Consider the following 113,006-nt stretch of genomic DNA (forward strand, 5'->3'; position numbering starts at 1 on the left):
CTGGCCACGATGAATCACGTCATGTTCGGGGGGCTCACGCACGAGCCGGCCGCGCGGCTTGCGCAGTTGCTCGTCGAACTCACGCCCGCTGGGTTGGACACCGTCTTCTTCAGCGACTCGGGTTCGGTGTCCGTCGAGGTGGCGGTGAAGATGGCGCTGCAGTACCAGCGCAGCCTCGGCAGACCCGCCAAGCACAAGCTGATGACGTGGCGTGGCGGCTACCACGGCGACACGTTCACGCCGATGAGCGTCTGCGACCCGGACGGCGGGATGCACTCGCTGTGGACCGACGTCCTGATTCCCCAGGTGTTCGCTCCCGCGGTGCCCGCGGAGTACGACGCCGTCTACAGCGCCGAGTTCGAGCGCCAGCTCGCCGAGCACGCCGCCGAGCTCGCCGCGGTCATCGTCGAGCCGGTGGTGCAAGGTGCGGGCGGGATGCGCTTCCATGACCCTCGCTACCTTTCCGATCTGCGGGACGCGTGCTCGCGACACGACGTACTGCTGATCTTCGACGAGATCGCCACGGGCTTCGGCCGGACGGGGGCGTTGTTCGCCGCCGAGCATGCCGGGGTAAGTCCGGACGTCATGTGCGTCGGGAAGGCCATGACCGGCGGCTACCTCACCTTGGCGGCGACGCTGTGCTCCGCCGAGGTCGCGCACGCGATCAGTTCGGGCGAACCGGGTGCGCTGATGCACGGGCCGACCTTCATGGCCAACGCGCTGGCGTGTGCGGTGTCGGTGGCCTCGGTGGAACTGCTGCTGGAATCCGATTGGCGGGGCAGGGTTTCGGCGATCGAGCGGGGGCTGCGCGACGGGCTGGCCCCGGCGCGGGGCTTGCCCGGTGTCGCCGACGTCCGGGTGCTCGGCGCCATCGGCGTCATCGAAATGGATCGACCGGTCGACATGCGCGTCGCGACGGCGACGGCCCTCGAGCACCGCGTGTGGCTGCGGCCCTTCCGAAACCTGGTGTACGCGATGCCGCCATACGTCTGCACCGACGACGAGGTCGCACAGCTCACCTCGGCGATGGTCGGCGTCGCCCGTGCGTTAACCTGAACGCTGTTCAATTGGACGAAAGGTGGCCGGTGTCGACGCGCGCAGGGTTGTCCCCGTTGTCCTGGCTCGACGAGGTCGAGGCACAGCGCCGATCCGCCGGGCTGAGGCGGTCACTGCGCACCCGTCAGCCCGTCGGCGCCGAACTCGACCTGGCGTCCAACGACTACCTCGGCCTGTCCCAACACCCCGACGTCATCGAAGGCGGCGTGGAGGCCCTGCGCACCTGGGGGGCCGGGTCCACCGGCTCGCGGCTGGTCACGGGTAACACCGAACTCCACGAGGAATTCGAGCACGCGCTCGCCGAGTTCGTCGGAGCCGAGTCGGCGCTGGCGTTCTCGTCGGGCTACACCGCGAACATGGGCGCCGTGGTCGCGTTGACCGGCGCCGGGTCACTGTTGGTCTCCGACGCGCTCACCCACGCCTCGCTGGTCGACGCCTGTCGGTTGTCACGCGCCCGCGTGGTCGTCACGCCCCACCGCGACGTCGACGCCGTCGAGGCGGCGCTGAGCGGCCGCGCCGAGGAGCGCGCCGTCGTCGTCACCGAATCGGTGTTCAGCACGGACGGGGCGCTGGCCCCGCTGCGCGCCCTGCACGACGTCTGCCGTCGCCACGGAGCCCTGTTGATCGTCGACGAGGCGCACGGACTGGGCGTGCGTGGGGACGGCGGCCAGGGCTTGGTGCACGAAGTCGGGCTGGCGGGTGCCCCCGACGTGGTGATGACGACGACGCTGTCCAAGGCGTTGGGCAGCCAGGGTGGCGTCGTGCTCGGCCCGCGCGCGGTGCGCGACCACCTGATCGACGCCGCCCGCCCATTCATCTTCGACACCGGGCTCGCGCCTGCCGCCGTTGGCGCTGCGTTGGCCGCCCTGCGGGTGCTTCGTGCGGAGCCGGCGCGGGCCGCCGCGGTACTGCGGCACGCCGCGATCCTGGCCGGCGTGTGCGACGTCGCCGAACCACCTGCCTCGGCGGTGGTGTCCGTCATCCTCGGCGCACCCGAGGTGGCGCTTGCCGCGGCGACCGCCTGCCTCGACCGTGGCGTCCGCGTCGGGTGCTTCCGTCCCCCGACGGTGCCCGCGGGCACGTCCCGGTTGAGGCTGACCGCGCGCGCCTCGCTCAGCGCCGAGGAACTCGACCTGGCGCGGCGCGTGCTGACGGAAGTGCTGTCGACGGCTCGCCCGTGAGCCCGCAATGAGCGTCGTCGTCATCACCGGCACGGACACCGGTGTCGGCAAGACCATCGCCACCGCGACTCTGGCCTGCCACGCCCGACTCGCGGGTCTCGACGTCGCCGTGTGCAAGCCGGTGCAGACCGGGACCGCCGACGGCGACGACGATCTGGCCGAGGTGGCGCGGCTGTCCGGGGTGACGGCCCTTGCGCCGGGCTGGCGCTATCCCGAACCGCTCGCGCCGGTCGCCGCCGCGCACCGAGCGCAAATGGCGCTTCCGACACGCGCCGAAATGCTCGGACTCGTCACGGATACCGACCGGCCGGGGCGGCTGACCCTGGTCGAAGGTGCCGGTGGGCTACTGGTCGAGCTTGGCGCCGACGGCGTGACGTTGCGGGACCTGACCGGCGCGTTACAGGCGTCGGTGCTGCTCGTCGTCGGCCCTGGGCTCGGTACGCTCAATCACACCGTACTGAACCTGGAAGCGCTTGCTGCGCAAGCCATTCCGTGCGTAGGACTGATCATTGGTTCGTGGCCGAATGAACCGGGGGTCGCCGAGGTCGACAATCGCGGCGCACTAGGCCGGCTGACGCCGGTGCGTGCGGCGCTGCCCGAAGGAACGGGTCGGTTGAGCGCGGTTGACTTCGAGTCGATGAGCGCGTCGGCCTTTGACCCTGCCTGGGTGGCGGGCCTGGTGGGCTGATGGTCCACTCCGTCGAGCTGGTCTTCGACCCGGACACCGAGGCCACGATCCGGCACATCTGGGACGAGCTGCGCGACGCGGGGATGCCCAGTCAGACTCCGGCAAGCCGCCCACACGCGACGCTGACCGTCGCCGAACGCGTCGACCCCGAGGTGGACGCGCTGTTGCGGCCATTGATGACTCGCTTTCCGTTCACTTGCCGGATCGGCGCGCCAGTCGTGTTCGGCAGGTCCAACGCGGTGCTTGCGCGAATGCTGGTGCCGACGGCCGAGCTGCTGATGGTGCACGCCGAGGTGCACCAGCTGTGCCTGCCGCATCTGCAGCCCGGCCCGATGGCCAACGTGATCCCCGGGCAGTGGACGGCACACGTCACCATGGCCAGACGGGTCGCGCCCGACGAGCTGGACCGGGCGGTGCGGATCATCGGCAGGCCGCAGGAGATCGCCGGCAGCGTCGTCGGGCTGCGCCGCTGGGTTGGCGATACGAAGCTTGAGTATCCGATCAGCTGACGGAGTCAGAAATCTTCTTGGGTACGCACATTCGCCATCCGTCGATCACCAATTCGCGGAGTTCCTCGAGATCGATCGCGTCCAGCCGGACGTGGATCCAGTTGTATCTCATGTCCGACGTGCGCGGCAGCGTGAACTTGTCCGGCTCGGCGGCCACCATCGCCGCTCGTTCCTCTTTGGGAAAGGCCACGCCCATCACGGTCTCGTCGCGGGAGAACGCGACATACACGAGCTGCCCGACTCGAAACTTGATCTGATCGCGCACCAGGACTTCGTAGGATCTCGGCAGGTTCGAGGTGATGCGCCGCACCTCGTCCACGGTGATCATGTCCTTGGACGCTAGTCCGAGGGTCGGACACCGACGTCGGCTCGCACCGTCGGCGCCGCATGCGCCACGCCAGTAACCAGCAGTCGAAGTCCGAATGCGAAACGGCCGTTGGGGTTCGATGCGAGCACGGACTGTTCGTCGGGCAGCGCACCGACGGCGTCCCACTGCAGTCGGGACTGCTCGTCGGCGGTGAAGCCGAGCACGTAGTAGAGCACCGTGCGGGCGGCGAGGTCGGCGTGCGCGTGCTCGAGGCCCGCGTCCGCTGCGGCGGAGCCGAGCCGGGCGAGCACCTCGGCCACCGCACCCGACTTGCCAGCGGCGAAGCTGGCCGAGACCAGTTCGGCGCCGTCGGTTCGCGACAGCAGCGCGTTGCGCAAGGCCGAACCGATGGCCATCAACCGATCTTGCCAGTCCGCCTCGGGTTCGAGGCCGGCCGTTGGCTCGAGGATTCCGTCGGCGACGGCGCCGAGAAGCTCCTGCTTGTCGGCGAAGTGCCAGTAGAGGGCGCCGGGGCTGACGTTGAGCTCGCGGGCGAGCCTGCGCATCGTCAGATCGGCGAGCCCATAGTCGTCGAGGAGTTGTGTGGCCTTGGCGACCACGTCGTGTCGGTGCACTTGCACACCTGTAGCCTAAACACCGTTCAAGTTCTTCGGTTCAGGAGGTAGTGCGGGTGACGCAGGCGGCGCTCGACGTGTTGGGATTGGCTCGCGAGCAGGTGCTCGAGCGCGGCGAAGGCCTGACCCAGGACCAGGTCCTTGCGGTCCTTCAGTTGCCCGACGACCGGCTCGAGGACCTGCTGGCCCTGGCCCACGACGTCCGGATGAAGTGGTGCGGTCCCGAGGTCGAGGTCGAGGGCATCATCAGCCTCAAGACGGGCGGATGCCCCGAGGATTGCCACTTCTGTTCACAGTCCGGGCTCTTCGCGTCCCCGGTGCGCAGCGCCTGGCTGGACGTGCCGAGCCTGGTAGAGGCCGCCAAGCAGACCGCGAAGTCCGGTGCGACGGAGTTCTGCATCGTGGCCGCGGTGCGCGGTCCCGACGAGCGGCTGCTGGCGCAAGTCGCCGCGGGCATCGAAGCGATCCGCAACGAGGTCGACATCCAGATCGCCTGTTCGCTCGGCATGCTCACCCAGGAGCAGGTGGACCGCCTCTCCGAGATGGGCGTGCACCGCTACAACCACAACCTCGAGACGGCCCGGTCGTTCTTCCCCAACGTCGTCACGACACACACCTGGGAAGAGCGCTGGGGCACGTTGGAGATGGTGCGTGAGGCGGGTATGGAGGTGTGCTGCGGCGGCATCCTCGGGATGGGCGAGACGTTGGAGCAGCGCGCCGAGTTCGCCGCGAACCTCGCCGAGCTCAACCCGCACGAGGTGCCGCTCAACTTCCTCAATCCGCGCCCGGGGACGCCGTTCGGCGACCTTGACGTGCTGCCCGCCGCCGAGGCGCTCAAGGCCGTGGCCGCATTCCGGCTGGCGTTGCCGCGCACCATGTTGCGCTTCGCCGGCGGTCGCGAGATCACCCTCGGCGACCTGGGTGCCAAGCAGGGCATTCTCGGCGGCATCAACGCCGTCATCGTCGGCAACTACCTGACCACGCTCGGGCGCCCGGCGGAGTCCGACCTCGAGTTGCTCAACGATCTGCAGATGCCGATCAAGGCGCTGAACGCCAGCATCTAGTGACGGATGCGAAGTACAACGTCTACACGGGCGAGCCGGCGGGCGGGTTGACTCCCACCGCGGCTCAGCTGGGGCTGGAGCCACCGCGGTTCTGTTCAGAGTGTGGCAGGCGGATGATCGTTCAGGTGCGCCCCGATGGTTGGTCGGCCAAGTGTTCGCGACATGGTGTGTTGGATTCGAAGGACCTCGATGACAGGCGATGAGCGCTTGCGCGAAGAGCAGATTGGCACCGATGAGCTAGTGATGAGCGGGCAGGACGAAGTTCCGCCTGTCGTGCTCGCCGCGCCCGTCGATGACGTTGCGCCGAGCCGCCTTTCCCGCCGCGGCGCCTTCCTGCGCGTGGTGGTCGGGCTCGCGCTTGCTGGGGTGCTCGTCGGTGCGCTGTGGGCTTGGCTAGCGCCGTCGGTCCAGGGCGTCGTCGCATTGACGCGTGGTGGTGAGCGGATCCGCGGATTCGTCGGCGACGAAGCCGATCACTTGTTCGCCGCGGCGTTCGTGATGCTGGGCTTCCTGAGCGTGCTGGCGGTGGTGTCGGCGGCACTGGTGTGGAAGTGGCGATCGCGCCGGGGTCCGGCGATGGTGAGTGCGCTGACGGTGGGCACGATGCTGGCGGCCGGAGCCGCGACGGGCGTCGGCGCCGTCTTGGCGCACTGGCGCTACGGGACGGTCGACGTCGCGGGCGCACCGGTCACCCCGGAACACCGCGTGCACTACGTCGTCGAGGCGCCGGGAGTGTTCTTCGGCCACACGGCGTTGCAAATCGCCGCGACGATCGTCGTCCCGGCCGGGCTGGGCGCGTTGTTCTACGCGATCGCCGCGTTGTCGAGCACTCGGGACGATCTCGGCGTGGGCGCTATTGATCCAGTGCCGACAGCGGTCGTCGTCCCACCGGACGTCCCGCAAGCACCTTCGCGCTGATCACGCCGATCGTCTGCTGGGTGAACTCGAGGAGGTCCTCGCTTGGGCCACCCGTTGGCCAGCGAGTCATCGACCGGTCGTGCCGTCGGCGAGTTCCCGCAGGATGTCCAGGTGGCCAGCGTGCCTGCCGGTCTCCTCGATCATGTGCACCAGAGCCCAGCGCATCGACGGTGCGTCCATACCTTTGGTCGGTCGTGCTGACGCGGACTCGAGGTCCCCACACGCCGTGATGACGCGGTTGGCCTGCGCAATGGCTTCGCGATACGCATCGACCAGCAGGTCGACGGTCTCGTCGGGCCCGGCGTGAAACGTCGCCGGCCAGTCGGTCACTGTTTCGCCGAGAAACGTGTACCGCTCTACGTGCGCCAGATGTTTTAGCAAGCCAAGCAGATTGGTGCCTGACGGCACGCCGGGAGTCCGGACCAACGGTTCCGGAACACCGCGCACTTTCTCGATGACGCACGCTCGCAGGTAGTCAAGGAACCCGACGAGGACGTCCTCCTCGGCAACACCGGTTCGGGGTGGCCTTGCGTCCCGGCGGCTGCCGTGTCGTGCTGAATCTGTCATGCCATCGAGAGTGGAACAAGAAGCGCGCGCTGCCAACAATTCTTGCTCAAATGGCAAGAATGAATTGTGAATCCGAGCATCGCCGACAACGCCTGCGGTGGGTAGCGAGCTATTGATCCAGTGCCGACAGCGGTCGTCGTCCCACCGGACGTCCCGCAAGCACCTTCGCGCTGATCATGCCGAGCCGCAGCATGCCGCGGTAGGTGGAGGGATTGAGCATCGTCGGCCACTTCGTGCGCGCACGATGTTCGGAGACGGGCAGGCCGGCGAAGCGGTCCTGCAGCCAGCGCAGCGTCATGGGTGCCGAAAGCGGATGCAGCAGCAGGTGTTCGCTGAGCGCGTCGCGGTGGTAGGTGACGTTGGTGCCGCCCGCGCTGTAGGCAGCGGCGAGGTCGTCGATCACCTCGACGGAGATGAGCTCGTCGTGCACGGCCTGCACGATCAGGACGGGAATGCTGGGCGCCTTGGTGCCCAGTTTGATGCTGTCGAAGACGTGCCGCACCTCGGGGGTGGCGAGGATCCGCTCCAGCGGCCAGTCGACGAGGTCGTCCATGTCCTTGCGGATGAGCCGCAGAACGGCGCCTGCGGTGGTCATCGTCTCGAGGTGTTTCAGCATGGCCTTGCCCTCGTCGGTGGCGTGCTCGGCGATGATGCGGTCGAGGTCGGGATACACGTGCGACAACGCGGCGACGACCATCGCGGGCAGTCCGGAGAAGAACGTGCCGTTGAGTCGTCTGAACGTGTGCCCGAGGTCGCCGACGGGTGATCCGAGCACCGCGCCGACGACGTTGAGGTCGGGTGCGTAGTCGGTCTGAACCTCGGCGGCCCATGCGGTGGCGAGCCCGCCGCCGGAGTAGCCCCAGAGCCCCACCGGCGCATCGGCGGACAGGTTGAGCGGCTTGTAGTTGAGCGCCGCGCGCAGTCCGTCGAGCACGTGGTAGCCGGGTTCGTAGGGGGCACCCCAACTTCCGGCCAAGCCCTCGTGATCGGGCACCGACACCGCCCAGCCCTCGGCGAGGGCGGCGGCAACCAAGAGGAACTCGAACTGCGCAACGGCCCCGACCGCGTGGGCCCCGCGGCGGAATGCATACGAGGGGAAGCACCGTGCGGCGACGGCGTCGATGGCGCACTGGTACGAAACGATCGGGCATGGCCGCTCGTCGGTGCGGTCGGTGGGCGCGATCACCGTGGTGACCGTGGCCTGCGGCAAGCCGTTGAGGTCGGTGGTGCGGTAGAGCAATTGCGTGGCGACGAGTTTCTGTGGCACCAGGCCGAGGAACGCCACCTGCACGTCGCGGGACCGCAGCACGGTGCCGGGTCGGGCGTGTTCGAACCCTGGGGGCGGGAGGTAGAACGGATCGTCGGGGGGCAGTACCGCCCGGTCCTTGGGCCGCAGCGCCTCATGAGGTGCCTGGCCGATCCACTCGGCGCCGGTCGACATGGCTGCGTTGCCAAGATCCATCCGGTCATTCTCTCTTAACGAAACCTTAAAAACCAATTCGGGGTCCCGTCACGTCGGCGGGCGCAGGGCGGCGAACTCGTCGGTGACGCGGTAGGTGTCCTCCACGAACCGGTAGAGCGCGGCAGGTCGGCCGCCGCTGCGGCCCGATCTGGCGGTGGTGCCGGTGGGCGTGATGACGCCGCGACGGGCGAGTACTCGCTGCAGGTTGGTGGCGTCGACCTGGTGACCCAACGCGGCGCTGTAGATGTCCCTCAGCGTCGAGAGTGCGAATTCCCGTGGCGTCAAGGCGAATCCGATGTTCGTATACGAGAGCTTGGCAACGAGGCGGGTGTGGGCGTTGAGGATCATCGTCTTGTGGTCGAACGCCATCGGCGGCAAGGCGTCGACCGGGTGCCAACGCGTATCGGGCGGCAGCTCCGGGGTGGCGGGGGAGGGCACCAACCCGAGGAAGGTCGAGGCGATGACGCGGTCGCCTGGCACGCGGGCCGGTTCGCTGAACACTGCGAGCTGCTCGAGATGGGTCAACTCACGCAGGTCCACCTTCTCGGCGAGTTGACGCCGGACTGAACTCGTCATGTCCTCGTCGTGCCGCAGCTGGCCGCCGGGCAGCGACCACGCGCCGCGCTCCGGTTCCATGGCCCGCTCCCACAGGAGCACGCTCAGCTGCGGCTTTCGTGTCGACAACTGCCGAACTTGGAACACGACGGCGAGCACTTCGTGGGCAGTGCTACGATTGGGCATGTTTTCGATCATAAGTCGAAAACCTGGTCCGATCAAAGGAGACGGCAATGACGGTGTTGGACCACACCGCGGAGTCACGAAGCGGATGGGCCGCCCAGATCACCAATGGGCCCGGCGGCTACGGCGGCGTCATCGCCGACGAGGAGTGGGCCGCCGAGGTTCGACGGCTCGCCACGCAACGCAACGCGACCCTGCTGGCGCACAACTACCAGCTGCCCGCCATCCAGGACGTGGCCGACCACGTCGGTGACTCGCTGGCGCTCTCGCGCATCGCGGCCGAGGCGCCCGAGGACACCATCGTCTTCTGCGGCGTGCACTTCATGGCCGAGACCGCCAAGATCCTCAGCCCCTCCAAGACCGTGCTGATCCCCGATCAGCGGGCCGGCTGCTCGTTGGCCGACTCGATCACCGCCGCCGACCTGCAGGCGTGGAAGGACGAACACCCCGACGCCGTCGTGGTCTCCTACGTCAACACCACCGCGGCAGTGAAGGCGCTGACGGACATCTGCTGCACCTCCTCGAACGCCGTCGAGGTGGTGGCCTCCATCCCGGCCGACCGTGAGGTGCTGTTCTGCCCGGACCAGTTCCTCGGCGCGCACGTCCGGCGCATCACCGGCCGCAAGAACCTCCACGTGTGGGCCGGCGAATGCCACGTGCATGCCGGGATCAACGGCGACGAACTCGCCGACAAGGCGCGTGCCCATCCCGACGCCGAACTCTTCGTGCACCCCGAATGTGGTTGCGCGACTTCGGCGCTCTACCTCGCGGGTGAGGGTGCGGTGCCCGAGGAGCGCGTGAAGATCCTGTCCACGGGCGGCATGTTGGACGCCGCACGCGAGACGAAGGCCAGCCAGGTGCTCGTCGCCACCGAGGTGGGCATGCTGCACCAATTGCGCCGCGCCGCACCAGACGTCGAGTTCCTTGCGGTCAACGATCGCGCGTCCTGCAAGTACATGAAGATGATCACCCCCGCGGCGCTGCTGCGGTGCCTCGTCGACGGCGCCGACGAAGTGCACGTCGACCTCGAGACGGCTCGGCTGGCAAGCGCGAGCGTGCAACGCATGATCGAGATCGGGCAGCCCGGCGGCGGCGAATGACCTGCGGCGGAGTCGGCTACTGGCAACAGCGGGCCGACGTCGTCGTCATCGGCACCGGCGTTGCCGGACTCGCCGCGGCGTTGGCCGCGCACCGGGCCGGTCGCCGAGTGGTGGTGCTGAGCAAGGCGAGTGAGACTGCAACCTTCTACGCCCAAGGCGGCATCGCCGTCGTGATTCCGCAGACCGACGACTCCATCGAGGCGCACGTCGCCGACACGTTGGCCGCGGGTGGGGGCCTGTGCGACCCCGAAGCGGTGACGTCCATCGTCTCGTCGGGCTACGGGGCCGTCGCGGAACTGGTCGACGACGGAGCTCGTTTCGACGAGACGGCGCCGGGCCAGTGGTCGTTGACCCGCGAGGGCGGACACTCCCGCAGGCGGATCATCCACGCGGGCGGGGACGCCACCGGGGCCGAGGTGCAACGTGCGCTCGACCGTGCCGCGGCGACATTGGACATCCGACGCAATCACGTTGCGCTGCAAGTGCTTCAGCACGACGGTGCGGTGACTGGGGTGTTGGTGAGCAACCCCGACGGGCTCGGAGTGCTGCACGCACCCTCGGTCATCCTCGCCACGGGAGGCCTCGGCCATCTGTTCTCGGCGACCACGAACCCCGAGGGCTCGACCGGCGACGGGGTGGCGCTGGCACTGTGGGCCGGACTGCCGGTCAGCGACATCGAGTTCATCCAGTTCCACCCAACGATGCTGTACGACGGGCAGGCGGGCGGGCGACGGCCGTTGATCACCGAGGCACTCCGCGGTGAGGGCGCGATCTTGCTCGATGCGCGGGGCGACTCCATCACGGCGGGCGTTCACCCGATGGGCGACCTCGCGCCGCGCGACGTCGTCGCTGCGGCGATCGATGCGCGGCTCACCCAGACCGGCGACCCGTGTGCGTATCTCGATGCGCGGTCGATTCCCGACTTCGGCCGACGGTTCCCGACGGTGACCGCCGCGTGCCGGGCCGCGGGCATCGACCCCACGCGCCAACTGATTCCGGTGGTCCCAGGAGCGCACTACAGCTGCGGCGGCGTCACCACCGACGTTCACGGTCGCACCGGACTCGCGGGCCTGTATGCGGCAGGCGAGGTGGCCCGCACCGGCATGCACGGAGCGAACCGGCTGGCGTCCAACAGCCTGCTGGAGGGCCTCGTCGTAGGTGGCCGCGCGGGCAAGGCCGCCGCGCGGCAAGCCGCCGAGTCCGGTGGCCCCACCGCAAAGGTCGCCGAACCCGTTGTCCGCAAGCGGCTTTCCCGTGGCGAGCTCCAGGCCGCCATGTCCCGCGACGCGTCGGTGGTCCGCGACGCCGACGGGCTGCGGACGCTCGGTGAGCTCCTCGCCCACGCGCCTGATCGGCCGACGGTCCATCGGGCAGAGCTCGAGGACGCCGCGCTGACCGCTACGGCCAGTGCCGTCGCGGCGGCCGCGCTCGAGCGCACCGAATCCCGCGGCTGTCACCACCGATCGGATCATCCGGAGCTCGATCCGGCCCGCGCCATCAGCACGTCGGTGCGTATCGGCCCCTCCGGACGGCCGGTGGTCGAACAGCCCGCAGCGGCGTGCTGCTGATGGCGTTGACGGACGACGAACTGGCTGAAGCGCGCGCCACGATCGCACGCGCACTCGATGAGGACCTGCGCTACGGCCCCGACGTCACCTCACTCGCGACGGTGCCTTCCGACGCCACCACGATCGTCTCGATGGCCACGCGGGAGGCCGGGGTGGCCGCGGGGGTCGACATCGCACTGCTGGTGCTCGACGCGGTCCTCGGCGCCGACGAGTACCGCGTCGTGCACCGCGTTGAGGACGGCACCCGCTTGGCACCCGGCGACGCACTGCTGACCGTCGACGCACGTACGTGCGATCTGCTCACGGCTGAGCGCACCATGCTGAACCTGGTGTGCCACCTGTCCGGAATCGCGACCGCGACGGCGCACTGGGTGGAGGCCGTGGAAGGGACCCACGCGAAGATCCGCGACACCCGCAAGACGCTGCCCGGACTTCGACTGCTGCAGAAGTACGCGGTGCGCGTCGGCGGTGGCGTCAACCACCGGATGGGCCTGGGCGACGCGGCCTTGATCAAGGACAACCACGTCGCCGCGGCGGGCGGGGTGCTTGCGGCGCTGCGTGCCGTCCGGGCCGCCGCCCCGGACCTGCCATGCGAGGTCGAAGTCGACTCACTCGAGCAGCTCGACGAGATCTTCGGCGAGCACGTCGAACTCGTCCTGCTGGACAACTTCCCGGTGTGGCAGACGCAGATCGCGGTCCAGCGCCGCGACGCCAAGGCGCCTGGCACCAAACTCGAGTCCTCGGGCGGACTTTCGCTCGAATCAGCGGCCGCGTACGCCGGAACCGGAGTCGACTACCTGGCCGTCGGCGCGCTCACCCATTCGGTACGAGTGCTCGACGTCGGGCTGGACGTCTAACGGCGAACGGTGGCCGCCGAGCTCAGGGTCCTGTTTGCTCGGACGGCTAGTATCGCGCCATGCCTTCGAGTGAAACCACCGCGACCAGCCATGCCGATTCGCGAAAGCGAGTCGGAGTCGTACCGGTGCTTGCCCTCATCGTCGCGCTTGGCGCACTCGGGCTAGCGGGCTGGACGGCGTTCCGTCCCGCACCTGCACCCGCCGCCGCTACGACGTACAGCAGCGCGCAGCAGGCTGACGCCAAGGCGGCTATATGCGCTGCCACCGACCTCGTGCGCAGGGGCATTTCCCTGAACACGAACCTTCAGAGCCCGGGCGGTGAGGCCGACGTGACCGGGTCCATGGCGGTGGCGGCGAACGCCCGCCTGTCGTTGTCCGCCGGCGGGCAGTACCTCGCGGACCGGCTGGCCCCAGCGACGCCCGCGCCGCTTGCCGACGACGCGCGGAAGTTCGCCAATACGCTGATGGACATCGGTGCGGCCTCGATCGCGGGCGCCTTGAATACCGATCCCGAGCAGGCCACCCGGCTACACGATGCGGACGCGCTCAATACCAAGATCGCGGAAGCCTGCAAGTAGGGCTTGCGGCGACGCTGCCCTCGCTATGCATGGGCGAGCTGGCGTCATGCGGAATACGAACCGCCGCAAGCCGATCGCGCTCACCGTCGGGCCTCGCCGAACGCGAACAGGGCACGGCGGAGCGCGGTCGGCGTGGAACTTACGTGCTCGCGCATCGTGCGGCTGAAGTGCGCCTGGTCGGCGAAGCCCAGCGAGGCGGCGATGTCGGCCAGTGTGGCCTCGTCACGCTCCAGCCGGTCGAGCGCGTGCCCGACCCGGACGCGGTTGCGGTACCTGGTCAGGGACACACCTAGCTCCCTTGGGAACGCCCGGCTCAACCGATACGGGGAAGCACCAAGCACCGCGGCGAGCGGGAACAGCCCGTGCGCTGCCGGGTGATCGTCGTGGATCGCCGCGCGTGCCCGCTCCACAAGTCGCCGGTCAGCGGGCGCGGGCGGGTCGGCCATCGGCATCCGCCGATCCACCGCGCCACGCAGCGCCGCCGCCACCAGGCGTAGCAGATCCTCGGCGAGCAGGTAGTCGACATCGCTATTCCCCGCGGCCAGCAGCCGGCGGTGCGCGAGCTCCAACCGGGCGTCGACGTATATCGCTGAGCGGTGCACCCGACCCGGTTCGCCGACCAGCTGCCACCAGGATGCGGCGGATAGCTGCACCGAGGTGCACACGTCGCCGCCGTGCGGATGTGCGAACTGCTCTTCCTCGCCTGGCACGCCGAAGTACCCGACCGTCGGGTCGAGATCCACCGGACCGTCGGCCCCGCGCCGCCGAAACCGCCCCGTGCGCACCAGGACCAGCCGTGCTTCGGCCGGGCGCTCGATCTGCGACCAGCCCGAACAGTCGGCCTGACAGGTCCAGGCGCGAAGGGTGAACTCCCGACGAGCCGCGAGGGTAACCGCTGACACCACGGTGCGAAGGCTAGCCCGCTGGTCCGACAATCCCACAGGCGAAACTCCTGCAAGCATCTTCAAGACCCGGTGTCTCCGCGACGTGAGACTGGGTACATGGCATCAATACGCATCGAGTTCGTGATCGACGCCAACGCGGCGCAAGTATGGCGGGTGATCCGTGACTGGGCGGACGGCCCGGTCGGAATGGCCCGCGGCTACGTGGCCTCGTCCCACGCCGAGGGCAACATCCGCGTGGTGACGTTCGCGAACGGCACGATCGCTAGGGAGCAGCTGGTCGCCTGCGATGACGACGCGCGTCGGATCGTCTACTCGATGGTCGGTGACACCGTGCGACCCGAGCACGACAACGCCGCGATGCAGATCGTCCCGGACGGCGCGGACCGTTGCCGATTCGTCTGGTCCCGCGACGCGCTGCCCGACGATCTGGCCGAGCCCCTCCGCATGGCCATGGAGGAGGCCAGCGCGATCATCAGGCGCACGCTCAGCGAGGGCTAAGCAGTGTGCGCGCAGCGACTTTCGCAGCGTCCAGCGCCGCACGATCACCGGCGATCCGCGAGAGGATCAGCGCGCCCTCGATCAGGGCGATGATCGCGCGTGCCGTCTGCGTCGCCGCATCCGTCGACCATCCGTCCGCAATGAGCCGCTCGGCGACGGCGGTGCACCAGCCGTCGAACGCGCGCACGGACGCGGCCCGCACCACCGGGCTGGCGTTCACGGACTCACTCGCGATCGGTTCGATGGGACATCCGTCACGGTGGTCACCCTGGAGGCCGTCCGCCAGCATGTCGATCCAGCGGCCCACGATCTCCGCGGGGCTGGCGTCGGTCGCGAGGAACGTACGCAACAGGCGCGTGATGCCACCGCCGACGCCGTCGACGACGGCGGCCGCCAGTTGGGCCTTGCCGTCAGGGAAGTGGTGGTAGAGCGACCCGGCCTTGACGTCGGCCGCCTCGAGGATCTGGTTTACACCGGTCGCGGCGTACCCCTGGCGACGGAATAGGAGACCCGCACTCTCGACGAGTGCGGCGCGACTGCGGTCGGGGCGTGGCATCCCTTGACAATACTAGAAAGGTCGCTCAAGAATACGGGAAACGGTCACCCGAAGGGACGAAAACGATGCGACAACTGATGCTCGACGGTGCCGACGCCTGCTCGTGGCGCGACGTCCCCGACCCCACGATCACCGCGACCGGTCAGGCGCTGGTGCGACCGCTCGCGGTGGCGTGCTGCGACCTCGACGTGTGGGTGTCGCAGGGTGGACTCCCGATGCCGCCCGGCCACGCGCTCGGCCACGAAGGCATCGGAGAGGTCGTGGAAGTCGGCAGCGAGGTGGCGTCGGTACGCGTCGGTGACAAGGTCATCGTGCCGTTCCAGATCAACTGCGGAAGCTGCGCGGCGTGCCGCCGCGGTGTCACCGGCTCGTGCGCCTCGCTGCCGCTCATGGCGATGTACGGGATGGCCCCCTTGGCAGGACTGGACGGTGGTGGGTTCATGGCCGACTTGGTCATGGTGCCCTTTGCGGACGCGATGCTGATCTCGCTTCCATCCGGCGTCGACCCCGTGGCCATCGCCTCGATGTCGGACAACATCCCCGATGGCTGGCGCGCGGTCGGCCCGTACGCCAGGGAACTCGCCGGGCTCGACGCCGCCGACCGACGCGTGCTCGTCATGGGCCGGCTCTCCATCGGGCTCTACGCGGCCGCGTTCGGCGTCGCGCTCGGCGCAGCCGTCGACTACGTCGACACCGACCCGAACCGGCTGGCCGCTGCAGAGAAGCTGGGCGCCGTCGTCCACGACCGGGCCAAGCCCGACAAGGGCTGGGCCCCCTACCCGGTGACCGTGCACACCACGGCAGATCCGGCGATGCTCGCGGCGACGTTGCGGGCGACCTGGCCCGACGGGGTCTGCACCGACACCGGGATCTACTACCAGGCCGTCGAAATGCCGCTGCTCCCGATGTACACCAGAGGGGTGCGATTCGTCACGGGCCGGGTGAACGCGCGTGCGGTGATTCCGGAGATCATCGAATTGCTCGCCAGTACAAATGATCTCGCACCCGTCGTCGAACGGGTCGTGGCGTGGGACGACGCGGCGGACGTGTGGCCGACGATGACCGGCAAGACGGTGTTCACCCGCGGCTAGGCCTTAACGTGGTGCGGTGAACCTGATCAGCCACCTCGTCGAACGTGTACTCAAGGCGCCGCCGCCGCTCACCCGCGATGTCGTCGTGCAGCGGGATCTTCGGGTGCCGATGCCCGACGGGACCGAACTGCTGGCGGACCGGTGGGCGCCGCGCGCCGGGGGCGAGTCATCGTCCACCGCGCTGCCCACCGCGTTGTATCGATCGCCGTACGGCCGTCGGGGATTGTTCGGCCTGACCATGGGCCGGGTGATGGCCGAACGCGGATTCCAGGTGCTGATCCAGAGCACCCGCGGCACGTTCGGGTCGGGCGGCATCTTCGACCCGATGCGGCAGGAGCGCGAGGACGGCCTGGCGACGTTGGACTGGGTGGTGAAGCAGCCGTGGTTCGGCGATTCGATGGTGCTGATCGGCGGGAGCTACCTCGGCTACGTGCAGTGGGCGGTGGCCGACAGTCTGCCGCCGCAGGTCAAGGCGATGGTTACCCAGGTGACCGAGTCCGCATTGACGCTTGAGTTTCTGCGCAAGGACGGCCTGTCCCTGGAGACGCCGTTTTCGTGGGGCATCATGATGGCCGGTCAGGAACGTCGCGGGGCGATTCTGCGGCAACTCGTTTCCGGTCGCAAGAACGCCCGGGCGTTGTACGAGCTTCCGCTGGGGCAGGCCGACGTGGCCGCCGCCGGGCACCGCGTCGACTACGTCCAGGACATCCTCGCCAACGACGCGGACTCCCCACGTTGGGCGGGCTTCGACCAGAGCCACCGGGTGGCGAAGGTGACCGTGCCGGTCCTCTCGATCGGGGGATGGTACGACATCTTCCTGCCCGGCCAGCTTCGCGACTTTCGGGCCCTGCAGGACGCGGGTCGCACGGCGCGCCTGACGGTCGGGCCGTGGACGCACATGGCCCTAGACCCGGTACCGCTGCAGGAGTCCATCGAGTTCGGCCTCGCCTACGGACGCGGTGAGCAGCCGCCACCTCGGGCACCGGTGCGCCTGTACGTGATGGGTGAGGACGCGTGGCGCGACTTCGAATCCTGGCCGCCGCCAGGCTATTCGGCACAACACTTCTACCTGCAGGCCGACGGAGTGTTGTCTTCGCAGCTGCCGGGCGAATCCGAGCCCGACGAATACCGCTATGACCCGGCTGACCCCACCCCCGCCGTCGGCGGGGTGATCATGCGTGCCGGCGCCCGTGGCAGCGTCGACAACACCAAGTTGGAGGCCCGGCAGGATGTGTTGACCTACACCAGCGCCGTATTGGACAACGACGTCGAAGTCATCGGCGACGTCAGCGCCGAGATCTGGTTCCGCTCGAGCCGCCCCAACGCCGACGTGTTCGTCCGGCTCTGTGACGTCCACCCCGGCGGTCGCTCATACAACGTCTGCGACGGCCTCGTCAGCCTGGCCGGTGCTGACGAAATCGCCTGCGCCTCCGTGCGGTTGTGGTCGACGGCGTACCGCTTCAAGCGCGGCCACCGCATCAGGGTCCAGGTCTCCAGCGGCGCGTTTCCGCGCTACGCGCGCAACCCTGGCACCGGCGAATCGCACGCCACGGCGACCGTCCTTCGCGCCGCCGATCAGACGATCTACCACGACGGCACGCGTCCGTCGGCGGTGATACTGCCGACGAAGTCCTAGGCGGTCGCGGCGCGGCGCACCAACGACAGCACAACGGCGGCCGTTGCGAACAGGCCCGAGAAGACGCGGTTGACCACCGTCTGTTGCCGCGGGGTGTGCATCCACCGCATCAGCCGCACCGAGAGCCCGGTGTACAGCCCCATCACCACCAAGTCGACGGCAACCATGGTCACGCCGATCGCCAGATACTGGGGAAGCAGCGGCGCCGTGGGCACCACGAATTGGGGCAGTACCGCGAGGAAGAACACCAGGCCCTTCGGGTTGGTGGCGTTGACCAGGAAGCCGCGTACGACCAGCGCAGCTCGGCCGCCGTCGGTCGAGGTGTCCAGCTGTTCCCGGAGGTCCCGCGTCGCCGTGCGCCATTGCCGTACGGCGAGGTAGAGCAGATAGGCGACGCCCACCCACTTGATGATGTTGAAGGCGACGATCGATCCGGTGACCACGGCGCCGAGTCCCAGGGCGACCAGCGCGAGTTGCAGCATCAGCCCGATCTCGAGACCGAGGATGCTCCAGTAGCCGCGGCGCACGCCGTGGGTGAGTCCGGTCGCCATCGACTGGATCGCGCCCGCGCCAGGGGAGACGGCGATCAAGATCGCCGCGCCGATGAACGCCAACCACAACTCCCAGGCCATCACCGCAGTGTCGCAGTTGGCCGGCCGTCAGATCAAACGGGTTTCACGCTATGTCGGCGACGAAGGTGCCCTGCCGCTTCGCGAGCATCTGGACGACCCGCGGCAGCGTGGCGTCGACCGTGCCTGCGGGCAGCACCCGGGGATTGACCAGATGCAGGTCCTTGCGCCCGACGTGGATGTCGGCCTCGCCGGCGGCCAGCACGTTCTTGACCCAGTTGGTCTTCCCGTGCATCAGCCCGATCGCCAGCACGTCGTCCTTGCGGTACGCGGTGACGATGGTCTCGAAGTCCTTGCCAGAGGTGCGGCCGCGGTGCTTGACCACGGCGACGCCGGGCATCCGCTTCGACAGTGGCCGGACCAGCGGGTTGATGTACTTGATCTGCACTCGCTCCAGCCACACCGGCATCAGCATGGGTACGCCGGGGGCGTTGTTGGGGTGGTCCTTCTTCGAAGGTGACGCGGACATGACGGCTCCCGTATTCGATTTGTACTGCTCTGGGACAATAGTCAACGTGAAGGACTCTTCCGTGTTGATGTCCCGCATCGATCTGCGGGGTCAGCAGCTGTCGACCGCAGGCCTGCGGGCCGTGTTGCCACGTGGCGGGGTCGACGTGGATTCAGTGGTCCCCAAGGTGCGTCCCATCGTCGACGCGATCGTCGAGCGGGGTGCCGTCGCGGCGTTGGACTACGGCCAGACGTTCGACGGAGTGCGGCCGGACACCGTCCGCGTGCCTGCCTCACGACTGGCTGCGGCGCTCGCCGAACTCGAGCCCGCCGTGCGCACGGCGCTGGAAGTGGCGATCGAGCGCACCCGCGTCGTCCACGCCGACCAACGCCGCACCGACACCACCACGACGCTGGCGCCCGGCGCGACGGTCACCGAGCGGTGGGTGCCCGTCGAGCGGGTCGGCCTGTACGTGCCCGGCGGCAACGCGGTCTACCCGTCGAGCGTGATCATGAACGTCGTGCCCGCCCAGACCGCCGGGGTGGACTCGTTGGTGATCGCCAGCCCGCCTCAGGCGGAGTTCGGTGGCCTGCCACACCCGACCATCCTGGCGGCCGCGGCGCTGTTGGGCGTCGACGAGGTCTGGGCCGTGGGTGGCGCTCAGGCGGTGGCGCTGCTGGCCTACGGCGGCACCGATACCGACGGCGCGGAGCTGGCGCCCGTCGACATGATCACCGGCCCCGGCAACATCTACGTCACTGCCGCCAAGCGGATCTGCCGCTCGCAGGTCGGCATCGACGCCGAAGCGGGGCCCACCGAGATCGCGATCCTCGCCGACAACTCTGCCGACCCGGTACACATCGCCGCGGATCTGATCAGCCAGGCCGAACACGACGAGCTGGCGGCCAGTGTGCTCGTCACCGACAGCACGAAGCTGGCCGACGCCACCGACCGGGAACTCGCGAACCAGCTGGAGACCACCGTGCACCGCGAACGCGTAACCGCGGCGCTGACGGGCAAGCAATCGGCCATCGTGCTCGTCGACGACATCGACGCAGGCGTGCGTACCGTCAACGCCTACGCCGCCGAACATCTGGAGATCCAGACTGTCGACGCGCGCGAGGTGTCCAGCCAAATCCGTTCGGCCGGTGCCATATTCGTTGGGGCTTATTCACCGGTCAGCCTCGGCGACTACTGCGCGGGATCCAATCACGTGCTGCCAACCGCGGGTTGTGCGCGGCACTCAAGCGGCTTGTCGGTGCAGACGTTCCTCAAGGGCATCCACGTCGTCGACTACGACGAGGCGGCGCTGAAGGACGTGTCCGGGTACGTGATCACGCTGTCGCAGGCCGAGAACCTGCCCGCGCACGGCGAGGCGGTCCGGCGGAGGTTCGAGCGATGAGGAGCACGCGCAAGATCTCTCTGGAAGACCTGCCGCTGCGCGAGAACCTTCGTGGCAAGTCGCCGTACGGTGCGCCTCAGCTCTCGGTTCCGGTGCGGCTCAACACCAACGAGAACCCGCACCCGCCCACGCAGGCGCTCGTCGACGACGTCGCGGCCTCCGTGCGCGACGCCGCCTCCGACTTGCACCGATACCCCGACCGCGACGTGGTGCAGCTGCGAGCGGACCTGGCGGCCTACCTCACCGGGCAGACAGGTGTGTCCCTGACAACCGAGAACCTCTGGGCGGCAAACGGTTCCAACGAGATCCTGCAACAGCTGCTCCAGGCCTTCGGAGGGCCGGGACGCAGCGCCATCGGGTTCGTGCCGTCGTACTCGATGCACCCGATCATCTCCGACGGCACGCAAACCGACTGGCTGGAGGCCGCCAGGGCCGACGACTTCGGCCTCGACGTCGACGTCGCGGTCGCCGCGATCGCCGATCGGCGGCCGGACGTGGTGTTCCTCGCCAGTCCCAACAACCCGTCGGGTCAAAGTGTCTCGCTCGACGACCTGCGGCGCCTGCTCGACGTTGCGCCCGGCATCGTGATCGTCGACGAGGCCTACGGCGAGTTCTCGTCCCAGCCCAGCGCGGTGCGTCTGCTGTCCGACTTCCCGGCGAAGCTCGTCGTCACCCGCACCATGAGCAAGGCGTTCGCGTTCGCCGGCGGTCGGCTCGGATACCTGGCGGCCGATCCCGCCGTCATCGACGCGCTGCTGCTCGTTCGGCTGCCGTACCACCTGTCCTGCCTCACCCAGGCTGCCGCCCGCGCCGCGCTGCGCCACTCCGTCGACACCCTCGGCAGCGTGGCACTGCTGATCGCCGAACGCGAGCGAGTCACGAAGGCGTTGACCGACATGGGGTTCCGCGTCATTCCGAGTGACGCCAACTTCGTGCTTTTTGGCGACTTCGCCGACGCGCCCGCGTCGTGGCAGCGCTACCTCGACGAGGGCGTGCTGATCCGCGACGTCGGCATCCCCGGATTCCTGCGTGCCACCACCGGTCTGGCCGAGGAGAACGACACCTTGCTCGACGTCAGTTCCCGGTTGTCCGACACCGAACTCGTCTCAGCCCAAGAGAGCCTCCGAGGAGCATCGTGACCCGCCGCGCCCGCGTAGAACGCAAGACCAAGGAATCCGACATCGTCGTCGAAATCGACCTCGATGGCACCGGAAAGACCGACATCAGCACCGGCATTCCGTTCTACGACCACATGCTGAACTCGCTTGGCAGCCACGCCAGCTTCGACCTGACGGTGCACGCCAAGGGCGACGTCGAGATCGAGGGGCACCACACCATCGAGGACACCGCGATCGTGCTCGGCCAGGCGCTGGGCGAGGCGCTCGGCGACAAGAAGGGCATCCGGCGGTTCGGCGACGCGTTCATTCCGATGGACGAGACGCTTGCCCATGCGGCCGTCGACGTCTCCGGGCGCCCGTACTGCGTGCACACCGGCGAGCCGGATCACATGCTGCACAGCACCATTGCGGGCAGCGAGGTGCCGTACCACACCGTGATCAACCGGCACGTGTTCGAGTCGCTGGCCATGAATGCCCGCATCGCGCTACACGTGCGCACGCTCTACGGCCGGGATCCGCACCACATCACCGAGGCTCAGTACAAGGCCGTGGCCAGGGCGCTGCGGCAGGCCGTGGAACCCGACCCGCGGGTGACGGGCGTGCCGTCCACCAAAGGCACCCTGTGACCGTGAAGTCCCTGGTTGTCCTCGACTACGGCTCGGGCAACCTCCGGTCGGCTCAACGCGCCTTGGAGCGGGTCGGCGCGCAGGTCGAGGTGACCGCCGACCCACGCGCGGCCGCCGCTGCCGACGGACTCGTCGTACCAGGGGTCGGCGCGTACGCGGCGTGCATGTCGGGGCTGCGCGGCATCGACGGTGAGCGGATCATCGCGGACCGGTTGGCCGCCGGCCGGCCGGTGCTCGGAATCTGCGTCGGCATGCAGATCCTGTTCAGCCGCGGGGTGGAGTTCGGGGTGGAGACCGTCGGGTGTGGCCAATGGCCAGGCTCCGTAGTGCATTTGGACGCGCCGATCATCCCGCACATGGGGTGGAACGTCGTGGACGCCGGTGCGGGCAGCAGGCTGTTCAAGGGCATCGACACGGGCACCCGGTTCTACTTCGTGCATTCCTACGCCGCGCAGCGCTGGGAGGGCGACGACGATGCGGTGCTGACCTGGGCCACCCACCACGTGCCGTTCCTGGCGGCAGTCGAGAACGGTCCGCTGTCGGCCACGCAATTTCATCCGGAGAAGAGCGGCGACGCGGGTGCGGCGCTGCTCAGCAATTGGGTCGAGGGGCTCTGAGTGACTAACGTTCCATTGATTCTGCTGCCCGCCGTCGACGTCGTCGAGGGCAAGGCGGTGCGCCTGGTACAGGGTGTCGCAGGCAGCGAAACCGATTACGGCTCAGCGCTGGACGCTGCTCTGACTTGGCAGCGCGACGGCGCCGAGTGGATACATTTGGTCGACCTCGACGCCGCGTTCGGGCGGGGCTCGAACCTCCAACTGCTCGCCGAGGTCATCGGCAAGTTGGACGTCAAGGTCGAACTGTCCGGAGGAATTCGCGACGACGACTCGCTGGCGGCGGCGCTGGCCACCGGTTGTGCGCGGGTCAACCTTGGCACCGCCGCACTGGAGAACCCGCAATGGTGTGGCCGCATGATCGCCGCGCACGGCGAGAAGGTGGCCGTTGGCCTCGACGTCAAGATCGTCGACGGTTCGCATCGGCTGCGCGGCCGTGGTTGGGAGACCGACGGCGGCGAGCTGTGGCCGGTGCTGAAACGGCTCAACAGCGAGGGCTGTTCACGTTTCGTCGTCACCGACGTCACCAAGGACGGCACGCTGAACGGGCCCAATCTGGAGCTGCTCGCCCGCGTCGCCGAACACACCGCTGCTCCCATCATCGCTTCCGGCGGAGTATCGAGTCTCGATGATCTGCGGGCCATCGCTACCCTGGCCGGTCACGGCGTCGAGGGCGCCATCGTTGGCAAGGCGCTCTACGCGGGACGCTTCACGCTGCCCGAGGCGCTCGCCGCGGTGAGTCGGTAGGGCCCGATGGCATTGGACGAAGTCCAGCTCGACGCCTTGGTGGCCGAGGCCGCCGCGATCCTCGACGACGCGGCCAAGCCGTTCGTCGCAGGCCACCGCGCGCAATCGGCAGTCGCGAAGTTGGGCAACGACTTCGCGACCGAGGTCGACCTCGCGATCGAACGTCAAGTGGTCGAGGCGCTGGAGGCCGCGACCGGCATCGGAGTGCACGGCGAGGAGTTCGGCGGCGCGCCGCTCGATTCGCACCTGGTGTGGGTGCTCGACCCCATCGACGGCACCATCAACTACGCGGCCGGGCTACCGACGGCCGCGATTCTGCTCGGCCTGCTGCGCGACGGGGAGCCGGTCGCCGGGCTCACTTGGCTGCCGTTCGCCGACCAACGTTATTCAGCCGTGGTGGGAGAACCGTTGTACGCCAACGGTATCGCTCAGCCGCCGTTGGCGGTCACCAAGCTGTCCGCCTCGCTCGTTGGCATTGGGACGTTCAACGTCGAATCGCGCGGCGAGTTTCCCGGCCGCTACCGGCTGGCCACCCTGGAACGGCTGAGCCGCACCTCGTCTCGCGCCAGGATGCACGGGGCCACCGGACTCGACATCGCCTACACCGCGGCCGGCGCGCTCGGCGGCGCGATCAGCTTCGGCCACCACGTCTGGGACCACGCGGCGGGCGTCGCGCTGGTGCGGGCGGCGGGCGGCATCGTCACCGACCTGTCCGGAGCGCCGTGGACGCCGTCGTCGCGGTCGGCGCTGGCCGCCGCGCCGGGTGTGCACGCGGAGCTTCTCGATTTGGTTGCGTCCTGCGGGGCTCCGGAGGACTACCGATGAACCACCACGAAGGGCTCGCGGTCCGGGTCATTCCGTGCCTCGACGTCGACGACGGCCGGGTGGTCAAGGGCGTCAACTTTGAAAACCTCAGGGATGCAGGCGATCCCGTTGAACTTGCCGCGGCCTATGACGCGGAGGGCGCCGACGAGCTGACATTCTTGGACGTCACCGCGTCGTCCTCGGGACGGACCACGATGCTGGACGTGGTGCGCCGCACCGCCGAGCAGGTGTTCATCCCGCTTACCGTCGGCGGCGGCGTGCGCTCGGTCGCCGACGTCGACACGCTGCTGCGGGCCGGGGCCGACAAGGTCTCGGTCAACACCGCGGCCATCGCGCGACCCGAGTTGCTCGCCGAGCTCTCCCGGCAGTTCGGCTCGCAGTGCATCGTGCTCTCGGTCGACGCCCGCACCGTTCCGGAGGGTTCCGAGCCGACCCCTTCGGGGTGGGAGGTCACCACCCACGGTGGCCGGCGCGGGACCGGGATCGACGCGGTGGAGTGGGCCAGGCGTGGCGCCGAACTCGGCATCGGCGAGATCCTGCTCAACTCGATGGACGCCGATGGCACCAAGGCGGGCTTCGACCTGGCCATGTTGCGTGCCGTACGCGCGGCCGTCAGTGTTCCCGTCATCGCCAGTGGCGGGGCCGGAAAGGTGGACCACTTCGCGCCCGCGGTCGAGGCCGGAGCCGATGCAGTGTTGGCGGCCAGCGTGTTTCACTTCCGCGAGCTCACGATCGGACAGGTGAAGGCGGCGATGGCCGAAGCGGGCATCGTGGTGCGAACGGCGGTGGACCACCATGACTAGCGGGTTGGATCCCTCGATCGCGACGCGGCTCAAGCGCGACGCGAACGGCTTGTTCGTCGCCGTCGCGCAGGAGCGGACCACCGGCCAGGTGCTGATGGTGGCGTGGATGGACGACGAGGCGCTGGCGCGCACCCTGGCCACCCGCAAGGGCACCTACTACTCGCGCTCGCGTGGTGAGTACTGGGTCAAGGGTGAGACGTCGGGCCACACCCAGTACGTGCACTCGGTTCGGCTGGACTGCGACGGCGACACCGTGCTGCTGGAGGTCGACCAGGTGGGCGCGGCGTGCCACACCGGCGATCACACGTGCTTCGATGCCGATCTGCTGTTTGGGCCACCGGACTAGACGATCCGGGTGGCCTTGGCCCGCGCCGTCCAGCGGCCTTCGTGGAAACCGACCTGGACGGGGTGGGCGAACGCCGACGTCACGTTCTCGGTGGTGACGACGTCCCTTGCGGTCCCCGAGGCCACCGTGCGACCGTCCGCGATGAGGATCGCGTGGGTCGTGGTCGTCGGGAGTTCTTCGAGGTGGTGGGTGACCAGGATCGACGCCACGTCGGGATGCGTGTCGTCTAGGCCGTCCATGGTCTCGAGCAACTGTTCGCGGGCGGCCACGTCCAGCCCGGTAGTGGGCTCGTCGAGCAGCAGCAGCCGAGGTTCGGCGATCAGCGCCCGGGCGATGAGCGAGCGTCCACGCTCACCTTGTGACAACGTCGGCCACAGTGCCTCTGCCCGGTGCGACAGCCCGATCGAGGCGATGATCGCGTCGGCGCGGTCGAGGTCGTTCTGGCTCGGCGTCCAACGCATCGGGATGTCGATCGTCGCGGTGATGCCGGTCAGCACGACTTCACGCACCGTCAGCGAATACTGAAGCCGGTGGCGGGGATTGACGTGCCCGATCGAGTGCCGCAGCGTGGCGAGGTCCACCCGGCCCATCTGCTGACCGAGCACCCGCACGGTGCCCGACGTCGGAAACGTCACGGCGGCACAGAAACCCAGCAGCGTGCTCTTGCCCGCGCCGTTGGGACCCAGCAGCGCCCAGTGCTCGCCGGCGTGGACAGTGAGCGATATCCCGTCGATGATCTGCTTGCCGTCGCGGCGGAACGTCACATCCTCGAGTTCGAGAACCGGCGTCATGCGGACCGACGCTGGCGCAGCACCTCCAACGCCTTGTCGGCGTGGGTGTCCATGCTCAACTCGCTGGCGATGACCTCGAGCACGGTGCGGTCGGTGTCGATGACGAACGTGGTCCGCTTGACCGGTATGAGCTTGCCCAGCAGCCCGCGCTTGACGCCGAACTGCGTGGCCACGGAACCGCCGGCGTCCGAAAGCAGTGGATAGTCGAAGTTCTGCTGTTCGGCGAACTCGGCCTGCTTGGCCACCGCGTCCATCGAGATGCCGACACGGCTGGCTCCAACGGAAGCGAATTCGGAGGCCAGATCGCGGAAGTGACAGGCTTCCTTGGTGCAGCCTGTCGTCATCGCCGCGGGGTAGAAGAAGAGCACGATCGGGCCGTCGGCGAGCAGGCTGGTCAGGCTGCGCGCAGTGCCGGTCTGATCGGGCAGTTCGAACTCGCCGACCTTGTCACCAGATTTCATGATCGTCACGCTACGCCGCAGCGCCGGACGACCACGCCGAGACTGCGGTGAGGGCGGCGACACGCCGCCGAGCGTCGCCCTCACCGCAGTCTCGACGAGCGAGCGGGCACCGGGCGGGCGCGACCGTCTGGGACAATTGACCCGTGCAATCGACCGCCGACCTCGCCGTCACGACCTCACGCGAGGACTTCCGGGCGCTGGCCGCCGAACACCGCGTGGTGCCGGTGACGCGAAAGGTGCTCGCCGACAGCGAGACACCGCTGTCCGCATACCGCAAGCTGGCCGCCAATCGTCCTGGGACGTTCCTGCTGGAGTCCGCCGAGAACGGGCGCTCCTGGTCGCGATGGTCGTTCATCGGCGCGGGGGCCCCGTCCGCGCTGACGGTGCGCAACGGCGAGGCCGACTGGCTCGGGACGACCCCGCAGGACGCGCCGCGCGGTGGCGACCCGCTGCAGGCTCTCCGCGAGACCCTCGAGCTCTTGGCGACGGGGACGCTCCCCGGGCTGCCGCCGCTGTCTGGTGGCCTCGTCGGCTTCTTCGCCTACGACATGGTGCGCAGGCTGGAGCGGCTGCCGGAGCTCGCCGTCGACGACCTCGGCCTGCCCGACATGCTGCTCCTCCTCGCCACGGACATCGCCGCCGTGGACCACCACGAGGGCACGATCACGCTCATCGCCAACGCCGTCAACTGGAACGGCACCGACGAGCGGGTGGACTGGGCCTACGACGACGCCGTCGCCCGGCTCGACGTGATGACGGCCGCGCTCGGCGAGCCGCTCACCTCGACGGTCGCGACGTTCAGCAGGCCCGCGCCGTTGCACCGCGCGCAGCGCACCGTGGCGGAGTACACGGCGATCGTGGAGAAGCTCGTCGGCGACATCGAAGCCGGCGAGGCGTTCCAGGTCGTGCCCTCACAGCGGTTCGAGATGGACACCGACGTGGACCCGTTCGACGTCTACCGCATGCTGCGGGTGTCCAATCCCAGCCCGTACATGTACCTGCTGAACGTGCCGAATAGTGTTGGTGAACTTGACTTCTCGATCGTCGGGTCCAGCCCCGAGGCGCTTGTCACGGTGCAGGACGGCAAGGCGACCACCCACCCGATCGCCGGTACCCGGTGGCGCGGCGCCAACGAGGAGGAGGACGTCCTGCTCGAGAAGGAGCTCCTGGCCGACGACAAGGAGCGCGCCGAACACCTGATGCTCGTCGACCTGGGGCGCAACGACCTCGGGCGGGTCTGTGTGCCCGGCACGGTGAAGGTCGACGACTACAGCCACATCGAGCGCTACAGCCACGTCATGCATCTGGTCTCCACCGTGACGGGGCAACTGGCGGAGGGCAAGTCGGCCCTGGACGCCGTGACCGCGTGCTTCCCGGCGGGAACGTTGTCGGGTGCGCCCAAGGTGCGCGCGATGGAGCTAATCGAAGAGGTCGAGCTGACTCGCCGCGGCCTGTACGGCGGCGTGCTCGGCTACCTCGACTTCGCGGGCAACGCCGACTTCGCCATCGCAATCCGAACCGCGTTGATGCGCAACGGGACGGCATACGTGCAGGCAGGCGGGGGAGTCGTGGCCGACTCGAACGGCCCGTACGAGTACGCCGAGGCAGCGAACAAGGCCAAGGCCGTGCTGAACGCCATCGCGGCGGCGGAAACGCTGACCGAGCCATGATCGCCGGCCGGGCCACGTTGCGGATCGGGCAACTCCTGCTCCTGCTGGCCGCGGCGGCACTGTGGGGCGCGTCGCGAATGGTGTGGGTTGAGGTGCAGTCGTCCAACGGGCTCGGGCAGCCGCAGACCACCGCGCTGACGGGAGGTTCCTGGTCGACGGCACTGGTGCCGCTGGCCCTCATGCTGCTGGCCGCGGTGCTCAAGGCGGGTATCGGGCCGACGTGGCAGCTGCGGCTGCTGGCCGTGATCGTCGCCGTCATGAGTGCCGTGCTGGGCTACCTGGCGATCAGTCTGTGGGTGATTCCCGACGTCGCGGTGCGTGCCGCTCACCTCGCGGAGGTGCCGGTCGCCGACCTGGTGGACACGCAGCGGCACTACTGGGGCGCGGTGGTCGTGTTGGTCGCCGCGGTGATGACGCTCGCGGGCGCGGTGCTGCTGTTGAGGTCGCCTGCGAAGGACCGCTCGGACGGCGACAAGTACGAGGCACCTGCGCGGCGACGCGAGGCGGCGCGGCGACGAGCGCCCAGCACCGATCTGTCGGAGCGGATGATCTGGGACGCGCTCGACGAGGGGCGCGACCCCACCGGAGAACTGGGGCGAAGCGACCCGGGAATCGAGCACCATTCAGACAACAAGGGGCGGTGACGGCGCGTGCGGCAATGGCGGCTACCCTTCGTTGAAGCGCATTGGGGTCCGTTCGGACCACCGGACGCAGCATCGAAGGGGAACGGAAGACTCATGAGTTCGGCGAGCGTGCTCGACTCCATCATCGAAGGAGTCCGTGCCGACGTCGCCTCTCGCGAGGCCCTCGTCAGCCTGGCCGAGATCAAGGACCGAGCCAAGGCCGCCGTCGCGCCGCGCGACGTCATTGCCGCGCTGCGTGAGCCGGGCATCGGCGTCATCGCCGAGGTGAAGCGCGCAAGCCCTTCCCGCGGTGCCCTTGCGTCGATCACCGATCCCGCGAAGTTGGCCCACGCCTACGCCGACGGCGGGGCCCGGATCATCAGCGTGCTGACCGAGGAACGTCGATTCCATGGCTCCTTGGACGATCTCGACGCGGTGCGCGCCGCGGTGTCGATTCCCGTGCTGCGCAAGGACTTCATCGTCGGCCCGTACCAGATTCACGAGGCTCGCGCGCACGGTGCCGACATGCTGTTGTTGATCGTCGCCGCGCTCGAGCAGTCGGCGCTGGTGTCGATGATCGATCGCACGGAGTCGCTGGGCATGACCGCTCTCGTCGAGGTGCACACCGAGGAAGAGGCGGACCGCGCGTTGCAGGCAGGCGCCCGGGTGATCGGCGTGAACGCACGCGATCTCAAGACGCTCGAGGTCGACAGGGACTGCTTCGCCCGCATCGCGCCCGGGCTGCCGTCGAACGTCATCCGGGTTGCGGAGTCCGGCGTCCGCGGCACGGCCGACCTACTGGCCTACGCGGGTGCGGGTGCGGATGCAGTGCTCGTGGGCGAGGGGCTGGTCACCAGCGGTGACCCACGCAGCGCCGTCGCCGATCTGGTCACCGCGGGAACTCACCCGTCCTGCCCGAAACCCGCCCGCTAGCGGCGATGAGCCGTTTGCGCGAAGAGGAACGTTGATGGCAGATCTCGCAGGCTCGGAGCTGCCGCGCACCAGTGCGGCCGTCGCTGAGCCGACCCGCTACGACCCGGACGTCAAGGGGCACTTCGGCGCCTACGGTGGCCGACTGGTGCCCGAGGCGCTGATGGCCGTCATCGAGGAGGTCACGGCCGCCTACGAGAAGGCAAGGTCGGATCACACGTTCCTCGACGAGCTGGACCGACTGCAACGGCACTACACGGGGCGCCCGTCGCCGTTGTACGAGGCCGCCCGGCTTAGCGAGCACGCAGGCGGCGCCCGGCTGTTCCTGAAGCGAGAAGACCTCAACCACACCGGTTCTCACAAGATCAACAACGTGCTTGGGCAGGCGCTCCTCGCGCAGCAGATGGGCAAGACGCGCGTCATCGCCGAAACGGGTGCCGGTCAGCACGGGGTGGCGACCGCGACGGCGTGTGCGCTGCTCGGGTTGGAGTGCGTCGTCTACATGGGCGCTGTCGACGTCGAACGACAGGCACTCAACGTCGCCCGCATGAAGCTGCTCGGCGCCGAGGTGGTGTCGGTGGAGTCCGGGTCGAAGACGCTGAAGGACGCCATCAACGAGACCTTCCGTGACTGGGTCGCCAACGCCGACGCCACCTACTACTGCTTCGGCACTGCAGCTGGGCCGCATCCGTTCCCGACGATGGTGCGCGACTTTCAGCGCGTCATCGGAATGGAGGCGCGCGTACAGATCCAGGAGCAGGCCGGCCGACTCCCCGACGCCGTGACCGCCTGCATCGGTGGCGGATCGAACGCCATCGGGGTGTTTCACGCCTTCATCGACGACCCCGGCGTGCGGTTGGTGGGCTACGAGGCCGCAGGCGACGGCGTCGAGACCGGCAGGCACGCCGCGACGTTCACCGGTGGTTCGCCGGGTGCATTCCAGGGTTCGTTCTCGTACCTGCTTCAGGACGATGACGGCCAGACCATCGAATCGCACTCGATCTCAGCTGGATTGGACTATCCCGGCGTTGGCCCCGAACATGCGTACCTCAAGGATCTCGGCCGCACCGAGTACCAGCCCATCACGGACGCCGAGGCGATGGACGCGTTCGCACTGCTGTGCCGCACCGAGGGCATCATCCCGGCCATCGAGTCGGCCCACGCGGTGGCGGGCGCGCTGAAGCTGGGCGTCGAACTGGGGTCCGGCGCCGTGATCGTGGTGAACATCTCGGGCCGAGGCGACAAGGACGTGGAGACGGCCGCGAAGTGGTTCGGACTGCTGGAAGGCAAGGACGCCCGCTGATGACGAGTCGCTTGTCGAGCGTGTTCGACGCATGCCGTACCGACGGCCGTTCCGCGCTGATCGGCTACCTGCCGACGGGCTACCCGGACGTCGCCACCTCCATCGCAGCGATGACGGCGATGGTCGAATCAGGCTGCGACATCGTCGAAGTCGGCATCGCCTACTCCGATCCTGGGATGGACGGACCGACGATCGCCGCCGCTACCGAGGCCGCACTGCGCGGCGGGGTGCGTGTACGTGACGCGCTGAAGGCCGTCGAGGCGATCAGCAACGCCGGCGGCAAGGCCGTCGTGATGTCGTACTGGAACCCCGTATTGCGTTGGGGGGTAGAGGCGTTCGCCCGAGATCTCGCCGCCGCAGGCGGGCTGGGCATGATCACCCCTGACCTCATCCCCGACGAGGCCGACGAGTGGTTCGAGGCGTCGGACGCCCACCACCTCGACAGGATCTTCCTGGTCGCTCCATCGTCGACGCCGGAGCGGCTCGCGGCCACCGTCGAAGCGTCCCGCGGATTCGTCTACGCCGCATCGACGATGGGCGTGACGGGAGCTCGCGACGCGGTGTCCTCGGCGGCCCCGGAGCTGGTCCGGCGGGTCAAGGAAGTGTCCGACATCCCCGTCGGCGTCGGGCTCGGAGTGCGTTCACGTGAGCAGGCGGCGCAGATCGGGGCCTATGCCGATGGCGTCATCGTGGGTTCGGCCCTGGTATCAGCCCTGGCCGACGGCATCCCCGCCGTCCGGTCTTTGACCGAAGAGCTCGCCGAGGGCGTGCGACAAAGGATCTCAGCGTGACCTCAACGATTCTGGCCAGCATCCCCAGCCCAGCGCAGGGGGTCTGGCACATCTGGATCATCCCGATTCGGGCGTACGCGCTGTGCATCATCGCCGGGATCATCGCGGCGTTGGTCATCGGTGACCGACGGTGGGTGGCTCGCGGTGGCGAACGGGGCGTCATCTACGACATCGCCTTGTGGGCGGTGCCGTTCGGTTTGGTCGGTGGCCGGCTGTACCACGTCATGACCGACTGGCCGACATACTTCGGCGACCCCGGTCTCGGATTCTTTGCGGCGCTGCGGATCTGGGACGGTGGCCTCGGCATCTGGGGTGCGGTCGCACTCGGCGGCGTGGGTGCGTGGATCGGTTGCCGCATGAACGGGATTCCGCTGCCGGCATTCGGCGACGCGATCGCGCCGGGAATCATCTTGGCGCAGGCCATCGGTCGGTTGGGCAACTACTTCAACCAGGAGTTGTACGGCGGGCCGACCAGCCTGCCCTGGGGTCTCGAGATCTTCAAGCGCGTCGACGCCAACGGGGCGAGCGACATGCTCAACGGCGTCTCGACGGGCCAGCTCTACGAGACCACCCCGGTACATCCGACGTTCCTCTACGAGTTGTTGTGGAACCTGCTGGTGTTCGCTGTGCTGATCTGGGCGGATCGCAGGTTCAAGCTGGGCCACGGTCGACTGTTCGCGCTGTACGTCGCCGGATACTGTGCCGGCCGGTTCTGGGTCGAATTGATGCGAAGTGATCACGCGAACACCATCGCCGGCATCCGGATCAACACCTTCACCTCGACGTTCGTCTTCATCGGCGCGGTGATCTACATCATGGTGGCGACGAAGGGTCGAGAGGATCCGGAGAACCTGCGCGGCAAGCAGCGCGACGACGGCGAGGAAGCCGACAGCCGGGTCGACGACCTGGTTGCGGTCGCGGCCGGCGGTGGAGTCGCCGTGGCGACCAAGGTGGCCGGCATCGGCGACGACCCCGATCCCGGGGACGATGCCAACGCGCCGCCCGAGGACGAGGAAGCCACCGCGGACGACTCGGACGACGACGACGAGGCGACGGAGGACGCCGAGCCCGAGGCCGTCGTGGATCAGGCCGAAGAAGCCGAAGCCGAGGTCGAAGCCGACGCCGAGCCCGAGGTCGCTGAATCCGAGTCCGTCGTGACGGAGACTGCCGAGCCGGTTGATACCGAAGTGCCCGAGGTGGACGCCACAGAGTCCGACGACGAAGACTCCGAGCCCGAGACCGCTGAGCCCGAGGCGGGGCTGGGTTCGGTGGACGGCGACGAAGTGGCCGCCGCGGAAGCAGCGGCGCCCGAGGTGCACGAAGCGGCCGTCGAGCAGGCCGAGGAGGCCGAGGAGGCGGCTGACGCCGACGCGGAAGCCGAGGCCGGAACCGACGAGGCGGCTGAGCCTGACGAAGCGGCTGAGCCCGACGAAGCTGCGGTGGAGCAGGCCGAACCGGTGACCATCGAAGCCGACGACGAGGCCGAGCCCGAGGCGGGGCTGGGTTCGGTGGACGGCGACGAAGTGGCCGCCGCGGAAGCAGCGGCGCCAGAGGTGCACGAAGCGGCCGTCGAGCAGGCCGAGGAGGCCGAGGAGACGGCCGACGCCGACGCCGAGGAGGCTGACGAGCCCGACGAAGCTGAGGTGGAGCAGGCCGAACCGGTGGCCACCGAAGCCGAAGATGACGCCGAGGTCGCCGAGTCCGAGGTCGCCGAAGCCGAAGATGAATCAGAGGCCGACGAGTCAGAGGCCGAGGATGCGGAGCAGGCCGAGGAAACCACTGACACCGAAGCCGACGACGATTCCGAACCCGACGCACCGGCCGCTCAAGCCGCCGCGGAACCGCGTCGGCGCTGGTGGCGTCGCGGTAGCTGAGCCGCAGGTCTGACTCTGGCATCCTGAAACGATGACGGCGCCCTTCGACCACGGTGACGAGCGCGGGCAGGCCCAGCCGCCGCCCGGCTACCTACCGCCGCCGAGCTATCTGCCGCCTCCGCTCGGGTACGTCCCCCCGCCGCCAGGGTTTCCGCCGCCGGTCGGTCAGTATCCCGGCGGCTATGGACCCGTCGCGGCACCTTGGGGCTACCACCCGGTGACCGGGGAGCCGCTTTCGGACAAGTCCAAGACCGTCGCGGGGCTGCTTCAGCTGCTCGGCATCATCGGGATCCTGGGCGTCGGCCGCATGTACAAGGGCGACACCGCGCTGGGTGTCGTCCAACTGATCGTCGGGTTGCTGTTCTTCTGCATCGGGGTGCCGATCGTCTGGGGCATCATCGACGCCATCGTGTTGATGACCGGGTCGCCCCGCGATGCCTACGGACGGCTGCTGCGCGATGGAGCCTAGCGTCGCCACGCTCGGCAAGACCGGGCGCTACACCGCCATCGGTACCGGGGTCGCCGCGGCCGGCACGCTCGCCTACGTCGGGCTGGCCGATCCGCACCGGCCCGGCTTCCTGTTCCCCGGTTGCCCGTTCAAGACGCTGACGGGGTGGAACTGCCCAGCGTGTGGAGGGCTCCGCATGACGCACGACTTGCTGCACGGCGACCTGTCTGCGGCCGTCGTCGACAACGTCTTCGTGCTCGTCGGGCTGCCGTTGTTGGTCGTGTGGCTGGTAGTCCGATGGCGGCTTGGCAAACGACTGATGCCCGCCTACGCGATTGCGACGGTCATCGTCGCTGCGGTGACCTGGACCGTGGTCCGCAACTGGCCCGGGTTCCCGCTGGTCCCGACGTTTCTCGGCGGGTAGCAAACCGGGTGCGCTGATACACTCTGAGATCGGGCCGACGCAGTCCCAGACTGAATTTTCCAGACTGCGGAGGTACTGCCAATGCTGTTCTCGGCATTGCCCGAAGCTCAGGGGCTCTACGACCCCGAGCGCGAATCCGACTCCTGTGGCGTCGCCATGGTCGCCGACATCCAGGGCCGTCGTTCCCATTCGATCGTCGCCGACGGGCTCACCGCACTCGAGCACCTCGAGCACCGGGGGGCGGCGGGTGCCGAACCCAACAGCGGTGACGGCGCCGGAATCCTTCTTCAGCTGCCCGTCGACTTGTTGCGCGCGGTCGTGGACTTCCCGCTGCCGCAGCCAACTGCGGATGGAGCCAATACCTTTGCCGCCGGAATCTGCTTCCTGCCGCAGGATCCCGTCGCGCGGACCGCGGTGCGCGAGCGCATCGAGGAGTTCGCAAGCGAAGAGCACCTGGAAGTGCTTGGCTGGCGCGAGGTTCCAGTCGACCCGGACCGCGCCGAGATCGGTGCCACCGCGCTGGGGTGCATGCCGCACATGGCACAGCTGTTCGTCGCCGCACCGGAGCGTGGCGGTGTCCGGCCCGGGGGCCTCGAACTCGACCGTCGCGTCTATCCGTTCCGCAAGCGCGCCGAACGGACCGACGTGTACTTCCCGTCGCTGTCCAGCCGCACCATGGCGTACAAGGGCATGCTCACCACGATGCAACTGCCGCAGTTCTTTCCGGACCTGCGCGACGAACGGTGCGTAAGCGCGATAGCGATCGTGCACAGCAGGTTCTCGACCAACACGTTCCCGTCGTGGCCGCTCGCCCACCCGTTCCGGTTCGTCGCACACAACGGCGAGATCAACACGGTGCGCGGCAACCGCAACCGCATGCACGCCAGGGAAGCGATGCTGGCCAGCGCCAGGATCCCTGGCGAGCTCGCCCGGCTGTCGCCGATCTGCACGCCCGACGCCTCGGACTCGGCGTCCTTCGACCAAGTGCTCGAGTTGCTACACCTCGGTGGCCGCAGCCTGCCGCACGCGGTGTTGATGATGATCCCCGAGGCGTGGGAGAACAACGCCACGATGGATCCCCGGCAGCGGGCCTTCTGGCAGTTCCACGCGTCGTTGATGGAGCCATGGGACGGGCCGGCCTGCGTGACGTTCACCGACGGCTCGGTGGTGGGGGCCGTGTTGGACCGCAACGGATTACGGCCGGGTCGATGGTGGCGCACGATCGACGACCGGATCATCCTGGCGAGCGAGAGCGGCGTCCTCGACGTGCCGTCCGGCGAGATCGTCGCCAAGGGGCGACTCGAGCCCGGCAAGATGCTGCTGATCGACACGGTGGCCGGCCGGATCGTCTCCGACGACGAGCTCAAGGAACAGCTCGCCGCCGCGGAACCCTACGGCGAATGGCTGCACTCGGGCCTGCTCGATCTCAAGACGCTGCCCGACCGGGCGCGCATGCAGCCCAATCACGAGTCGGTGGTGCGCAGGCAGATCTCCTTCGGCTACACCGAGGAGGAACTGCGCATCATGCTGACGCCGATGGCGGCGTCCGGAACAGAACCCTTGGGCTCCATGGGTACCGACACTCCTGCAGCGGTGCTGTCGCAGCGGTCCCGCCTGCTCTACGACTACTTCGTGGAACTCTTTGCGCAGGTGACCAATCCGCCGTTGGACGCCATCCGCGAAGAGGTCGTCACGTCGATGTCCCGGGTGATGGGACCCGAGCACAATCTGCTCGAGCCGACGGCCGCGTCCTGTCGTCAGATCGTGCTGGGCTGGCCGGTGCTGGACAACGACGAGCTCAACAAGATCGTCCACATCAACGACGACGGGGAGCAGCCGGGCCTTCGGACCACGGTGTTGCGGGCCCTGTACGACGTCGAACGCGGCGGCGAGGGCCTCGCCGAAGCGTTGGAGGACCTCCGCATCCGCGCATGCGAGGCCATCGCGAAGGGGGCCAGGACGCTGGTCATCTCGGACCGCGACTCCGACCACACCAAGGCGCCCATCCCGTCGCTGCTGGCCGTCTCGGCGGTGCACCACCACCTGGTGCGCACCAAGGAGCGCACCACCGTCGGGCTGGTCGTCGAGAGCGGTGACGCCCGCGAGGTGCACCACATCGCGATGCTCATCGGTTTCGGCGCGGCCGCGGTCAACCCGTACCTCGCGTTCGAATCGATCGAGGACCTCGTTCGCGAAGGCGAGTTGACTGGGATCGAGCCTTCCGCCGCCGTCCGTCACTACCTCAAGGCGCTCGGCAAGGGCGTCATGAAGGTGATGAGCAAGATGGGCATCTCGACGGTCGCGTCGTACACCGGCGCCCAGGCCTTCGAGGCGATCGGGCTGGACCGCGACGTCGTCGACGAGTACTTCGCAGGAACGCCAACCCAACTCGGCGGCGTCGGCCTCGACGTGCTCGCCGAGGAGGTCAAGCTGCGGCACCGCCGCGCGTATCCGGAGAACCCCACAGAACGCGTCCATCGGCGCCTCGAGGTGGGTGGTGAGTACGCGTTCCGGCGCGAGGGTGAGCTCCACCTGTTCACCCCGGAAGTGGTGTTCCTGCTGCAACATTCGACGCGCACCGGCCGCCACGAGGTGTTCCAGGAGTACTCCGACGAGGTCAACCGGCTCGCGCGCGAAGGCGGTGCGCTGCGCGGCCTGTTCGAGTTGAAGACCGGGGTGCGTCCGCCGGTGCCGCTCGAAGAGGTGGAGTCGGTCGAATCCATCGTGACCCGGTTCAACACCGGCGCGATGAGCTACGGGTCGATCTCCGCTGAAGCGCACGAAACCATGGCGATCGCCATGAACAAGCTCGGTGGACGGTCGAACTCCGGTGAGGGCGGCGAAGACGAAGACCGGCTCTACGACCCCCGAAGGCGCAGCGCGGTCAAGCAGGTCGCATCGGGCCGATTCGGCGTGACCAGCGACTATCTCGTCAACGCCACGGACATCCAGATCAAGATGGCACAGGGCGCCAAGCCGGGCGAGGGTGGCCAGCTGCCCGGCTACAAGGTCTACCCGAACATCGCCAAGACGCGGCACTCCACGCCTGGCGTCGGGTTGATCTCACCGCCCCCGCATCACGACATCTACTCGATCGAGGACCTCGCTCAACTGATCCACGATCTGAAGAACGCCAACTCGCAAGCACGCATCCACGTCAAGCTGGTGAGCTCCGTGGGCGTGGGGACGGTCGCGGCGGGGGTGTCCAAGGCGCATGCCGACGTGGTGCTGATCTCCGGATACGACGGTGGCACCGGCGCCGCGCCGCTCACGTCGCTGAAGCACGCGGGGGCGCCGTGGGAGATCGGGCTCGCCGACACCCAGCAGACGCTGGTGCTCAACGGACTTCGCGATCGCATCACCGTGCAGTGTGACGGAGGCATGCGTACCGCCCGCGACGTGATGGTCGCGGCGTTGCTCGGCGCCGAGGAGTACGGCTTCGCGACCGCACCGTTGGTGGTGGCCGGCTGCATCATGATGCGGGTGTGCCACCTCGACACCTGCCCGGTCGGCGTCGCCACCCAGAACCCGGAACTGAGGGCCAGGTTCAACGGCAAGCCGGAGTTCGTCGAGAACTTCTTCACATTCATCGCGCAGGACGTCCGGAAGTACCTGGCCGAGTTGGGCTTTCGGAGCATCGACGAGGCGGTTGGCCGCGTCGAGGTGCTCGACACGGCGCCCGGCGTCGCGCACTGGAAGAGTCAGGGCCTCGACCTCAGCCCGATCTTCGCGGTGCCCACCGACGGGCACGGCGCCAGGCTTCCTCAGCGTCGACGGCTGCGCGATCAGGACCACGCGCTGGAACACGCGCTCGATCAGACCATCATCGCGTTGGCCGAAGGCGCGCTCGAGGACGCACATCCGGTGCGGCTGGAGCTCCCGGTGCGCAACGTCAACCGCACCGTCGGCACCCTGCTCGGTTCGGAGGTCACCCGCCGCTACGGTGCTCAGGGTCTTCCCGACGACACCATTCACGTCACTCTGACCGGCTCGGCCGGTCAGTCGATCGGTGCGTTCCTTCCGCCGGGCATCACGCTCGATCTGATCGGCGACGCCAACGACTATGTCGGAAAGGGACTCTCGGGCGGGCGGGTCATCGTGCGACCGGACGACGACGTGCTGTTCCTTCCCGAGGACAACGTCATCGCCGGCAACACCCTGCTCTTCGGCGCCACGTCCGGCCAGGTGTTCCTGCGTGGCCGGGTCGGCGAACGGTTCTGCGCCCGCAACTCCGGTGCGCTGGCCGTCGTCGAGGGCGTCGGTGACCACGCCTGCGAGTACATGACGGGTGGGCGGGTCGTGGTGTTGGGCTCGACGGGCCGCAACATGGCGGCGGGAATGTCCGGTGGCATCGCGTTCGTGCTCGGCCTCGACCCCGCGAAGGTGAACGCCGAGATGGTGGAGCTGCAACGGCTCGAACCCGAGGACCTGACGTGGCTGCACGACGTCGTCGCCCGGCACGGCCACCACACCGGAAGCACGGTGGCACGGTCGTTGTTGTCCGACTGGCCAAGGCGTAGTGCGCAATTCACCAAGATCATGCCCATCGACTATCAGCGGGTGATCCAGGCCACCAGGATGGCCAAGGCAGAGGGGCGTGACGTGGACACGGCAATCATGGAGGCGACTCGTGGCTGATCCGACCGGATTTCTCAAGGTCGCCAAGATCGACGCGGCAAAGCGTCCCGTCGACGAGCGCGTGGGTGACTGGCACGAGGTCTACGAGCAGCAGGACCCGCACCAGCGGGCCGGCGAGGTGTCGCAGCAGGCCCGCCGGTGCATGGACTGCGGAATCCCGTTCTGCCACTCCGGCACTGCGGGTTGCCCGCTGGGGAACCTGATCCCCGAGTGGAACGATCTAGTACGCCGGGGTCGATGGGATGCGGCCAGCGACCGGCTGCACGCTACGAACAACTTTCCGGAGTTCACCGGGCGGTTGTGTCCCGCTCCGTGTGAGGCGGCGTGCGTGTTGTCGATCGCCGAGGAGCAGACCGGCGGTGCGGTCACCATCAAGCGGATCGAGCAGACGATCGTCGACCAGGCCTGGATGGACGGGATCATCGTGCCCCAGCCCGCCGCCATCTCGACGGGCCGGAGCATCGCGATCGTCGGCTCCGGCCCGGCCGGCCTGGCTGCGGCTCAACAGCTCACGCGCGCAGGACACAGCGTGACGGTCTACGAACGTGACGATCGACTCGGCGGTTTGATGAGGTACGGCATCCCCGAGTACAAGCTGGAGAAGGCGTCGCTTAATCAGCGGCTCACCCAGATGCGGGCCGAGGGCACGCGCTTCGTCACCGACTGCGAGGTCGGCGTCGACGTGAGCGTCGAGGCGCTGCGCGGTCAGTACGACGCCGTGGTGCTCGCCGTCGGTGCGTTGCGAGCCCGCGACAACCAGGTCGAGGGCCGCGAGTTGAACGGCGTGCACCTGGCGATGGAACATCTGGTGCCCGCCAACAAGGAGTGCGAGGGTGACGGCGCCTCGGACATCTCGGCGAAGGACAAGCACGTGGTGATCATCGGCGGCGGCGACACCGGCGCCGACTGCCTGGGCACCGCGCATCGGCAGGGCGCGAAGTCGGTGACGCAGCTGGACTACAACGCAGAGCCGCCCGAGGTCCGCGACGAATCCCGATCTCCCTGGCCGACATGGCCGTTGGTGCTACGGACCCGGCTCTCACCCGCGCACGCCGAGGGTGGCGCGCGCCGGTATGAGGTTGCCGTGCAGCGGTTCATCGGTGACGAGCGCGGCAACCTACGTGCGATGGAGATCGCGGAGGTGAAGGTGCAACGCGACGCCGACGGTCGGCGCGTCGTCACCCCTGTGGGTGATTCGATCGAAATCCCTTGTGAGCTAGCACTTCTGGCGATCGGATTCGAAGGCGTCGAGCACATGCCACTACTGGGCGGACTCGAGCTAAAGCTCAACAAGCGCGGTGCGTTGCCATGTGGGTCGGACTGGCAGACCGATGCGCCCGGCGTGTTCGTGTGCGGCGACGCACACCGCGGCGCATCGTTGATCGTCTGGGCGATCGCGGAGGGGCGCAGTGCCGCCCACGCCGTCGACGTCTACCTCATGGGCGAGTCGGATCTACCCGAGCCGGTGAAGCCGAGCGCGCTCCCGCTGGCCGTCGTCTGAATCGATTAACGACTAGACTCATGCGACGTGACTAGACGCGGAAAGATCGTCTGTACGCTCGGCCCGGCCACGTCCACCGGTGAGATGGTGAACGCGCTGGTCGAGGCAGGAATGGACGTCGCGAGGCTGAACTTCAGCCACGGTGACTACCCCGATCACGAATCCAATTACAAGCTGGTGCGCGCAGCTTCCGACATCACCGGCCGCGCGGTCGGCATCCTGGCTGACCTGCAAGGACCCAAGATCCGGCTCGGCCGGTTCGCCGACGGCCCCACGGTGTGGGCGGCCGGCGAAACCGTGCGGATCACCACCGAAGACGTCGAGGGCACCCACGACCGGGTGTCGACCACCTACAAGCGGCTGGCCCAGGACGCGACCCCGGGCGACCGGGTGCTCGTCGACGACGGCAACATCGGTCTGGTCGTCGAGCACATCGACGGAAGCGACGTGGTCTGCTCGGTGACCGAGGGCGGCAAGGTCAGCAACAACAAGGGCATGTCGCTGCCGGGGATGAACGTCTCGGCGCCCGCCCTCTCGGAGAAGGACGTCGAGGACCTCGAGTTCGCGTTGCGCCTCGGCGTTGACCTCGTTGCGCTGTCCTTCGTGCGATCACCCGCCGACATCGAACTGGTCCACGAGGTGATGGACCGGGTCGGCCGACGGGTCCCCGTGATCGCCAAGATGGAGAAGCCGGAGGCCATCGACAACCTCGAGGCCATCGTGCTGGCCTTCGATGCGATCATGGTCGCGCGTGGTGACCTCGGCGTCGAGCTACCGCTCGAGGAAGTCCCGCTGGTACAGAAGCGGGCCATCCAGATGGCAAGGGAGAACGCCAAACCCGTCATCGTCGCGACTCAGATGCTCGAGTCGATGATCGAGAACTCCCGACCAACCCGCGCCGAGGCGTCCGACGTGGCCAACGCCGTGTTGGATGGAGCCGACGCGGTGATGCTCTCCGGCGAGACGTCAGTCGGTGCGTATCCGCTGGAGGCCGTCCGCACCATGGCGCGCATCGTCGCCGCCGTCGAGGACAACTCCACCGCCGCGCCGCCGTTGACCCACGTCCCGAGGACCAAGCGCGGCGTCATCTCCTACGCCGCGCGCGACATCGGCGAGCGGCTCGACGCCAAGGCGCTGGTCGCCTTCACACAATCCGGGGACACCGTCAAACGGCTCGCGCGGTTGCACACGCCGTTGCCGCTGCTGGCGTTCACCGCGTTGCCCGAGGTGCGCAGCCAGCTGGCGCTGACCTGGGGCACCGAGACGTTCATCGTGCCGCACATGGAGAGCACCGACGAGATGATCCGCATCGTCGACAAGTCGCTGCTCGAGTTGGGTCGCTACAAGCGGGGTGACCTGGTGGTCATCGTCGCGGGCGCTCCTCCGGGCACAGTAGGCTCGACCAACCTGATCCACGTCCACCGGATCGGCGAGGACGACCACTAGGAGCTGACGGGTTTGAGTGCCGGCGATTGCGCGGAACTGCTGGCGACGCTCGACCTCCGCCGCGTCGACGACGACACCTTCACCGGGGCACATCCGAGTAGAAATCCGGTGCGCACGTTCGGCGGGCAGATGATGGCCCAGGCCTTCGTTGCGGCCAGCCGAACCGTCCCCGACGGGCTGCCGCCAAGCGCGTTGTCGATGCACTTCATCGCGGGCGGCGACCCGGGTCAGGACCTTGAGTTCCACGTGGTCCGGCTACGCGACGAACGACGCTTCGCAAACCGGCGCGTCGACGTGCTGCAGGACGGCGTGCTGCTCGGATGCGCGCTGGTGTCGCACCTGTCCGGCGGCCGGGGGCTCGAGCACGACATCGCCGCGCCCGAGGTCGAGTCACCCGAGAATCTGCCGAAGATCGGCGAGCTACTGCGTGGATACGAAGAGAAGGTGCCGCACTTCGTCAGCGCGCTGCGACCGATCGAGTGGCGCTACACCAACGATCCGGCGTGGGTGATGCGTGACAAGGGTGAGCGGCTCGCGCACAACCGGGTGTGGATGAAGACCGAGGGCGACATGCCCGACGACCCCGTCGTGCACGCTGCGGCGCTGGTCTACTCGTCGGACACCACGGTGCTCGACTCGATCATCACCACTCACGGATTGTCGTGGGGATTCGACCGCATCTTCGCCGTCTCGATGAACCACTCGGTGTGGTTCCACCGTCCCGTGCGCTTCGACGAGTGGGTGCTCTACTCGACGTCGTCACCGGTCGCGGCGGAGTCTCGGGGGCTGGGCACCGGCCACTTCTTCGACCGTTCGGGCCGTGTGATCGCCACAGTGGTCCAGGAGGGCATCGTCAAGCACTTCCCGGGCACCGGCACCTAGCTCTGGGACGTTTCGCCGAGCTCGTGCTGGACCCGTTGGCGCAGTTCGTCCGCGCACTTCTCGGCGCCCTGCTGGTCCGACGTCTTCGCGACGCAGTCGACGTACGCGGGGGCGTCGACCTCCTGGTAGAGGCGCACCCAGATGGCGATGACCGCCAGGGAGACGACCACCGCCAGCACGCCCAGCGCGATACCTGACGTCGCCACGGACCCGTTGGTGGCCTCACCACGCCTGACGCGTCCGCGGGCGTTGACCCCGACGATGATCGCCATGACGCCGAAGATGACTCCACCGAAGACCGACCAGCAGAGGATCAGGCCGACGATCGCCATCACGAGCGCCGTCGTTCCGAGCCAGTTCATCGGCCGCCGGGGGATGGGGGGTGGGCTGGCGTACGGCAGCGGAGGCGGCGGGGGATAGCCGGTTGGATACGGGCTCATGTCCGGTGAGATTACCGGCGATCGCTGAGCGTCACCTTGGGACAGTCGACCGCCTCGGGAAGGTGATGGGTTGCGACGACGACCGCCCGGTCGGCGGGAAAGAGGGCGTCCGGCGTAAGCAGCTCGGTCATGAGCCGACGGGCGTCGTCGGCGTCGAGGTGCTCGGTGGGCTCGTCGAGCAGCACGATCGGGAAGGTCGAGATGAGGGCGCGGGCGAGCAGCAAGCGGCGCCGCTGGCCCCCGGAGATCGCGGCCGCCCCGTCGAGGAGCATGGTGGCCAATCCAGCGGGTAACTCGTCGAGCCACGGGCCGAGTCCGACGCGGTGCAGGGCGGCGATGAGCTCGGAGTCCGACGCGTCGCCACGTGCGACGAGCAGGTTGTCCCGCAGCGTGGTGTCGAAGATGTGCGCATCCTCGGCGAAGAAGCCGGCCGTCAAGGTTGGCTCGGAATGGCTGGCGGCAGTGGCCATCAGCAGTGTGGTCTTGCCGCAGCCGCTGGGGCCGACGACGGCCAGCCGGTCGCCGGGGTTGATGTCGAGCGGCTCCATCGGTGGTCGGTCCCTGGCCTGTGGAGCCGGAGCGGTGAGCCGTCGGAGCCGATCCACGGCGATCCGCGCCCGGGTCAGCGCGATGGCGGCGCCCGGCAGCGCGGTCGTCGCCTCGAACGCGGACAGGGGCAGGAGCATCAGGATGGCGAGGGTGGTGGGCGCCACCGTCGGTGCGATGGACATGGCCACCAGTACCGCGCCAAGCACGCTGGCCCCGACCGCGGCGGTGGGTGCCGCGCCTGCGATCGCGGCGGGTGCGGCCGCGCGGTCGGCGGCACAGCCCCAATCCCGTTGCCGCCGCGTTGCTTCGGCGATCACCTCGTCGAGTCGTCCGCCGACGCGGAGTTCGGGGGCATGTTCGAGGGCGAGCATCGTCGCCGCGTCGCGGGCCCCGTGGTGTTGGGCGGCGAGTTCTTCGGTGGCCGCTGCCGCGCGTGCGGACAGCCAGGGCGCCACCACACCGGCGACGACCAGGCCGCAGGCGAGTATCAGCGCGGCGGCAGGCGAGCAGAGTGCGACGACGCCGACGGCGACCGTCGACAGCACGGTGGCGACGGCGATCGGGAGCACGGCGCGCACCAGTACGTCGGACAGCTCGTCGACGGATGCGCCCATGCGGGCCAGGAGATCTCCGCTATGCAGGCGCATGACGGCCTCGGCGGGGGCGTCGACCAACGCCCGGTAGAGCTGGGTGCGTGCGCTTGCCGCCGCGCGCAACGCGGTGTCGTGCGATACGAGCCGTTCGCAGTATCCGAATACACCTCTTGTGATGCCCAGCGCGCGGACCGCCACGGCGGCGACCGTCAGGTCGAGCACCGGGGGCATCTGCCAGGCCCGGGTGATCAACCATGCGGCCACGCCGGCGAGCGCCAGCGCGCTGCCAAGCGACAGCGTGCCCAACGCGATCGCCAGCCCCAAGCGGCCGAGCCGGGGACCAAGCAGTGCGAACGCCATGCGTAGCGGGTCATTGCGGGACAAGCGCCTCACCTCCCATCCGCACGACGCGGTCGCCGATGGCGATGACGGGCTCGTGGTGAGCGACGACCACGACCGTCGCGCCGGCTTCGGCACGTTCGGCGATGGTGGCCAGGACCCGTTGCTCCAGGACGGCGTCGAGGTGTGCCGTCGGCTCGTCCAGCAGCAGAACCGGCTTGCGTGAGCCGAGCACGCGGGTCAGTGCCAGCCGCTGCCGTTGGCCGAGCGACAATCCGCTTCCGCCGCGGCCGATGATCGTGTCGAGGCCATCGGGCAGGGTCGCCAACACCTCGTCGAAACCGGTTGCCCGACAGGCGGCGTCGAGGTCGGAGACGGGACCGAACAGTTCGAGGTTGGCGCGCACCGAGCCTGGGATCAGCACCGGCCGCTGCGGCAACCAGGCCACCGCGTCCCACCACGCGCGGAGGTCGAGTGCCGAGCCGTCGACGCCGCCGATGAGCACGTGGCCCGACGAGGGCGGGGTCAATCCGAGGATTACCTCGAGGGCGGTGCTCTTGCCGGAGCCGTTGGGTCCGGTGAGCACGGTCACCGACCCGGGTTGCGCGTCGAGTGTCAGGTCGTGGGGGGCCACGCCGTCGCGGCCGGCAACGCCGACGCCCGTCAGGCGGATCGGCGTCCCGGTCGCGGGGATGGTTGCGCGACCGGTGTCCGCCGTCGCGTCGAGCAGACCGCGCGCCTGTTCGGCAGCGGTCTGCCCGTCCGCAGCGGCATGGAACTCCAGTCCGACCCTGCGCAGTGGCCAGAACACCTCGGGCGCCAGCAGCAACGCGGTGAGGGCGGTCGACAGTTCGAGCTCACCGAACACCAGCCTCATGCCGACGCTGACGGCCACCAGGGCGACACCCAGTGTGGCCAGGAGTTCCATGACGAGCGACGACATGAATGCGATGCGCAAGGTCGCCAGCGCCGAACGACGATGAGCGGCACCGAGTTCGGCGATGCGGTCCGCGGGCCGATCAGCCCGGCCGAGTGCGCGCAGGGTGGGGATGCCCGCGATGAGGTCCAGTGTCCGGGCCTGCAGCGTGGCCATCGCTCGCAGCGCGGCCGCCGAGCGGTCCCTGGTCACCAGACCGATGAGCACCATGAACAGCGGTATCAACGGAAGCGCGACCACCACGATCACGGCGGACTGGATGTCGTTGTAGGCCATGACTGCGACGGCGGCGGGCGTGAGCAGGGCGGCCAGGATGACCGCCGGTAGGTATCGGGTGAAGTACGGACGCAGCCCGTCCAACCCGCGCGTCGTCAGCAGCGCAGCATCGTCGCGCACCGCCGCCAGTCGACGGGGTGGCAGCGCAGTCACGGCGGTCAGCACGCGTTCGTTGAGCTCGGCGATCGCCGCGGTCGCGCCACGTTGGCTCAGCCGGGCCTGCAGCAGGAGTGCGATCACCCGAACGGTCCACGCGCCCAACAGGAGTGACAACGTCGGTGCCCAGTGCGCCAGCGTGCGGGAGTCGGCGTCGCTGACGACGCCCGCGACCAACTGGGCCAGCAGGACCGCGCAGGTGATCGCACTGCCCGCGACGACCAAGCCACAACCAACCGACGCCGCCAGGTGGCGCCGCATCGCGGCCGTCGCGGGGAAGCGGGTCATTTCGAGCGCGGACTCAGGCCGATGGATTCGGGGATCCGGGCGGCGGAAATCCGTTGCCGGAAGACCCAATACGTCCAGGCCTGGTAGCCGATCACCAGTGGAGCGAAGATCAGCGCCGCCCAGGTCATGATCTTCAGCGTGTACGGCGAGGACGATGCGTTCTGAATCGTGAGGCTCCACTCGGGATTCAGCGTCGACGGGATCAGCGTCGGGTACAGGTTGCCGAACAACATCACCACGACGGCCGCCACCACCACCGCCGTGCAGCTGAACGCCCAGCCATCGCCGCCACGACTCCACACCAGCATGACCGCCGACAGCTGCGCGACCACTGCGATCGCCAGCACGAACCACGTCCAGTCCTTGCCATGAGCCAACTGTGTCCACACCCCGAACCCGGCGACCAGCACGGTGACCGGAAGGCCCAGCCCGGCGGCGAACCGCATCGCGTTGCTGCGCACGGCTCCTTCGGTTTTCAGGATGACGAAGACCGCGCCGTGGAAGGCGAACAGCCCTGCGAAGGTTAGCCCGCCAAGCACGGTGTACGGATTCAGGACGTCGGTGATGGACAGCTCGATCTGTTGCTCCGCGTTAACGGGAAGCCCGCGCAACAGCGCCGCGAACGCGACACCCCACAGCACGGCAGGCAGCCACGATCCCACGGCGATGCCGAGGTCGGCCCACGATCGCCAGCGCGGGTCGTCGACCTTCCCACGCCATTCGATGGCGCAGATGCGCAGGATCATGCCGAACAGGATGGCCAGCAGCGGCAGGTAGAGCCCGGAGAACAGGGTCGCGTACATGCTCGGGAACGCGGCGAACATCGCCCCGCCTGCGGTGATCAACCACACCTCGTTGCCGTCCCAGACGGGCCCGATCGTGTTGAGCGCTGCGCGCCTGTGCTTTTCGGCATCGCCCTTGGCGGCTCGGCCGAAGAGTCCCATCAACATCCCGACGCCGAAGTCGAACCCCTCCAGCACGAAGAAGCCGAGGAACAGCGCGGCGAGTGCGACGAACCAGAAGTCCTGCAGCCCCATGTCTTCCTCCTCAGTACGCGAACGACAGCGGCGCGAGCTCATCGTCGCCGGGTGGCCGTGGGGGCGCGGGTTCGGAGTCGTGCTCGAGCGGACCCTCGACGACGTAGCGCCGGATCAACCAGAACCAGATCACCGCCAAAACCGCGTACACCAGCGTGAACACCGTGAGCGACGTGAGCACCATGCCCGCGGAGTGTCCCGACACACCCTGATCGACCGTCAGCCGCAGCATCGGATCGCCCGTCGGATTCGGCACCACCACCCATGGCTGGCGGCCCATCTCCGTGAAGACCCAGCCCGCGCTGTTGGCGAGGAACGGGGTCGGCAGCGTGAGTAGCGCCAGCCACGAGAACCAGCGCTTGTCGGGGATGCGGCCGCGGCGGGTGAGCCACAGCGCCACGACGGCGAACAGCGCTGGGAACGCGAGGAATCCGATCATCGCGCGGAACGACCAGTACGTGACGAACAAGTTCGGTCGATAGTCGTGGGGCCCGTACTTGGCCTGGTACTCGACCTGCAGATCCTTGACCCCCTTGAGGGTGACGTCGTCAAAGCGACCCTCGGCGAGGAACGGCAGCACGTAGGGAACTTCGATGAGATGAGTGACGCTGTCGCAGTTGTTGTGCGTGCCCACGGTGAGGATCGAGAAGGCGGGGTCGGTTTCGGTGTGGCACAACGACTCCGCGGAGGCCATCTTCATGGGCTGTTGCTGGAACATCAGCTTGCCCTGTGCGTCGCCGGTGAAGAAGAGCCCGGCCGCCGACACGAGGACGACGAGGCAGCCCAGGATCGTCGCAGGCCGGTACATGGTGCGGGCTTCGTCGGTGGTGCGGGCCCGCACCATCCACCATGAGCAGACCCCTGCGACGAACGTGCCCGCCACGAGGAAGGCGCCTGCGACCGCGTGCGAGAACGCCGCGAGTGCAGTGTTGTTGGAGAACAGCGCGACGATGCTGGTGAGTTCGGCGCGTCCGGTCTCGGGGTTGAAGTGGGCACCCACCGGATGCTGCATGAACGAGTTCGCGGCGATGATGAAGAAGGCCGACATGTTGACGGCGATCGCGACGATCCAGATGCACGCGAGGTGCACCAGTCGGTGCAGCCGGGTCCATCCGAAGATCCAGAGTCCGATGAAGGTCGACTCGAAGAAGAACGCGACGAGCCCCTCCATCGCCAGCGGCGCCCCGAACACATCGCCGACGAAGCGGGAGTATTCGCTCCAGTTCATGCCGAACTGGAATTCCTGCACGATGCCAGTGGCCACCCCGAGGGCGAAGTTGATCAGGAAGAGCTTGCCGAAGAAGCGCGTGAGCCGGTACCACGCGGTGTTGCCGGTGATCACCCATGCGGTCTGCATGACCGCGATCAGCGGCGCCAATCCGATGGTGAGCGGGACGAACAAGAAGTGATACACGGTGGTGATTCCGAACTGCCACCGTGAGACGTCGAGCGCATCCATTCGCACCAGCTCCCGAACTGCGGGTCATTTTCCTACGACAAAGTGTAGTAGATGTGGCCGCGCAGACCAAGGTGCCGATGTGGCGACGGTCAGGAAGCGGCGTCGACCTCGGGTTCGTCGACCGGTTCGGGTGCGGTGGCATTGCGGATCGCGAAGGCCGCGATGAGCTCCATCACGCCGATGGCGATCAGCCAGAAGCCGACGACCCAGGCCAAGATTTGCAGGGAGTCATACGGCGAGGCCATCACGACGATGCCCGCGATCAGGGTGATGACCCCGACGACGACGTTCAATGCTCGGCCCGGCAGTGTCGGGTCGCTGATCGCCGACACCGTCGTCGCCACGCCGCGGAAGATGAATCCGACCGCGATCCAGATGGCCAGGAGTCGCCATGCGTCGTAGAAGCGGGACAGCGCGATCACGGCCAGCACTAGGGCCGCCGCGCCGCTGATCAACAGCAGGACGCGGATACCGGTGGACGCGCGCAGGGTGAACGCGAAGAACACCTGCTGGATGCCGGTCACCAGCAACGCAACACCAAAGAAGATGGCGGCCAGCGTGATCGAGGTGCCGGTCCAAATCACCACCACGATTCCGAGCACGATGGCAAACAGGCCAGACACGGCCGCCGACTTCCATAGGTGCGGCAACATGCTTGGGGGGGCCGGGATAGTCATGCCGGAAGTGTTTCACAGCACGGATTCCGTAGGACGAATTCCTCGCGCACCGCGGCGATAACCCGTCCGGGCGCACGTGAAGTCGTTAATGTTCCGTTATCGACAGTCGGGCAGCATTCCCGATATCGGTTTGACCTGCGAACTCGCCGGTCGACTGCAGGATAACACAGAAGCACGACGCTCAGATGTAGGATAACTGAGTGACCGATGGTTTGCTGGATCTCGACGCGTTGCAGGACTCGTGGCTAATCACGCTGCGTGGTGAGCGCAAGTCTCCTGCCACGCTCAAGGCATATCGGGCGGGTGTGACCAGCTACCTATCGTTCTGCCGCGACCAGACACTCCCGCTCGACCTGACGAAGGATGGCGTGCGCGCCTTCATGGCCTCGCTGGCCGAAGCCGAACCCGCCACCGCGAGACTCCGATTGACCGCGCTCAAGCTATTCGCCCGTTGGCTTGCCGCCGAGGAGGGATTCGACGCCGACCCCGTCCTGGCGGTGCGGGCGCCCAAACTTGACGACAAGGCGGTACCCGACCTGTCCGACGACGAAGTACGCCGAATAGTCAAGGCGTGCAAAGGCCCAACGTTCCGGGACAAACGCGACCTCGCACTGGTGGTGCTGTTGACCGAGACCGGGCTGCGGGCCGCGGAGTGCCTTGCGCTCGACGTCGCCGACCTCGGCCTAACGACGTGCACGCTGCTCGTCCGACGCGGCAAGGGTGGCAAGGGCCGGACGGCGCGGTTCTCGGCGGCCGCAGCCGCCGATCTCGATCGCTACATCAGAGCCCGCCGGGCGGTCGGTGCTCCCGACGTCGGGGCCCTGTGGGTGGGCAGTGCAGGCGCGCGGCGCCTCTCGTATCGGGGCATGACGACCGCGCTGAAGCAGCGCGCCGACCAGGCGGGCGTTCCGGGTTTCCATGTCCACCGCTTGAGGCACACCGCGGCTGTCCGGTGGCTCTCCGCAGGCGGCACCGAAGGTGGACTGATGGCTCAAAGTGGTTGGGCGTCAAGGAAAATGATTGACCGTTACGTCAAGACCGCTGCGGAAGATCTTGCATCTGCCGAGTTCGACCGACTGAACCTCGGGGTGCGAGACCTATGACGAGAGGTGAAGAGTTTCTTGAGAGCGTCCAAGCCGCGCTGGACTCGGACTCTGCCCTCCTCGACGCGATGGGGGTCGAGGAGGTTCGAGTCGGCGAGGTTCGGGTGCTCTGCCCAAGGGGGCATTTCATTGCCAACGTCGCTGTCATCGTTCTCAACGACCGGGGGATTGTGCTGCGACCTCGGGGCACAGACAAGGACTACTTCGGGGATGTGTACGCAGACCCCAATCACGGCTTCCGCTTCGAGGAATCGACCGCGGCCGGCAGGCTCCGTGTGCGACTACGTTGCAAGCGTGAGAAGTGCAGCTACGCCGGTGCATTCGACTTCGAGGCACTGGGGCGCGATCTAAGGGTGGCAGCGGCGTCGGCCGGACACGCCGAGTATCGACTCACGAACTAAAAGAGGCATAGCGCGGTACGCTATGCCTCTGTCGCCCGCCCCGGCTACGACTCCACCACCGGGACGTACGCCCTCAGGGTAGGTCTGGTACGGGCCTTCACATTTTGTGGAGGTTCGCCATGCCCGCCAATGGGCTTCCGCCATCTGAACGCCGAATCGTCGGCCAGATAGGCGCTCACAAATCCTGGTCGCAGACCGAAGACCGCTCGGCGCGTACGGCTCCTGGCCGCCAGGCGTTTCTCGACAAGTTCGAGCAGCAGGTCGACCCCGACGGCATACTGCCGCCGGCCGAACGCGCCAAGCGAGCTGAGCACGCTCGCAAGGAGTTCTTTCAGAGGCTGGCGTTGAAGTCCGCGCAGGCTCGCCGTCGTCGGGGGGCCGCAGCGTCATGACGAAACGAAGAAGCCCGGGAGCTTCCGCTACCCGGGCCACCTCGACGACACCACTCGCTGACAACAGCATAGTCAACTTCGGAGATTCCGAAGTTGGACACAACGGTTGGCGCCGGCTTAGCGGAGGTGGCCGCAATGATGGATGCTGACTACCCGGACTCAGAGCGATATGAGGAGACCGTCGGATCTTCGGCGATCGGCCCCTATGCGCAGACTCAGGCATTGATGATTGAGTGCCCGAATTGCGGCGCCCCCGTGGGTGTTAGGTGTGTCGCAGAGCCAACGGTCATCCGCGGATGCGCGGTCGGGCGGCGCAAGCGCCGAATACCGTGCATCGCCAGGCTGAAGGCCGCGGAGGTGAGCAAGTGAACTTCCCTCCCAACGTCGCTCGGACCATCGACTGGTGGCCCGTGCACGAGCTTGTGGCTCCGCTGCTCTCAACCGTGGACTTGTTGCCCACGGTTGGGTCGCTGCCTTGGCAGGCGCTCGATGACCGCGATCCGGTCAAGTGGGCGGCCGTGCTCGACGGCGGCCGCCATTGGGCACTCCATCTCGACGCACGCCAAGAGGCGATGGGCGATGCGTCGCGCGCGATCGCAACCGCCACCTCCTGGGCGTCGGTTGCCCGGGAGGTCAAGCAACGCAGCGACTTCTACGCGGGTCGGCCGTGGTTAAGGCGGGTGGCATCGTGAGCAGTGAAATCGTGTTTGCTGTGGCCGATGTGGTCGCCAAGCGTGCCGAACGGTTCCCGGTTCCCGCACATGGGGGTGAGGAACCAGGAACCGACCTGAGTAGTCAGGATGACAACGCAGTTCCCGGTTCCCTACCCTCTATGCGGGAACCGGGAACCGACCCGGAAAAGCCCATCTACGTGGATATTTCCGCCCTGCTCGACGGAACCCTCCCGGAACCGCCGAAACCGATCCTTGGGAAACGCACCGACGGCCACTGCCTGTTCTATGCGGGCCAAGTGAATTTGCTGTTCGGCGATCCCGAGTCGGGCAAAACGTGGGTGTGCCTAGCCTGTGCCGTTGAGGCACTGCTCGCGAAACGGCGGGTCGTCATCATCGACTTGGACCACAACGGCGCCGTCGCAACGGTGCATAGGCTGATCGCCCTCGGCGCACCGGTCGATGTCCTTCGTGATCCGGACCTGTTCCGGTACTGCGAGCCCGAGGACCGCCTCGAGCTCCGCCAGGTGGTCGAGGACTGCAAGGCATGGCGTCCCGCGGTCGCCATCGTGGACTCCGTTGGAGAACTGTTGCCGCTGCACGGCTTCAACTCCAACAACGCCGACGAGTTCACCGCCGTGCACACCAGTGTGCTCAAACCGTTGGCGAAGGCCGGCGCCGCGGTCCTGGCCGTCGATCACCTGGCCAAGGGTGCAGACTCACGCGCCCAAGGCCCCGGCGGGACCGCAGCCAAGCGCCGCGCGATCGGCGGTGTGTCGCTACGGGTGAAGGTGAAGAAATCGTTCACCCCCGGTCACGGGGGTGAGGCCTTGCTCGTCGTGAACAAGGATCGGCACGGCGGCGTACGGGAGCACTGTCCCGTCGGGGACCGCGAACCCGTCGCGGGAGTTTTCAAACTCCTGGCGTTCACCGAAGGTGTTCTGCAATGGGTCATCTCGGCACCGACTGACGGTGAACGCAACGACGACGAGACGGCACCACCCGAGGACATCGCAGCCATTGCAGCCCTCAACCCGCCACCCGACACAGTCGAAGACGCTCGCCTTCGCCTGGGCTGGCGAAAGCAACGCACCTCCAACGCATTACGCGCCTGGCGCGAAACCCAAACAACCGAGCAAGGAGAACCCGCATGACCACCAACCCCATCAGCCCGACCGAAGACATGACGCTAGAAGACATGGATCGTGCCGTCGAGACAGCGTCGGACATCCTGCGCAGACGGATCACGGAGATGGAACGCTCGCGAGACGAACAGCCGGCGCGTCTCGCCAAAGCGCGTTCTGACGCGGAAGAGGCTCGCGGCTGGGCATTGCTCGAAGAGCCGCTCGACGGGCAGGTGAAGTCGATTACCTCCATCGTCGGCACCGCTGCACTGTCTCTGCCGAACATCACCGCGCGTGAATTATGGGGCGCGCGACTGGCATTCGATCTGTTGGACTGCGGCGACGACTTCGACCAGATCGACGCCGTCATAAACCGCCTGTTCTCCGCGGCCAACGGGGACACCGGCGTGTCGATGGTCCTCATGTCGGCGGCCTTGTCGACGATCGCCAGCCTCATCGTGCCTCAGCTACTCGACGAGATCGAACACACCGGCTCGAACTACGACGAACGTGTGAGGCTGGCCGAAGCGCGGGCGAAGGCGTGGCGCGGCCGGGTCGCCGAGATCCGCGGCGGTGCCGACGATGACTGACGCCAGCGCATCCGATGATGCCCACCTGTTCGCCCGCATCGGGGGACTGCTGTCCGCAGCCGTCGCCAGCCTCGACCCAGCCGACCGCGACGAACGCACGGAATGGTGCCGAGCGAACAACGCCCCCGGCGTGAGGATGCACCCCGGCGAAGACGACGACGTCATCCGATTCGACTGGGGCGGAAAGTCCCTGCTCCTGGTGCGCCGCGACACCCTGCTATCGGACACGCCGATACGGCTCGAACACATCGACCTACCCGACACTCTCGAAGGCCTCACCCATGACTGAGATCAACCGACCGCTGACCGACCAGGAACGCACCCTCATGTGCCAACTCGCCATCGCGACCGTCGTCGAACAGACCGGCAAGGACCGCGAGACAGTGGCCGACGAGCTCGACGCGATGACCATCGTCGTGCACGGAGACGACCGCAACGCCTACCTCGACGCAGACGGCAAGACGTTGGTTCACATCACCCGCGAGGATCTGGCGCTCGCGGCCAACCATCCTGACGAGACGCTGCACGGCGGACCCATCGAGCGTGACCAGTGACCCCCAGGGGGGTGGGTTCGCGGCGCTCCGTCCTGCGACGATGCCCCGCGCTGCGGTGCGCTTTCTCTTTCGTGCTCAAGTTTCGCCTAGGGGGGGCTGAAAAGTTGGCAAGGGCGATTGCTGTTTTGGCAACAGGGGTCTGCGCTACACTCGATGAAGCTCGGTATCACCGACCACGCCGGACGCCTCAGGGGAGGCCAACCCGGACACTCGGGTCACCATGCAGACCGTTCCCGTCTGACCATGTGGTGATGCCTTGAGCCAAATCCTGTACCGCTCAGCGGCGCTCGGCGCCGTCGAGGGTCGCACGATTCACGGTATCGCCGTGCCTTATGAGCAGGTCACTACGATCGTTGAACGCGACGACGTCACCGGTCAGCTCATCGAATTCCCCGAGAAGTTCATCTATGGCAGCTTCGCGCGGTCCATCAAGGAGCGCGGTCACAAGGTCAAGCTCATGGTGGGCCACGATCTCCGCAAGCTGCCAGTGGGTAGGGCCGCAGAGCTCCACGAGGAACGCGACGGCCTTCACGCTGCGTTCGCGGTCTCCGACACCACGGTAGGCAACGACTTGTTGACCCTGGTCCGCGAGGGCATCGTCGACAGCTTCTCGATCGGCTTTACGGTCATCAAGGAACGGTGGGACAACGGCCTGCGGATCCACTTGGAATCCGGCTTGCGGGAAGTGTCCGCAGTGAACAACCCGGCCTACGTGGGGGCGGCGATCGCGGGTGTCAGGTCGCAATCGCTTGCCATCTCCAAGGCTGTCGCCGAGCGCCGGCTCAAGCTACTCGAACTCGAACTCTGAAAGGCATTCCCATGAACAAGGTAGATCTGGACACCCTCGAGCGGGAGGTCGGCGAATACAAGGCCGAGGCCCGCGCCATCATCGATCGCGCAGGCGACGCCGCTGACATCACTGGTGACGACGCCGCACGGTTCGATCTGCTCACCGGGCAGATCGAATCCCACCAGACGGAGATCCGCACGGCGCAGGACCGGCGCGCTGCCGCGCTGGCCCTGGTGCGGTCCGCCGGCCAGCCGGGCAGCGGAATGATGATTGAGGCGGGCAGCCCGAACGGCGAGCGCTCCGACGAGGACCGCCCTCCGGCGGATCGGCACCGCGACGACGCCATGCGCACCCTCGAACGCGCCACGACGGCGGGCAAGCTCGAAGCCCGCGGCGCCGAGCTCGTCGAGGGACTGATGAAGTCCGGTCCGACGCATTCGCAGACCTGGACGCAACGGTGGGCTGTCGCTGCGGGGTCCGAGCACTATGAGCGTGCGTTCGCGAAGCTGGTCGCCAACCCGACGCAGGGACATCTGACGTGGACGACCGAGGAGGGCGACGCCTACCGCGCCGTGGCCGCAGTGCAGTCCGAGCAGCGCGCTATGTCGTTGACCGACAACGCGGGCGGCTACATGGTGCCGTTGACCTTGGACCCCGCCGTGTTGCTCACGAGCAACGGCAGCATCAACCCGCTACGCCAGATCAGTCGCGTGGTGCAGACCGTCACCGACACCTGGCAAGGCGTGACGTCGGCCGGTGTGACCGCCGAGTGGACCGCTGAGGCCGCCGAGGTCGCCGACGCCAGCCCGACGCTGGGCAGCCCGTCGATCCCCGTGCACAAGGGCGATGCGTTCGTGCCGTTCAGCTTCGAAATCCAGGGCGACGCAGTGAACTTCATGCAGGAGCTCGGCGGGCTGCTGGTCGACGGTGCAGAACAACTCAATGCCACCGCCTACACGACGGGCTCGGGTTCGGGTCAGCCTACGGGCATCATCACGTCGCTGGTCGCGTCGGCGGGCACGGTGCCGCTGATCACGCCTGCCACGCCCGAGGTGGTCGCGGCGGGGGACATCTACGCCGTGCAGAACGCCCTTCCGCCACGGTTCCAGCCGCGGGCATCGTGGAATGCGAATCTGTCGATCATCAACACGCTGCGCCAGATGGAGACAACCAACGGCGCGCTGAAGTTCCCTGGGCTGCAAGACAATCCGCCGATGCTGCTCGGTCGCACCATGCACGAGAACAGCAACATGGATGGCACGTTCGACGCGGCCGCGACCGCGACCAACTACCTGCTGCTGTACGGGGCGTTCGAGCAGTTCGTGATTGTGGACAGAATTGGCTCGACCCTTGAGCTAGTGCCGCACCTCGTGGGGGCCAATCGTCGGCCGACCGGTCAGCGGGGCGCGCTGTTGTGGTTCCGCACAGGATCCAATGTGGTTGTACCGCAGGCATTCCGGCTGCTGTCGATCCCGACGACGGCTTAAGGTGCTGAAGCGGTCGTAGTGCCCGCGCACAAACCGAGCAGCGCAACGCCGATCACGGCCGCGGTCATCGACCACTGTACGTAGCGGTGCTTGTCCCAGCAGATCTTGCTCATATCTACTAGCTGCTTCGCCAAGACGGGAAGCACTGGGGTGTTCTCAAGATGGTTCTGTACCGCCACCTTGTCGAGGAGGCGAAGGTGTCCGAAGTAGACGAATGCGTCCGCTGACTCCGACTTCAGGTTTGGTGACCGTAGGCGGGGACGGACGACCCACGCGGCGAACAGTGCACTGGCTATGAGCATCGTTACGCCAAGGATGTACAGAACGATGGCGAACCAACCGTTCAGGTTGTCGAACACTCGGCCGTTTGCCGAAAGAGTAACTACGCCTGCGAGAACCACTGATTCGATCGTGAGGGCGAAGCTTGCTTTCGTGTCGACTTTGCCGGTCCAGTCGACGAGCGCGGCATGAATCTTCCATGCGTTGTCGACTTTGTCATCGCTCATCAGTAGGGCCGCTTCCAAGTAGAGGTTCGGATCTCTTCGGTGACGCCGCCGATGTCTGCGAAGAACGATTCTGACCACTTTGATTTTGGGGGGTCTTCCGTATAGCAACTGTCGAAACCGAGTTTGTCCCATACCCGTTCGGTGATTACGGTGGTCGCCCCCTTCTTCTTGAAATCGCTCAATTTGGCCGCGATGTTCGGGGGATCGCCGATAGAAACGAGGTCGTTGTCGACGCGCACCCCGGCGCGAACGACGAAAGCTTCGCCTACGTCGATGCCCGTTCTATGCCGTAGTTCCCATACTCCGTTGACCCAATTGTCGGAGTACGTCTCATGCTCAAGAATCAGGCGGTCGTGAACAACATCCCGAACGGCCCACGTCACTCGAAACGCGACATCCACTGCCTGGTCGGCGGAATCATCGCCTAGGAAGATCGCCATGACTCGATCGCCGTCGAAGCTGCGAATTGCGCCGCCGCGGTCGCGGATGACCATGCACACGGCCGCAAGGAACGCACGTATGATCCGCGCTGCTTCCTGTGGGGTGAAGTAGGTTGCCATCCCAGTGGAGTCGGCCATGTCGACGTACAGATACGCGGCGTCGGAGAGATACACGCCGCCGTCGTTCTGCTTCACCGTGACCGAGGTTGGCACCTCCCGACCTGTGCGAGTGTCGAACGGCGTCGTGAGGATGTTGTTCACCGCCGATATGCAATCGTCCTTGAAACCCAATCTGGACCCCCCTCGACTCGGTTCTGCAGCTAGTCCCTGGCGCGCAAAGACTCAAGAAGCGAGCAGACCGTAGCCGAGCACAGCACCTTGTGTCTGGATTCTCGAAGGATTGGGCGGGTGCCCAGATGAACGGCCTGGGGGGGAGGGGCCCCGCGGGGATTCGTCGCCTAAGCAGCGACCCCGGCTCAGTCGCCTTTTCTATACCGCTGCGGTTCTCGTAGCGCTATCAGTGCGAGGTGGGGGGTGGGGTGGCCCGCGCGAACCAAAACCGGAGCGCTGACCCCAGTGCTCCCGTCAGGTCTCTCCCCGATGTTTTTCCCCCACGCCCCGCCAGCCGTGGCGACGGCTTGCAACGGATAAAAGAAGCCTTGAAGTGCGCCGATAGGTTTATCCGTGCACCACGTTTCGGGGGAGGGAAACTAGTTAAGACAGGTGTCAGGAGTCGTTGGCGTCTCGTCGCGATGGCGACCTACCCCCCTCGCCGCCAGGCCAACTTTTCTACCCCATTTTGTGCACGCAGACCAAAGCCCACCGTGGCGAGGGGGTGGGTGGCGCCTGGTTGCGTGGCGGGCCCACCCCCGCATTTGTCGGTGATGGGTGGCACGCTGTCGCGCAGGTAGCCCGGACGTGGCTCTGACACGCCCGTTCCCCTCGCGTCGGTGGTCCGGGGATGTCTCCAGCTTCTCCGGCCCGCTGACGACGGGGGTGTCCCCGGCCGACCTCTACGGGCGTGGCTTCTCATCCAACGCTCTGATCGCCTCGGAGAGATGCGCGAGTCCTTCAGCCAACAGCTTTGTGTTCGGGTTCTCGGTCGTCCGTGCGACCTCACGGAACTTGTTGCCTGCTGAGACTGCCCAGTGCGCTGCGTTGCTCATGGCCGGCGACTGTATTGGTGGCCACCGACAGGCGTTCGGCCCGTCACCGGAGAGTGGTGACGGGCCGAACTCTAGTTAGGACGCAGGACTACCGCGGTCGGTTCCGTCCACCACGCGGACGCACGAGCTCGAGGACTGGTGCAGGCCGGTCCTGCGAGCCGTCATCCGCAGCCAGTCGTTCAACAACTGGCTCGATGAGCGCAAGCATTCCGTGGACCTCGCGAAGCGTTAGGTCCGAAAACCTGATCTGTCCCAGCGCCGCGGCCAGCTCCTTCCGGGCATCGGGCAGCAGCAGGCTATCCAAGGGATCGGAGTGGGTCACCGCGTCACCGCCCGGCCCTGCTGGAACTCAGAAGCTGCCTGACTTCCAGCATCGCGGTACGCGCGGCAGACACGTCTTGGAGTGCCAACGCGAGCCGCTGGTCGGGCGGCACCACGTCGGGGTACGGGTTGGTTGATGTGGTGGTCACGGTTTCCTCCGTCTTCTGTGGTTGCACGCTGCCGAATAACACCCGCCACAACGCTTTTGTGTGTCCAGGCGTTTCGTTCCCCTGCCACAGCGTTAAAGCTTGACTACTGTTCCGTTACCGGCAGTGCGTGCTGGGTCCACGGTCGTTAACCTCCTCGGCTTGGGGGTGATTGCACGGCCCGATGCAGAAAGATGAGGCAACTCGTGTCAGGTGGGAAGATGTGGCGCTTCGCGGTGGTATTCGCCGCGACCGGCGCACTGACTTTGGCTGGGTGCGGAACGAGCACCGAAAGTCCCGGACCGGAGAAGAGCACGACCGCCGCGAACGCTAAAAAGGTCGACGAGATCGCCAACACCGTTCCCGAGGAGATCAAGTCCTCCGGAAAGCTGATCGTCGGGGTGAACATCCCCTACAAGCCCAACGAGTTCAAGGACGAGAGCGGCAAGATCGTCGGCTTCGACGTCGATCTGATGAACGCCATCGCCGCCACACTCGGGCTGACGCCCGAGTACCGCGAGGCCGACTTCGCCAAGATCATCCCGTCGATCCAGGGCGGTACGTTCAACGTCGGCATGTCGTCCTTCACCGACACCAAGGAACGCGAGGCGTCGGTGGACTTCGTCACCTACTTCTCCGCCGGCACCAGCTGGGCGCAGAAGACCGGTGCCGGGATCGACCCGAACAACGCCTGCGGCAAGAAGGTCGCGGTGCAGGCGACCACGACGCAGGAAACCGACGAACTGCCCGCCAAGAGCAAGGCCTGCACGGACGCGGGCAAGCCCGCCATCGAGATCGTCCCGTTCGACGGGCAGGACGCCGCCACCAACGCCGTCGTGCTCGGCCAGACCGATGCCATGTCGGCCGACTCGCCGGTCACGCTCTACGCGATCAAGGAGACCGGCGGCAAGCTCGAAGCAGCGGGCGGTGTGTTCGACTCGGCACCCTATGGTTGGCCGGTAAAGAAGGATTCAGCGCTGGCACAGTCGCTACAGGCGGCGCTCGAGCATCTCATCGAGACGGGCGACTACAAGTCCATCGCATCGAACTGGGGTGTCGAGAGCGGCATGATCGACAAGCCGGTCATCAACGGCGCGATCAGCTAATCGCTCGATGACAACTGACGTTTCGTCGCCACCCGCCATCGACGCAGTGCCGCTGCGGCACCCGTGGCGGTGGGTGACGGCGATCGTCATCATCGTGCTCGTCGGGCTATTCCTCTACGGCGCCGCGACCAACGATGCCTTCCGGTGGTCGGTCTACCGGGAGTATCTGTTCAACACCCGGGTGCTGACGGTCGGTTTGTTCAATACCCTGCAACTCACCGTCTACGCGATGGTGCTGGCGGTGGTGCTCGGCGTGATCCTCGCGGTGATGCGCCTATCGCCCAATCCAGTGTTCAAGTCGGTCTCCTGGGTGTTCCTCTGGATCTTCCGCGGCACCCCGGTCTACGTGCAGTTGGTGTTCTGGGGACTGATCCCGACCATCTACCAGAACATCCAACTCGGGGTTCCGTTCTTCGGGCCGACATTCGTTCAGTTCAGCCTGCAGAGCCTGTCCATCCCGTTCCTGCTGGCAACCATCGGGTTGGCGCTCAACGAGTCTGCCTACATGGCGGAGATCATTCGCGCGGGCATCAGTTCGGTGCCCGAAGGGCAGTTGGAGGCGTCGACCGCGTTGGGGATGGGGTGGGGCCTGGCGATGCGCCGCACGGTGCTGCCCCAGGCGATGCGGGTGATCATTCCGCCAACCGGCAACGAGGTCATCAGCATGCTGAAGACCACTTCGCTGGTCACTGGTGTGCCCTTCGCATTGGATCTGTACGGCATCACTTCCCGGGAGATCGCGGCGCGCATCTACGAACCCGTCCCACTGCTGATGGTGGCGGCGACCTGGTACCTCGTGGTTACCAGCATCCTCATGGTCGGCCAGTTCTACCTGGAGAGGTACTACTCACGCGGCGCCTCGCGCAAGCTGACCGGCAAGCAGCTCGAGGCGTTGGCCAAGGCGCAGATGGGGACGGGGGCCGCATGACGCCCATGGTCAAGGCGGAGCAGGTGTGCAAGAGCTTCGGTGCGCTCCACGTCCTGAAGGGCATCACCCTGGAGGTCGGTAAGGGCGAGGTGCTTTGTATGGTCGGGCCGTCGGGCTCGGGCAAGTCGACGTTTCTGCGCTGCATCAACCACCTGGAGCAGGTCAACGCCGGTCGGCTCTACGTCGACGGCGACCTGATCGGCTATCGGGATCGGGGCGCCAAGCTACACGAGATGTCACCACGCGACGCCGCCAAACAGCGGCGTGAGATCGGGATGGTCTTTCAGCACTTCAACCTCTTCCCGCATCGCACGGCGTTGGAGAACGTCGCGGAGGCGCCGATGCAGGTGAAACGCGTCAAGAAGGCCGTAGCGGTCGCGCGCGCGAAGGATCTGCTTGAGCAGGTGGGGCTTTCGGAGAAGGCGACGGCGTACCCCGCCCAGTTGTCCGGCGGCCAGCAGCAGCGGGTGGCCATCGCGCGGGCTCTGGCGATGGATCCCAAGCTGATGCTGTTCGATGAGCCGACCTCGGCGCTGGACCCCGAATTGGTTGGCGAAGTCCTCGCGGTGATGAAGAAGCTTGCGTCCGAAGGCATGACGATGGTGGTGGTCACGCACGAAATGGGTTTCGCGCGTGAGGTGGCCAACCAGCTGGTGTTCATGGACGGTGGCGTCGTCGTCGAAAGCGGCAATCCCCGCGAGGTGTTGGCCAATCCGCAACACGAACGTACGAAGGCCTTTCTGTCCAAGGTGCTGTAGCTCAGATGCGTTCCCTCGCACCGGATCCCGCCACTCCGCTGTGGCGGGCGGCACAGGGCTTCCGCCTGCTCAGCGTGATCTACGCGCTGGGCTTTTTGATCGCCGTCAACGCCGACCTCGATCGACCGGTCACCACCTGGGTGCTGTTCGGGGTTCTGGTGGCGTGGAACGTCGTCTGCGCGATCGCCTATCTCAAGGGGTTCGGGCGGCGTACTGCGTGGGTGCTCGCCGAACTCGTCGTCATGGTGGCCTTCGTCCTGTCCACCGCATTGGTGGCGTCCGATCAGTGGATGCAGGACAACCAACCGTGGGCGACGACGCTGTGGGCCACCAATGTGACGATCTCGGCGGCAATACAATTCGGTCCGATCCTCGGCATGGTGGCCGGCCTGATCGTCATTGCAGCGAGTGCCGCGCTGAAGGACTCCATCAGCGTGAACCTCGGCCGCCACGCCACCATCGTCATCGAACTCGCCGTCGGGCTCGCCGTGGGCATGGCGGCGTTGACGGCGCGGCGCGCCCATGCCGAACTCGAGCGGGCCACGCGGTTGGCCGCCGCGCTCGAGGAGCGCGAACGGCTGTCGCGGGAAGTGCATGACGGCGCCATTCAGGTGCTCGCTCTGGTATCGCGTCGTGGCCGTGAAATCGGGGGCGCCACTGCGGAATTGGCGGAACTCGCGGGCGAGCAGGAGCGGGCGCTGCGGCGCTTGGTCAGCGCGGGGTCCGCGCCCGTGCCGGTTGGCGCGGACGTCGACCTGGTCCCGTTGCTCCGCAGCCGCGAGTCCGACCGGGTGTCCACCAGCCTGCCCGCGACGCCGGTGATGATCGATTCAACGGTCGCCGCCGAGCTCGACGCGGCCGTGTCCAACGCGCTGAACAACGTGGCCGCCCACGCGGGTGCCGAGGCGCGCGCCTTCGTGCTGCTCGAGGACCTCGGCGAGTCGGTCGTGGTCAGCATTCGCGACGACGGGGTCGGCATTCCGACCGGTCGGCTGGAGCAAGCCGTCGACGAGGGCCGCGTCGGCATTTCGAAGTCGATCGTGGGCAGAATGACGTGGCTCGGCGGCACAGCCGAGCTCAGCACAGGGCCGGGCACCGGTACCGAGTGGGAACTCACCGTTCCGCGGGGGAGCGCACGTGGCAGCTGACGACGGGTTCAGGGTGATGGTCGTCGACGATCACCCGATCTGGCGGGACGCCGTGGCGCGCGACCTCGCCGAGGACGGTTTCGACGTGGTGGCGACCGCCGACGGCGTCGAGTCGGCGCGGCGGCGAGCGGCAGTGGTCAAGCCCGACGTCGTCGTCATGGACATGCGACTCACGGACGGCACCGGTACCCAGGCCACCGCGGCCGTGCTGGAGGTGTCGCCGTCGTCGCGCATCCTGGTGCTCTCGGCTTCTGCCGAACGCGACGACGTGCTGCAGGCCGTAAAGGCCGGAGCCACGGGCTATCTCGTCAAGAGCGCTTCGAAGTCCGAACTGGCCGAAGCGGTCCGGGCCACTGGGGACGGCCGCGCCGTCTTCACGCCTGGACTCGCCGGTTTGGTGCTGGGGGAGTACCGGCGCATGGCGAAGACGCCGACGAAGGGTTCGACCACACCGAGCCTGTCCGAACGCGAGACCGAGATCCTGCGCTACGTGGCCAAGGGCCTGACCGCCAAGCAGATCGCCGAGAAGTTGGTTCTGAGTCACCGCACCGTGGAGAACCACGTGCAGGCGACGTTTCGCAAGCTGCAGGTCGCCAACCGAGTCGAGTTGGCACGGTACGCGATCGAGCACGGCCTCGACGACTAGACGCAACGCGTACAAATACTCATCCGCTGGAACGAGTTTGCTGACACGATGGCACGATGACCCAACCGGATCAGGCCCTGCTCGCCCGCATCAACTCTGACGTCGCAGTGATGTGGAGCTATCTCGGGCGGGTGACCGCAGATCTTCGCGAACTGGACCACGTCGTGGCGCAGCGCCAGCTCGCCGGCGCGGTGCCGCCGCAGATGGCTTCGGCGCCACCCGTGCCGACGAACTACCCGCAGGCCGCGCCCTACTGGGCGCAGCCGACACCGCCGCAACAGCCGGTCGCGCCACCCGCCGAGGCCCATCAACCCACCGCCCCGTCGGTGATGGCACCGGTGGGTCCGCCGATGCCTCCCATGCCTGCGGTCGCGTCGGTTCCGCCGCGTGCGGACGGCTGGATCGGCAAGGCGCTCGCCGTCGCAGGGGTTGCGGTCACGCTCGTCGGGGTGGTGCTGCTGGTCGTGCTGGCGGCCCAAGCAGGAATTCTCCGCCCGGAGATCCGGGTCGGCGGCGGTGCGCTCTTGGCCGGCGGGCTGGTCGGCGTCGCGTTCTGGTTGCACCGCAGGCCCGGTGGCCGGGTCGGGGCGATCGCGTTGTCCGCCACCGGTATTGCCGCCGCCTACATCGACGTCATCGCGGTCACCACCATCTACGACTGGGTGCCCGGAGCGGTGGGCCTTGCGCTCGCGGCCGTGGTGGCAGGCGGTGGGCTGACGTTGGCACGGCTGTGGAACTCCGAACAGCTCGCGCTGCTGGTGCTCATCCCGCTGCTGGTGCTCGGGCCCATCGTGGTCGGGGGTATCACGCTGTTGCTCGTCGGCTTCATGCTGGCGTTGTCCGCGGCGACTCTGCCCGTGCAACTGGGCAAGGATTGGCTCGGCATGCACGGTGCCCGCATGGCGGTCGGCACGCTGCCGCTGCTCATTGCCCTGGTTGCGGTGAATCCAACGTCGAGACAAGTGGTTTGGCTGGCCGCGGCGTGCGCCATCGCCGCGCTCCTCGCCCTCCTGAGTGCACTGGTCGTGCTGCCGAGTAGCAGCCATCCCGTTGCGACGGCGCTCTTCTCGGCGGCCGGGACGCTTCCTGTGTTGGCGGCCTCGCTGGCGGTCCACCGGGTGCCTGCGGCGGTCATGGCAGCGGTGCTCGCCGCCATCCTGCTCGGGCTCGCGCTGGCAGGCGGTCGGTTCACCAAGAACTCCCCAGGCGTCGGTGCGATCTGGGGGGCGACATCGGCGGTGTCGGCCCTTATCGCCATCACGGTCGCCTTCGACGCGCCCGTGGCGGGGCCGTTGCTCCTGGCGACGGCGGTCGTGGTCGCCGTCGCGGGCCGGAGCAGTGCGGTAGCCAGGTGGTCGGCCGTTGGCTTCGGGGTCGTCGGAGGCATCTACTACCTCGCCTCCGCTCCGCCGAGCAATCTCGCGGTCGCGACGGAGGTGAGTACGTCCACTGCCGTGGCGACGTTGATCTCGAGCCTGCTGGTAGTGGCAGGCGCCGCGGCGATCACGTGGTCGTGGGTCAGCCGCGCCGATTCGGATCGCGACGTCGCGGGCGTGATGTGGGCCGTCGCGGCAGTGGTGGCCATGTACGCCATCACGATGTTCACGGTCACCGCCGGCGTGCTGTTCGGCGGGCCGGAGTCCGGGTTCTTCTCAGGGCACATGGCAGCGACGATCTGCTGGATTGCGTTGGCGGCCGTCGTATTCCGTTACGCCGCGAAGGTGCCGCGGGCGCAGCGGTCGCTACCGATCGGCGCGGGCATGGCACTGGTGGCGGCGTCGATGGCCAAGCTGTTCCTCTTCGACCTCGGCACGCTCGACGGCATCTTCCGCGTGATCGTGTTCATCGTCGTGGGCCTGGCGCTGCTCGGCATGGGCGCCGGATACGCCCGGCTGCTTGCCCAACAGGACGAGAAGGAGCATGCCGACCAGAAAGGCGTGAGCTAGTCACGGGCGCTTGCCGGTCAGATACCAGGTGTGCATGACGCCCTTGCCCTTCACGTCGACGTCACCGCGCTCCTCGAACACGAACTGATCCCGCAGTCGCTCGTACACGTCCTGAGGTACCTGGATGCGTCCCTCCACGTCGGTGCTCTCCATGCGGGATGCGACGTTGACGGCGTCTCCCCATACGTCGTAGAAGAACTTGCTGGCGCCGACCACGCCGGCCACGACGGGTCCGGACGCCACGCCGATGCGCAGCGGCACTTCGCGGCCCTGCGGGTCGGTGAGCCCAGCGACCGCGGTGGCCATGTCGAGGGCCAGGCAGGCCAGCGCCTCGAGGTGATCGGGTCGTTCCTCCGGTACGCCACTGACGACCATGTAGGAGTCACCGCTGGTCTTGACCTTCTCGAGGCCGTGGCGGTCGACCAGGGCGTCGAGGTCGGTGTAGAGCGCGTCGAGGAAGCGAACCAGGTCTGCTGGCGTCGTGTCGCTCGCACGCTTGGTGTATCCGGCGATGTCCGCGAACAGGATTGACGCGTCGTCGTACCCATCGGCGATGATGTTGCGGGCAGGATCCTTGAGCCGTGCGGCGATCGACGCGGGCAGGATGTTCGCGAGCAGCGATTCCGAACGTTGGTATTCGGCTTCCATGGCGCGTTCGGCGCGGGCCGTCTCGCGCAGGGTGAACCAGACGGTGGCGATGATGAGCACCCAGGCCGACACGGTGTTGATGACGAAGCCGAGTTTGTTGGCCCACTCCGGCTGCACGCCGGTGCTGTGGGGGACGAAGAGTTCCAACGCGACGACGGTGACCGCACCGAGGACCGCGATCGCCGAGGCGATCACCATGTGCTCGATGCCGAGCAGCAGCACGACGAGCGCGGCGGCGACCACGAAATAGAAGTGCAGCCCGATACCGCTGCCGGTGTAGATGCTCACGATCGTGATGACGGAGTACGCGATGAGCAGGAACACCACGGGTGCGACGACATCGCCGAAGCGATACAGCTTGGGGATCGAGAGGAATATCAACCCGCTCGCGAGGTTGACGACTCCGATCCACAGCGCGCTTCCCACGACGAAGAATTGCTGGAGTCCGAAGAACAGACTCACGGCCGCGCCGATGCGCGTCGTGACCGTCAGGACGCGCAGGTTCCGCGACGTGCTCCGAGCGTGGTGCTGAGCCCTGCCGTGGGGGTCGAGCTCCGTGGCGATGGCGGGCAGGCACGACGAGCGCCGGTGCGGCGGCCGCGTGCCGGCCGGCGCACCGTCACTCTGGTCGGCCGCCACGGGTAGAGCGTAACTCGCTGTACTCCAGGCGGTTGCTACCTCAATTGTTGCCTACGTAAATATTAGATAGCTGGTCTGGGGTTAATTGACGCCACGATAGCGCCTTCCTTGGCTATAGCTGCACGGCGTCGTCAAGTTTCGCGTCCGAGGGACCCTTGTACCGAGGGTTGTCGTGTGCGTATATCTCTCTGTTTCAATCGATTTCGTGATGCCATAACCCTACTTAGGTGGCCTTCAACCGAGGTTGATTCTCAAGATGGTGGTGTTTGCCAGAATTGCAAATAGCCGTCAAAAAATACCATTGGTAGGGATACAAAAAGGCTTACTACAGAAAGTTGGACTGCAGTTCTTTCAAATAGCTAGCAAAATTTGCTGTCAGCTGAGTAAATTAGGTCAACCCGTTGACGGGGACGACGATTCCCTTACCCGCGAAAGTAGGAGAAACCATGAAGAAGGCCACGACGAAGGGTGTCTTCCGCACGCTGGCCACCCGCAGTGTGATTGCCGCCCTTCCCGTCGCGATGGTGAGCGCTTACGCATGCAACATGTTGGTGCCGACGCCGCCGCGTATAGCTGCCTACGAGTACGAACAGGTCGCGGAAATCACCGTCTCGCCCTCCACCGTGGGCATTGCCGTGTCGCCCCTGTACGGGCAGACGCGAGCGGACATCGACGCCCAGCTCGACCAGATGCAAGCACTCGGTGTCGAGAACATCCGCGTGTTCGTGCCGTGGTCGCTCATCGAGTTCAATCCGGTCGACGCTGCCCACCCGAGCAACGACTACATCTTCCAGTTCCTGGACGAGGTGATGGACGCGGCCGCGGAACGCAACATGGGCGTGCTGGCGGAGATCAACAGCACCCCGTCCTGGGCCACGGCGGACGGGCAGATCTCCTACACCGGCACCGGGACGCCTGACCCTGCTGCGTTTGCGGCGTTCATGCAGGACTTCGTCGCCCATACGGTCGACGTCAATGGGGTTCAGACCTCATACGCCTCCATCGTGTCGGCGTACGAGATCTGGAACGAGCCGAACGCGGTGCTGTTCTCGAACCCCATCGACCCCGCGGCGTACGCCGCCCTGGTGAAAGCGGCCTACCAAGTCATCAAGCCGGCCGATCCCACCGCCACCGTCGTCGCGGGCGCGGTCGGCCACGTGATCAACTTCGGCAACTTCACGATGGACCCGGTTGACTTCCTGAATGCGATGATCGCCGCCGACCCGGACATTCGGAACTACTTCGACGCCCTGTCGTACCACCCCTACGACGAGTCACTGGCCTTCTCTGCGGGCAATCTCGACCCCAACGTCTACGGGGCGTGGGCCGACGATACCGCGTACAACCAGGTCAAGGACCTGATGGCGCTGATCCCCGGCAAGAAGGTCTGGATCTCCGAGTTCGGCGTGCCGACGTACACCTACACCGATACGCAAGGCGTCATCCACACCGTCAGCCAGCAGACGCAGCGCGACTACATCGCGGATCTACTCGAGCACTGGGACGATCCCGACTTCCTTGCCCAGGCCGGCCCCATCTTCCTGTACACCGGCCGCGACACCGCGACCGGTAGCACCAACCCGGACGCCAACTACGGGCTGTGGACGCAGGACGGAACCGAGAAGCAGGTCATCTACGACTACCTGCGCGACTGGCTCGCCGCTCATCCGCAGAACCCGACGGATCCGACCGACCCGCCGGACCCGATCGATCCGCTGGCAGCGGCCCTGCAGGCGTTCGTGCAACAGATCGCCCAGGCCATCGCCAACGCCGTCACGCAAGCCCTCGTTCAGACGCTAGGGCAGCAGATCGCCAACGCGATCGTGAACGCGATCGCTCAGGCTCTGGCCAGTATCGGGATTCAGCCTCCGCCTCCGGCCGCCGCACCGCTGTCGTTGCGCGTGGCCAGTGTGGAGTCTTCGGACGCGACAACCGCTGCCGCAGAAGCAGATTCGGCGTCCGCGACCACAGAGTCGGCCCAGGGTGAGGCCAAGGAGGCCGACGCAGCAGCCGCCGAGGATCCGAAGGCCGCTGCCGCCGAGGGAGCCGCCGCCACGCCGGCCGCGGCCGAGGCGGCGGTGACCGAGCCGACGGTTCCTGCAGCCGAGCCCGTGAAGGCAACCGAGCCTGCGGCGGCCACCGAGACGCCAGCGGCGACGGAGCCCACCACGACGCCTGCGTCCACGGAGTCGACGACTACCGAGAAGCCGGCCGACACGCCGGCGGAGAAGCCGGCCGCATCCGACCCGAAGTCAGATGAGTCAGACAAGAAGTCCGATGAGTCGAACAAGAAGTCGGACGACCCGGACAAGAAGTCGGACGGCGCGGAAAAGGACAAGAAGTCCGAGGCCAAGTCCGGTGACTCCGAGGCCAAGTCCAAGGGTGATGGCAACAACGAGCGGCACCGCAAGCACGGCTCCGGTGACGAGCTCAAGGTGAAGGTTGGAGCCGAAGGTGCCGACGGCTCCAGCACCGACGGTGGCGGGGAGTCATAGCCCTAGGTGCACTCTGAGTGACAGCGTCCCCGGCGAGGATCACCTCGCCGGGGACGCTGCACTTTGAGGACCGCCTAGAAACTGCGCCTGCTGAACTGGTGCCCCCGGTGAGATTCGAACTCACACTGGACGGGTTTTGAATCCGTTTCCTCTGCCAGTTGGGATACGGGGGCGGCGGTGGTGCGGCTATTCACCATAAGGGATGGCCGAATCCGTCGGTCACGGCCCCGCGGTCGCTGAACGGCGCTCACCACGGGATGATGTGCACATGACCGAGTCATCGACGGACGCTGACAAGCCGCACCGTGTTCTCATCGCCGAGGACGAAGCATTGATTCGCCTCGACCTCGCCGAGATGCTTCGGGAAGAGGGTTACGACGTCGTCGGCGAGGCGGGCGATGGGCAAGCGGCCGTCGAGCTAGCCGAAAGCCTCAGGCCCGACCTGGTGATCATGGACGTCAAGATGCCGCGGAGGGACGGCATCGACGCCGCCGCGGAGATCGCGCAGAAGCGGATCGCGCCGATCGTCGTGCTGACGGCCTTCTCCCAGCGCGAACTCGTCGAACGTGCCCGTGACGCAGGGGCGATGGCATACCTCGTGAAGCCGTTCTCGATCACCGACCTCATTCCCGCGATCGAATTGGCGGTTAGCCGGTTCGGCGAGCTCGCCGCGCTCGAGAAGGAAGTCGAAACGCTGTCGGACCGGCTCGAGACCCGCAAGCTCGTCGAGCGCGCAAAGGGTTTGCTGCAAGCCAAGCAGGGGATGTCGGAACCCGAGGCGTTCAAATGGATTCAACGCGCCGCGATGGATCGTCGAACGACGATGAAGCGGGTCGCCGAGGTCGTGCTGGAGACCCTCGATACGCCGGGCGACGCGTAAACAGTGCGTTTCCTGACACGCCGATCGACCCCATCGCACAGCGGATACGCAGCCCGCATTTCCCAACATCACGCATGTGGGCCACGCGTTGGCTATGTTCTACCCGAAGCATCGGCGCTCGGCGGACGTGTATTGCGTCGCCGATGCCGATGACAACCCTGATTCGGAGGTGGAACGTGCGCAGTCGCGTGGCACGTAGTGCATTTGCTCTCGGGAGCGCGGGCTTGATCGTGGTCGGTATTGCCGGCTGCAATCAGTCCACGCCCGAACAGGAGAGCGGGTCGTCGCAGTCGAACTTGAAGATCGTCGAGCAGGTTCAGGTCGACGAAAAGGGTGTGGAGGTCAAGGCCGCCGAGGGCACAAAACCCGCCGATCCCGCCGGCGATGGCAAGGCGACTTGCCCGCCGCTGTCGATCGCGATGGCAGGCGCGCTCACGGGACCGGACGCCGCGCTCGGCATCAACATCAAGAACGGCGTGAAGCTCGCCGTCGACGAGCACAACACGGCCAATCCCGGCTGCCAGGTGCAGCTGAAGGACTTCGACACCGAGGGCGATCCGCAGAAGGCCACCGGGATCGCGCCGCAGATCGTCGACGACCAGTACACGATCGGACTGGTCGGCCCCGCGTTCTCGGGCGAGACCAAGGCCACCGGCACGGTGTTCGACCAGGCCGGTCTGGTGTCGGTCACGGCGTCGGCGACCAATCCGACGCTCAGTGAGAACGGATGGAAGACGTTCTTCCGCGGGCTGGCCAATGACGCGGTCCAGGGCCCGTCAGTGGCCAACTACCTCAAGGACACGCTGAAGTTCGACAAGATCTGCGTCGTGGACGACAGCACCGACTATGGCGTCGGCCTGGCCGAGGCGGTTCGCGACACGCTCGGACCGGTTGCGGACTCGGGCTGCAACATCCAGGTGAAGAAGGGCGACAAGGACTTCTCCGCCGCCGTCACGCAGATCAAGGGCATCAGCCCGAAGGCGGTCTTCTTCAGCGGGTACTACTCGGAGGCTGCTCCGTTCGTGCAGCAGCTGAAGGACGGCGGTGTCGAGGCGACGTTCGTCAGCGCCGACGGCACCAAGGACCAGGAGTTCGTCAAGCAGGCGGGTGAGTCGTCGAAGGACGCCATCCTGTCCTGCCCGTGCGGCCCGGCCACCGGGCCGTTCGTCGAGGCGTACACCAAGTCGGCGGGCCAGGAGCCGGGCACTTACAGCACCGAGGGCTACGACCTCGGCACCATCCTGCTGAAGGGCATCGACTCCGGCGCGATCACCCGTCCTGCGCTGCTGGACTTCGTGAAGAACTACAACGGGCAGGGCGTCGCCCGTAACTACCAGTGGACCGACAAGGGTGAGCTCACGTCCACCCTCGTCTGGATCTACAAGGTTCAGTAGTCAGTCGCTGATACGGGACGCGCCCGAGACCGAGTCGTCTCGGGCGCGTCTCGTATCGACACCCCTTCGCGAGGAGCCGCCACCGGATGATCCACGAGTGCGTCGACCAATTCGCCTGTCAGGCAGCCAACATCAACTTCAACGTCGATGGTCTGCTCGACGGCTTCTGGCAGTTGACGATCGACGGGTTGTCGTGGGGGGCGATCTACGCGTTGGTGGCCGTCGGGTACACGCTGGTGTTCGGCGTGCTTCGGCTCATCAACTTCGCGCACTCCGAGATCTTCATGCTCGGCATGTTCGGCGCGTACTTCTGCCTCGACTTCATCCTCGGCTTCAGCCCCAGCGGTAACGCCTACAACAAGGGCATCGGGCTGACGATCCTCTACCTGGCGATCGCGATGATCTTCGCGATGCTGGTGTCGGGTTCGGCGGCGTTGGGGTTGGAAGCCGTTGCCTACCGGCCACTTCGGCGACGCAACGCGCGGCCGTTGACGTTCCTCATCACGGCGATCGGCATGTCGTTCGTGCTGCAGGAGTTCGTCCACTTCATCCTGCCGCACATCATCGAGGGCTACGGCGGGTCAAACGCGCAGCAGCCGATCATCCTGGTGCAGCCCAAGACCCAGTTCACCATCTTCGGCGCGACCGTCTCCAACGTCACGATCGTCATCGTCATCGCCGCCACGGTGCTCGCGGTGTTGACGGACATCGCGATCAACCGCACCAAGTTCGGCCGCGGAATCCGGGCCGTCGCACAGGATTCGACGACCGCGACGCTCATGGGCGTGTCCCGTGAGCGCATCATCATGACCACGTTCTTGATCGGTGGCGTGCTCGCGGGAGCTGCGGCGCTGCTGTACATGCTCAAGGTGCCGCAGGGCATCATCTATTCGGGCGGCTTCCTGCTGGGCATCAAGGCCTTTTCCGCGGCGGTGCTGGGCGGCATCGGAAACCTGCGCGGTGCATTGCTCGGCGGGCTGCTGCTGGGGATCATGGAGAACTACGGCCAGGCCGTGTTCGGCACGCAGTGGCGCGACGTGGTGGCGTTCGTCCTGCTCGTGCTGGTGCTGTTGATCCGGCCGACGGGCATTCTGGGTGAAAGCCTCGGAAAGGCGCGCGCATGACCCACCGGGGACCCGAAGACACCGGGACGTCGAAGGTGAGCGGCCTGCTGGCGCCCGGCGACGTCCTGCGTCAGTGGTGGGCGGATCTCGACCGGATGGCGAAGTGGGTCGTCGGGGTCGTGCTCTTCGGGCTGCTGGCACTGCTTCCGATCTTCACGCCGGCGTTCTTGGACACGCCAGGGATCAGCTTCGGCGGCACCATGGCGGCGTTCGTGATGATCGCGATCATCGCCATCGGGCTCAACGTCGTTGTCGGGCAGGCCGGCCTCCTCGACCTCGGCTACGTCGGCTTCTATGCCGTCGGTGCGTACACGGTCGCCCTGCTCACCAGCCCGACCAGCCCGTGGAATCAGGTCGGTGACGACGGATTCCTGAGCAAGGACTGGGCGTGGCTCGCGTGCGTGCCGTTGGCGATGGCGGTGACCGCACTGGCCGGCTTGATCCTTGGCATCCCCACCCTGCGCCTGCGTGGCGACTACCTTGCGATCGTCACGCTCGGCTTCGGCGAGATCATCCGCCTGCTCGCGGACAACCTCGCCGACATCACCAATGGCTCACGCGGACTCGACCGGATTGCGTATCCGCGGCTGCTCGAGAACGAGCAACGGCCCAACGGCGTCTTCTCCAACGGCAATGCCTCGGGCGACATGAACTACGGCACTTGGTGGTTCTGGCTGGGCCTGGCGTTGATGATCGTCATCCTGTTGTTCGTCGGCAATCTGGAGCGCAGCCGGGTGGGTCGGGCCTGGGTCGCGATCCGGGAGGACGAGGACGCCGCAGAGGTGATGGGCGTCAACACCTTCAAGTTCAAGTTATGGGCGTTCGTGATCGGCGCGGGGATCGGCGGGTTGTCCGGTGCGCTGTACGCAGGCCAGGTTCAATACGTCGCGCCGACCAACTTCAACATCATCAATTCGATGCTGTTCCTGGTCGCCGTCGTGCTCGGCGGTCAGGGCAACAAGCTGGGCGTCATCTTCGGGGCGTTCATCATCGTCTACCTGCCGAACCGGCTGCTCGGGGTGCACTTTCTCGGAGTGAACCTCGGTGACCTGAAGTACCTGTTCTTCGGGTTGGCCCTGGTGGTGTTGATGATTTTCAGGCCACAGGGGCTCTTCCCGGTCCGCCAGCAGCTGCTCGCCTACGGCAAGTCGGCTCGAAACTTGCTGCGCCGTGCGGATGACGAGAAGGCGGCGGCATGACAGAACCCGAGATCGACGAGGAACTCGCCGCGCTGCACCGCGAGGTGAAGGTCGCCGAGGGCGAAACCCTGCTCCAGACAAACGAACTCACCGTTAAGTTCGGCGGATTGACGGCGCTCGACGCGGTGACCTTCGGTATCAAGCGCGGCGAGATCCTGGGGCTCATCGGGCCCAACGGTGCGGGCAAGACGACGTGCTTCAACGCGATAACCGGTGTCTACCGGCCGAGTTCGGGCTCGGTGACGTTCGACGGCGCTCCCTTGGGGAAGATCAAGCGCCACCAGATCACGCGCCGGGGGATCGCCAGGACGTTCCAGAACATCCGGCTGTGGGGCGAGATGACGGCGCTCGAGAACGTCGTCGTCGGCACCGACGCTCGCCACCTGACCTCGGTGCCTGGTGCGCTGATCCGGACGCCCCGGCACCGGCGTGAGGAGAAGTCGGCCATCGAGAAGGCCGCGGCGCTACTGCAGTTCGTCGGCATCGCGCACCGCGGCGAGGAGAAGGCCAAGAACCTGCCGTACGGTGATCAGCGTCGGCTCGAGATCGCAAGGGCGCTGGCGACCGAACCCAAGCTGCTGTGCCTCGACGAGCCCGCAGCGGGCTTCAATCCGAGCGAGAAGGCGGCTCTGATCGACCTGATCCGCGCCATCCGCGACGACGGCTACACGGTGCTGCTGATCGAACACGACATGCGTTTGGTGATGGGTGTGACCGACCGAATCGTCGTGCTGGAGTTCGGCCGCAAGATCGCCGATGGACTGCCCGCCGAGATCCGCGAAGACCCGAAGGTCATCGCCGCCTACCTGGGGGTACCCGATGACGAACTCTCCTGAGTCGCCGTCCGAGCCTGAATCGTCGACCCAGTCCGACCTGGACCCGCGGCCCGTGCTGCTCGAAGTCCGCGACGTGGTGGTGCATTACGGGCGGATTCAGGCACTGCACGGCGTGTCGCTGACGGTGCGCGAAGGCGAACTGGTGACGTTGCTCGGTTCCAACGGAGCGGGCAAGACGACGATGATGCGGGCCATCTCGGGGCTGCGCCCGTTGACCTCGGGGTCGGTTTGGTTCGACGGCCAGGACGTTTCGAAGGTCAAGGCCCATCGCCGCGTCACCGACGGGCTGATCCAGGCCCCCGAGGGGCGCGGCGTGTTCCCGGGCATGACGGTGGCGGAGAACCTCGAAATGGGTTGTTACGGGCGCAAGTTCGCGTCCAGGTCGGAACATCGCGAGCGGTTCGACTGGGTGCTGGAGACGTTCCCGCGGCTAGCCGAGCGCCGCACCCAGGTCGGCGGCACCTTGTCGGGTGGGGAGCAGCAGATGCTGGCCATCGGCCGCGCGCTGATGGCCCGACCGAAGGTACTGCTACTCGACGAGCCGTCGATGGGGCTTGCGCCCATGGTGATTTCGCAGATCTTCAAGATCATCTCGGAGATAAACTCGACGGGTACCACGGTGTTGCTCGTCGAGCAGAACGCTCAGCAAGCGCTGACTCGATCGGACCGGGCCTACATCTTGGAGACCGGCCGGATCACGCGCCACGGAGTCGCGCGTGACCTATTGGCGGACGACAGCATTCGCGCCGCCTACCTCGGCGTCGCCTGACCTCTCCTGGTCCCTTTCCTCCCGCGAGCGCGCGTGTCTGCGGCCGACACGCCGACGCCAATCGGGAGTTTGCGCACGCTCGCGGGGCTAGTCCTCGATGCGAAACCGCTTGACGCGTGACGTACGGCCGGAGACCAGCGTCACTCGGCTGCGCGGTACACCGAGATGTTCGGCCAACACTCGAAGGACAGCATCGTTGGCCTTGCCTTCGACGGCCGCCTCGCGCACGTAGATGGTGATGTCACCGTTCGGTCCGACATCCACGAACGGACCCTTGCGGCTGCCCGGTTTCACGCGGACCGAAAGGAGTCTGGGCATGGGCACATTCAACGCCGAGCGCGCGGAAACTCGGGACACGCCGCGGCGTGTCGCCCGCAGACACGCGCGCTCGCGAGTGGTGGGGACGGGCTATCGCGCGACGATCACCGACGAGCCGTGTCCGAACAGACCTTGGTTGGCGGTGACGCCGACGGTCGCGCCCTCGACCTGCCGACCGGTGGCTTGGCCCTTCAGTTGCCAGGTGAGTTCGCAGACCTGCGCGATCGCCTGCGCAGGAATTGCCTCGCCGAAGCACGCCAACCCACCGGACGCGTTGACCGGGACTCGTCCGCCGATCGTCGTTGCGCCACTGCGCAACAGCGCCTCGGCCTCACCCTTTGCGCACAGTCCGAGGTGCTCGTACCAGTCGAGTTCCAATGCCGTGGACAGGTCGTACACCTCGGCCAGGCTGACGTCCTCGGGTCCGATGCCCGCCTCGGCGTACGCGGCGTCGAGAATCTGGTCCTTGAACACGCGCTCGGGGCCGGGCACGACCGCCGTGGAATCCGTTGCGATGTCCGGCAATTCGGGTAGGTGCTGCGGATAGCGCGGTGTCACCGTGCTGACGGCCCGCACCGACGGCACGCCCTCGACGGAGCCCAGGTGCTTCTCGGCGAAGGACTTGCTCGCGACGATCAGCGCGGCCGCACCGTCGGAGGTGGCGCAGATGTCCAGCAGCCGAAGCGGATCGGAGACGACGGGGCTGGCCAGCACGTCCTCGACCGAACTCTCCTTGCGGAAGCGGGCATTGGGATTGTTGAGCCCGTGCCTCGAGTTCTTCACCTTGACCTGGGCGAAGTCCTCGAGGGTCGCGCCGTAGAGGTCCATGCGCCTGCGTGCGAGCAGCGCGAAGTACACCGGATTGGTGGCGCCGATCAGGTGGAAGCGCTGCCAGTCCGGGTCGTTCTTGCGTTCGCCGCCGACGGGTGCGAAGAAGCCCTTGGGGGTGGTGTCGGCGCCGATGACCAAAGCCACGTCGCAGAAGCCGGCCAAGATCTGCGCACGCGCGCTCTGCAGGGCCTGCGAACCGCTGGCGCAGGCCGCGTAGCTCGAGCTGACGGGCACGCCGTTCCAGCCGAGCTTCTGCGCGAACGTGGCACCGGCGATGAAGCCCGGGTAGCCGTTGCGGATGGTGTCGGCGCCTGCAACCAGTTGGATCTGGCGCCAGTCGAGGCCCGCCTCGGCCAGCGCGGACCGCGCAGCGACGACGCCGTACTCGGTGAAGTCGCGGCCCCACTTACCCCACGGGTGCATGCCCGCGCCGAGGATGTACAGCGGTTCCGGACTCATGACGCGATCCTCCAGGCATAGACGACCCGCTCGACGCCCTCGTCGTCGACGTATAGCGGCATCGTGGTCAGTTCCATCTCCATGCCGACCTTGAGGTCGGCAGCGAGCGTGCCCTCGATCACCTTGCCGAGCACGATGATTCCCTCGTCCGCCAGTTCGACGGCTGCGACCGCGAACGGCTCGAACGGGTCTGGCGACGGGTACGGCGGTGGCGGCGCGTACTGGTTCTCGGTGTAGCTCCACAACGTGCCGCGACGGGACATCGGAACCTGTTCGAGCTCGTCGCCGTCACACGCCGGGTTGGGGCAGTTGTTGGCGCGCGGCGGGAACACGTAGGTCGCGCATTGAGTGCACTTCCCGGCGATGAGGTGGGTGTGTCCGGCGTCGTCGGTGGCGAACCACCCGTCGACGGCCGGTAGTTGCGACGTGGCGTCCGTTGCTCCTGGCACCCGGTCAGCGTAACGGAGATCTGGCACCGAACTGAAACGTGTTGCAGTTTTGGTCCATGAGTTGGGATCGGTAGCGAACCGGCTCGGGTGCACTTCTCCCGGGAGTAGCGTCCCGGACATCAGCGTCCGGAGCCCCGAGGAGCGGAGACCGAAATGGGACTTTTCGACAAGGCAAAGAAGGCAGCGCAACAGGCACAACAGGCCTTTACGCCGCCGCAGGGTGAAGGGGCGGTGCACGTCCAGGGCGCCGGAGGAATGATCGACCCGTCCTTTATGGGTGGGCCGTCGACCCGCTCGGTGGCCGCGGACGACCCGATCTGGCAGCCCATCAACGGAATCTCGCTTCAGGACTACGCCGACCTCGCCCGTGATGCGCAGGTCCGCGGCATCAACGACGAGGCCGGCATGATCACCCTGTCCCAGGAGCGCGGCTGGAACCCGGCGGACACCAAGGCGGCGCTCGACGGCTGGGTGCAGCGGATGGGCCAGTCGATGGCCGTCGGCCAGCAGTTCCGCAAGTTCATGGGCTACTGACCGGGAACCCTCACATGCCCAACCCGTTCAACGACTGGGCGCGAATGTACGGCGCCAACAAGCAGTACCTGGAGTCGCAGGGGCGGCCGTCGTCATTCCTCGGCCAAATCGGTGACATTCCCAACCGGATCCACGAGGCGGCCGACGCCTCCGAAATCGGCATGAAGATGATGCGCCATGCGCAGCTGACCAACGGCGCCGGCTTGCCCGCCACCGTCACCATCGAGGGCGTCTGGCAGGTCGGGTCGTACATGAACATGTCGCCCGTGATGCGGATCCAGGGCAGCGTTGTGCGCGACGACGGGACGCCGCCCTACGGCGCCGTCTTCGACGAGGTGGTGACGCAAATGCACGTGGCGCGGGCGCAGCCGGGCGCGACCATCGCGGTGGTCGTCGACCCGCAGAACCCTCATGACATGGCGATCGACTGGATCCGCACCGGTCAGCTCGGCCCGCCGCCCGGTTCCGTACCGGGTCCAGGCGAGCCGGGCGCGCGTCCGGCACAGTGAGCTTCGTGTCAGCGCTGGTGCATAGAGTAGGGCCGTGAGCCCCGCCGCGACAGACACGAAATCGACATTGATGCTGCTGGACGGCAATTCGCTGGCGTTCCGCGCGTTCTACGCGCTGCCCGCCGAGAACTTCAAGACCCAGGGCGGGCTGACCACGAACGCGGTCTACGGCTTCACCGCCATGCTGATCAACCTGCTGCGCGACGAGCAGCCCAGCCACATCTGCGCCGCGTTCGACGTGTCGCGCCAGACGTTCCGATCGGAGAAGTACCCCGAGTACAAGGCGGGCCGCTCGGCGACACCCGACGAGTTCCGCGGCCAAATCGACATCACCAAGGAAGTACTCGGCGCGCTCGGCATCGTCACGCTCGCCGAACAAGGATTCGAGGCCGACGACATCATCGCGACGCTGGCGACACAGGCGGAGCAGGAAGGCTACCGAGTGCTCGTCGTCACCGGCGACCGCGACGCGCTGCAACTCGTCAGCGACGACGTCACCGTGCTCTATCCCATCAAGGGCGTCAGCGAGCTCACCAGGTTCACGCCAGAGGCCGTCGTCGCGAAGTACGGGCTGACGCCCACGCAGTATCCCGACTTCGCCGCCCTTCGCGGCGATCCGAGCGACAACCTGCCCGGCATCCCCGGGGTGGGGGAGAAGACGGCGTCCAAGTGGATCGTGGAATACGGCTCGCTGCAGGCGCTCGTCGACAAGGTCGACACCGTCAAGGGCAAGGTTGGTGATGCATTGCGCGCCAACCTTTCTCACGTCATCCTCAACCGTGAACTGACCGACCTCGTCAAGGACGTGCCGCTGGCGCAGACGCCCGACACGTTGCGGATGCAGCCGTGGGACCGCGACCACATCCATCGACTGTTCGACGATCTCGAGTTCCGGGTGCTGCGCGACAGGCTGTTCGAAACGCTCGCCTCGGCGGACCCCGAAGTCGAAGAGGGCTTCGACGTCAAGGGTGGCGCCCTGGAACCCGGACAGCTGGCGGCCTGGCTGTCGGAGCACAGTCTTGGCACTCGATTCGGGCTCGCGGTCGTCGGCACCCATCTCGCCTTCGACGCCGACGCCACCGCGCTGGCCATCGTGGCGTCCGACGGTGAGGGCTGCTACATCGACACCGCCACAATCGATTCCGCCGACGAGACGGCGCTGGCAGCATGGTTGTCCGACCCGGGGGCGCCGAAGGCGTTGCACGAGGCCAAGCTGGCCATGCACGACCTCGTCGGGCGCGGCTGGAACCTCGAGGGCGTGACCTCGGATACGGCACTGGCGGCGTACCTGGTGCGGCCCGGTCAGCGTAGCTTCGCACTGGACGATCTGGCCGTGCGCTACCTGCGCCGGGAACTCCGCGCCGAAAACCCCGAGCAACAACAACTTTCGCTACTCGACGACGAGGACGGCGTCGACGATCAGGCCGTCCAGACGCTGATCCTTCGGGCGTCCGCCGTAGCCGACCTCGCCGACGCGCTCGACGAGGAGTTGGCTCGCATCGATTCGTCGGCGCTGCTCGGGCAGATGGAACTCCCGGTCCAGCGAGTGCTGGCGGATCTGGAGCACACCGGCATCGCGATCGACCCTGACCTGCTCGGCACGTTGCAGAGCCAATTCGCCGACCAGATCCGCGACGCCGCGGAGGCGGCCTACTCGGTGATCGGCAAGCAGATCAATCTCGGCTCGCCGAAGCAATTGCAGGTAGTGCTGTTCGACGAACTCGAAATGCCGAAGACCAAGCGCACCAAGACCGGATACACCACCGACGCCGACGCGTTGCAGACGCTGTTCGACAAGACCGGCCATCCCTTCCTGCAGCATCTGCTCGCCCATCGCGATGCCACCCGACTGAAGGTCACGGTCGACGGACTGCTCAATTCCGTTGCGTCCGATGGGCGCATCCACACCACGTTCAATCAGACCATCGCCGCTACTGGTCGGCTGTCATCCACCGAACCCAACCTGCAGAACATCCCGATCCGCACCGAGGCTGGCCGCCAGATCCGCGACGGGTTCGTCGTCGGCGCCGGGTACGCCGAGTTGATGACGGCCGACTATAGCCAGATCGAGATGCGCATCATGGCCCACCTGTCTCGCGACGAGGGGCTCATCGAAGCCTTCAACACGGGGGAGGACCTGCACTCCTTCGTCGCGTCGCGGGCCTTCGGCGTGCCCATCGACGAAGTCACCGCCGAGCTGCGGCGCCGGGTGAAGGCCATGTCCTACGGGCTCGCGTACGGGCTCAGCGCGTACGGGCTGGCATCGCAGCTCAAGATCAGCACCGAAGAAGCCAAGGAGCAGATGGACCAGTACTTCGCCCGGTTCGGCGGAGTGCGTGACTACCTGCATGAGGTCGTCGACCAAGCCCGCAAGGACGGCTATACGTCGACGGTGTTCGGCCGTCGGAGGTATCTCCCCGAGCTAGACAGCAGCAATCGAAACGTCCGCGAGGCCGCTGAACGGGCCGCGCTCAACGCACCGATCCAGGGCAGCGCCGCCGACATCATCAAGGTCGCGATGATCAACGTCGACACGGCGGTCAAGGAGGCCGGGCTGAAGTCCCGGATGCTGCTCCAGGTCCACGACGAACTGCTGTTCGAGGTCGTGTCAGACGAACGTGAAGCACTGGAGGCGTTGGTGCGCGACAAGATGGGCGGCGCCTACGCACTCGACGTACCGCTGGAGGTCTCCGTCGGTTACGGCCGTAGCTGGGACTCCGCGGCGCACTAGATTCGCGAGTCGGTTGCACCGCACCACTTTTCGCGGTTGACGCGGCGAACAACAACGCGGTTCATTGGCGTGGCCGGCGGGTCACGGACAGCCGGTCACCCGAAGGAGTACTTCTTCGCCGATTGGGCCCAGGAAATATCGGCAATCGCCGACATGTTTGGACCTGTTGACCCTATAGTCAAACTGTTGACCACAAGGTTTAACGAACTACAGCGCTGTAGTCGTTGGGAGGAACGCCGTGACGACAACCGAGCCAGCCCTCGAGGCGCCCGCGAATTTGAAGCGGGTCACATCCGATCCCGCGTATGGCGAGTTCATGGCCTTCCTGGTGGACGAGGCGAACCTCCTCAACGACGACCGGCAGCTCGAATGGCTGGAACTCCTCACCGACGACTGCACCTACCGGATGCCGATGCGCAAGTCGCTGTTCCGCAGGGACGGTAAGGGCTTCGACGAGCGAACCAGCCACTACGACGACGATCGGCTGTCGCTCGGCATGCGGGTGCAGCGCAACGTGACAATTCGGTATGCCTACGACCGCGACCCGGCACCCCGGACCCGCCGCCTCGTGGCGAACGTTGTGGTGCATGAAGCAGGCGTCGCCGATGAGTACGCGGTGACCAGCGCAATCGTCCTGCTGTGGAGCCGGTTCGACACCCCCGGCTGCGAGGTCTTCTCAGCCCAGCGGGAGGACGTCATCCGTCGCACTCCGGAGGGGCTGCGCTTGGCGAGCCGGCTCATTCTGCTGGACCAGGCCGCGGTCCCCGCCCACTTCACCAACGTCCTGATCTGACTCAATCACAACGAGGAGGTCCCAAAGATGTTGACCGAACCGGACTTACGGCAGCGCATCGGGCCGATGCTGGCCGATGGAAGGACCATTCGGGAGCTCGTCGACCTCGACAAGCGGGAGGTGGCACTGCGGGTGTTGTCTGACCCGGAGGTCTACCGCTGGGAACTCGAGAAGCTCTTCGCCCGAACGTGGACCATCGTGGGCCACGTCAGCGAGATCCCCAAGCCGGGTGACTTCGTGCTGCGATCCATCGGCGAAGACAAGGTGATCGTGTCGAGAACGCGGTCAGGGTCGGTGGCGGCGGTGTTGAACGTCTGCGCCCATCGGGGGGCGGAGCTGTGTCGGGCCGACGAGGGGAACGCGAAGAACTTCATGTGTCCCTACCACGGCTGGACGTTCGACTGCGAAGGCCGGATGCTCAGTGCCCCGTTCGAGCGCGAGGTCTACGGAGAGCTGGACAAGTCGGGCCTCGGGCTGAGGAAGGCGTCGGTGGCCGTGCGCCACGGCGTCATCTTCGCCAACCTCGATCCGGACCCGGAGCCGTTGGACGAGTACCTCGGCGAGGAGATGTGCTGGTACTTCGACCAGCTGTACGGCCAGACCGAACAGGTCGTCATGGGCCCGCCCCTACGCCAGTTCGTGAACGCCAACTGGAAGGCGATCGTCGACCAGTTCGCCGGCGACGCCTACCACTTCCACACTACGCACCGCGCCATGGGCGAGCTCGGCGTGATCACCGCCGACCGCACCGACCCGAAGGGCTGGACGGTCGAAGGCCTTTGGGTCAGGATGGCCGGATCGGGGAGTTGGGGGTGCTCCGACGTGCTGGGTCCGCTGTTCGCCTCGACAGGGATCGAGCGCACGCACCCCCTGGCCGGGTGGCTCATGATCGGGCTGCTTTTTCCGGCAACCGGCATCACGAGCTTCCCGCTCCCTGACCCCGAGTCGATGTTCCCCACGATCGGCGGGTTCGTGCCCCGAGGGCCCGACGCAACCGAATGGTGGACGTTGCAACTCGTCCCCAAGCACGTCAGTGAGGAGGTGCGAAAGATCCTGCGCGCCGGTGCCACCGTGCAGAACACCGTCCTACCCGACGACCTCGAGAACTGGGTTTCCATGAGCCGCGGTGCGCGAGGCGTGGTCTCTCGTCAGGGGACGATCAAGTACAACACGCCGCCGCGGCCTGCCAACAACCCGCGGTCCTGGCCGGGACCCGGATCGGTCTACGAGGGGATGCACAGCGACGACAGCCAGTGGGGTTTCTGGCTTCAATGGCTGGAGGAGATGACCCGTGAGTGAGCTGGCTCCCCTGTTCCCGCTGATGGGTGTAGGTGCGGACACCTAGGTCGGCTGGACCTTGGGCGCCGCTGGCGGGTGTCCGCGTGCTCGAGCTGGCCAGCTTGTTGTCCGGCCCGCTGCTCACGCGCAAGCTGGGCCACCTCGGGGCGGAGGTCGTCAAGGTCGAAGCGCCGAGCGGCGACTCGGTCCGTACCTTTCCGCCGCACGAGGACGGACACAGCCTCATCTACGAGGCCGCCAACCGGGGCAAGAAGAGCGTGGTGCTCGACCTGCGGGCGGAAGGTGATCGCGACACGTTCCTTGAGCTGGCGTCCGTCGCAGATGCCATCGTCGAGAGCTACCGCCCCGGTGCGCTGGCGAAGCTGGGCATCAATTGGGCGACCCTGCGAGAACAGCGGCCCGACTTGGTCATCTGCTCCCTCACGGGCTTCGGGCAGGACGGACCACTCGCGCAGCTCCCCGCGCACGGAATGAACATCGAGTCGCTCGCCGGTTGCGCCGCGGTCACCAAGGTCGACGGCCAACACGTCTTCGCCAGTGACTACGCGTGGGCGCTCGAGTTGGGTGCGTTGCACGGGGCGCTAGCCACGTCGACCGCCGTCTTGCACGCCAAGGCGACCGGTCAGGGCGCCTGGCTCGACGTCTCGTGCTGGGACGCCGGCGTCGAGGCGCAGCGGTGGGTGCTCTACCCGATGCTGGCGGGCCACGACCCCAACGGGCTCGCCGGCAAGCACGGCCCCGGCCACAGCATCTACGAGGCGAGCGACGGCGGGCTGGTCGCGCTCCTCTTGCTCGAGCAGAAGTTCTGGGCGATCTTCTGCACGAACGTCGGCCGGGAGGACCTCATCGGGTCGTTCCGGGCCGATGACTTCTACGAAGGTACTGACTCGCCGGAGGGCGAACGACTACGCAAGGAGTTGGCCTCCATCGTGGCGTCGGCCCCCGCATCGGAGTGGCTCGCGCGGTTCGCGGCGTGGGGCGTCACGGGCTGCCACATCCTTACGCCGGCCGACGTCGTGGCCCACCCGCACCTCGCGGCGCGCCAACTGGTCGGCACTTCGGCAGAGACAGGCCTGCCCTGGATCGCCGAGCCCGTGCGCAACATGGACGACGAGGTCCGGCTGGGGTTCGACGGGCCGGGCGCGCCGAGGCTCGGGGCCGACACCGACGACGTACTGGAGCGCTGGCTCGGCGGCGGGCGCCCGGAGACGCGTTGGTCTCGATGACCGACGGGTTGCCTCTCGAAGGATTCACCGTCGTAGATCTCTCGAGCGGGATCCCCGGGGGCTACTGCACGAAGCTATTGGTCGATGGCGGCGCCGACGTCGTCAAGGTCGAATCACCCCACGGTGACGAGCTGCGACGATGGTCGGCATCCGGCACCGTCATCCCCGCCGACGACGACGGCGCGCTGTTCCAGTTCCTGGCGTGCTCGAAGCAAAGTGTGGTGGCCGATCCCGCGTGCGCCGAGGGGCTCGCGTTTGCACGAGACCTCGTTCGCGCGGCCGACGCCGTGGTCTGGTCGCCCGGATCGGCGGTGGCAGACCACGACGCGCTGTCACCAGCCGCGCTGCGTCAGCTCGCTCCCCACGCCATCGTGACCGCGATCACGCCCTTCGGTCTCGAAGGGCCCTGGAGCGATCGTGCTGCCACCGACTTCACGCTGCAGGCCTGGTCCGGCGGTATTTCCCCACGCGGGCGGCCCGATCGCGCGCCGGTGGCCGTCGGTGGTCGCCCGGTGGAGTGGGTCGCCGGATTGTGCGCGGCGCTGAGCACGCTGGCGTCTCGGTTGCGGTGGCTGGAGACAGGACGGGGCGAGCTGCTCGACGTCTCGATGCTGGAGTCCGCCGCGCTCTCGCTGACGTCCTACCCGGTCACGATCTTCGAGGGCCTCGGACGACCGTGGCGAATCGAGCGCGCCCTCAACATTCCTGGCGTGGAGGAGACCAAGGACGGCTGGGTCGGCCTGATGTGTGGGACCGGCCAGCACTGGCTCGACTTCTGCGTGATGGTCGACCGCCCCGAGTGGACCGAGGACGAGTCCCTCTTCTCCGTGCAGACGCGCTCAGACCGTGCCGCCGAGCTGGTACCGCGGATCCGGGAGTGGACGCTTGCACGCACGACCGACGAGATCCGCGAGCTGGCCACCGCCTTCCGGATTCCCAACGCGCCGGTGGGAACGGGCGCCACGCTTCCTCAGTTGGATCACATCGTCGCCAGGGGGTCCTACCTCCCCAATCCACGTGGCGGGTTCATCCAGCCGGCGCCTCCGTTCCGGCTACACGGACTCACGCCACGAGCGGTCGGGGCCGCGCCGCGGCTCGGCGAGCAAACCGATGTCCACCGGGCGCGAGTGCGAGCGCCCCGGGCGGCTCCGGCGGCCGCGGCGGTCGCGGCGGCGCTGCCGTTGTCGGGGCTGCGAGTACTCGACATGACCGGGTTCATCGCTGGCCCGATCTGCACACACGTCCTTGCCATGCTCGGTGCCGAGGTCATCCACGTCGAGTCGATCACACGCCCCGACGGCTTCCGGTTCTTCAGTGCCAAGCCTCTGACTGACGACGGTTGGTGGGACTTGGTACCGGCCTTTTACGGTGGCAACACCAACAAGAAGGACCTCACACTCGACCTGCAGTCCGAGCAAGGGCGCGAGCTGGCTCTGCGCATGATCGCCAGCTGCGACGCGGTGGTCGAGAACTACAGCACCCGCGTGATGGAGAACGTGGGCCTCGGCTACGAGGAGGTGCGCAAGGCCCGACCCGACGTGATCATGGTGCGCATGCCCGGGTACGGCCTGGACGGCCCGTGGCGTGACCTGCCTGCCATGGCCCCGACCATCGAGGACGCCTCGGGGATGACGTGGCTCACGGGCTATCCCGACGACACGCCTCAGGAGCCATACTCCGTTTGCGACCCTGGCGCGGGCTTCCACGCCGCAGTTGCGTTCTTGCTCGCGCTCTCTCATCGTCGCAAGACCGGTGAGGGAATGTTGGTGGAGGCGCCCATGATCGGCGGCGCGCTCAACTTCGCGGCGGAGCAGGTGATCGAGTACTCCGCGTACGGAAACCTGCTCGAGCGGATGGGCAACCGCGGGCCGGCCGCGGCGCCGCAGAACCTTTACCTGACTGCAGACACCAACGAGTTCGGACGGTCCGACTGTTGGGTCGCCATCGCCATCGCCACGAACGAGCAGTGGTTGGCACTTCGAAAGGCACTGGGTGACCCAGGTTGGGCAAGCGATTCGCAGTTGCTTACCGCTGCGGGCCGGCGGGTTGCACACGACGAGATCGACGACGCGCTGGCAGCGTGGTGCGCCAAGCGCAGCGCGGCAGAGATCGTCGAAACACTCTGGCCCGCAGGGGTTCCCATCGGAAAGGTGATGCTGGGGCACCGTCAGACCGAGCTCGAGCAACTCCAGGCCCGCGGCTTCTTCGAGACCGTCGACCACCCAGTGGCCGGCCCGATCCGACACAGCACCTTCCCGGTGAGATTTTCCGGCGGGCCCCACGCGTTTCTCCATCGGCACGCGCCGCTGCTTGGCGAGCACAACATCGAGTTGCTATCCGAGCTGGGCGTGTCCGACGCCGAGATCGCGCAGCTCGAGGCCGACGGCATCGTCGGCACTCGCGTCCGGATGGGCTAGCCAGCTGGACGTGCCGCTTGAGGTCTCGGTGGGCTACGGCCTGGCGCGGTACGCGGCGAGGGACTGCAGCGCTGGGGCCTGGGCGCGGGCCGCGAGCACCCAGTAGGCCTCTTCGTTCTGCAACGCGACTACGCGCGCGTCGCCGAACCCGCGGTCGATGCGATCACGCACGAAGGCCAGTTCGACCACCTGGGCGGCGAAGTCCTTCACACCCTTGGCGGCGGACTTCCCGCCGAGTCGGGTCACCTCGGCGATCGCGACCTTGCGCGTCTTGATCGAGCCCAGCCAGGTCGCTTCGTTCGCCGTGACCAGGTTGGCGGCGACCATGCCAGGCAGCTTGGCCGCGGTGATTCGCTGCTCCCTGCGTCGGCTGGCGATCGCCAGCCAGACGGCCAGCCCGAACACCGGCACCATCCAGAACACGTACACCAGGAAGTACGCCTCGATACTCACCAGCGACGAGCCGTTCCACATCGCGTGCAGCAGCACCGCGCCGGCGTACCCGAGCAGGACGCAACCGATCTTGGCGAGCACGTTGCGTCGGTTCAGGGCGAAGTAGACGCCGATGCCGGTCGCCAGAGTGAACAGCGGGTGGGCGAACGGTCCCATGATCAGCCGCAGGCCCGCGGTGAGCAACGATTCGGCGAGCGTCTCGCCCTGCGCGATGTACATGATGTTCTCGACCCACGCGAAGCCGATCGCGGTGATGCCCGCGTAGACGAGGCAGTCCGTCAGCGAGTTCAGTTCGTTGCGCCGCCGACCGGTCAGCATGAGCAGCAGGAACGATCCCTTGAGCGCCTCTTCGACCAGCGGCGCGCCCAACGCGACGGTCGCGGCGCTCGCCGTGTTGGCGTCGGCTGGCACCAGGGCCTCGAACACCAGCTCGAGGCCCACGGAGAACACGACGGACACCGAGGCGCCCCACAGGAACGCGAGGATGAGCAGCCGCGGCGGCTCGGGTTCCCACCGGTCCAGCCACACGAAGGCCAACACGACGACGACCAGAGCCGTCGTCGCCAGCACGATCCCGATCACCGCACCAACGGGATTGAGCGCGGTGAACAGCAGCACGATCAGTCCGGCGATGGTGCCGAGCGCGATGATTACGCCAAGCGGCGCACCAACTTTGCGGATGCGTCTTGACAGCGGCGGGACGAACGCCTGCGGGTGCTGCGGCGGCTGCGGCGTGGCGGGGTATTGCACCAGAGAAGAGTAAGCGGTGGCGATCCTGCGAAGTAGCCTGCGCGCGTGGGTTGACTGAGCCATCATGACCGCGTGGGGGTGGTGCAGCGGTGACACTCTTCGTGTCCTACAGCAGGCGTGATGTAGAGCCAGTGATGACGTTCGTCGATCATCTCGACGGCGCCGGCCACGACGTCTTTCTCGACAAGGACCTGCACGGTGGCGAGGAGTGGTGGGACACCATCCTGCGCAAGATTCGCGAGTGCGAGGTCTTCATCGTCGCGCTCTCCCAGAATGTTCTGGACTCTGAACCTTGCCAGTTGGAGATCGACTACGCGCGAGCGCTGAAATTGCCGATCCTGCCCGTTCAGATCGGCGAGGTCGACACCTACCGGTTGGACCCGATCTTCATCAAACAGCTGATCGACTACCGAGATCCGACGGCGAAGAATGCGTTCGCGTTGATGAACGCGCTGCGAGACTGCGCGGCTCAGCACCAGCCAGTCCCCGACCCCCTGCCTGATCCGCCGCCGATTCCCTACGCCTATCTCATCGACCTCAGCGCGACGATCCGGGGCGCCGCGGACATCCCGCATCAGGAGCAAAGCTATGTACTGCTGCGCCTCCGCCAGGCGTGGCGCGACGAAACGGACGAATCGGTCCGCCACGACATTCGCAATCTGATTCTTGTGATGCGACGGCGACCCGACATCACGAACATGGTCGCCGAGGACATCGACAGGGCGCTCGCCGAGGGGCCGGGCAAACCTCCGGTTCCAAGGCCATCTCACGAACCATCGAGGCCCGCGAACTGGTACCCCGACCCATGGCGAAAGGCAACACATCGCTACTGGGACGGGTCGAAGTGGACCACTCACGAGTCGAATGGGGGGACTCAGCCGCAGGCTCCTCCGTCGAACGCCCCGGCGAATCCTGGCGGCCCCGGCCAGCCGACGGGTGACCCGACGCCGAAGGAGCCGAACACCGTTCGACCCCCGTCAGGACTCATGCCCGATCGGCCGCAACCCGTTGTGCCCGCTGTGGGCCGAGCCCCGGACAACAATCTGGTCTTGGCGATCATCACGACCGTGCTGTGCTGCTTGCCGCTGGGCATCGTTGCGATCGTGAACGCCAGTAAGGTGAATCAACTGTGGGGGCAGGGCCGCTATGACGAGGCGCGAGTAGCAGCGGAGAACGCCAAGAAATTCGCGCTGTGGGGTGCGATTGCGGGCGTTGTCGTCATCGTCCTGTACATCGGTTTCTCCGTGGCGCTCGACTCAGGAAGTTCCGCCTGAGCTTCGCCACATCGGCCCCAGCGGGACCGGTTTGTCCAGCGTGTACCCAGTCTAGTAGTCTCAACGAGTACTCGTCTGTGCTCAATCGCGGGTGCGATGTACGACATCGGTGCTCAGCGCCGAAGCCAACAACAACTGTCCCTACGATAAAACCTGTCCGGAGCAACCCACCACATGCCAAGTCCCGTCGCCACCTCTCCGCAAGTAGCCCTCAACGACATCGGCTCCGCGGAGGATTTCCTCGCCGCCATCGACAAGACCATCAAGTACTTCAACGATGGCGACATCGTCGAAGGGACCATCGTCAAGGTTGACCGCGACGAAGTCCTACTCGACATCGGTTACAAGACCGAAGGCGTCATTCCTTCCCGCGAACTCTCGATCAAGCACGACGTCGACCCCTCAGAGGTTGTGTCCGTCGGCGACGAGGTCGAAGCGCTTGTCCTCACCAAGGAGGACAAGGAAGGCCGCCTCATCCTGTCCAAGAAGCGCGCTCAGTACGAGCGGGCTTGGGGCACCATCGAAGAGCTCAAGGAAAAGGACGAGGCCGTCAAGGGCACCGTCATCGAGGTCGTCAAGGGCGGCCTGATCCTCGACATCGGCCTGCGCGGCTTCCTGCCCGCGTCGCTGGTCGAGATGCGTCGTGTCCGCGATCTTCAGCCGTACATCGGCAAGGAGATCGAGGCCAAGATCATCGAGCTCGACAAGAACCGCAACAACGTGGTGCTGAGCCGCCGCGCCTGGCTGGAGCAGACCCAGTCCGAGGTGCGCAGCGAGTTCCTCAACCAGCTCACCAAGGGCGCCGTCCGCAAGGGCGTCGTGTCCTCGATCGTCAACTTCGGCGCGTTCGTCGATCTTGGCGGCGTCGACGGCCTGGTGCACGTGTCCGAGCTGTCGTGGAAGCACATCGACCACCCGTCCGAGGTCGTCAACGTCGGCGACGAGGTCACCGTCGAGGTGCTCGACGTCGACATGGACCGCGAGCGGGTTTCGTTGTCGCTCAAGGCCACTCAGGAAGATCCGTGGCGCCACTTCGCCCGCACCCACGCGATCGGTCAGATCGTGCCGGGCAAGGTCACCAAGCTGGTGCCGTTCGGCGCGTTCGTTCGCGTGGAAGAGGGCATCGAGGGTCTGGTGCACATCTCGGAGCTCTCCGAGCGCCACGTCGAGGTCCCGGACCAGGTGGTCCAGGTCGGCGACGACGCGATGGTCAAGGTCATCGACATCGACCTCGATCGGCGCCGGATCTCGCTGAGCCTCAAGCAGGCCAACGAGGACTACACCGAGGAGTTCGACCCGTCGAAGTACGGCATGGCCGACAGCTACGACGAGGCGGGCAACTACATCTTCCCGGAGGGCTTCGACTCCGAGACGAACGAGTGGCTCGAGGGCTTCGAGAAGCAGCGTGACGAGTGGGAGGCCCGGTACGCCGAGGCCGAGCGCCGGCACAAGATGCACACCGCGCAGATGGAGAAGTTCGCGGCGGCCGACGCCGAGGCGGCCAGCAGGCCCGCTTCCAACGGTGCGTCGTCGTCTTCGTCGTCCAGCTCGGGTGAGCCCTCCGGCGGCACGCTGGCCAGCGACGCGCAGCTCGCAGCGCTTCGCGAGAAGCTCGCAGGCAGCGCGTAGTCGCATACAGCACGACAGGACTCCCCGGCTCATCGAGCCGGGGAGTTCGTCGTTGAGGCGTACTGAAAGACTGGGCGCGTGCTGCGGATTGGATTGACCGGCGGGATCGGCGCGGGCAAGTCGACGGTATCGGCCACGTTCAGCGAGTGCGGCGGCATCGTCGTCGATGGCGACGTCATCTCCCGAGAGGTCGTAGAACCCGGCACCGAAGGGCTGGCCGCCCTCGTCGAGGCGTTCGGCTCCGACATCCTGCTGCCCGACGGCGCGCTCAACCGCCCCGCGTTGGCGGCGGTGGCGTTCAGTGATGAAGACGCACGCAAAACCCTGAATGGCATCGTGCATCCGTTGGTGGGCAAACGCCGTGAGGAGCTCATCGCGGCCGCTCCGGACGACGCCGTGATCGTCGAGGACATTCCGCTGCTGGTCGAATCTCAGATGGCGCCGATGTTCCCGCTGGTGATCATCGTGCACGCCGACGAGGAGGTGCGGGTGGCCCGACTCATCGAGCACCGCGGCTTCAGCGAGGCCGACGCCAGGGCCCGCATCGCCGCCCAGGCGACGGTGGAGCAGCGCAAGCTCGTCGCCGACGTCTGGCTGGAGAACCACGGCAGCGCCGACGATCTCGAGCGACAAGCCCGCGCGCTCTGGCACGACCGCGTGCTGCCGTTCGCCCACAACCTGCGGAGTCGTCAGGTGGTGCACTCGGCGAAGCGGCTGGTGCCGGCTGACCCGACGTGGCCCGATCAGGCAGACCGGATCGTTGCACGACTGCAGACGGCCTGCGGGCATCGAGCGTTGCGGGTCGACCACATCGGGTCCACGGCGGTGCCTGGGTTCGACGCCAAGGACGTCATCGATGTCCAAGTGACGGTGCCGTCGCTGGACGTGGCCGACGAGCTAGCCGACAACCTGCTGAATGCCGGGTACCCCCGCAGGGAGCTCATCACGGCCGACATTGCCAAGCCGGACAGCCGCAGCACGAATCCTGCATTCGACCATGTCGACGATACGGCGTTGTGGCGCAAGCGATATCACGGCTCAGCCGATCCGGGGAGACTCACCCACGTGCACGTTCGGGTCGACGGCTGGCCCAATCAACAGTTCGCGCTGCTGTTCCGCGACTGGTTGACAGCCGACATGGCTGCCCGTGACGAGTACCTCGCAGTCAAGAGGCGCGCAGTGACGGAGCTGGACTACGCCGACGCCAAGGAGCCGTGGTTCGTCGACGCCTACCGACGGGCGTGGAAATGGGCCGACGCCACCGGTTGGCGCCCCTGAACGCGAAAGTGTCCGGTACGTAGGGCGGTTGCGCTCCTACCTGTGAAGGTGGTCCGAGCCCCGGCCCGCCACCCACGGCGAGGAGCCCCACGTGAGACCGGACGGTGACGAGGTCGCATTCGACGTCGCCATGCGCCACGGTCTCGATGAACGCGAACTTGCCGACGTATTCGGCATCAGTCGTGCCGAGGTCCGGGTGCGGCGGCTGCGCGCCATCGCGGACGTATCCCTCGCCTGCCTGACGCCGTTCCGCGCCGCACCGGCGTGGTTGCGCGAGCGCACGTTGGACCGCCTCGAAGAGCCGTGACGAGAAAAGTGTCCGCTTGGCGGCGACTCGTTGCTCCTACCCATGAAGCGCGGCCCGAGCTGGGCCACCGCGGGAAGGGAGTTCCAATGGCCACGGGGCATCGACGGACCAGCAGAACGGCTGTTCATGGCCAGTGTCAGCACTACCATCAGCCGTGACAGGGGAGAGTGCCATGACTGCTGCGCGACACGCTGAGCGGATCGGGCCGGACGCGACCGACGCCGAGCTGGCGGTCGCGGCAACGTCGGGGGACCGCGGCGCATTTGCGCTGATCTACGACCGCTACGCGGACAAGCTGCACGACTTCTGCGTCGGCATGTTGCGCGATCGCGACGCTGCGGCGGACTGCGTCCAGGACGCCTTCTGCACCGCTGCGACGAAGCTGACCGAACTGCGCGAGCCCGACAAGCTACGGCCCTGGCTGTACTCCGTCACCCGCAATGAGGCGCTGCGTCGCATCCGGGATCGCCGTCGCGAACTACTTTCAGACGAGGTACCCGACATGGCTTCGACCGAGGCCGGACCCGAAGTCCTGGCCGCGCGAACCGAACTCGCCGAATTGATCGCCGAGGCCGCGGGCGGACTGTCCGACCGAGACCGCGCCGTCCTGCAGCTGGCCTATCACCACGGCATGGACGGACCCGAACTCGCCGAGGCGCTTGAGGTGAGCCCGAGCGCGGCCACCAAGATGGTGCAGCGGCTGCGCGACACCGTCGAACGCTCGCTGGGCGCGCTGCTTGTGTGCCGGCGCGCCAAGGCCGATCCAGACGCCTGCCCCGAGCTCGCCGCCGTGCTCGAAGGGTGGGACGGCACGTTCACCGTGCTGATGCGCAAGCGCGTGGCCCGCCACATCGAATCGTGCCCGATCTGCGACGAGGAACGCAGGCTCCGCGTCACCCCCGCGGCTCTGCTCGGCGCGTCTCCGTTGCTCGTCCCCGCACCGGGATGGCTGCGCGAGCGCACGCTCGAAGCGGTCGAACTGCCTTCTGGGACAACGCCTTCGGGGTCAGGCGCCGGCTCCGCCGCGGGTTCTCGACGCCAGTGGGCCGTCACGGCGGCGGTGGTTGCCGGGCTGGCGCTGATAGCCATCGTGGTGTGGGTCCTGACCCGCCAGGGAAGCTCGACGCCGGTGGTTCCGGCGGACCTGCGCGACACGGAGACCACCACCACGACCGTCTCGCGCCCGCCCGCTGGCTTCATCCCGGCACCCGCACCGACCACCACGCCGACGACCATTGCGACGACACCGACGTCGATAGCGGCTCCACCCCCGCCGCCGTCGACCACGGAACCGGTCACGACCACCGAGCGCCGGCTCCCGCAACGCCGCGACGTCACGACCACTGCACCATCGACCGTCCCACGGTCGCCGACCCAGCGCGAGGAGGAACCGGAGCCGGAGGTTACCGAGGAGTCGACCCCCGCCGACGAACCGTCGACCAAGGTCACCCCCACGCGGGTGATCCCGAAGCCGCCGACCCAGACCTTCGAGCCCGCCACGACGACCACGACCCCACCGGCCGGGCCCATCCTCTAGAAACGTCCCGCAAAAAAGTGTCGGGAATGCCCGGCGAACTTCCTCCTACCAGTGAAGCGCTCGACGCGAGCCGCGATCACGGAGGAGAAGTACATGGCAAGCGAACGATCTGAGGACTTCGCCGTCCTGCGTCACCTGGGGGCCGCGGTGCTGGCCGGCATCGGGTTGGCGGTCGTGTTGTCGATATCCCCGCCGACGGACGTCGACCCGGGCCCGGTGACGATCACCCACGAGCGGGTGATCGACGCGAGCGCTACTCGATAGCGTCAGGTGACCGGCGGTGCCGGCTCCTCGCCGGGTGGCGGTGGTGCGAGCTCCTCGACTGGTGGCGGCGCATCGATCGGCGCGGTGTTCCCGGTGGGGAAGTTGGTCACCGTTCCGCAGCTGAGCACGCCGTAGCCGGGATCGTTGCGTTGCGGGGTCAGCCGCGGAGCGACGAACTGGTCGGCTTGCGCGATGATCTGGTCGTCGATGAGGATCTCGCAGTGCAGGCTGGCCGAGTACGGCCACTGAATGGACACCTGCATGCCGGCCTTGAGCGGGTCGGACACCACGCCCGTCGCTTCGAATATGCGGCCCGGGATCATCGTCGGATTCGCCGTGTTCACCTGGTCGTCGGCGATGGTGTACGAGATCGTCGCGCCGCGTGAAACGCCGTCGACGCGGGCCCTGTACGTGATGTTGTGCGGCCCGGGTCCGAAGTCGCGATCGGCCAGGGGGGCCTCCGGCACGGCCGGGACGTCGGAGGCCGGCGGCGGGGGCGGGACCTCGGGGTCGGCAAGCGCGACCGTCGGGACGAACTGTGCGCTGGAGAGCACGATCGCGGCCACCGTGGCCACGATCCATCCGCGCTTGGTTGAGCTCATGTTGGAAGACATTACGCTCCGTGCCAGGTGAGGACCATTTCGAGGTCAGCTAACCAATGTTCCAGGTGGTAGTCGTGGCGTGCGAGGCCGTCGACCACGCGTACCGCCGTCTGCACGGCTTGCTCGCCGAGTTCCGGCGCCAGCAGCCCCTGCTGCACCGCGGTGAACAGTTCGTCGGCGTCCGTCAGCTGGACGTCGCGGCCGGTGCGTACGACGAGGTCGAGGTAGTGATCCTCCGACGTCCACACCTGTCCGGCCTGCGTGAATCGGCCCACGTCGAGGTAGTAGTCCTGATCGCGCTCGTGACCGGGATTGAAGTGGAATACCGACACCCGCAGCCCCAGCGCTGGCAGCAGCCACGACTCCAGGTAGTGGAACTGGTCGCGCCCGGGCGTCGGCCGGGCCATGTACAACCCCCACGGCCGTTCGGAGTAGACGTCGACGGCCCGCACGATGCCCTTGGGATCGGTGTTCGTGCAGGCCGCGACGTCGAAAGTCTCGTGTTTGGGGGGATGTATGCGTTCCGCCGTCATCGCAGGAAGCGCCCGAGATCGATCGTCACCGGGCCCTTGCCTGCGGGCCTGCAGAGCACGAGGAGCACCAGTCCGGCGATCGACGACATCCAGAAGCCGGTCCACAGCACGTCTGCCGCATCGAACGCCGAGCATTGATGCGACGGGCCGCGTCGGCTGTCGGCGCATGCGACACCCATCGCCTCGGCCACCTGACCTGCGCCCGGCCAGAAAATCGACACCAGGCATGCCACGCCCAGCACCACAAGCGCGAGTCCCAAGAGGCGAAGCAAGATCCGAAGGGGTCCAGGCACGGCGTCAACTTAGCGTGCTGCACCGACGGACGGAATGAACTTGTCGTAGTGCGCGCTTAACCTGGACATCATGGCCTTCGCGACAGAGCACCCCGTCCTGGCGCACTCGGAGCATCGTCCCGTCGACGACATCGTGCGGGCAGGCGGCAAGTTTGAGGTGGTCAGCGAGTTCGAGCCGGCCGGCGATCAGCCCGCCGCCATCGCCGATCTCGAGAAGCGGATCAACGCGGGCGAACGGGACGTGGTGCTGCTCGGTGCCACCGGTACCGGCAAGTCGGCCACCACGGCGTGGCTCATCGAGAAGCTGCAACGCCCCACGTTGGTGATGGCGCCGAACAAGACGTTGGCCGCACAGCTGGCGAATGAACTGCGGGAGATGTTGCCGCACAACGCCGTTGAATACTTCGTGTCGTACTACGACTACTACCAACCCGAGGCGTACATCGCGCAGACCGATACCTACATCGAGAAGGACAGCTCGATCAACGACGACGTCGAGCGGTTGCGTCACTCGGCCACCTCGAGCCTGCTGTCCCGTCGGGACGTCGTGGTGGTGGCGTCGGTGTCGTGCATCTACGGCCTTGGTACTCCGCAGTCCTACCTCGATCGGTCGGTGGAGCTCAAGGTCGGCGACGAGGTGCCGCGTGACGGCCTTCTGCGGCTGCTCGTCGACGTGCAGTACAACCGCAACGACGTGGCCTTCACCCGCGGGTCGTTCCGGGTGCGCGGTGACACCGTGGAGATCATTCCGTCGTACGAGGAACTCGCCGTGCGCATCGAGTACTTCGGCGACGAGATCGAGGCGCTGTACTACATGCACCCCTTGACTGGCGACGTCGTACGCAAGGTCGACTCGCTGCGGGTCTTCCCGGCCACCCACTACGTTGCGGGCCCCGAACGCATGGCACACGCGATTTCGACCATCGAAGCGGAATTGGAAGCCCGGCTGGCCGAGCTCGAGGGGCAGGGCAAGCTGCTGGAGGCCCAGCGGCTGCGCATGCGGACCAATTACGACGTCGAGATGATGCGGCAGGTCGGGTTCTGCTCGGGCATCGAGAACTACTCGCGGCACATCGACGGCCGCGGACCCGGCACCGCGCCTGCAACGCTCATCGACTACTTCCCAGAAGACTTCCTGATGGTGATCGACGAGTCGCATGTCACGGTGCCGCAGATTGGTGGCATGTACGAGGGCGACATGTCGCGCAAGCGCAACCTGGTGGACTTCGGCTTCCGGCTACCTTCTGCGGTCGACAACCGTCCGCTGACCTGGGAGGAGTTCGCAAACCGGATCGGCCAGACCGTCTATCTGTCGGCTACTCCGGGGCCGTACGAGCTCAGCCAGTCGGGCGGCGAGTTCGTCGAGCAGGTCATCAGGCCCACGGGCCTGGTCGATCCGCAGATCGTGGTCAAACCGACGAAGGGTCAGATCGACGACCTGATCGGCGAGATCCGCAAGCGCACTGCGGCCGACGAGCGCGTGCTGGTCACCACGCTGACCAAGAAGATGGCAGAAGATCTGACCGATTACCTGCTCGAGACGGGTATCCGGGTGCGCTACCTGCACTCCGAGGTCGACACCCTGCGTCGTGTCGAGCTGCTGAGGCAGCTGCGGCTGGGGGAGTACGACGTGCTCGTCGGCATCAACCTGCTCCGCGAGGGCCTCGACCTGCCCGAGGTGTCGCTGGTGTCGATCCTCGATGCCGACAAGGAGGGGTTCCTGCGCTCGGCACGCAGTTTGATCCAGACCATCGGTCGGGCGGCCCGGAACGTGTCGGGTGAGGTGCACATGTACGCCGACAAGATCACCGACTCGATGCAGCAGGCCATCGAGGAGACCGATCGCCGCCGTTCCAAGCAGGTCGCGTACAACACCGAACACGGGCTCGATCCACAACCGTTGCGCAAGAAGATCGCCGACATCCTCGACCAGGTGTATCGGGAAGCCGACGACACCGAGACCATCGAGATCGGCGGGTCGGGCCGCAACGCATCGCGGGGACGACGAGCACAGGGCGAGCCGGGCCGGGCCGTCAGTGCGGGCATCTACGAGGGGCGCGACACCGCGAACATGCCGAGGGCCGAACTGGCGGATCTGATCAAGGACCTGACCGCCCAGATGATGGCCGCCGCCCGGGATCTTCAGTTCGAGCTCGCGGCCCGCATCCGCGACGAGATCGCCGACCTCAAGAAGGAACTGCGCGGCATGGATGCCGCGGGGCTGAAGTAAACACTTGAGCTCAACCATGGTTGAGTTCGTAACGTGGGCCGTGTGACGTCGACTGAAACAACGACCGCTGGCGGCTGGCGCGAGCTGCTGGGGCCGAAGTACCTAGGCGCCTCAACGGTGCTCGCCGGCGGCGTCGCGCTGTACGCCACCAACGAGTTCCTCACCATCAGCTTGTTGCCCAGCGCGGTCGCCGAGATCGGCGGTCAGCGGCTCTATGCGTGGGTGACGACGGTCTACCTCGTCGCGTCGGTCGTCGCGGCCACCACCGTGAGCGCGACCTTGTCGCGGTTCGGGCCGCGGTGGTCGTACCTGTTCGCCCTCGGGGTGTTCGGAGCCGGCAGTCTGTTCGCCGCGTTCGCACCCACCATGGAACTCCTCTTGGTCGGTCGCGCGGTGCAGGGCGCGGGCGGAGGCGTGCTGGCGGGCCTCGGCTACGCGGTCATCAATTCGGCGCTCCCGCAGTCACTCTGGACGAAGGCGTCGGCCCTCGTCTCGGCGATGTGGGGCGTCGGCACTCTGCTCGGGCCCGCGGCGGGCGGGCTGTTCGCCCAATTCGGTTCGTGGCGTTGGGCGTTCGGTGTGCTGGCCATCTTCGCGGTGGCGATGGCCGCGTTGGTACCGTTCGCGTTGCCTGCGCGTGCCGACGGCGAGCGGCCTCCGCGAGACAGGATTCCGGTGTGGTCGCTGCTCCTGTTGGGCTCGGCGGCCCTGGTCGTCAGCGTGGCAGGCATCCCGAGCAGCTGGATCTGGACGGCAGCGCTGCTCGGCGCGGGAGCGGTGCTCGTCGCGACCTTCATCGTCGTCGATCGACGGACGAAGGCGGCGGTGTTGCCGGCCACGGCATTTCGGCCCGGCCCGCTGAAGTGGATCTACCTGACGCTCGGCTTGCTGATGGCCGCCACCATGGTCGACATGTACGTGCCGTTCTTTGGTCAGCGGCTCGCGCATCTGGTACCCGTCGCGGCGGGCTTCCTCGGCGTGGCGTTGGCGGTCGGCTGGACGGTGGGGGAGATCACCAGCGCGTCGATGACGAGACCGCGGGTGATCACGACGATCGTCGCGGTGGCGCCGCTCGTCATGGCGGCAGGCCTGACGTTGGCCGCGGTCAGTCAGGTCGAGGATGCGTCGATCGGCGTGATCGCGGTGTGGGTGCTGGCGTTGCTGATCACCGGCACGGGTGTCGGCATGGCCTGGCCTCACCTTTCGGCGTGGGCGATGGGCTGCGTCGACGACCCGAGCGAGGGAAGCCGGGCCGCTGCGGCGATCAACACCGTGCAGTTGATCTGCGGAGCATTCGGCGCAGGGTTGGCCGGCGTCATCGTCAACATGACGGATCGGGGTGACGCGACAGCCGCGCGCTGGGCGTTCGCGTCCTTCGCGGTGCTCGCCGCGCTGGGCGTGGTGGCGTCGGTGCGAAGCACCCGCCGGACCGATCTATAACACGGGCAGCAGGCGCCGCAGAATCGCTGCCGAGGACGCGGCCGCTTGATCGACGAAGGTAGTGAAGTCGAATAGCGCTGTCCCGCCGGCGAGGTCGGACAGCGCGCGGATGACGAGCCACGGGAGCCCGAACGCCTCGCACACCTGCGCGACGGCACCGCCTTCCATCTCGACCGCGCGGCCGCCGAGCTCGTGGAGCAGTCGATCGCGGGTGGTGTCGCAATTCAAGTACTGATCGCCCGTCAGCACCGTGCCGAAGACGAGCTGACCAGGCACCGAGACTCCCTCGAGACGCTCCTTGACGCGGGCGAGCAGTTCGGGGTCAACCGGGTAGCCGAGTCGATCGGTGGGGTTGACCATCGGCACGTAGCCCGGCTGATATGTCCGCACCCGCTCACCCTCGAGCACACCCGCGTCGTGCTGAATGACGAGGTCTGCCACCACGATGTCGCCGATGGCGAGGGCCGGGTCGAGGCCGCCCGCTACTCCGGAGAAAACGATTGCGCGGCAACCGAACCGGTCGGCCAGGACCGTGGTGACGAGCGCGGCGTTGACCTTCCCCATCCCGGACCCAGCCAGCACGACGTCATGGCCGTCGAGCGTGCCGGTGATGAATTGGGTGTGGGCCAGCTCCTCGGTTTGGGTGTCGTGCAGGACCGCGCGCAGATGGGCGAGTTCTTGGGGGATGGCGCAGATCAGTCCGAGGGTCACGCCCCAGTGTCCAACACAGCTAGTCGGGAGCCACTACGGACAGGTCATTCACCAGCGAGCTGCGCCAGCATGGCCGGAAGATCCCAGAACGCTCGGAGCGATGAGATCCCGCCGTCGTCGTCGATCCGATAGTGAATGGCTGCGTCGTACCGTGCTGCTGCGCCGCCTGGAGCGCTCACCGACACGTCTGCGAGCACGAGGGCCTCGCCTGGCGCCTCGTGAATACGGTGAACGTCAAATCGAACAGTCTCGAACATCGCGATGCCGGTGTCCCAGAACTCCGCGATTGCGACGGTGCCTGCCCGCCTGGCGGTGCCATCGACCGGATCCTCCAAGGTCGCGCTGCTGCTGAACAGTCCGATCCATTCGTCACGCGCACCGTGCTCGACCGCGGTCATCGCTCGCCGCGCGATGCCGCTCGCTGCTCCGTCCGTCATGCTCTGCACGTTACACTATGTAACGTGCAGTCTGATGCCCCCTCGGTTCCCGCAATCCTCGATGCTGGTCGCGAATTGCTCGAGAGAAATCAGCCGAGCCAGGTGAGTATGGCGTCGGTCGCTGCGGCCTCCGGCTATTCAAGAATGGCTGTCTACCGACACTTCGGCTCGCGGGCCGGACTACTCACGGCGCTGCTCGCCCGTATCGACGAGGTCGAAGGTGCGGAGGCCGCCGTGCGTGAGATCCTGAGTGCGCCGACCGCCGAGGAGACCGTCGAGAAGCTCTTTGGGTGGTGGGCCAGTTACGTGCCCAGGTTCGCGGGCGTCGCGCGAGGGGTTCTGGCAACCAAGCACGCCGATACCGATCTTCAAGCCGCTTGGGACGAGCGGATGCGCAATCTCCGTCGTGTGTGCGACGCGGTAGCCGGGCGATGTTTGGAGGACCAGCGCAGGTCGAAGGTGTTCGCCGACGAACTCTGGGTGCTCGTGTCGGTGCCCCTCTGGATCCAACTCGCGGACGACGGTTGGACTCGTGAACGCTACGCGGAGGTGGTGATCGGATTGGCACTCGCGGGCCTCGCGGGTGGATGACTCCGCTTACTCGGGGTCCTCGTCGAGTTGGCGGATCGCGGTCACGCCGTCGATGCCGGCAAGCACCGTCGGCGCGCTCAGCACCCCGTTCCCGGACAGCGTCAGCAACACGCCGCCCGTCGGCTCCGATTCGAGCTCGGCGAGCTGCCAGTTCCTGCGGTCGCAGGCCTGCAGCACGGTCGTCATGACTCCGCGGCCTTCCTCGTAGGTGAGGTGGACGCGGATCGACCCGCTCAACCGCGCGGCCAGCCGCTTCGCCAGCGGCATGAAGCCCAGCACGATGAGGAAGTGCATGGCGGTCACCGTGCAGGCCAGCAGCAGCAGGCCCGCGCCCGCGGCCATGCCGATCCCGGCGGACTCCCACACCGCGGCAGCCGTGGTCAACCCGTGCACGGACCCGCGGCGGAAGATGATGATGCCCGCGCCGAGAAAGCCGATGCCCGAGACGATTTGGGCCGCGACGCGGGACGGATCGACGACGACGAGGTCCGCGACGAGCACGTCCTGAAACCCGTACTTGCTGACGAGCAGGATGAGCGCAGCCGCCGTGCCGACGATGGTCTGGGTGCGCAGTCCGGCGCTCTTGCCTTGGATCTCGCGCTCCAAGCCGATCAATGCCGTCAGCGCGAACGCCGCGAAGAGTTCGATGATCTGCCGGGCGCCCTGACCCCGGCCGCCGAAGAACGGTGGATCCGCCAGCCACTCCTGCATGGGGACAAGTTAGCGCGCCCGCGGTGTTTCGCGATGAGTCTTGGTCGGCGGGGCGGTCAATACCTACAACACCTGCAATTGAAACCGACAGAAGGACCAACATGCCCACCACCCCGAACGCATACCCGGACGTCGCGAGCCGGGAGGACTGGCTCGCTCAGCGTCGAAAGCTGCTGGCCCGCGAACGTGAGGTCACCCACTTGCGGGACGCCGTGAACGCCGAACGTCGTCGGTTGCCAATGGTGAAGGTGGACAAGGACTACCGGTTCGAAGGTCCGGACGGTGAGCTCGGGCTGGTCGACATGTTCGAAGGCAGAACGCAGCTCTACGTTCACCACTTCATGTGGATCGACGCCGTCGATAGGGGTTGCCCGAGTTGCACCGCGGCGGCCGACACGACGTTCACCGAGCGGGATCGTGCGTTGCTCACGGCCAAGGGCGTGACGTTCGCGTGCGTGTCGCGCGCCCCGTACCCGAGCATCGCCCGCTACCGCGATGAGCACGGCTGGACGTTTCCGTGGTACTCGTCGCGCGACAACGACTTCACCTACGACTACCACGTCACCCTCGATCCGGCTCGCGCCCCGATCGAGTTCAACTACAAGACTCTCGACGAGTTGCACGCGGACGGGTGGAAAGACGACGAGCTGCGCGGCGACTGGCCGGGCGCCAGCGTCTTCCTTCGGCGCGGAGACGAGGTCTTTCATACCTACTCGGCCTATGCCCGCGGCCTCGATCACACATCGGTGGGCTATCCATTCCTCGACCTGACGCCGTACGGACGTCAGGAACCGTGGGAGGACTCGCCGGCGGGGTGGCCGCAGGGGAGTGTGGCGGCCGGGGTGCCCCAAGAGTAGGGATCAGCGCGATTCGAACCGTGGCGTGGTCACCGAAGCGCTGGCATCGTGGGTGCTTCATGCGGGTGTGGCTGAGTGGCTAGGCACCGGCCTGCAAAGCCGTTTACACGGGTTCGAATCCCGTCACTCGCTCGTGTGGAAGTGCTACAGGACTGCGGTGTACGGCCCAACGAGCTGCCAGTTCGGCTCGGTCATGTCGTTGAACAGGGTGCCCAGCCCCCTGCCCGACGAGGTGTACGTCGCACCTGGCCGGTAGGGCGTATACACCTGAGCGGTGTCCGTCTCGCGGGCTTGCGTGCACTGCGGCGCCGAGTCGGCGCCCTGGACGCACACCATGCTGATATAGGGCCGGAAGGCGCCAGCGCAACCGGCGGGTGTCAGCGTCGCGGTGACCATGTCCGCGCCGGAGACCTGCACCACCTGTGGGGGTGACAGGTCGAAGGAGCACAGCGTGCCGGGCGGCGCCGGCTCTGCCTGCGCGCCACTTGCGCCCGCGATGCCACCCAGCGAGATGGTCGAGGCCACCCCGAAAACCACGAGAGCCCGCTTCATTCCTGGATCGTAAATCACGCTCGGCGGCGGCGGTCGGTCCCGACGGATATTGCCCAAAGCTCCGGCGTCCCGCGACGTCCCAATGCCACACTGTCGGCGACGAGCCAACTGCGTCGACGGGGGATGCCATGTACGGGAACGCCGCACGCACAGTGGGCCTTGCGGTCGGCGTGGTCGTCGTTGCCGTGACTGCCTCCGGGACTGCGTCGGGCGAACCGTCGCTCGGACCACCGGAGGTCGCTACGACGTTCGAGGTCGGCGTCGGCCCGATGCCCGACGTTGCGACGGATCCCTCCACCCACCGGGCGTACGTGACGAGTCGCGACGACGGCTCGCTGTACGTGCTGGACGCCGAAAGGCGTATCGCCGCAATCAACGTCGGCCCTTCACCTGCCGGGGTGGCCGTGGACTCGACCACTCAGACCGCGTACGTGACGATTGGGAATTCGGTTTCCGTCGTCGACATCCCGTCGGGCGCGACCACCGGGGTCATCGAGGTCGGCGCGGATCCGCTCGGCATCGAGGTCGACCCCGACACCCACACGGTCTACGTCGCGAACGTGGGAGACGGCTCGGTGTCGGTGATCGACTCGACGTCGCGCACCGTCTCCGCCACGATCAAGGTCGGCGCTTCGCCGGCGAAGATGGGTGTCGATCCCGCAACCCATCTGCTCTACGTCGCGAACCACGGCGACGGCGGAGTCTCGGTCGTCGATCCGGCGAAGGCGGCGGTCATCGGAACGATTCCAGTGGGCCGGAAGCCGGGCGACGTCGCCATCGACCCGTCCACTCGGACCGCCTTCGTGCCCAACGAGGACGACGACTCGGTGTCGGTGATCGATCTCGAACACCGAACCGTCGTGAAGACGATCGCGGTCGGGGACCAACCGTCCGCGGCGACCGTCGATGACGCTGCCCACACCGTGTACGTCACCAACTCCGGTAGCGGTTCGGTGTCGGTGATCGACTCGCAGGCAAGCGTCGTCACCGACACCGTCGCCGTCGGCGCAGGCCCGCTGACGGTCGCCGCGGATCCGTCCACGCACACCGCCTGGGTGGTCAACTTCACGGCCAATACGATCTCGGTCCTGGAGCGCTGACCCGCTGCGGCATGATGCCGGGGTGATCTTCCGCCCACTCACGCTGCGCGACGTCGTCGAGTCGCTACACGTCGACGAGATCGACGACGGCCACTTCGTCGCAGCCCAGCTGGACTACGTCCACCACCACATCGTGGGCGGCCACATCGCTGCGCAGTCACTGATGGCGGCCAGCCGCACCGCCCCGGGGCGCACTCCGCACAGCGCGCACGTGTACTACCTGCGGGCGGGGGATGCGCGCTTGCCGGTCGAGTTCCACGTCGAACGTGCCCGTGATGGCGGCACGTTGTCGACCAGGAGGGTCACCGCTCGCCAACAGGGCGACGTGCTGTTGGAAGCACTGGCGTCGTTCAGCACCGACGTCGTCGACGACGAGCACCAGATCGCGATGCCCGAGGTTCCCGACCCCGAGACGCTGTTACCCGTCGAGGACCAGTTGCGCGACTACGCCGACGAACTCGACGGCCACTGGGTGCGGAAGCAGCCGTTCGAACTCCGCTATGTCGACCCGCCACCGCGCCTGGCCGTCGAGCGCACGCCCCCGTCGCCGCGGATGCGAATGTGGTGGCGGGCAACCGAACCCGTGCCTGACGACCCCGTGCTGCACAGCTGCCTGCTCACCTATCTGTCCGGCACCACGATGCTCGAGGCGGCGATCGCCATGCGGGGGACCACTCCGGTCGGCACGTTCTCGGCGCTGATCGACCACGCGCTGTGGTTTCACCGTCCCGTCGCCCTGAACGATTGGGTGTTGTCGGATCAGATGTCGCCTAGCGGGATCAGCGGCCGGGGGTTGGCGACCGCGACGATGTACAACCGGACCGGCGAATTGGTATGCACCGCAACGCAGGAACTGTACTTCGGCGGCAAGCGCACGACCTGAGCCTCACCGCGTCGACTTGGTCACTTGGGCGAAGTTGAACTGCCAGCGCTCCACGACGTGAAACCCGAGCCGCTCCGGAACCTGATACGCAGGTGCGCTGCGCATCCGTAGGCCTGGGTCCAGCCCGAGTCCCGCGTCGTGCGACCCCAGGGTCGGGTCACGGTCGGAAACGGTCCACAACACGGTGCACCGCTGCACCTTGTCGGCCACCGCCCAGATCGCGATGTGCGCGTCCCACAACCGGTTCCGCTGCACGGCTGGCGTCCCTCGGCCGGGGTCGACGAGCTTCGCGTACGCTCCTGGCCGGGCAGCGGTCAGGGGCCGGACCGGCCCGGGCAGCCACCTCACGGTGTTGTCCAGGATGAGGCAGTCGCCGGGCTCCGCGCGTTCGGTGACGAGATCGGCTATCTGACTGAAGTCCATGCCCTCCTTGGCGTATGGCCCCCGCTGCTTGAACACGTAGTTCGGCGTGGCCGCCAAGGCCAGCACGGCCAACACCGCGGTGACCCGTTCGCGTGTCCGGACGAGCGCGCTGATGCACAGCGCGATCAGCAGTGCCGCAGCGGGCGACGTGTAGCAGAGGTAGCGGGGGTAGTAAATGGGTTCGGCGACAGCCGAATACGCGACCAAGACGATCGTCGGCAGCACCATCCACGTCACCGCCAGCGCGGCGAGGTAGCGGGCTCCGTCGTCCAGCAGCGCGAAGCGCCGAAGGGCCACCGTGGCCGCGAGTAGCACCGCAGCGGCCACGGCGAACGCCGCGCTCTGGTCGAAGTACTGCTCGTAGCCGATTTCGAGCAGCGTGGCGGGACTGACGGGGGAGATCCAACGGACCTGCGCGATCTGAGTGCGGCAGAAGAACACGAATGGTGCCAGCAGCACCAGGCCGACCACCGTCCAACCCGCCCACCGCCTCAACGCGCGGCGGCGACCCGGTGCGAGCGTCACCGCGACGACGTGAGGAAGCACGATCAGGACGGCGAAGAGGTTCACCAGCGTCGAGACCACCAGCCCCACGACGTACGCGAACCACCACCAATGCCGGTCGCGCCGCGCGGCCACGACGACGAGGACGGTGAGCCACACCGCGCACGCCGTCGATAGCGCATAGGGCCGCGCTTCGATGCCGGCCCAGGTGATTCGGGGCAGGATCGCGAAGACGACGCCCGCCGAGACGGCGACGGTGCGGCCGGTGAACTGCCTGCCGAGCACCACGACACCCGCGGCGGCCGCCCCGACCGCCAGACAACTGGGCACGCGGATCCAGAACTCGGTGGCGGGGAACACCGACAGCCAGCCGTGCATCAGCAGGTAGTACAGCCCGTGCACCGCGTCGATGTTTCCGAGCAGGCGCCAAAGTTCCGGTAGCGAGCGGGATCCCGCCGAGATGGTCGCCGCTTCGTCGAACCAGAGTGACGGCCGTGCCGCACCCGCGGCGCTGACCAGCGCGGCGAACACGGCGATGGCCAGCGGGTCGAACCGGCCGGCGGTGAGCGTCGGTGCGAGGCGCGCACGTTCGAGCTCACCCCTACTGAGGGAGAGGTCCACGGGTCAGCTAGACCTCGTCGGGGGCGACTGAGCTTCCATTCCACCGGTTGATACCCGGGATCACGACGTCCAGCAACTCGAGCGCGCGAGACACCGTCTGATCGACGACGTCGGCGAGCGACTGCGGCAGCGCATAGAACGCCGGAACGGGCGGCATGATGATGGCGCCGTTGGCCGTTGCGCGGGCCATCAGATCGATGTGGCCCGCGTGCAAGGGAGTTTCACGCAACATCAGCACGACCCGCCGACGTTCCTTCAGGCACACGTCGGCCGCCCGGACCACCAGTTCGTCGTTGTAGGAGTTGGCGATTCCGCTCAGCGTCTTCACCGAGCAGGGTGCCACCAGCATGCCCATCGTCCGGAACGACCCCGACGACACCGCCGCCCCGATGTCGCGGGGGTGATGAAGCTGATCGGCGAGGCCACGCACGTCGTCGATCCCGTAGCTCGTCTCGTGCGCGATCGTCCGGTGGGCCGACGAGGTCAGGATGGCGTGCGTCTCGACGTCGGCGACGTCCCTGAGCAGCTCGAGCGCCCGGATGCCGTAGATCGCTCCGGATGCGCCCGTGATCGCGATGATGATTCGCCGCATCTACGACCGCCCTGCGTGCTGGGCCGCTGCGCGTGCGATGAGCTGGATCGCGGCGTGTTCCTCGGAGGTCGGCTCGCGGCCCGCACTCGTCTGGATGACGACAGTCATTGCGACCGTGGCCCGCTCGGTAGGATCGACCTCGGCTGCCGGGCCGCCGAGGTCTCCGGCCAGCTCGGCGAGTACCGCCAACTCGATCATCTCGGCGTCCAGTTCGAGCTGCTTGATTCTCTCGCGCAAGGCGATCGTTGCCTGCGTGGGCGCAGGCGGTGGGCCGTTTTTCAGCTGCCTGCGGATTGCGCGCAGCGGCGCAACCACGTCCTGCTGCCAAGGCCCGACCCGTTCCAGAGCCGTGGTGAGTTCCTGGCTGCCGAAATCTCGACCGTGCACGGCGCCGATGAAGGCGGCGAAGAGCAGCACGTCGACGTCCGCAGCACATCGGTCCTGCAGCAGGATTGCCGCGTCGGAGACGCCATCGGCCGCGTGTACGTCCAGCGCGAACGCCGTGAAGTCCTCGCGCGGCTCACCCATCGAAGGTCTCGCGGAAGCAGCTACTTGTCTGGAAGGATTCGGCACGATAGATCTTCAGTTTGCTGGCCACCTTCACGCTGAGAGTATGGGGCATCACGCTGTGTCGTTCCAGGATTTCCGACAGTTCCTCGACGCGTTGCGCTCGGCTGGCGAGCTCATCGACGTCGACCGTCCCGTAGCGCTGGAACTCGAGGTGGCCAAGGCGATGCGCAAGAGCGCATCGATCGCCGGCCCCGCCGTGGTGTTCAAGCAGAATGGCACCAAATTCCCTCTAGTGGGTGGGGTCTACAACTCGAACGCCAAGGCGCTAATCGCCTATGGCTGCACCGAGGAGAACGCCTTCGACGAGATCGTCAAGCGCCTCAATACCCGCATTCCACCGAAGTACGTCGACGACGGCCCGGTGCACGAGAACGTCATCCTCGGCGACGACATCGACCTGTCGATTCTGCCCGTCCCGCGCTACAGCCCCGACGACGGCGGCCCGTACATCACTCCGGGATTCGTGGTCAGCCACGACCCCGAGACCGGCGTTCCGGACATCGGCCACTACCGGTGCGAGATCATCGACAACAAGACGATGTCGCTGATGGCCGCCCCCAGCCACCGGTTCGCGAAGAATCAGGCCAAGGCACGGCGCATGGGGCACAAGACATTTCGAGCGTCGCTCGTCATCGGCGTCGACCCGATGATCGCCTATTCGTGCCCGATTCAGGTTCCGGAGGACACCAACGACTGGGAGGTCGTCGGTGGGATGCGCGGCGAGGCCGTCGAGCTCGTCAAATGCCGCACGAACGACGTTTCGGTCCCGGCACACGCCGAGGTTGTCATCGAGTTCGAGGTTGACTTCACGCAGACGGTCGCGGAAGGGCCGTTGGGCGAGTACACCGGCTACTACACGCCCGCGTCACCGAAACCCGTTGTCCGGCCGACCGCCATCACCCATCGCAACGGCGCGTACTTCCAGGCCCTGCTGACCGGCCGCCCCACCACCGAGAACCACATCCTCAAGCAATTGTCGTTCGAGGCCTCGTTCTACGACATGTTCCGCCAGCAGTTCCCGACCGTGACGGCGGTGGCGATCCCGCCGTCGGGCGGCGTCTACTTTCGCTTGGTCGTCGCCATGGCGCCGCGATACTCGGGCGAGGCCCGCAGCGCGATTCTCTCGGCGATGGGCAGCAACCTGCGACCGAAGATGGTCGTCGTGGTCGACCCCGACATCGACGTGCACGACTCGGAACAGGTCGAGTGGGCGATGGCTTTCCGCATCCAGCCGGCGCGGGACGTGATCATCGTGGACAGCCTGCCCGGCGGGCCGCTGGACCCAACGGCCGATGAGTCGCTGCCTCCCGATCAGCGCACCGGATCGGCGATTGGGATCGACGCCACCTACCCCTATGGGACGGTGGTCAAGAAGGCGGGCGACCTGTGCGGGCCGGCGTTGGAGGAACACGGCGGACAGGTCGTCGAAGTGGCCGACGTTCCCGGCTGGCGGGACTACGACTTCCCCGAACTCGACAAACCAAGGAGCTAGGAGCCAACGTGCCCGAGATCGACCACGAGCTCAAGATCGATGCCACCCCCGGAAAGGTGTACGCCGCCTTGACGACGCTGGAGGGCGTCAAGGGCTGGCACACCCCGACCGCCACCGGAACCGGTGAGGTCGGAAGCGAGTGGGTGTTCTCGTTCGCCGACCATCCGGAATTCGGCTGGGAGGTAACGGCATCGGAGGCTCCGAGTCGCGTCGTCTGGCGCTGCACCCGCGGACCCGGCGACTCGGTCGGCACCACGGCGACGTTCACCGTCGCTGCTGCCGACGCGCGCACCCTGCTGGAACTTCAACACGCCGGGTGGCCCGGCACGCACGGAAACTTCCGCAAGTGCAACACGACCTGGGGCATTCTCCTGCATCACCTGCGTGATTACGTCGAGACCGGCGACGCCGCACCGGCATTCGAGTAGAAGGACACGTCATGCCGCAGCAGAGCCTGAGCGACTTCGTCGACGACATGGAGAAGGCGGGCCTGCTCGTCCGCATCAAGGAGGAGAAGCGGGTCGACGAGCTGCCCGCCGTCATGGAGGCCAACCCCCTGACCGCCGTGCTGGTGGAGAAGGTCACCGACTGCGAGTTCCAGTTCCTCGCCAACGCCTACTCGAACCAGGATCAGACCGCGTGGGCACTCGGCTGCGAGAAGAGTGAGACCGGCCGTCGGATGGTCGAACTCGGCAAGGGCCGCATCAAGCCGGCGTTCGTCGACACCGCACCGTGCAAGGAGGTCATCCTCACCGGCGACGACGTCGACCTGACCCGACTGCCGCTGTTCCTGCATCACGACCGCGACGGCCACGCCTACACCAACGACAACCTGGTGGTGACCAAGCACCCCGACACCGGCGTCTACGACTGGGGCATCTACCGCAGCATGTTCCGGACGAAGAACGAGAAGCTGTTCGACATGACGTGCACGTCGCACCGCGCTCGGTTGCACTCCCAAGCGGCACAAGCCAAGGGGCGCAACCTCGAACTCGCGATCGTGCTCGGCGGCCCGCTCGTGGACAAGGTGGCTGCGCTGACGGGCGTGCCGCCGGGCACCGACGACTTCGAGGTGCTCGGCAGTTTCTACGGCCATCCCGCGAAGCTGGTGAAGTGCGAGACCATCGACCTGCTGGTGCCCGCCAACGCCGAGATCGTCATCGAGTGCGAGCTCATGGCCACGGAGGGATTGACCCACGACGAGGGGCCGTACGGCGAGTTCACCGGTATGTACGGCGGCGGAATCAAGGCCAACTTCCGCGCGATCGTCAAGGCGATGACCTTCCGCAAGGGCGGCATCTACCAACACGCGACGATCGGCGGCACGCACCCCTGGTACACCGACAACATGCTGCAGCTGCCGATGATCGAGTCCGACCTCTACGGCGGGCTTGCGATGGCCGGCATCGACGTGAAGGAGGTCCGCGCTCCACTTGGCGGGTTGTCGAACATCGCCTACGCGAAGATCAACACGCGAGGCGCTGGCGACTCGAAGCAGGCGCTGGGCGTGATGCTGACGTGCTCGAAACAGGGGCTTCCGAAGATCGCCATGGTCTTCGACGAGGACGTCGACATCTGGGACGACAACGCCGTGCAGTGCGCGATGGCGTTCCGATACATGCCGCACCTGGACACGGTGACGCTCCCGAACGGCAACACGATGACCGTGGACCCGATGATCGCCGAGGATGCGGCGCCGGGAACCGCATCGAAGATCGGCTTGGACTGCACCATCCCGATCAGCCCCAAGTTCAATCCGACGCACTTCGATCGCAGCATGGCGTTCGAATTGGGCGATCCGCCGCCGGACTTGGTCGTGATGTCGGAGGCGGAACTGACGCTGGACATGGCGGCGCTCATCCGGGAGGCTCCCCGGACCTGGAAGGAGATCCTTCAGCACTACAACGGGCAGCCGTACCGCGCCGTCTACGGTGCATTCAGCAATCTTCGACACCAACTCGGACGCTGCGACGACGAACCGTGGTATCGCTACACGTTCTCCGACACCGACTTTGCGGTGAAGGCCCAGGAGTCCGCGCCACACAATTTCGACCCCCGGCACCGACCCCACTGAGCGACTCCGCGAAAGCGGTTGGAGCCGAGCAGATTTCGGGTTGCGCTCGCGACGAACATGACCGACGTCACTGTTGCGGCGTGTTGCGACGTGGCACTAGGCGGGAAATCAGCGTCGCGTTGATCACGAATGCCCCGATCAGCGGGCCGCCGGTGACTAGGATCAAGGCTGCTAGGAGCAGGCCATCCGAGCGAATTGCACCCATTCGCGTCCTGCGACGGGTTACTGTCTCCGATGGCTTGGAAATCGACACTGGGAGGGCTTGGATGAGCGGCTATCAGACCGTGGTCGTCGGCACGGACGGTTCGGATTCGTCCCTGCGTGCGGTGGAGCGTGCCGCGACGATTGCTGCCGGGTCGGGCGCCAAGCTCGTCGTGGCGACGGCGTACTTCCCTCAAAGCGAGGATCAGCGGGCAGCCGACGTCCTCAAGGACGAGGGCTACAAGATGTCCGGCAACGCGCCGATCTACGCGATCCTGCGCGAAGCGAAGGACCGCGCCCACAGCGCCGGAGCCCAGAA

General features: G+C 67.0%; 115 protein-coding genes and 2 tRNA genes (2 of these 117 cut by a window edge). 81 read left to right on the top strand and 36 right to left on the bottom strand.

What is annotated here, in order from left to right:
• The 4 genes in view from SLQ33_RS12755 to SLQ33_RS12770 are tightly spaced (at most 29 nt apart) and all read left to right on the top strand, a layout consistent with a single transcriptional unit that may run on beyond the window.
• A protein-coding gene (locus SLQ33_RS12755) for an adenosylmethionine--8-amino-7-oxononanoate transaminase (RefSeq protein ID WP_319454198.1) crosses the window boundary here: on the top strand, positions 1-1,056 show its 3' portion. The gene continues 237 nt to the left of window position 1, outside the view; 1,056 of the gene's 1,293 nt are visible here — the last part of the coding sequence; its start codon lies beyond the left edge, outside the window; it ends in the stop codon at positions 1,054-1,056.
• A gap of 29 nt (positions 1,057-1,085) precedes the next feature.
• On the top strand, positions 1,086-2,237 hold the full coding sequence (locus SLQ33_RS12760) for an 8-amino-7-oxononanoate synthase (RefSeq protein ID WP_319454199.1): 1,152 nt from the start codon (positions 1,086-1,088) through the stop codon (positions 2,235-2,237).
• Positions 2,238-2,244: 7 nt separating this feature from the next.
• Positions 2,245-2,925 (top strand): dethiobiotin synthase, encoded by a 681-nt coding sequence (gene bioD / locus SLQ33_RS12765; protein WP_319454200.1) that lies wholly within the window; start codon positions 2,245-2,247, stop codon positions 2,923-2,925.
• Positions 2,925-3,434 (top strand): 2'-5' RNA ligase family protein, encoded by a 510-nt coding sequence (locus tag SLQ33_RS12770; RefSeq protein ID WP_319454201.1) that lies wholly within the window; start codon positions 2,925-2,927, stop codon positions 3,432-3,434. Before bioD ends, SLQ33_RS12770 begins: the two co-directional genes overlap by 1 nt.
• Here SLQ33_RS12770 and SLQ33_RS12775 read toward each other — a convergent pair.
• Together SLQ33_RS12775 and SLQ33_RS12780 are read right to left on the bottom strand one after the other, a co-directional pair.
• A complete protein-coding gene (locus SLQ33_RS12775; protein WP_319454202.1) occupies positions 3,427-3,762 on the bottom strand; it encodes an MmcQ/YjbR family DNA-binding protein in 336 nt (111 codons plus the stop codon). The two genes, SLQ33_RS12770 and SLQ33_RS12775, sit on opposite strands and share 8 nt — an antisense overlap.
• 11 nt (positions 3,763-3,773) lie before the next feature.
• Positions 3,774-4,382, bottom strand: coding sequence for a TetR family transcriptional regulator (locus tag SLQ33_RS12780; RefSeq protein WP_319454203.1), 609 nt, complete (start codon positions 4,380-4,382; stop codon positions 3,774-3,776).
• Positions 4,383-4,432: 50 nt separating this feature from the next.
• Between SLQ33_RS12780 and bioB the strand changes: the two genes are divergently transcribed.
• Genes bioB through SLQ33_RS12795 form a run of 3 tightly spaced genes read left to right on the top strand, consistent with a single transcriptional unit; the run spans position 4,433 to position 6,358 of the window.
• Positions 4,433-5,440 (top strand): biotin synthase BioB, encoded by a 1,008-nt coding sequence (gene bioB, locus SLQ33_RS12785; protein WP_319454204.1) that lies wholly within the window; start codon positions 4,433-4,435, stop codon positions 5,438-5,440.
• Complete coding sequence (locus SLQ33_RS12790) at positions 5,440-5,643, top strand: hypothetical protein (RefSeq protein ID WP_319454205.1); 204 nt, start codon at positions 5,440-5,442, stop codon at positions 5,641-5,643. The genes bioB and SLQ33_RS12790 overlap by 1 nt, the downstream gene beginning before the upstream one ends.
• A 40-nt stretch (positions 5,644-5,683) precedes the next feature.
• A complete protein-coding gene (locus tag SLQ33_RS12795) occupies positions 5,684-6,358 on the top strand; it encodes a DUF2567 domain-containing protein (RefSeq protein WP_319454367.1) in 675 nt (224 codons plus the stop codon).
• Positions 6,359-6,424: 66 nt separating this feature from the next.
• Here SLQ33_RS12795 and SLQ33_RS12800 read toward each other — a convergent pair whose 3' ends face one another.
• The 3 genes from SLQ33_RS12800 to SLQ33_RS12810 form a co-directional block, all read right to left on the bottom strand.
• Positions 6,425-6,925, bottom strand: a complete 501-nt coding sequence (locus SLQ33_RS12800; protein ID WP_319454206.1) for a DinB family protein — start codon at positions 6,923-6,925, stop codon at positions 6,425-6,427.
• 109 nt (positions 6,926-7,034) lie between these two features.
• A complete protein-coding gene (locus tag SLQ33_RS12805) occupies positions 7,035-8,387 on the bottom strand; it encodes a lipase family protein (protein ID WP_319454207.1) in 1,353 nt (450 codons plus the stop codon).
• Between the two features lie 48 nt (positions 8,388-8,435).
• Positions 8,436-9,128, bottom strand: coding sequence for an NUDIX hydrolase (locus SLQ33_RS12810; protein WP_319454208.1), 693 nt, complete (start codon positions 9,126-9,128; stop codon positions 8,436-8,438).
• A gap of 47 nt (positions 9,129-9,175) precedes the next feature.
• On the opposite strand from SLQ33_RS12810, the gene nadA reads away from it, so the two are divergent.
• The 4 genes from nadA to SLQ33_RS12830 are packed head-to-tail and all read left to right on the top strand — an operon-like array spanning position 9,176 to position 13,228.
• Positions 9,176-10,225 carry a quinolinate synthase NadA gene (nadA, locus tag SLQ33_RS12815; RefSeq protein WP_319454209.1) on the top strand — a complete coding sequence of 350 codons (1,050 nt, stop codon included), beginning with the start codon at positions 9,176-9,178 and terminating at the stop codon, positions 10,223-10,225.
• Positions 10,222-11,793 (top strand): L-aspartate oxidase, encoded by a 1,572-nt coding sequence (locus SLQ33_RS12820; RefSeq protein WP_319454210.1) that lies wholly within the window; start codon positions 10,222-10,224, stop codon positions 11,791-11,793. Before nadA ends, SLQ33_RS12820 begins: the two co-directional genes overlap by 4 nt.
• The gene (gene nadC / locus SLQ33_RS12825) at positions 11,793-12,650 is read left to right on the top strand and encodes a carboxylating nicotinate-nucleotide diphosphorylase (protein WP_319454211.1); all 858 of its coding nucleotides are present in this window, start codon (positions 11,793-11,795) and stop codon (positions 12,648-12,650) included. The genes SLQ33_RS12820 and nadC overlap by 1 nt, the downstream gene beginning before the upstream one ends.
• Before the next feature lie 59 nt (positions 12,651-12,709).
• A complete protein-coding gene (locus SLQ33_RS12830) occupies positions 12,710-13,228 on the top strand; it encodes a hypothetical protein (RefSeq protein WP_319454212.1) in 519 nt (172 codons plus the stop codon).
• 80 nt (positions 13,229-13,308) lie between these two features.
• Here the strand turns inward: SLQ33_RS12830 and SLQ33_RS12835 are convergent, their stop codons facing one another.
• Positions 13,309-14,133 (bottom strand): AraC family transcriptional regulator, encoded by an 825-nt coding sequence (locus SLQ33_RS12835; protein ID WP_319454213.1) that lies wholly within the window; start codon positions 14,131-14,133, stop codon positions 13,309-13,311.
• A gap of 96 nt (positions 14,134-14,229) precedes the next feature.
• Between SLQ33_RS12835 and SLQ33_RS12840 the strand changes: the two genes are divergently transcribed.
• Positions 14,230-14,631, top strand: coding sequence for an SRPBCC family protein (locus tag SLQ33_RS12840; RefSeq protein ID WP_319454214.1), 402 nt, complete (start codon positions 14,230-14,232; stop codon positions 14,629-14,631).
• Here the strand turns inward: SLQ33_RS12840 and SLQ33_RS12845 are convergent.
• Complete coding sequence (locus SLQ33_RS12845; protein ID WP_319454215.1) at positions 14,618-15,187, bottom strand: TetR/AcrR family transcriptional regulator; 570 nt, start codon at positions 15,185-15,187, stop codon at positions 14,618-14,620. The two genes, SLQ33_RS12840 and SLQ33_RS12845, sit on opposite strands and share 14 nt — an antisense overlap.
• A gap of 65 nt (positions 15,188-15,252) precedes the next feature.
• Here SLQ33_RS12845 and SLQ33_RS12850 point away from each other — a divergent pair, with 65 nt between their 5' ends.
• Both SLQ33_RS12850 and SLQ33_RS12855 read left to right on the top strand, forming a co-directional pair.
• Complete coding sequence (locus tag SLQ33_RS12850) at positions 15,253-16,278, top strand: zinc-dependent alcohol dehydrogenase (protein ID WP_319454216.1); 1,026 nt, start codon at positions 15,253-15,255, stop codon at positions 16,276-16,278.
• Positions 16,279-16,294: 16 nt separating this feature from the next.
• Positions 16,295-17,914, top strand: coding sequence for a CocE/NonD family hydrolase (locus tag SLQ33_RS12855; protein ID WP_319454217.1), 1,620 nt, complete (start codon positions 16,295-16,297; stop codon positions 17,912-17,914).
• Here SLQ33_RS12855 and SLQ33_RS12860 read toward each other — a convergent pair.
• Both SLQ33_RS12860 and SLQ33_RS12865 read right to left on the bottom strand, forming a co-directional pair.
• A complete protein-coding gene (locus SLQ33_RS12860) occupies positions 17,911-18,546 on the bottom strand; it encodes a LysE family transporter (RefSeq protein ID WP_319454218.1) in 636 nt (211 codons plus the stop codon). The genes SLQ33_RS12855 and SLQ33_RS12860 overlap by 4 nt on opposite strands.
• Positions 18,547-18,589: 43 nt before the next feature.
• Complete coding sequence (locus tag SLQ33_RS12865) at positions 18,590-19,012, bottom strand: nitroreductase family deazaflavin-dependent oxidoreductase (protein WP_319454219.1); 423 nt, start codon at positions 19,010-19,012, stop codon at positions 18,590-18,592.
• A 64-nt stretch (positions 19,013-19,076) separates the two neighbouring features.
• On the opposite strand from SLQ33_RS12865, the gene hisD reads away from it, so the two are divergent.
• The 8 genes from hisD to hisI are packed head-to-tail and all read left to right on the top strand — an operon-like array spanning position 19,077 to position 25,472.
• The gene (hisD, locus tag SLQ33_RS12870; protein ID WP_319454368.1) at positions 19,077-20,393 is read left to right on the top strand and encodes a histidinol dehydrogenase; all 1,317 of its coding nucleotides are present in this window, start codon (positions 19,077-19,079) and stop codon (positions 20,391-20,393) included.
• A complete protein-coding gene (locus SLQ33_RS12875) occupies positions 20,390-21,532 on the top strand; it encodes a histidinol-phosphate transaminase (protein ID WP_319454220.1) in 1,143 nt (380 codons plus the stop codon). The genes hisD and SLQ33_RS12875 overlap by 4 nt, the downstream gene beginning before the upstream one ends.
• Positions 21,526-22,137: an imidazoleglycerol-phosphate dehydratase HisB gene (gene hisB, locus SLQ33_RS12880; protein ID WP_319454369.1), complete on the top strand. Its 612-nt coding sequence runs from the start codon at positions 21,526-21,528 to the stop codon at positions 22,135-22,137. Before SLQ33_RS12875 ends, hisB begins: the two co-directional genes overlap by 7 nt.
• Positions 22,134-22,754: an imidazole glycerol phosphate synthase subunit HisH gene (hisH, locus tag SLQ33_RS12885; RefSeq protein ID WP_319454221.1), complete on the top strand. Its 621-nt coding sequence runs from the start codon at positions 22,134-22,136 to the stop codon at positions 22,752-22,754. The genes hisB and hisH overlap by 4 nt, the downstream gene beginning before the upstream one ends.
• Positions 22,755-23,498 carry a bifunctional 1-(5-phosphoribosyl)-5-((5-phosphoribosylamino)methylideneamino)imidazole-4-carboxamide isomerase/phosphoribosylanthranilate isomerase PriA gene (gene priA / locus SLQ33_RS12890; RefSeq protein WP_319454222.1) on the top strand — a complete coding sequence of 248 codons (744 nt, stop codon included), beginning with the start codon at positions 22,755-22,757 and terminating at the stop codon, positions 23,496-23,498.
• 6 nt (positions 23,499-23,504) lie between these two features.
• Positions 23,505-24,323: an inositol monophosphatase family protein gene (locus tag SLQ33_RS12895; protein WP_319454223.1), complete on the top strand. Its 819-nt coding sequence runs from the start codon at positions 23,505-23,507 to the stop codon at positions 24,321-24,323.
• Positions 24,320-25,126: an imidazole glycerol phosphate synthase subunit HisF gene (gene hisF, locus SLQ33_RS12900; RefSeq protein WP_319454224.1), complete on the top strand. Its 807-nt coding sequence runs from the start codon at positions 24,320-24,322 to the stop codon at positions 25,124-25,126. Before SLQ33_RS12895 ends, hisF begins: the two co-directional genes overlap by 4 nt.
• A complete protein-coding gene (gene hisI / locus SLQ33_RS12905; RefSeq protein ID WP_319454225.1) occupies positions 25,119-25,472 on the top strand; it encodes a phosphoribosyl-AMP cyclohydrolase in 354 nt (117 codons plus the stop codon). The genes hisF and hisI overlap by 8 nt, the downstream gene beginning before the upstream one ends.
• Here hisI and SLQ33_RS12910 read toward each other — a convergent pair.
• Positions 25,469-26,263 (bottom strand): ABC transporter ATP-binding protein, encoded by a 795-nt coding sequence (locus SLQ33_RS12910; protein WP_319454226.1) that lies wholly within the window; start codon positions 26,261-26,263, stop codon positions 25,469-25,471. The two genes, hisI and SLQ33_RS12910, sit on opposite strands and share 4 nt — an antisense overlap.
• Positions 26,260-26,724, bottom strand: coding sequence for a peroxiredoxin (locus SLQ33_RS12915; protein ID WP_319454227.1), 465 nt, complete (start codon positions 26,722-26,724; stop codon positions 26,260-26,262). The genes SLQ33_RS12910 and SLQ33_RS12915 overlap by 4 nt, the downstream gene beginning before the upstream one ends.
• 143 nt (positions 26,725-26,867) lie before the next feature.
• Between SLQ33_RS12915 and SLQ33_RS12920 the strand changes: the two genes are divergently transcribed.
• The 12 genes from SLQ33_RS12920 (at position 26,868) to SLQ33_RS12975 (ending at position 43,254) form a co-directional block, all read left to right on the top strand.
• Positions 26,868-28,394 carry an anthranilate synthase component I gene (locus SLQ33_RS12920; RefSeq protein WP_319454228.1) on the top strand — a complete coding sequence of 509 codons (1,527 nt, stop codon included), beginning with the start codon at positions 26,868-26,870 and terminating at the stop codon, positions 28,392-28,394.
• A complete protein-coding gene (locus SLQ33_RS12925) occupies positions 28,391-29,038 on the top strand; it encodes a TIGR02234 family membrane protein (protein ID WP_319454229.1) in 648 nt (215 codons plus the stop codon). Before SLQ33_RS12920 ends, SLQ33_RS12925 begins: the two co-directional genes overlap by 4 nt.
• Positions 29,039-29,131: 93 nt before the next feature.
• Positions 29,132-29,950: an indole-3-glycerol phosphate synthase TrpC gene (gene trpC, locus SLQ33_RS12930; RefSeq protein WP_319454230.1), complete on the top strand. Its 819-nt coding sequence runs from the start codon at positions 29,132-29,134 to the stop codon at positions 29,948-29,950.
• Between the two features lie 34 nt (positions 29,951-29,984).
• Positions 29,985-31,250 (top strand): tryptophan synthase subunit beta, encoded by a 1,266-nt coding sequence (trpB, locus tag SLQ33_RS12935; protein ID WP_319454231.1) that lies wholly within the window; start codon positions 29,985-29,987, stop codon positions 31,248-31,250.
• Positions 31,250-32,041: a tryptophan synthase subunit alpha gene (gene trpA, locus SLQ33_RS12940; protein WP_319454232.1), complete on the top strand. Its 792-nt coding sequence runs from the start codon at positions 31,250-31,252 to the stop codon at positions 32,039-32,041. Before trpB ends, trpA begins: the two co-directional genes overlap by 1 nt.
• Positions 32,038-33,915 (top strand): prolipoprotein diacylglyceryl transferase, encoded by a 1,878-nt coding sequence (lgt, locus tag SLQ33_RS12945; RefSeq protein WP_319454233.1) that lies wholly within the window; start codon positions 32,038-32,040, stop codon positions 33,913-33,915. The genes trpA and lgt overlap by 4 nt, the downstream gene beginning before the upstream one ends.
• A 31-nt stretch (positions 33,916-33,946) precedes the next feature.
• Positions 33,947-34,384, top strand: a complete 438-nt coding sequence (locus SLQ33_RS12950; RefSeq protein ID WP_319454234.1) for a TM2 domain-containing protein — start codon at positions 33,947-33,949, stop codon at positions 34,382-34,384.
• Complete coding sequence (locus SLQ33_RS12955) at positions 34,374-34,787, top strand: DUF2752 domain-containing protein (RefSeq protein ID WP_319454235.1); 414 nt, start codon at positions 34,374-34,376, stop codon at positions 34,785-34,787. The genes SLQ33_RS12950 and SLQ33_RS12955 overlap by 11 nt, the downstream gene beginning before the upstream one ends.
• 81 nt (positions 34,788-34,868) lie before the next feature.
• The gene (gltB, locus tag SLQ33_RS12960; protein ID WP_319454236.1) at positions 34,869-39,425 is read left to right on the top strand and encodes a glutamate synthase large subunit; all 4,557 of its coding nucleotides are present in this window, start codon (positions 34,869-34,871) and stop codon (positions 39,423-39,425) included.
• Positions 39,418-40,926 carry a glutamate synthase subunit beta gene (locus SLQ33_RS12965; RefSeq protein ID WP_319454237.1) on the top strand — a complete coding sequence of 503 codons (1,509 nt, stop codon included), beginning with the start codon at positions 39,418-39,420 and terminating at the stop codon, positions 40,924-40,926. The genes gltB and SLQ33_RS12965 overlap by 8 nt, the downstream gene beginning before the upstream one ends.
• A 27-nt stretch (positions 40,927-40,953) precedes the next feature.
• Entirely contained in the window at positions 40,954-42,372 is a 1,419-nt protein-coding gene (pyk, locus tag SLQ33_RS12970) for a pyruvate kinase (protein WP_319454238.1), read from the top strand.
• A 12-nt stretch (positions 42,373-42,384) separates the two neighbouring features.
• Entirely contained in the window at positions 42,385-43,254 is an 870-nt protein-coding gene (locus SLQ33_RS12975; RefSeq protein ID WP_319454239.1) for an acyl-CoA thioesterase II, read from the top strand.
• On the opposite strand, the gene SLQ33_RS12980 is transcribed toward SLQ33_RS12975, so the two are convergent.
• From SLQ33_RS12980 to SLQ33_RS13005, 6 genes are all read right to left on the bottom strand, one after another.
• Entirely contained in the window at positions 43,251-43,694 is a 444-nt protein-coding gene (locus tag SLQ33_RS12980; protein WP_319454240.1) for a DUF4190 domain-containing protein, read from the bottom strand. The genes SLQ33_RS12975 and SLQ33_RS12980 overlap by 4 nt on opposite strands.
• 11 nt (positions 43,695-43,705) lie before the next feature.
• Complete coding sequence (locus tag SLQ33_RS12985; protein WP_413467646.1) at positions 43,706-45,196, bottom strand: ATP-binding cassette domain-containing protein; 1,491 nt, start codon at positions 45,194-45,196, stop codon at positions 43,706-43,708.
• 10 nt (positions 45,197-45,206) lie between these two features.
• Positions 45,207-46,805: a thiol reductant ABC exporter subunit CydD gene (gene cydD, locus SLQ33_RS12990; RefSeq protein WP_319454370.1), complete on the bottom strand. Its 1,599-nt coding sequence runs from the start codon at positions 46,803-46,805 to the stop codon at positions 45,207-45,209.
• Positions 46,806-46,828: 23 nt separating this feature from the next.
• On the bottom strand, positions 46,829-47,869 hold the full coding sequence (gene cydB, locus SLQ33_RS12995) for a cytochrome d ubiquinol oxidase subunit II (RefSeq protein ID WP_319454242.1): 1,041 nt from the start codon (positions 47,867-47,869) through the stop codon (positions 46,829-46,831).
• Between the two features lie 10 nt (positions 47,870-47,879).
• The gene (locus tag SLQ33_RS13000) at positions 47,880-49,328 is read right to left on the bottom strand and encodes a cytochrome ubiquinol oxidase subunit I (protein ID WP_319454243.1); all 1,449 of its coding nucleotides are present in this window, start codon (positions 49,326-49,328) and stop codon (positions 47,880-47,882) included.
• 89 nt (positions 49,329-49,417) lie between these two features.
• Positions 49,418-50,005, bottom strand: a complete 588-nt coding sequence (locus tag SLQ33_RS13005) for an HdeD family acid-resistance protein (protein ID WP_319454244.1) — start codon at positions 50,003-50,005, stop codon at positions 49,418-49,420.
• Between the two features lie 200 nt (positions 50,006-50,205).
• Between SLQ33_RS13005 and SLQ33_RS13010 the strand changes: the two genes are divergently transcribed.
• The 10 genes from SLQ33_RS13010 to SLQ33_RS13055 all read left to right on the top strand — a co-directional run bounded on the left by SLQ33_RS13010 (position 50,206) and on the right by SLQ33_RS13055 (position 57,117).
• Positions 50,206-51,108 (top strand): tyrosine-type recombinase/integrase, encoded by a 903-nt coding sequence (locus tag SLQ33_RS13010; protein WP_319454245.1) that lies wholly within the window; start codon positions 50,206-50,208, stop codon positions 51,106-51,108.
• Entirely contained in the window at positions 51,105-51,509 is a 405-nt protein-coding gene (locus SLQ33_RS13015; protein ID WP_319454246.1) for a hypothetical protein, read from the top strand. Before SLQ33_RS13010 ends, SLQ33_RS13015 begins: the two co-directional genes overlap by 4 nt.
• A gap of 119 nt (positions 51,510-51,628) precedes the next feature.
• On the top strand, positions 51,629-51,901 hold the full coding sequence (locus tag SLQ33_RS13020) for a hypothetical protein (protein WP_319454247.1): 273 nt from the start codon (positions 51,629-51,631) through the stop codon (positions 51,899-51,901).
• Between the two features lie 365 nt (positions 51,902-52,266).
• A complete protein-coding gene (locus tag SLQ33_RS13025; RefSeq protein ID WP_319454248.1) occupies positions 52,267-52,593 on the top strand; it encodes a DUF2742 domain-containing protein in 327 nt (108 codons plus the stop codon).
• A 140-nt stretch (positions 52,594-52,733) separates the two neighbouring features.
• Complete coding sequence (locus tag SLQ33_RS13030) at positions 52,734-53,726, top strand: AAA family ATPase (protein WP_319454249.1); 993 nt, start codon at positions 52,734-52,736, stop codon at positions 53,724-53,726.
• Positions 53,723-54,286, top strand: a complete 564-nt coding sequence (locus SLQ33_RS13035) for a hypothetical protein (RefSeq protein WP_319454250.1) — start codon at positions 53,723-53,725, stop codon at positions 54,284-54,286. Before SLQ33_RS13030 ends, SLQ33_RS13035 begins: the two co-directional genes overlap by 4 nt.
• Entirely contained in the window at positions 54,279-54,575 is a 297-nt protein-coding gene (locus SLQ33_RS13040) for a hypothetical protein (protein ID WP_319454251.1), read from the top strand. The genes SLQ33_RS13035 and SLQ33_RS13040 overlap by 8 nt, the downstream gene beginning before the upstream one ends.
• Positions 54,568-54,840 carry a hypothetical protein gene (locus tag SLQ33_RS13045; RefSeq protein ID WP_319454252.1) on the top strand — a complete coding sequence of 91 codons (273 nt, stop codon included), beginning with the start codon at positions 54,568-54,570 and terminating at the stop codon, positions 54,838-54,840. The genes SLQ33_RS13040 and SLQ33_RS13045 overlap by 8 nt, the downstream gene beginning before the upstream one ends.
• A 256-nt stretch (positions 54,841-55,096) precedes the next feature.
• Positions 55,097-55,648 (top strand): HK97 family phage prohead protease, encoded by a 552-nt coding sequence (locus SLQ33_RS13050; RefSeq protein ID WP_319454253.1) that lies wholly within the window; start codon positions 55,097-55,099, stop codon positions 55,646-55,648.
• Positions 55,649-55,659: 11 nt separating this feature from the next.
• Positions 55,660-57,117, top strand: a complete 1,458-nt coding sequence (locus tag SLQ33_RS13055; protein ID WP_319454254.1) for a phage major capsid protein — start codon at positions 55,660-55,662, stop codon at positions 57,115-57,117.
• Here SLQ33_RS13055 and SLQ33_RS13060 read toward each other — a convergent pair.
• The 3 genes from SLQ33_RS13060 to SLQ33_RS13070 all read right to left on the bottom strand — a co-directional run bounded on the left by SLQ33_RS13060 (position 57,114) and on the right by SLQ33_RS13070 (position 59,699).
• The gene (locus SLQ33_RS13060; protein ID WP_319454255.1) at positions 57,114-57,641 is read right to left on the bottom strand and encodes a Pycsar system effector family protein; all 528 of its coding nucleotides are present in this window, start codon (positions 57,639-57,641) and stop codon (positions 57,114-57,116) included. The genes SLQ33_RS13055 and SLQ33_RS13060 overlap by 4 nt on opposite strands.
• Positions 57,623-58,354: an adenylate/guanylate cyclase domain-containing protein gene (locus SLQ33_RS13065; RefSeq protein WP_319454256.1), complete on the bottom strand. Its 732-nt coding sequence runs from the start codon at positions 58,352-58,354 to the stop codon at positions 57,623-57,625. The genes SLQ33_RS13060 and SLQ33_RS13065 overlap by 19 nt, the downstream gene beginning before the upstream one ends.
• Positions 58,355-59,555: 1,201 nt before the next feature.
• Positions 59,556-59,699: a hypothetical protein gene (locus SLQ33_RS13070; protein ID WP_319454257.1), complete on the bottom strand. Its 144-nt coding sequence runs from the start codon at positions 59,697-59,699 to the stop codon at positions 59,556-59,558.
• A 218-nt stretch (positions 59,700-59,917) separates the two neighbouring features.
• Here SLQ33_RS13070 and SLQ33_RS13075 point away from each other — a divergent pair, with 218 nt between their 5' ends.
• From SLQ33_RS13075 to SLQ33_RS13100, 6 genes are read left to right on the top strand one after another with little or no spacing between them, the layout of a single operon-like run.
• Entirely contained in the window at positions 59,918-60,802 is an 885-nt protein-coding gene (locus SLQ33_RS13075; protein WP_319454258.1) for an ABC transporter substrate-binding protein, read from the top strand.
• Between the two features lie 7 nt (positions 60,803-60,809).
• A complete protein-coding gene (locus SLQ33_RS13080; protein WP_319454259.1) occupies positions 60,810-61,730 on the top strand; it encodes an amino acid ABC transporter permease in 921 nt (306 codons plus the stop codon).
• The gene (locus tag SLQ33_RS13085) at positions 61,727-62,488 is read left to right on the top strand and encodes an amino acid ABC transporter ATP-binding protein (protein WP_319454260.1); all 762 of its coding nucleotides are present in this window, start codon (positions 61,727-61,729) and stop codon (positions 62,486-62,488) included. The genes SLQ33_RS13080 and SLQ33_RS13085 overlap by 4 nt, the downstream gene beginning before the upstream one ends.
• A 5-nt stretch (positions 62,489-62,493) precedes the next feature.
• Complete coding sequence (gene macS / locus SLQ33_RS13090) at positions 62,494-63,636, top strand: MacS family sensor histidine kinase (RefSeq protein WP_319454261.1); 1,143 nt, start codon at positions 62,494-62,496, stop codon at positions 63,634-63,636.
• A gap of 16 nt (positions 63,637-63,652) precedes the next feature.
• Positions 63,653-64,282 carry a response regulator transcription factor gene (locus SLQ33_RS13095; protein ID WP_319454371.1) on the top strand — a complete coding sequence of 210 codons (630 nt, stop codon included), beginning with the start codon at positions 63,653-63,655 and terminating at the stop codon, positions 64,280-64,282.
• A 56-nt stretch (positions 64,283-64,338) separates the two neighbouring features.
• Positions 64,339-66,228, top strand: a complete 1,890-nt coding sequence (locus SLQ33_RS13100) for a DUF2339 domain-containing protein (RefSeq protein WP_319454262.1) — start codon at positions 64,339-64,341, stop codon at positions 66,226-66,228.
• Here the strand turns inward: SLQ33_RS13100 and SLQ33_RS13105 are convergent, their stop codons facing one another.
• Positions 66,229-67,515, bottom strand: coding sequence for an adenylate/guanylate cyclase domain-containing protein (locus tag SLQ33_RS13105; protein ID WP_413467639.1), 1,287 nt, complete (start codon positions 67,513-67,515; stop codon positions 66,229-66,231).
• A 446-nt stretch (positions 67,516-67,961) separates the two neighbouring features.
• Between SLQ33_RS13105 and SLQ33_RS13110 the strand changes: the two genes are divergently transcribed.
• Positions 67,962-70,010, top strand: a complete 2,049-nt coding sequence (locus tag SLQ33_RS13110) for a cellulase family glycosylhydrolase (protein WP_319454263.1) — start codon at positions 67,962-67,964, stop codon at positions 70,008-70,010.
• A gap of 96 nt (positions 70,011-70,106) precedes the next feature.
• Here the strand turns inward: SLQ33_RS13110 and SLQ33_RS13115 are convergent.
• Positions 70,107-70,183 (bottom strand) — tRNA-Leu (locus SLQ33_RS13115).
• A gap of 95 nt (positions 70,184-70,278) precedes the next feature.
• On the opposite strand from SLQ33_RS13115, the gene SLQ33_RS13120 reads away from it, so the two are divergent.
• The 6 genes from SLQ33_RS13120 (at position 70,279) to SLQ33_RS13145 (ending at position 76,212) form a co-directional block, all read left to right on the top strand.
• Complete coding sequence (locus tag SLQ33_RS13120; RefSeq protein WP_319454264.1) at positions 70,279-70,890, top strand: ANTAR domain-containing response regulator; 612 nt, start codon at positions 70,279-70,281, stop codon at positions 70,888-70,890.
• 176 nt (positions 70,891-71,066) lie between these two features.
• The gene (locus SLQ33_RS13125; RefSeq protein WP_319454265.1) at positions 71,067-72,284 is read left to right on the top strand and encodes a branched-chain amino acid ABC transporter substrate-binding protein; all 1,218 of its coding nucleotides are present in this window, start codon (positions 71,067-71,069) and stop codon (positions 72,282-72,284) included.
• An 86-nt stretch (positions 72,285-72,370) separates the two neighbouring features.
• Positions 72,371-73,408 carry a branched-chain amino acid ABC transporter permease gene (locus SLQ33_RS13130; RefSeq protein ID WP_319454266.1) on the top strand — a complete coding sequence of 346 codons (1,038 nt, stop codon included), beginning with the start codon at positions 72,371-72,373 and terminating at the stop codon, positions 73,406-73,408.
• Positions 73,405-74,607 carry a branched-chain amino acid ABC transporter permease gene (locus tag SLQ33_RS13135; RefSeq protein ID WP_319454267.1) on the top strand — a complete coding sequence of 401 codons (1,203 nt, stop codon included), beginning with the start codon at positions 73,405-73,407 and terminating at the stop codon, positions 74,605-74,607. Before SLQ33_RS13130 ends, SLQ33_RS13135 begins: the two co-directional genes overlap by 4 nt.
• Positions 74,604-75,443: an ABC transporter ATP-binding protein gene (locus SLQ33_RS13140; RefSeq protein ID WP_319454268.1), complete on the top strand. Its 840-nt coding sequence runs from the start codon at positions 74,604-74,606 to the stop codon at positions 75,441-75,443. The genes SLQ33_RS13135 and SLQ33_RS13140 overlap by 4 nt, the downstream gene beginning before the upstream one ends.
• A complete protein-coding gene (locus tag SLQ33_RS13145) occupies positions 75,427-76,212 on the top strand; it encodes an ABC transporter ATP-binding protein (protein ID WP_319454269.1) in 786 nt (261 codons plus the stop codon). The genes SLQ33_RS13140 and SLQ33_RS13145 overlap by 17 nt, the downstream gene beginning before the upstream one ends.
• An 87-nt stretch (positions 76,213-76,299) precedes the next feature.
• On the opposite strand, the gene SLQ33_RS13150 is transcribed toward SLQ33_RS13145, so the two are convergent.
• From SLQ33_RS13150 to SLQ33_RS13160, 3 genes are all read right to left on the bottom strand, one after another.
• Complete coding sequence (locus tag SLQ33_RS13150) at positions 76,300-76,530, bottom strand: DUF167 domain-containing protein (RefSeq protein ID WP_319454270.1); 231 nt, start codon at positions 76,528-76,530, stop codon at positions 76,300-76,302.
• A 90-nt stretch (positions 76,531-76,620) separates the two neighbouring features.
• Positions 76,621-77,820: a lipid-transfer protein gene (locus SLQ33_RS13155; protein WP_319454271.1), complete on the bottom strand. Its 1,200-nt coding sequence runs from the start codon at positions 77,818-77,820 to the stop codon at positions 76,621-76,623.
• Positions 77,817-78,269, bottom strand: a complete 453-nt coding sequence (locus SLQ33_RS13160; RefSeq protein ID WP_319454272.1) for a Zn-ribbon domain-containing OB-fold protein — start codon at positions 78,267-78,269, stop codon at positions 77,817-77,819. Before SLQ33_RS13160 ends, SLQ33_RS13155 begins: the two co-directional genes overlap by 4 nt.
• A 153-nt stretch (positions 78,270-78,422) precedes the next feature.
• On the opposite strand from SLQ33_RS13160, the gene SLQ33_RS13165 reads away from it, so the two are divergent.
• The 7 genes from SLQ33_RS13165 (at position 78,423) to SLQ33_RS13195 (ending at position 87,778) form a co-directional block, all read left to right on the top strand.
• On the top strand, positions 78,423-78,803 hold the full coding sequence (locus SLQ33_RS13165) for a hypothetical protein (RefSeq protein WP_319454273.1): 381 nt from the start codon (positions 78,423-78,425) through the stop codon (positions 78,801-78,803).
• Between the two features lie 14 nt (positions 78,804-78,817).
• Positions 78,818-79,312 (top strand): hypothetical protein, encoded by a 495-nt coding sequence (locus SLQ33_RS13170; protein ID WP_319454274.1) that lies wholly within the window; start codon positions 78,818-78,820, stop codon positions 79,310-79,312.
• A 70-nt stretch (positions 79,313-79,382) separates the two neighbouring features.
• Positions 79,383-82,043, top strand: a complete 2,661-nt coding sequence (polA, locus tag SLQ33_RS13175; RefSeq protein WP_319454373.1) for a DNA polymerase I — start codon at positions 79,383-79,385, stop codon at positions 82,041-82,043.
• A 238-nt stretch (positions 82,044-82,281) separates the two neighbouring features.
• A complete protein-coding gene (locus tag SLQ33_RS13180; RefSeq protein ID WP_319454275.1) occupies positions 82,282-82,836 on the top strand; it encodes an aromatic-ring-hydroxylating dioxygenase subunit beta in 555 nt (184 codons plus the stop codon).
• Positions 82,837-82,863: 27 nt separating this feature from the next.
• The gene (locus tag SLQ33_RS13185) at positions 82,864-84,135 is read left to right on the top strand and encodes an aromatic ring-hydroxylating dioxygenase subunit alpha (RefSeq protein ID WP_319454276.1); all 1,272 of its coding nucleotides are present in this window, start codon (positions 82,864-82,866) and stop codon (positions 84,133-84,135) included.
• A 32-nt stretch (positions 84,136-84,167) separates the two neighbouring features.
• A complete protein-coding gene (locus SLQ33_RS13190; protein WP_319454277.1) occupies positions 84,168-85,361 on the top strand; it encodes a CaiB/BaiF CoA-transferase family protein in 1,194 nt (397 codons plus the stop codon).
• Positions 85,358-87,778 (top strand): CoA transferase, encoded by a 2,421-nt coding sequence (locus SLQ33_RS13195; protein ID WP_319454278.1) that lies wholly within the window; start codon positions 85,358-85,360, stop codon positions 87,776-87,778. Before SLQ33_RS13190 ends, SLQ33_RS13195 begins: the two co-directional genes overlap by 4 nt.
• Positions 87,779-87,811: 33 nt before the next feature.
• Here the strand turns inward: SLQ33_RS13195 and SLQ33_RS13200 are convergent, their stop codons facing one another.
• Entirely contained in the window at positions 87,812-89,044 is a 1,233-nt protein-coding gene (locus SLQ33_RS13200) for a PrsW family intramembrane metalloprotease (protein WP_319454279.1), read from the bottom strand.
• A 26-nt stretch (positions 89,045-89,070) separates the two neighbouring features.
• Between SLQ33_RS13200 and SLQ33_RS13205 the strand changes: the two genes are divergently transcribed.
• The 6 genes from SLQ33_RS13205 (at position 89,071) to SLQ33_RS13230 (ending at position 95,270) form a co-directional block, all read left to right on the top strand.
• Entirely contained in the window at positions 89,071-90,255 is a 1,185-nt protein-coding gene (locus SLQ33_RS13205; protein WP_319454280.1) for a CD225/dispanin family protein, read from the top strand.
• Between the two features lie 174 nt (positions 90,256-90,429).
• The gene (gene rpsA, locus SLQ33_RS13210; protein WP_319454281.1) at positions 90,430-91,884 is read left to right on the top strand and encodes a 30S ribosomal protein S1; all 1,455 of its coding nucleotides are present in this window, start codon (positions 90,430-90,432) and stop codon (positions 91,882-91,884) included.
• 78 nt (positions 91,885-91,962) lie between these two features.
• Positions 91,963-93,162, top strand: a complete 1,200-nt coding sequence (gene coaE / locus SLQ33_RS13215; RefSeq protein WP_319454282.1) for a dephospho-CoA kinase — start codon at positions 91,963-91,965, stop codon at positions 93,160-93,162.
• Positions 93,163-93,253: 91 nt separating this feature from the next.
• The gene (locus tag SLQ33_RS13220; RefSeq protein WP_319454283.1) at positions 93,254-93,469 is read left to right on the top strand and encodes a hypothetical protein; all 216 of its coding nucleotides are present in this window, start codon (positions 93,254-93,256) and stop codon (positions 93,467-93,469) included.
• A gap of 172 nt (positions 93,470-93,641) precedes the next feature.
• The gene (locus tag SLQ33_RS13225; protein WP_319454284.1) at positions 93,642-95,006 is read left to right on the top strand and encodes a sigma-70 family RNA polymerase sigma factor; all 1,365 of its coding nucleotides are present in this window, start codon (positions 93,642-93,644) and stop codon (positions 95,004-95,006) included.
• Positions 95,007-95,099: 93 nt separating this feature from the next.
• The gene (locus tag SLQ33_RS13230; RefSeq protein ID WP_319454285.1) at positions 95,100-95,270 is read left to right on the top strand and encodes a hypothetical protein; all 171 of its coding nucleotides are present in this window, start codon (positions 95,100-95,102) and stop codon (positions 95,268-95,270) included.
• A gap of 2 nt (positions 95,271-95,272) precedes the next feature.
• Here the strand turns inward: SLQ33_RS13230 and SLQ33_RS13235 are convergent, their stop codons facing one another.
• The 3 genes from SLQ33_RS13235 to SLQ33_RS13245 are packed head-to-tail and all read right to left on the bottom strand — an operon-like array spanning position 95,273 to position 96,698.
• Positions 95,273-95,872, bottom strand: coding sequence for a hypothetical protein (locus SLQ33_RS13235; protein WP_319454286.1), 600 nt, complete (start codon positions 95,870-95,872; stop codon positions 95,273-95,275).
• A gap of 11 nt (positions 95,873-95,883) precedes the next feature.
• Positions 95,884-96,390 carry a DUF402 domain-containing protein gene (locus tag SLQ33_RS13240; protein WP_319454374.1) on the bottom strand — a complete coding sequence of 169 codons (507 nt, stop codon included), beginning with the start codon at positions 96,388-96,390 and terminating at the stop codon, positions 95,884-95,886.
• Positions 96,391-96,401: 11 nt separating this feature from the next.
• Positions 96,402-96,698 carry a hypothetical protein gene (locus SLQ33_RS13245; RefSeq protein WP_319454287.1) on the bottom strand — a complete coding sequence of 99 codons (297 nt, stop codon included), beginning with the start codon at positions 96,696-96,698 and terminating at the stop codon, positions 96,402-96,404.
• 70 nt (positions 96,699-96,768) lie between these two features.
• Here SLQ33_RS13245 and uvrB point away from each other — a divergent pair, with 70 nt between their 5' ends.
• On the top strand, positions 96,769-98,928 hold the full coding sequence (gene uvrB / locus SLQ33_RS13250; protein WP_319454288.1) for an excinuclease ABC subunit UvrB: 2,160 nt from the start codon (positions 96,769-96,771) through the stop codon (positions 98,926-98,928).
• Between the two features lie 42 nt (positions 98,929-98,970).
• Entirely contained in the window at positions 98,971-100,368 is a 1,398-nt protein-coding gene (locus SLQ33_RS13255) for an MFS transporter (protein WP_319454289.1), read from the top strand.
• Here SLQ33_RS13255 and SLQ33_RS13260 read toward each other — a convergent pair.
• Positions 100,363-101,079 carry a 5'-methylthioadenosine/adenosylhomocysteine nucleosidase gene (locus tag SLQ33_RS13260; protein WP_319454290.1) on the bottom strand — a complete coding sequence of 239 codons (717 nt, stop codon included), beginning with the start codon at positions 101,077-101,079 and terminating at the stop codon, positions 100,363-100,365. The two genes, SLQ33_RS13255 and SLQ33_RS13260, sit on opposite strands and share 6 nt — an antisense overlap.
• A gap of 44 nt (positions 101,080-101,123) precedes the next feature.
• Complete coding sequence (locus SLQ33_RS13265; RefSeq protein WP_319454291.1) at positions 101,124-101,516, bottom strand: nuclear transport factor 2 family protein; 393 nt, start codon at positions 101,514-101,516, stop codon at positions 101,124-101,126.
• A gap of 24 nt (positions 101,517-101,540) precedes the next feature.
• Here SLQ33_RS13265 and SLQ33_RS13270 point away from each other — a divergent pair, with 24 nt between their 5' ends.
• A complete protein-coding gene (locus tag SLQ33_RS13270; RefSeq protein ID WP_319454292.1) occupies positions 101,541-102,107 on the top strand; it encodes a TetR/AcrR family transcriptional regulator in 567 nt (188 codons plus the stop codon).
• Between the two features lie 6 nt (positions 102,108-102,113).
• On the opposite strand, the gene SLQ33_RS13275 is transcribed toward SLQ33_RS13270, so the two are convergent.
• Complete coding sequence (locus SLQ33_RS13275) at positions 102,114-102,818, bottom strand: MgtC/SapB family protein (RefSeq protein ID WP_319454293.1); 705 nt, start codon at positions 102,816-102,818, stop codon at positions 102,114-102,116.
• A 101-nt stretch (positions 102,819-102,919) separates the two neighbouring features.
• Between SLQ33_RS13275 and SLQ33_RS13280 the strand changes: the two genes are divergently transcribed.
• Together SLQ33_RS13280 and SLQ33_RS13285 are read left to right on the top strand one after the other, a co-directional pair.
• Entirely contained in the window at positions 102,920-103,675 is a 756-nt protein-coding gene (locus tag SLQ33_RS13280; protein ID WP_319454294.1) for a DUF899 domain-containing protein, read from the top strand.
• Between the two features lie 61 nt (positions 103,676-103,736).
• A tRNA-Cys gene (locus SLQ33_RS13285) sits at positions 103,737-103,807 on the top strand.
• Between the two features lie 12 nt (positions 103,808-103,819).
• Here SLQ33_RS13285 and SLQ33_RS13290 read toward each other — a convergent pair.
• Complete coding sequence (locus SLQ33_RS13290; RefSeq protein WP_319454295.1) at positions 103,820-104,227, bottom strand: hypothetical protein; 408 nt, start codon at positions 104,225-104,227, stop codon at positions 103,820-103,822.
• Between the two features lie 128 nt (positions 104,228-104,355).
• On the opposite strand from SLQ33_RS13290, the gene SLQ33_RS13295 reads away from it, so the two are divergent.
• Positions 104,356-105,327 carry a YncE family protein gene (locus SLQ33_RS13295; RefSeq protein WP_319454296.1) on the top strand — a complete coding sequence of 324 codons (972 nt, stop codon included), beginning with the start codon at positions 104,356-104,358 and terminating at the stop codon, positions 105,325-105,327.
• 22 nt (positions 105,328-105,349) lie between these two features.
• Positions 105,350-106,210, top strand: coding sequence for an acyl-CoA thioesterase (locus SLQ33_RS13300; RefSeq protein ID WP_319454297.1), 861 nt, complete (start codon positions 105,350-105,352; stop codon positions 106,208-106,210).
• Between the two features lie 3 nt (positions 106,211-106,213).
• Here the strand turns inward: SLQ33_RS13300 and SLQ33_RS13305 are convergent, their stop codons facing one another.
• The 3 genes from SLQ33_RS13305 to SLQ33_RS13315 are packed head-to-tail and all read right to left on the bottom strand — an operon-like array spanning position 106,214 to position 108,878.
• Entirely contained in the window at positions 106,214-107,758 is a 1,545-nt protein-coding gene (locus SLQ33_RS13305; RefSeq protein WP_319454298.1) for a glycosyltransferase family 39 protein, read from the bottom strand.
• A 7-nt stretch (positions 107,759-107,765) separates the two neighbouring features.
• On the bottom strand, positions 107,766-108,350 hold the full coding sequence (locus tag SLQ33_RS13310) for a UbiX family flavin prenyltransferase (protein ID WP_319454299.1): 585 nt from the start codon (positions 108,348-108,350) through the stop codon (positions 107,766-107,768).
• Positions 108,351-108,878 carry a TIGR02444 family protein gene (locus SLQ33_RS13315; RefSeq protein ID WP_319454300.1) on the bottom strand — a complete coding sequence of 176 codons (528 nt, stop codon included), beginning with the start codon at positions 108,876-108,878 and terminating at the stop codon, positions 108,351-108,353. It abuts the gene before it with no gap.
• An 85-nt stretch (positions 108,879-108,963) separates the two neighbouring features.
• On the opposite strand from SLQ33_RS13315, the gene SLQ33_RS13320 reads away from it, so the two are divergent.
• The 4 genes from SLQ33_RS13320 to SLQ33_RS13335 form a co-directional block, all read left to right on the top strand.
• Entirely contained in the window at positions 108,964-110,412 is a 1,449-nt protein-coding gene (locus SLQ33_RS13320) for a UbiD family decarboxylase (protein WP_319454301.1), read from the top strand.
• 8 nt (positions 110,413-110,420) lie between these two features.
• Positions 110,421-110,840 carry an SRPBCC family protein gene (locus SLQ33_RS13325; RefSeq protein WP_319454302.1) on the top strand — a complete coding sequence of 140 codons (420 nt, stop codon included), beginning with the start codon at positions 110,421-110,423 and terminating at the stop codon, positions 110,838-110,840.
• An 11-nt stretch (positions 110,841-110,851) separates the two neighbouring features.
• Positions 110,852-112,486: a UbiD family decarboxylase gene (locus SLQ33_RS13330; RefSeq protein ID WP_319454303.1), complete on the top strand. Its 1,635-nt coding sequence runs from the start codon at positions 110,852-110,854 to the stop codon at positions 112,484-112,486.
• 266 nt (positions 112,487-112,752) lie between these two features.
• Positions 112,753-113,006 carry the 5' portion of a universal stress protein gene (locus SLQ33_RS13335; protein ID WP_319454304.1) on the top strand. 190 nt of this gene lie beyond the right edge of the window, so 254 of the gene's 444 nt are visible here — the first part of the coding sequence; the start codon lies at positions 112,753-112,755; its stop codon lies off the right edge, out of view.

The sequence above is a fragment of the Mycobacterium sp. RTGN6 genome, assembly GCF_033804605.1.
Taxonomy (GTDB): domain Bacteria; phylum Actinomycetota; class Actinomycetes; order Mycobacteriales; family Mycobacteriaceae; genus Mycobacterium.

Excerpts from the sequence above, each read along its gene's own strand:
- SLQ33_RS13145 (WP_319454269.1), top strand. The coding sequence starts at position 75,427 with ATGACGAACTCTCCTGAGTCGCCGTCCGAGCCTGAATCGTCGACCCAG.
- SLQ33_RS13155 (WP_319454271.1), bottom strand. The coding sequence starts at position 77,820 with ATGAGTCCGGAACCGCTGTACATCCTCGGCGCGGGCATGCACCCGTGG.
- polA (WP_319454373.1), top strand. The coding sequence starts at position 79,383 with ATGCTGCTGGACGGCAATTCGCTGGCGTTCCGCGCGTTCTACGCGCTG.
- SLQ33_RS13135 (WP_319454267.1), top strand. The coding sequence starts at position 73,405 with ATGACCCACCGGGGACCCGAAGACACCGGGACGTCGAAGGTGAGCGGC.
- SLQ33_RS13085 (WP_319454260.1), top strand. The coding sequence starts at position 61,727 with ATGACGCCCATGGTCAAGGCGGAGCAGGTGTGCAAGAGCTTCGGTGCG.
- rpsA (WP_319454281.1), top strand. The coding sequence starts at position 90,430 with ATGCCAAGTCCCGTCGCCACCTCTCCGCAAGTAGCCCTCAACGACATC.
- hisI (WP_319454225.1), top strand. The coding sequence starts at position 25,119 with ATGACTAGCGGGTTGGATCCCTCGATCGCGACGCGGCTCAAGCGCGAC.
- SLQ33_RS13055 (WP_319454254.1), top strand. The coding sequence starts at position 55,660 with ATGAACAAGGTAGATCTGGACACCCTCGAGCGGGAGGTCGGCGAATAC.
- SLQ33_RS12850 (WP_319454216.1), top strand. The coding sequence starts at position 15,253 with ATGCGACAACTGATGCTCGACGGTGCCGACGCCTGCTCGTGGCGCGAC.
- SLQ33_RS13015 (WP_319454246.1), top strand. The coding sequence starts at position 51,105 with ATGACGAGAGGTGAAGAGTTTCTTGAGAGCGTCCAAGCCGCGCTGGAC.
- SLQ33_RS13140 (WP_319454268.1), top strand. The coding sequence starts at position 74,604 with ATGACAGAACCCGAGATCGACGAGGAACTCGCCGCGCTGCACCGCGAG.
- SLQ33_RS13310 (WP_319454299.1), bottom strand. The coding sequence starts at position 108,350 with ATGCGGCGAATCATCATCGCGATCACGGGCGCATCCGGAGCGATCTAC.
- SLQ33_RS13040 (WP_319454251.1), top strand. The coding sequence starts at position 54,279 with ATGACTGACGCCAGCGCATCCGATGATGCCCACCTGTTCGCCCGCATC.
- SLQ33_RS12955 (WP_319454235.1), top strand. The coding sequence starts at position 34,374 with ATGGAGCCTAGCGTCGCCACGCTCGGCAAGACCGGGCGCTACACCGCC.
- SLQ33_RS13030 (WP_319454249.1), top strand. The coding sequence starts at position 52,734 with ATGCGGGAACCGGGAACCGACCCGGAAAAGCCCATCTACGTGGATATT.
- SLQ33_RS13295 (WP_319454296.1), top strand. The coding sequence starts at position 104,356 with ATGTACGGGAACGCCGCACGCACAGTGGGCCTTGCGGTCGGCGTGGTC.
- SLQ33_RS12865 (WP_319454219.1), bottom strand. The coding sequence starts at position 19,012 with ATGTCCGCGTCACCTTCGAAGAAGGACCACCCCAACAACGCCCCCGGC.
- uvrB (WP_319454288.1), top strand. The coding sequence starts at position 96,769 with ATGGCCTTCGCGACAGAGCACCCCGTCCTGGCGCACTCGGAGCATCGT.
- SLQ33_RS13230 (WP_319454285.1), top strand. The coding sequence starts at position 95,100 with ATGGCAAGCGAACGATCTGAGGACTTCGCCGTCCTGCGTCACCTGGGG.
- trpA (WP_319454232.1), top strand. The coding sequence starts at position 31,250 with ATGACGAGTCGCTTGTCGAGCGTGTTCGACGCATGCCGTACCGACGGC.
- SLQ33_RS13005 (WP_319454244.1), bottom strand. The coding sequence starts at position 50,005 with ATGACTATCCCGGCCCCCCCAAGCATGTTGCCGCACCTATGGAAGTCG.
- SLQ33_RS13290 (WP_319454295.1), bottom strand. The coding sequence starts at position 104,227 with ATGAAGCGGGCTCTCGTGGTTTTCGGGGTGGCCTCGACCATCTCGCTG.
- SLQ33_RS12910 (WP_319454226.1), bottom strand. The coding sequence starts at position 26,263 with ATGACGCCGGTTCTCGAACTCGAGGATGTGACGTTCCGCCGCGACGGC.
- SLQ33_RS13195 (WP_319454278.1), top strand. The coding sequence starts at position 85,358 with ATGACCGACGGGTTGCCTCTCGAAGGATTCACCGTCGTAGATCTCTCG.
- SLQ33_RS12810 (WP_319454208.1), bottom strand. The coding sequence starts at position 9,128 with ATGCCCAATCGTAGCACTGCCCACGAAGTGCTCGCCGTCGTGTTCCAA.
- SLQ33_RS13315 (WP_319454300.1), bottom strand. The coding sequence starts at position 108,878 with ATGGGTGAGCCGCGCGAGGACTTCACGGCGTTCGCGCTGGACGTACAC.
- gltB (WP_319454236.1), top strand. The coding sequence starts at position 34,869 with ATGCTGTTCTCGGCATTGCCCGAAGCTCAGGGGCTCTACGACCCCGAG.
- cydB (WP_319454242.1), bottom strand. The coding sequence starts at position 47,869 with ATGGGGCTGCAGGACTTCTGGTTCGTCGCACTCGCCGCGCTGTTCCTC.
- SLQ33_RS12985 (WP_413467646.1), bottom strand. The coding sequence starts at position 45,196 with ATGGCGTTCGCACTGCTTGGTCCCCGGCTCGGCCGCTTGGGGCTGGCG.
- nadC (WP_319454211.1), top strand. The coding sequence starts at position 11,793 with ATGGCGTTGACGGACGACGAACTGGCTGAAGCGCGCGCCACGATCGCA.
- macS (WP_319454261.1), top strand. The coding sequence starts at position 62,494 with ATGCGTTCCCTCGCACCGGATCCCGCCACTCCGCTGTGGCGGGCGGCA.
- SLQ33_RS13020 (WP_319454247.1), top strand. The coding sequence starts at position 51,629 with ATGCCCGCCAATGGGCTTCCGCCATCTGAACGCCGAATCGTCGGCCAG.
- trpB (WP_319454231.1), top strand. The coding sequence starts at position 29,985 with ATGGCAGATCTCGCAGGCTCGGAGCTGCCGCGCACCAGTGCGGCCGTC.
- SLQ33_RS12915 (WP_319454227.1), bottom strand. The coding sequence starts at position 26,724 with ATGAAATCTGGTGACAAGGTCGGCGAGTTCGAACTGCCCGATCAGACC.
- SLQ33_RS12875 (WP_319454220.1), top strand. The coding sequence starts at position 20,390 with ATGAGGAGCACGCGCAAGATCTCTCTGGAAGACCTGCCGCTGCGCGAG.
- trpC (WP_319454230.1), top strand. The coding sequence starts at position 29,132 with ATGAGTTCGGCGAGCGTGCTCGACTCCATCATCGAAGGAGTCCGTGCC.
- SLQ33_RS12770 (WP_319454201.1), top strand. The coding sequence starts at position 2,925 with ATGGTCCACTCCGTCGAGCTGGTCTTCGACCCGGACACCGAGGCCACG.
- SLQ33_RS13275 (WP_319454293.1), bottom strand. The coding sequence starts at position 102,818 with ATGCAGGAGTGGCTGGCGGATCCACCGTTCTTCGGCGGCCGGGGTCAG.
- SLQ33_RS13165 (WP_319454273.1), top strand. The coding sequence starts at position 78,423 with ATGGGACTTTTCGACAAGGCAAAGAAGGCAGCGCAACAGGCACAACAG.
- SLQ33_RS13035 (WP_319454250.1), top strand. The coding sequence starts at position 53,723 with ATGACCACCAACCCCATCAGCCCGACCGAAGACATGACGCTAGAAGAC.
- SLQ33_RS12795 (WP_319454367.1), top strand. The coding sequence starts at position 5,684 with ATGAGCGGGCAGGACGAAGTTCCGCCTGTCGTGCTCGCCGCGCCCGTC.
- SLQ33_RS13120 (WP_319454264.1), top strand. The coding sequence starts at position 70,279 with ATGACCGAGTCATCGACGGACGCTGACAAGCCGCACCGTGTTCTCATC.
- SLQ33_RS13095 (WP_319454371.1), top strand. The coding sequence starts at position 63,653 with ATGGTCGTCGACGATCACCCGATCTGGCGGGACGCCGTGGCGCGCGAC.
- SLQ33_RS12805 (WP_319454207.1), bottom strand. The coding sequence starts at position 8,387 with ATGGATCTTGGCAACGCAGCCATGTCGACCGGCGCCGAGTGGATCGGC.
- SLQ33_RS12860 (WP_319454218.1), bottom strand. The coding sequence starts at position 18,546 with ATGGCCTGGGAGTTGTGGTTGGCGTTCATCGGCGCGGCGATCTTGATC.
- SLQ33_RS13110 (WP_319454263.1), top strand. The coding sequence starts at position 67,962 with ATGAAGAAGGCCACGACGAAGGGTGTCTTCCGCACGCTGGCCACCCGC.
- SLQ33_RS12980 (WP_319454240.1), bottom strand. The coding sequence starts at position 43,694 with ATGAGCCCGTATCCAACCGGCTATCCCCCGCCGCCTCCGCTGCCGTAC.
- hisF (WP_319454224.1), top strand. The coding sequence starts at position 24,320 with ATGAACCACCACGAAGGGCTCGCGGTCCGGGTCATTCCGTGCCTCGAC.
- SLQ33_RS13150 (WP_319454270.1), bottom strand. The coding sequence starts at position 76,530 with ATGCCCAGACTCCTTTCGGTCCGCGTGAAACCGGGCAGCCGCAAGGGT.
- SLQ33_RS13075 (WP_319454258.1), top strand. The coding sequence starts at position 59,918 with ATGTGGCGCTTCGCGGTGGTATTCGCCGCGACCGGCGCACTGACTTTG.
- SLQ33_RS12950 (WP_319454234.1), top strand. The coding sequence starts at position 33,947 with ATGACGGCGCCCTTCGACCACGGTGACGAGCGCGGGCAGGCCCAGCCG.
- SLQ33_RS13225 (WP_319454284.1), top strand. The coding sequence starts at position 93,642 with ATGACTGCTGCGCGACACGCTGAGCGGATCGGGCCGGACGCGACCGAC.
- SLQ33_RS12895 (WP_319454223.1), top strand. The coding sequence starts at position 23,505 with ATGGCATTGGACGAAGTCCAGCTCGACGCCTTGGTGGCCGAGGCCGCC.
- SLQ33_RS13320 (WP_319454301.1), top strand. The coding sequence starts at position 108,964 with ATGGGGCATCACGCTGTGTCGTTCCAGGATTTCCGACAGTTCCTCGAC.
- SLQ33_RS12820 (WP_319454210.1), top strand. The coding sequence starts at position 10,222 with ATGACCTGCGGCGGAGTCGGCTACTGGCAACAGCGGGCCGACGTCGTC.
- SLQ33_RS12775 (WP_319454202.1), bottom strand. The coding sequence starts at position 3,762 with ATGATCACCGTGGACGAGGTGCGGCGCATCACCTCGAACCTGCCGAGA.
- SLQ33_RS13080 (WP_319454259.1), top strand. The coding sequence starts at position 60,810 with ATGACAACTGACGTTTCGTCGCCACCCGCCATCGACGCAGTGCCGCTG.
- SLQ33_RS13185 (WP_319454276.1), top strand. The coding sequence starts at position 82,864 with ATGTTGACCGAACCGGACTTACGGCAGCGCATCGGGCCGATGCTGGCC.
- SLQ33_RS13130 (WP_319454266.1), top strand. The coding sequence starts at position 72,371 with ATGATCCACGAGTGCGTCGACCAATTCGCCTGTCAGGCAGCCAACATC.
- SLQ33_RS12800 (WP_319454206.1), bottom strand. The coding sequence starts at position 6,925 with ATGACAGATTCAGCACGACACGGCAGCCGCCGGGACGCAAGGCCACCC.
- SLQ33_RS13170 (WP_319454274.1), top strand. The coding sequence starts at position 78,818 with ATGCCCAACCCGTTCAACGACTGGGCGCGAATGTACGGCGCCAACAAG.
- SLQ33_RS12925 (WP_319454229.1), top strand. The coding sequence starts at position 28,391 with ATGATCGCCGGCCGGGCCACGTTGCGGATCGGGCAACTCCTGCTCCTG.
- SLQ33_RS12845 (WP_319454215.1), bottom strand. The coding sequence starts at position 15,187 with ATGCCACGCCCCGACCGCAGTCGCGCCGCACTCGTCGAGAGTGCGGGT.
- SLQ33_RS13265 (WP_319454291.1), bottom strand. The coding sequence starts at position 101,516 with ATGACGGACGGAGCAGCGAGCGGCATCGCGCGGCGAGCGATGACCGCG.
- SLQ33_RS13200 (WP_319454279.1), bottom strand. The coding sequence starts at position 89,044 with ATGGCTCAGTCAACCCACGCGCGCAGGCTACTTCGCAGGATCGCCACC.
- SLQ33_RS13280 (WP_319454294.1), top strand. The coding sequence starts at position 102,920 with ATGCCCACCACCCCGAACGCATACCCGGACGTCGCGAGCCGGGAGGAC.
- SLQ33_RS13000 (WP_319454243.1), bottom strand. The coding sequence starts at position 49,328 with ATGGATGCGCTCGACGTCTCACGGTGGCAGTTCGGAATCACCACCGTG.
- SLQ33_RS13045 (WP_319454252.1), top strand. The coding sequence starts at position 54,568 with ATGACTGAGATCAACCGACCGCTGACCGACCAGGAACGCACCCTCATG.
- SLQ33_RS13235 (WP_319454286.1), bottom strand. The coding sequence starts at position 95,872 with ATGAGCTCAACCAAGCGCGGATGGATCGTGGCCACGGTGGCCGCGATC.
- SLQ33_RS12830 (WP_319454212.1), top strand. The coding sequence starts at position 12,710 with ATGCCTTCGAGTGAAACCACCGCGACCAGCCATGCCGATTCGCGAAAG.
- SLQ33_RS13100 (WP_319454262.1), top strand. The coding sequence starts at position 64,339 with ATGACCCAACCGGATCAGGCCCTGCTCGCCCGCATCAACTCTGACGTC.
- SLQ33_RS13330 (WP_319454303.1), top strand. The coding sequence starts at position 110,852 with ATGCCGCAGCAGAGCCTGAGCGACTTCGTCGACGACATGGAGAAGGCG.
- nadA (WP_319454209.1), top strand. The coding sequence starts at position 9,176 with ATGACGGTGTTGGACCACACCGCGGAGTCACGAAGCGGATGGGCCGCC.
- SLQ33_RS12840 (WP_319454214.1), top strand. The coding sequence starts at position 14,230 with ATGGCATCAATACGCATCGAGTTCGTGATCGACGCCAACGCGGCGCAA.
- cydD (WP_319454370.1), bottom strand. The coding sequence starts at position 46,805 with ATGCGGCGCCACCTGGCGGCGTCGGTTGGTTGTGGCTTGGTCGTCGCG.
- bioD (WP_319454200.1), top strand. The coding sequence starts at position 2,245 with ATGAGCGTCGTCGTCATCACCGGCACGGACACCGGTGTCGGCAAGACC.